Below are 111,812 nucleotides of genomic sequence, written 5' to 3'. Positions count from 1 at the left end.
CCCGGCAGGTGCGGCAGCGTGCCGGTCACGTTGATCAGCGCGGCCCGGTGCCAGCGGGCGCCCTCGACGGACACGTCGCTCATGTCCACCTGCGCCAGCCGCGCCCCCGACAGGTCGGCCCCGCGCAGGTCGGCCCCGGTGAGCTGGGCGCCGTCGAGCCGCGCGCCGATCAGCGTGGCGTCGCGCAGGATCGCCCTGGACAGGTTGGTGCCCGCCAGGGTCGCCTCGGACAGGTCGGCGCCGGTGAGATCGACCTCGCGCAGGTCTCTGGCCGACAGGTCCTCGCCCTTGAGGTTGGCCCCGCGCAGGTCGGCGTAGGCGGGCGTGCGCAGCCGGGCGGCGATCTTGACCGCGTTGGCCCTGGACACGTCGTCGGCCGGCGGGTCTGCCACCCACGTCTGCAGCCCTCGTACGTCGGCCAGGTCGCAGAGGAACTCCACGGTCAGCGCCGACAGCGGGCGGAGCGCGAGCAGGACGGGGTCGGTCAGCGTGGCGGCGATGTGCCGGGCGATCAGCCACTCCATCACCGACGCGTGGATGAAGCCGAACATGCCCTCCTCGGTGCGTACCAGCAGGCTGCCCGACCCCATGCGGAACGCGGCGTGCGCGGCCGAGAGCTGCCCGTCGGCCAGGCCGGTCAGCGTCTCGCCGATCTCGGTCAGCTCCTCCACGCCGAGCAGCGACTCGCCGGACTCCCACAGCCGCACCGCCAGCGCGGTCACCGCCTGCCACAGCTCGTCGACGGTGAGCGCGGCGGGGGAGCCGGGGACCCTGGCCCGCCGCTCCTCGAAGGCCAGCCAGGAGCCGAGGATCTCCTCGTACAGCAGGGCCGGGCTGATCGTGTGGCGGGCCTCGGCCACCGTGCGCAGGCGGTCGGCGTCGAGGTCGGCGATGAAGCTGAGCATGCGCGGGTTCTGCGCCAGCGCGAGCAGGTCCTCCAGCTCGCCCATCAGCGACATGCGCGCCGCCGCCTCGGCGCCGCCCTCGAACCGGTTGGCCAGGTAGGAGCGGATCTGGTCGGGTGTGAAGTCCTCGACGCTGAGCACCCGCCGCTGCGGCAGCACCCCCACCATCTCGCCGAGTGAGGTCAGGACCTGGCTGTGCGACTTGAAGTGCTGGGTGCGGCTGGCCACCACGATCTTGGCCTTGTCGTCGGCCGCCGCCAGCAGCGTGGCCAGGTGGTCGGCGGCCCGGTCGTAGGTCAGCCGGGTCACCAGCTCGTCGAACCCGTCGAACAGCAGCACGATCCGGCCCTGCCGCAGCAGGTAGCGGAACGCCTTGAGGTCGATGAACTCCTCGCCGTGGCCCGCCAGGTGCGCGGCCACCAGGGCGTCCACCGAGTGCGCCTTGTCGAGGGCGCGCAGCTCGATGAGGATCGGCGTCAGGTGCGGCAGCTCGGCGGGGATGCGCCGGGCCAGCTCGCGCAGCGCGAACGTCTTGCCGTGCCCGAAGTCGCCCAGCAGCAGCAGGAACCGGCCGTGGTCGGCGGCCAGCAGCCGCATCAGCTCGTCGGTCAGGCCCTGCCTGATCTGGTTGCCGGGACGGTCGAGCTCGCGGTAGCGCTGGGGGACGTACAGGCCGGGCGGGTAGCGGCGGTCGGTGGTCAGCCTGGCGGTCTGCTCGGCGACGTAGCCGGTAAGGTCGAGCAGGCCCTGGAACTCGGTGAAGCTGCGCAGCCGCACGCCCTTGCGCATGAGGTCGTCGCGCAGCGCGCGAGGCGCCGGCGGCCCCTGGTAGACCAGCTCGGCGGCCAGCCCGGCGGCGTGTGCCCGGCGGGCGAAGTCCGTCGTGACGTCCTCGGTCAGCTCGCCGGCGTGCGCGCCGATCATCGTCTGGCGGACGAAGCCGTCCTCGGGATGGGTGACCACCAGGTGCGCGGCGAATCTGCGGATCTTGGCGCGCTCGTGCCTGGCCTCACAGACCTCGGTGATCCGGTCGAGCAGCAGCTCGACGGGGCTCGGCTCGCGCTCCTCCGGCTCAGGCGCGGGCGGCGGGGCCTGCGGGCTCTCGCCGGTGAACGGAGCCTGCGCCGCCTTCCAGCGCGAGCGCACCCGCTCGGGCCCGCCCTCGCTTTCGTCCGGCAGCCACGTGCGCAGCCCGTCGGGGGTCAGCTCGACGACGTGGTGCCGCCCGGAGCGCGGCGCGGCGATCCGGCCCTCGGCCGCCGGTCCGGCACCGCCGTGGAAGAGCAGGTTGAGCCGGTGGGACAGCAGCCGTTCGAACGTCGGCGCGTCCCTCAGCTCCTCCGGCGGATGCCCGATCGCGCCCAGCCGCAGCCAGCCGCGCTCCTCGTACGGCCGCAGCCGCTCGGCGAACCACGCCGCCTGCCCCTCCCCGACCAGCGCGTACGCGTCCCGCTCCAGATGGCTCATCGCCATCGTCGAGTTGAGCCCCGCCACGACCACCTTCAGATCGGGCACCTCGAACAACGTCCACGGCTGCCCGCCGTCGAACACCCGGTCGTCCAGCCCCTGGTACACCTCGCCGAACAGCGTGGCGAAATGCCGCCACTTGGGCCAGTAGGGCGGCTGCGGGCTCACGTCGTCGGCCTCGCAGGTCATGAAGTAGGCGCTGGCGGCGGCCTTGGTGACGTCGCGCGGGCCCGGCACCAGGATCAGCCGGTGCGGCTCCAGCCCGATCAGCAACCGCAGGTCGGTCACGAACCGTGTCCCCTGCCCGAACTGCCCGAGACTGCCCGACTCGGTGAGGTCGCCGCTGACCACCATGAGGTCGGGACGCGGCATGCCCCGGTCGTACATGGCGGTCAGATCGGCCCAAATGCGCGCCTGCATGTCCTCGGGCGTGAACGGCTCGCCCGGATCGGGCAGCGCCCTGCCGAACCGGGGGCCGCCGATGTGCAGCACGCTGATCGACTCGCGGGCCCGGCCGTCGCCGCCCGCCGGCGGGAACGTGGGGGCCGTGACGGGCGACCGCCTCACCCTGGCGTTCTCCACCGGCGGCAGTGTGGGCACGGGCGCGGGGACGCTGGAGCCGTCGGGGAAGGCGGGCGCGGCGGCCGGCTTGGCCCGCCCGGCCATCGCCTCCCTGACCCGGCCCAGCAGCAGCGCCCTGGCCTGCCCGGAGTCGGTGACGCCCAGCAGGTCGACCCAGGTGATCGTGGACAGCAGACCTTCGAGCTGGACGTCCTCCAGCCTGATCGTCACGAGCTTGTTGGACGGGTTGCCGGGATCGGCCCGCATCGCGGCCTGCCACTCCATCCGCCCGTAGCGCGAGGTCAGGTAGTTGCGCGAGAGCACGGCCACGACGAGCTGCGCCTCGCTGACGCCGCGGTCCATGAAGTCGATGAAGTTGGTGCCCGGCACGAAGTCCCACGCCTGGATCATGGTCTTGTAGCCCGCCGCCTCCAGCTCCCAGGCGATCCAGGTCGCCCAGGCGGTGTCGGCGGGGGAGTAGCTGACGAAGATCTCCGTGGGCCTTCCGTCACGTGCCATCCGCCCAGTATCCCTTGCCGTGTAGGCCCCGTAATAGCCGTGTGCGATCATCGTCGGGTGTTGCGGCGTTTTGGCGTGCTCGACCTCATCAGGGTCGGGTTGCTGGTTCTGGGCCTGGTCTTCCTGGCGACCGGGCTGCTCCCGTGGGATGACGCGGTCACGAGCTTCGAGGAGATCGGCCCGCTGCTGATCTTCCTGATCGCGATCATCGTGGTGGCCGAGCTCACCAAGGAAGCGCAGGTCTTCGACGCGATCGCGGCGCGGATGGCGGTGTTCGGGCGCGGCAACTACACCGCTCTTTTCTTTCTTTGTACGGCCTTCGCGTCATTTGTCACGATATTTCTGAACTTGGACACGACCGCCGTCCTGCTCACCCCGGTCATGCTCGCCCTCGCCCCCAAGGCCCGCATCGCCGCCCTGCCCCTCGCGATGACCACGATCTGGCTGGCCAACACCGCCAGCCTGCTGCTGCCGGTCTCCAACCTGACCAACCTCCTCGGCATGAACAAGATCGACCTCGACGCCCAGGAGTTCGCCGCCCGCATGTGGGCCCCGCAACTCGTCTCGATCGCCATGACGATGATCTTCCTGTGGGCGTTCTACTGGCGGCGCGGCGAGCGGCGCGACCTGCGCTACACGCCGCCGGTGCTGGAGCCGATCGCCGACCGCGCGCTGTTCACGGCCGCGTCCGCCGGCTGCGTGCTCTTCATCGTCCTGCTGCTGCTGGAGGTGCACGTCGCCATCGCCGCCTCGGCGGCGGCGGTCATCGTCGCGGGCGCCTTCCTGCTGCGCGCCCGCGAGCGCCTGACGTGGAGCCTCGTCCCGTGGCAGCTCATCATCTTCGTGACCGGCCTGTTCCTGGTGGTGCCCACCCTCAGCCGGCACGGCCTGTCCGACCTGATGACCTGGATGATCGGCACGGACGGCGACCCCTACCGCACGGCCGCCGTCGGGGCCGGGCTGTCCAACGCGATCAACAACCTGCCCGCCTACCAGGCCGTCGAGACCGTGATCCCGGCCACCGACCAGAACCGCCTGCTGGCCCTGCTGGTCGGCACCAACGTGGGCCCGGTCATCACCCCGTGGGCGTCGCTGGCCACGCTGCTGTGGTTCGAGTCGTGCCGCCGTCACGACGTCAAGGTGCCGATGCGCAAGTTCCTGCTCACCGGCGCGGGGCTGGCCGTAGCGGGGCTGGTGGCGACGGTGTGGGCGCTGGTCGAGCTCGCCTGACCGGTCTGACCACCGGTCAGGCTCCGGGACAATAAGGCAGCATGACCAGAACCACCATCTACGGATTTTTCGGTCTTGCCCTAACGGTGGCGCTCACCGGCTGCGGCGCCGCGGAACCTGCCGCTCAGCCCGCCCCGGCGTCCAGCGCCCCGCCGAAGGCTGTCGAGGCGTCCACGCTCCCGGCGCGGGAGGTGACGCGGACGGTCAAGCTGGAGGTGCTCGGCAAGGGCCGGTCCATGCAGCCCATCGCGTACTACGCCGACGAGCAGGGCACCGAGAACAACGCCAAGCTCCCGTGGTCCAAGACCGTCAAGGTGGCGCTCACCGAGGCCGAGCAGAAGGTCGGACGGTCGCTGTCGATCGTGGCCGGCTCGTCCCAGGCCGCCGACGGCCGGCTGGCGGCCGGCAAATGCCGCATTACCGTGGACGGCGAGGTCGTCGTCAACGGTGAGGGCCTGTGCCAGTACAAGCTCAAGTAACCGGTCAGGCCGCGGCCAGCGCATAGGCGCCGGCGACCGCGTCCAGGGCCCAGCGCATCCGGCGCACGTACGTCTCGGGGTGGTCGCCGGCCTCCTGGGCCACATAGGCCGCGCACCAGGACGCGTCGCCGCCGCACGCGCACAACCGCTCGTCCACGGCGGCGCGAATCTGGTACGACGACAGCTCGTCGGACGGCTGCAGAGCGGTGGCGAAGAGCACCTGCGCCAGCTCGGTCGTGTTCGTCATGTCGGGCTCCTCTCCGCGTGGTGCCGTTCTCGGCACCCTCTAAATAGACGTCGAACGGCGGCGGAACTCATCGACAAAGGACACACATTATCTGCGGAGTTTTCCTCAGTGCGTTTTCCTCAGCGCAGCAGGGCGAGAAGCTCGGGGATGGCGCGGGGGTGCCCGGCCACGAAGCTGCGCACCTCGGCCGGGCCGCCGATGCGCTCCTCGAACGGGCCGCCGTCCAGCGCCCGGATCTCGATGCCCGCCTCCTGCGCCAGCAGCGCCCCGGCGGGCAGGTCGACCACCCCGGCCCGGTAGCCCACGAAGCCGTCGATGTCACCGCGCGCCAGCATCGCCCAGGCCAGCAGCGGCGCCCAGAGCTGCAGCACCCGGCGGGCCCTGAGCTCCAGGGCGGACTTCAGCGCCCGCACGCCGGGGTCGGCCCTGGTCACGTCGTAGCCCTGGGTCCAGGCCAGCAGCGGGCCGTGCGGGCTGGGCGCGTACGAAGGCGTCAGGCGTACCCCTGAAGAGCAAACGGCCCCGCGCCCCCGCACGGCCGACCACGTCTGACTTGAGACCGGATCGTGCACCACGCCCAGCACGGGCAGCCCGTCGCGGAGGAGCGCCACGCCCACCACGTACGTGGGCAGCCCGATCGCCACGTTGTTGGTCCCGTCGAGCGGGTCGACCAGCCACGTCCACTGCCCGCCGGCTTCCCCGACCAGCCCCGACTCCTCGGCGATCACCGAATGCGACGGGAACGCCGTCAGGATGCGCTCCAGCAGCAGCTTCTCGGAGGCCAGGTCGAGGTCGGTGACCACGTCGCCCGCGTCGCCCTTGGCCCGCACCCCCAGGGCGCCCCGCGTGCCCTCGAGGAGCAGCGCGCCCGCGGACTCGGCGGCTTCGACGGCGATCGTGCGAGCGTACTCCAGGTCCATCGGGTGCCCTTCAGGTCAGGTGCGCGGTGATGAGGCGGACGGCCAGCGCCGTCTCCCCGGCGTCCAGAGGCTGCCTGGACACGTGGTGGGGGCCGCCGTCGAGCGGCCCGAGCGACAGGTCCCGGCCACCGGCCCGGCCCTGTCCGAGCGCGATCGTGGCCGCCTCGCCGCCCTCGGGGACGACGCTGCTGTGGAAGCGGTCGGCGGCCAGCGTGTAGGTGTCGCCGGAGCCGAAGACCTCCACCAGGCCCGTGGTGTGCCGCACGGTGCGGCCGGTGGGCGAGATGCGGTCGCCGCCGGCCCCGCTGACCACCTCGAACACCCGGTGCGTGGCGTCCGCGCCCGCGTCGGTGACGACGGCGTGCACGTTGCGCACCTGGCCATAGAGCACGTGGCTGACGAGATCCCAGCTGTGGCAGTGGATCTGCGAAGTCGTGCTCTCGGCGTGCGCGAGCGAGTCGGACCACAGATGGAGGCATACCCCTTCGCCGCCGTCGCGCTCCAGCGGCAGGCAGACGAACCCGAGCGGATGGCGTACGGCGCTCAGATCGGGCCTGGCCAGCACCTCCAGGGCCCACGCCGTGGCCTCGCCGCCGCGTAACAGCTCACGTACGCCGCTGTAGCTCATGGCCCATAGGGATCCACGGCGCGCAGCGCCTTGCGGGCGATGTCGACGACGTCGTTGGCGTTGTAGGACTTGGGCAGGGGCACCCCGATGCCTTCGAACAGGTCCTGTACCTCCTCGATGGTGGGCTCGTCGCCGAGCGGCACCTTCTTGTACCTCTCCAGCGGCACCCGCCGCGCCTGCTCGAAGCTGAGCCGCAGCTCGGTGTCGCAGTTTTCGTAGTAGAAGGTGCCGGCCAGCGCGGTCATCGCCATGTTGGGGTCTTCGACCGTCATGATCAGGCGGGTGGTCGAGACGTCCCAGCGGAACGTGGTCATCGTGGACGACAGGCCCACCCCGATGTCGAGCAGGCCGTAGCGCTGGCGGTGCCAGAAGGCGGCCAGGATGGTCGCGTACGACTCCTTCCTGACCCGGTCGGTCGTCCACGTCTCGCCGGTGCCGTCGGGGGCGTCGGACAGCGAGCGGCGGTAGTGGGCGTAGGTCTCGCACACCTCCGGATTGGTCGGGTCGACGACCTCGACCCTGACCGTGAGGTGGCGTTTGTCCCTGCGGGCGGCCGCCACGCACAGGGGCAGCGTGACCGCGCGCAGGTAGGTGCCGGTGCCGCCCTTGAAGCTCCACCTGCTGGTGTCCTTGCGCGCCTCGGCGTGGGACTGGGCGATCTCCTGCCTGCTGCCGAGCACCCTGACGAGCTGCAGCGAGTCGAGCGCCCTGCGGGTGCTGTGAACCAGGGTCTCGATCTCCTCCATGCGCGCCAGGCGCACGGGCAGCTCGGCCAGCGCCCCCGAGGTGATCGTCCTTTCGACCGGGGCCTGGCGGGCGCGGTCGCGCAGCAGCGCGGTGGCCACCAGAGCCATGATCACCAGGGTGGAGGCGGTCACGAGCTGCCGCTGGATGTCGGTGCCCTTCGCACCGAAGATCTCAGGGGGCATGACGCCGAGCACGCCGACCACGATGGCCAGCCCGAGCGCGATGGCGCCGTCCGCGTTGCGCGCCGCCCATGGGGCGGTCCGCTTCCACGCCGCCATGAACCGTGCCATCGCTCGCCCCGCCGTCCGACGATCATTCAGTTCCCGAGGTCATGGTAACGACCGCGCCATGCGACGGCCAGCACACGCAAAGGAGCGATCTCGTAGCGGGGAATGCTCCGAATTATTGCCTGGAGTCTGGATTGTGGCGATCTGTAGGATCCGAAGACATGATCATGGATCCGCACGTTCTGGGCTACTACCAGCGGGGCGGCGAGCTGACCCGGCTGCGGCGGGGACGCAACCGCCTGGAGTTCTGGCGTACGCGCGACGTGCTGCGCCGCGTCCTGCCGCCGGCGCCCGCCCGGGTGCTCGACGTGGGCGGCGGCACGGGGGTGCACGCCGAGTGGCTGGCCGCCGAGGGCTACGAGGTCGAGCTGATCGAACCCGTGCCGCTGCACGTCGAGGAGGCGGCGGCGCTGCCCGGCGTACGGGCCAGGCTCGGCGACGCCCGCGACCTGCCGGTCCCCGACGGCGAGGCGGACGCGGCGCTGCTGCTCGGCCCGCTCTACCACCTGCCCGAACGCGCCGACCGGCTGCGCGCCCTGGTCGAGGCTCGCCGCGCCGTCCGACCCGGCGGGCTGGTCGCCGCGGCCTTCATCAGCCGGTACGCGGGCCTGCACGACAGCGTCTACCACGGCACCCTGCTGGACGACACGCAAAGGGCGGCCGACTATCACTCCGTCGAGACCGGGATGATGGTCTCGACCAGGACGGAGACCGGGTTCCGCGGCTACTTCCACGACCCGGAGGAGATCCTCGCCGAGTTCGCCGACGCCGGCCTGCCCGAGCCGCTCCGCTACGGCCTGGAGGGGGCGTTCTGGCTGTACGGGGACGTCGACGACTGGCTGGACGACGACGAGCGCCGCGAACTGCTGCTGGCCGCCGCCCGCCGCCTCGAAAGCGAGCCCTCGCTCCTCGGCGTCAGCGGGCACCTGCTGGCGGTGTCGCGGGCCTGAGGCCGACGGGGCCGACGGGGCCGACGGCCGCGACCGACGGATCACGGTGGCGGGCGGCCCGAGCGGCCGCCCGTCACCGGAAGGTCAGAACCACCCGCGGTGGCGGGCCATCTGCTCCAGGCCGCGCTGCAGGGCCGCGTCCGCCGACTGCGGCGGGTCGTCGTAGCGGACCGTGAAGCGGTTGTAGGAGTCGTGGCTGGAGCTCAGGAAGCCGCCCCGCTTGTCGGCCTCCAGGATGACGTCCATCTGCCGCGGCCCGGCGATGAACGTCAGCTCCAGCTCGTTGAAGTGGCGCCGCCACTGGCCGCCCGCGTAGTACTCGATCTCCTGGAAGAACGGCATGGTCGAGCCGTACAGCGTGCCGCGCTCCAGGTCGGCCTTCTTGAACTGGAAGCCCAGCCGGTCGAGCGCCCCGATCACATGGTCCTGGGCCGGCAGCGGGCTGACGAACAGCGGGTCGAGGTCGCCCTTGTCGAGCGCACCCGCCAGCGCCAGCTCCGTCTGGACGCCCAGCCGCATGCCGTGCAGCGGGTGCCCGCCGATGGCGCTGATCGGCGTCTCCCACGGGACCGCGATCTCGAACGGATGCTGGTGCTGCGCGCCCGCCGCGAGCTGGAACATCCCCGCGACCTGCTGGCGCAGGAAGCTGTAGGTCGTTTTGTACTCGTTGTCGCCCTGCTCGACCTCCACGACGGCGGTGAGGTCGATGTGGATGCCCTCGACCTTGTAGTCGGAGTTGCCGCCACGGAAGTGGACGACGCCGCGCAGCAGCTCACCCGGGCGCACGCCCGTGTTGGTCAGCACCGTGTCTACCTCGACGCCCGCGCCGAACGCGGCCATCAACTTGCGGAACACCATGGGGTTCTCCTATGCGGAAGGTGTGTGGCCGTTCACTTGGCCTGTTCCCGTGCCCGAGATGCGGGGGAGCAGCTGGGCCAGGATGAGGGTTGAGAGCGCGGAGTCCGACTGTCCCTGCTGGGTGCGTACGACCAGCGGCTGGGGGGCATTCTCCGCCAGTTTCGCGCCCACGTCGAGGCGCTTGCGGGCCAGCTCGTACTGCAGCACGGCCCGGTTGTCCCGGTACGACTCGGCCAGCCGCCGCAGCGCCTTGGCCTCGTTCTCGGCGGAGGTCAGGTCGGCCCGGCCGCGCGCCTCGATCTCCCACGTCACCCGCTGCGCCTCGGTCTCCTGCTCCTCCAGCATCCGCGCCACGTTCTTGCGCGCGTTGTTGTGGGCGGCCTTGACCTCGACGACGCGGGCGTCACGGGTCTTCTTGGAGCGCTCGATCTCCATCAGCAGGGTGTCGATGCGGCGCTTGCGGGTCAGCTCCCACTCGCGCTCGTACGCCGACAGCTCCTTGGCCACCTTCTCGCGCGTGGCCAGGTGCTGCTGGTACTGGTCGGGCAACTGGACGTCGGGGATGTTGGCGCCCGTGATGCGCACGCCGTACCGGCCGAGCTGGCGGTTGAGCGCGTCCTGCATGTCGCCGACGTCGGAGCCGCGCAGGTCGTACGCGCGCTCGGTGTTGACGCGGCGGCTGCGCTGCCTGATCGCGTCCTGCACCGCGCTGGACAGCACCAGGTCGAAGTTGCCCGCGCCGATCGTGCGGACGAACGCCACCGGGTCCACGATGCGGAACTTCAGGAAGAACTCGATCGACTTCAGCGGCACGTTCTCGGCCGTCGGGCAGGCCACGATCGGCGCCGAGTACGGGATCTCGGTGGAGGTGTCGACGACCGCGTCCACCCGGTCCCACGGCAGCCAGAGGTAGTGGCGGCCCGGCGGCAGCGTGCCGGTGATGGCGCCCCAGCGGCTGCGTACGCCGGTGGTGCCCTCCTCGATCTCGATGATGGCCTTGCGCCACATCGTGACCGCGGCCACGACCAGGAAGAACAGCGCCACCAGAGCCGCGATGACGGTCAGGTCGGTCAGCGCGGCCATGCCGGCGAAGTAGAGCCCCAGGAACACCAGCGCCATCCAGGCGAACCCGCGCCGGTCCTTGGGGATCACGACGGGCACGAGCTGCCCCTGCTCACCGCCGCGCAGGAGCTGGCGGATCTCGCCCCAGGAGGCGAGCGACTCCTTGATCTTGGAAAATTCCCTGCTCATCAGCCCTCACCCTGTCCGTGGTGCTTCCCGCCCGGCAGCAGCCGCTCGACGGTCGACTCCAGATCGGAGTCGGGCTCCGGCGTCGCCGGGGCCTCGGTCACGTCGGCGACGGCCTTCTTGAGCAGCGCGGCGATCTCGTCCTCGCGGTCGCGCACGCGAGTGGCGATCACGTCGAGCCTGCCGCGGATGGCGGCCATGTCGTCGGCGGAGAACAGCTCCGCGCCCTCGCCGCCCACGAGCTGCCGGGCCAGGGCCAGGAAGTCGATGTCGGTGTGCTCGCCGACCTGCACCACCTGCGGCAGCCTGGTGGCGACCGACTCCAGCTTGGCCAGCAGGTCCTGCTGGAAGCGGTAGTCGAGGATCTCGGGCGCCTCCGCGGCCGACAGCGCCCTGATGTCCAGCGCCTGCGCCTCCAGGAGCGCGGAGTTGGCGTTGGCCGTGGACTCGGCCTCGACCAGGCGCTGCCTGGCCTGCGCCGTGGCCTGGTGGCTGGCGCGTTCGAGCGCGGTGTCCATGCGGGCCTGGTAGCCGGCGATCTCGGCCTGGATGGCGCTCAGCGTCTCCTGGAGCCCGGCCAGCTCCTTGATGAGGTCGCCCTCGTTCTGCTCCTTGCGAAGCTGGAGCTCGTACTCGTAGGTGTAGGCCTCCTTGGCGACGCGCACCATCTCGGGCGCGGCCAGGTCCATGCGGTATTCCTGGCTGGACGGCTCGGCGTGGGTGATGTTCACGTCGGTGAGCCGTACGGCGGGCAGGAACTGCTGGTTGAGGCTCTCCAGCATGCCGAGCGTGCTCTCGCCCACCAGGTCGTAGATGTCCTCGGCCCGCTGGGCGTAGATCAGGGAGCGGGTGACCTCGCTGATGGCGTTCTGGAGCTTGGACTGGAAGCCGCTGACCGAGCCGAGCACGAAGATGAACTCCGCCGGGTTCTCGATCCTGAACTGCAGGAACAGGTCCACGCTGGCCTTGACGCCCTGCTGGGTGGGGGCCTCGCTGATCGGCGCGTTGAACGGGTATTCGCGCGTGGTGTTGACGATGTAGCTGACCCGCTTCCACGGGTTGAACAGCGTCACCCGGCCCGGGTCCGCGATGTGCACCAGCTTGCCGAACTGGGTGATCAGGGCCTTGCAGCCCTCGGGCACCATCACCACGCTGCGCCGCCACCACAGGAACGCCGCGGCCAGGACGAGCACCACCCAGTAGTGCGGCCCGAAGACCACCTCCGCACTCGGGATGACGTTGCCGAGCGCGCCGATGAGGCCGAGCAGCACGAGGATGCCCAGCGGCACGATCACCTTGGCGGTGCTGCCCTTGGGGATCACCACCGGGGAGATGACGTGCATGCCGTTCTCGGCGAAGCTGCGGTTGACGATCTCGCCGGCCTCGTTGAGCGACGCCGTCCTGGCCTCGATGAGGGTGCCGATGGAGGCGCCGCCGTCGCGGGCCGCGGCGAAGTCGTGGGGGTTCAGCGCGAAGCCGCGGGCCTGGCCGGCGAACTGGCCCGAGAACTGGCCGGCCTGGTCCATCGCCTGCCCCATGGCCTGTCCCATCGCCTGCCGTACATCACCCCCTTGGGCGACCGCTTGGGCTATGCCCTGACCTGCCTGGATGAGTGCCTCTCTGGGACGTGACATGAAACCTTCCTTTTCCGCTACAGGCGAATCCGACCGTATCGGGTGTGACTTACTGTTCGCTTGCAACGGGATGTCACATATCTATTGTTCTTTGTAGTAGGTGTGCTATTGATGTAGTAGACCTACTACTTGGAGGATCAATGGCGGTGGCAAGAGAGGCGTTGGACGACGTAAAAGACGCCAAAGCGGGGGTCGCGATCGAGGTGAACGGCCTGCGGATGGCCTACGGGCAGAAGCAGGTCCTGCGGGGTGTCGACTTCACGATCGAGCCCGGTGAGGTGATCGCCTTACTCGGGCCCAACGGGGCCGGCAAGACCACCACGATCGAGATCCTGGAGGGCTTCAGGAAGCCGTCGGACGGGCACGTGCGGGTGCTCGGCACCGAGCCGGCCCGCGGTGGCGAGCGCTGGCGGGCCCGCCTCGGGGTGGTGCTGCAGTCCTGGCGCGACCACGGGCGCTGGCGGGTGCATCAGTTGCTGCACCATCTGAGCCGCTACTACGAGCCGTACGCGCTCCCGGAGCGGCGGCCCTTCGACACCGCCGAGCTGATCGCGGCGGTCGGGCTCACCGAGCACGCCGGCCAGCGCATCAACCGGCTGTCGGGCGGCCAGCGGCGCCGCCTCGACGTCGCCATCGGCATCGTCGGCCGGCCGGAGCTGCTCTTCCTCGACGAGCCGACCGCCGGCTTCGACCCGCAGGCCAGGCGCGACTTCCACGACCTGGTGCACCGCCTGTCGGACCTCGACGACACCACCATCCTGCTCACCACGCACGACCTGGACGAGGCGGAGAAGCTGGCCGACCGCATCCTCATCCTGGCCGGCGGCCGGATCGTCGCCGACGGCAGCCCCGACAGGCTGGCCCGCGAGGTCTCACGCGACGCCCAGGTGCGCTGGAGCCGCGGTGGCGAGCACTTCGTGCACGCCACCGACGACGCCACCGGCTTCGTACGCGGCCTGTTCGAGCAGTACGGCGGGGACATCGGCGACCTGGAGGTACGGCGGGCCACGCTGGAGGACAGCTACATGACGATCGTGAAGAGGGAGGAAGCGTGAACCCCGTCCTGCACGCCGCCCGCCTCGGCCTGAGCCGCGGCTGGATCGAGTTCAAGCAGCAGCTCACCAGCGTCTCGGACCTGGCGTTCACGGTGATCAGCACCGCGGCCTTCATCCTCGTGCTCTACCTGCAGCGCGACGCGACCGTGCCGGGCACGAACGTGTCCCTGGCCGCCGCCACGCTGCCCGGCGTGCTCGCCCTCATGATCGCCGTCGGCTCGCTGCTCGGCGCGATCGGCGCCCTGTCCGTCGAGCGCGAGGACGGCACCCTGCTGCGCGCCAAGGCGCTGCCGCAGGGCATGGTCGGCTACCTGGTCGGCCGGGTGGTCTCGCTGTCGGTCTCCACGGTCGCCAGCATCTTCCTGATCGCCGTGGCCGGGGTCGTCCTCGTGCCCGCCGTACGGGAGATCCCGCCCGGCGGGTGGCTCGTCGTCGCCCTGGTCACGGTGCTGGGCATCCTGTTCTCGCTCCCGCTGGGCGCGATCATCGGCGCGCTGTCGCCCAACCCGCAGTCCGGGACCGGGATCGCCATGCTCACCATCGGGGCGGTGACCTCCATCTCCGGCATCTTCTATCCCATTTCGGCGCTGGCGGGCTGGATGCAGGGCCTGGCCCAGGCGTTCCCGGTGTACTGGCTGGGCCTCGCCATGCGCTCGGGCATGCTGCCCGACGCGGCCGCCGCCGCCGAGCTGGGCGGCTCCTGGCGGACGACGCTGACCTTCACCGTTCTGGTGGCGTGGACCGTGGTGGCGCTGCTGCTCGCACCGCCCGTCCTGCGCAGGATGGCCAGGCGCGAGTCCGGCTCGGCCATGGAGCAGCGCCGGGTACGCGCGATGCAGCGCATCACCTGATGCCGCCGTTCCCACCTGGTCATGCTGAGAAGATGGGTGTCGATGTCTGAGACCGTCTACAACCGCATCGCACTCCTGCGGGCCGAACGCGGCGTCACCCGCAGGCAGCTGGCCGACGCCCTGGGAGTGCACTACCAGACCATCGGCTATCTCGAACGCGGCGAATACAGCCCCAGCCTCTATCTGGCGCTGCGCATCGCCGACCATTTCGAGGTGCCCGTGGAGGTCATCTTCTCCACGACCCCGTTCCCGCGGATAGGAGAGCGTACGGCCTGACGGATTATGTCGGTGGGGCCGCCTACAGTGGCACCATGCGTCCGGTCACAGATTTGCAGCGGAAGGTGGCGCCCTTCGAGGTCGTCACCGAGATGACTCCCTCTGGCGACCAGCCCACGGCCATCGCCGAGCTGGAGCGCCGCGTCAAGGCCGGGGAGAAGGACAACGTCCTGCTGGGCGCCACCGGCACCGGCAAGACGGCCTCGATCGCCTGGCTGATCGAGCGGCTGCAGCGGCCCGCGCTGGTCATGCAGCCCAACAAGACGCTCGCCGCGCAGTTCGCCAACGAGCTGCGCGAGATGCTGCCCAACAACGCGGTCGAATACTTCGTCTCCTACTATGACTACTACCAGCCTGAGGCCTACGTGCCGCAGAGCGACACCTATATCGAGAAGGACTCCTCGATCAACGACGAGGTCGAGCGGCTGCGCCACTCGGCCACCAACTCGCTGCTCACCCGGCGTGACACGATCGTGGTCGCCTCCGTCTCCTGCATCTACGGCCTGGGCACGCCGCAGGAATACGTCGACCGCATGGCCCGCCTGCGCGTGGGCATGGACGTCGACCGCGACCAGCTCCTGCGCCGCCTGGTCGACATGCAGTACACACGCAACGACCTGGCCTTCACCCGGGGCACGTTCCGGGTGCGCGGCGACACGATCGAGATCATCCCGAAATACGAGGAGCTCGCCGTCCGCATCGAGATGTTCGGCGACGAGATCGAGAAGCTCTCGACCATGCATCCGCTGACCGGCGAGGTCATCACCGAGGACGAGGAGCTCTACATCTTCCCCGCCTCCCACTACGTCGCGGGCGAGCAGCGCATGGCCGCCGCCGTCACGGGCATCGAGGCGGAGCTGGCCGACCGGCTGGCCGAGCTGGAGCGGCAGGGCAAGCTGCTGGAGGCGCAGCGGCTGCGGATGCGCACGACGTACGACATCGAGATGATGCGCCAGATCGGCACCTGCTCCGGCATCGAAAACTACTCGCGCCACATGGACGGCCGCGAGCCCGGCAGCGCGCCCAACACGCTGCTCGACTACTTCCCCGAAGACTTCGTGCTCGTCCTCGACGAGTCCCACCAGACCGTGCCGCAGATCGGCGCCATGTACGAAGGCGACGCCTCCCGCAAGCGCACCCTGGTCGACCACGGCTTCCGGCTGCCGTCGGCGCTCGACAACCGGCCGCTGAAGTGGGAGGAGTTCCTGGAGCGCATCGGCCAGACCGTCTACCTGTCGGCCACGCCCGGCTCCTACGAGCTGGGCCGGGTCAAGGGCGACGTCGTCGAGCAGGTCATCCGCCCGACCGGGCTGGTCGACCCCGAGATCGTCGTCAAGCCCACCAAGGGGCAGATCGACGACCTGGTGCACGAGATCCGCGAGCGGGCCGAGCGCGACGAGCGCGTCCTGGTCACCACGCTCACCAAGAAGATGTCGGAAGACCTGACCGACTACCTGCTGGAGCTCGGCATCCGGGTGCGCTACCTGCACAGCGAGGTCGACACGCTGCGCCGCATCGAGCTGCTGCGCGAGCTGCGCACCGGCGAGTTCGACGTGCTCGTCGGCATCAACCTGCTGCGCGAGGGCCTCGACCTGCCCGAGGTGTCACTGGTGGCGATCCTCGACGCCGACAAGGAGGGCTTCCTGCGCTCCGAGACGTCGCTGATCCAGACCATCGGCCGCGCCGCCCGTAACGTCTCCGGCCAGGTCCACATGTACGCCGACAAGGTCACCCCCTCCATGGAGCGGGCGATCGACGAGACCAACCGGCGCCGGGCCAAGCAGACGGCCTACAACGAGGCCAACGGCATCGACCCGCAGCCGCTGCGCAAGAAGATCGCCGACATCCTCGACTCGCTGCAGCGCGAGGACGCCGACACCGACAAGCTGCTCGGCGGCAGCGGCCGGCAGCAGTCGCGGGGCAAGGCGCCCGTGCCCGGGTTCGCCGCCCGGCAGGCCGGCCAGCACGCCAAGACCATCGCGGGCGAGATGCCGCGGGCCCAGATGGAGACCCTGATCGAGTCGCTGACCGAGCAGATGCACCAGTCCGCGGCCGACCTGCAGTTCGAGGTGGCCGCCCGGCTGCGCGACGAGATCAAGGAGCTCAAGCGCGAGCTGCGCGACATGCGCGAGGCGGGGGTCGAATAGGGCTATACGCCGCCTGACCTGGGCGAATGCTTTTACCTGCGGGCGGGCAGCGTCCAGGGTATGAACAAAACGATCATCGGGACCCTGGTCGGAGCGACGCTGCTGGCGGGGGGTTGCGGCACCGTGGCGCGGGAGATGGAACGGCTGGCGGTGTGGTCGTCCCCGACCCCCGGCACCCCCTCCGCCACCTCCCCGCCCGGCAGCGCCACGGCGTCCCCCGGCCCGGCCGACCTCAAGGCCGCCGCCCAGGCCGCCCTGGCGGCGGTGCCCGGCTCCCGGCTCATCTCGATCGAGACCGAGGAGAACGGCACCCTCTGGGAGGTCCAGGTGGTGGGCCGGGACGGCACCGAGCACGAGATGGACGTGCAAGCGGGCAAGGTCGTCCGCGGCCCGGCCACCGAGGGGGAGGACGCGGCCGACAAGGCGAAACACCGCGAACGGGTCGCCGCGGCCAAGCTCGACTACGCGCAGGCGGCCGACAAGATCCTGGCCGCCGTGCCCGAGGGCCGCATCACCGAGCTCAACCTGGACGGCGAGGCCGGCCGGACGGTGTGGGAGTCCGACGTGGTGACCTCCAACGGCGTCAAGCGCGAGGTGGCCATCGACGCGGCCACCGGCACCGTCACCCGAAACAACGGCACCACCACCTGACCCGACCCCAGGGGCCTCAAGTGCGAGCAGCCTCAAGGGGGGCGGATCCAGGGCAGGTGGCCTCGGCGGAGGCGACCTCAAGCACGGGCGGTCTCAGAGCATGCAGCCTCACGCCGGCCGGACTCAGGGCAACTGGCCTCAAAGCGAGCGGCCCCAAGGGCGGGTGGCCTGAGGCCAGGTGGCCTCATGGGCGGGCGGCCTCACAACCGGACGGACTCGGGGCAGCCGACCTCAAAGGCGGGCGCCCTCATGGGCAGGCGGCCCTTCAAACGGGCGGCCCCTTCAGAATGGGCGGCCTCGCGGGAAGTGGCCGCAAGGACTTCAGGGGAGGCGGGGGAGGAGTGCGTGGACGAACGCCTCGGGGTTGTCCAGCATGATGTTGTGGCCCGACTCGGGGACGGCCAGCACCTCGACACCCGCCGCCCGCAGCCCGTCCGCCGCCTGGGGCTCGGTGTCCACCGGATGCAGATAGGCGCGGGGGATCGGCAGGCCCATCAGGAGTTCGCGCATCGGGGGCGTGGTGCCCTTGGCCAGGCCGGCCGCCGTACGGTGCAGGCCGCGCAGGTCCGCCAGGCGCATCGTGGACCACCAGTGCGGGCCCACCCGGTCGCGTACCTCCTTCCAGCCCTCCGCCACGAACTCCTCCTCGGTGTAGGAGGCGATGCCGCTGCCTCCCGGCAGGACGAGGGCCGGGGAATAGGGGTCGAGGTTGGCGTCCACCAGGATCAGGCCGGCGACCAGTTCGGGATGGCGGGCGGCCAGGTCGATCGCCACCGCGCCGCCCATGCTGTGCGCAATCACAGACGCCCCCGCGACCCCGGCCTTGCGCAGCGCCTCGGCCAGGGCGTCGGCGTGCGCCTCCAGGGTGTAGGTGAAGTCCTCGGGACAGTCGCTGATGCCGAACCCGAGCAGGTCGATCAGGAGCGAACGGCGGCGCGGCAGCAGAGGATGAGCGGCGACCGCGGCGTAGTAGGGGGCCGAGGTGGCACCGAGGCCGTGGACGTAGACGCGGGCCGGCGCCGCGCCGGGCAACTCCACCCAGCGCATGCGAGCACCGCCGGGGTGAACGATGGCATCGTGCATAACGGGCTCCTTCTATATCGGGATAAATATATATCGGCTCCGAGGTATGCTTGAACCATGCTGGAGTTGGCGATACTCGGGTTCCTCAGAGACCGGCCGTTACACGGTTACGACCTGCGACGGCGGGTGGCGGCACTGATGGGACACGTACGCCCGGTGGCCGACGGGACGCTCTACCCGGCGATCAAACGCATGGCCACCGCCGGCTGGGTGACCAGAAAAGACGAGCCCGGCCTGGCCGCCGCACCCCGGCGCGTCCTCTACCTGACCCCAGAGGGACGCGCCGATCTGGAACGACGGCTGCGGGAGCCGGACGAGCTGGACATCAGCGACGAGAACCGGTGGTTCACCCTGCTGGCGTTCCTCCGCCACCTGGAGACGCCCGAGGATCAGGCGGCGGTGTTGCGGCGGCGCCTCGCGTTCCTGGAGGAGCCGACCAGTTTCTTCTACGACGGGGACCGGCCGATGGGGGCCGAGGAGTTCGGCGACCCGTTCAGGCAGGGCCTGCTCACCATCGCCCACGCCACCAGCGAGGCCGAGCTCTCCTGGCTCCACGCGACCATCACCACCCTCGAAACCCCTGCCCCATAACCGAACAACGGCTCCCACCTCGGGCTCATGCCTTGAGGTCCCCGCCTCGGGCCGTTCTCCTGCCTGGCATGACCGCTCCGGCTTCAGGAACATGGTGTCGACGCGACCCCTCCGACCGTGGCTTCGGATTGGTGTGGCCACTTCGAGGCATGGGTCCTGGTCGCTGCGGCCGCTCCGATGCGTGGGTCCTGGTCGCTGCGGCCGCTCCGATGTTTGGGTCCAAGCCGGTGCGGCTGCTTCGACCCTGGGCGTTGGTCGGTGCGGCTGCTTCGACCCTGGGCGTTGGTCGGTGTGGCCGCCCTCGACCCCTGGGCTCTGGTCGGTGCGGCACTCCGATCTTCCAGTTCTGGCTTCGCGACCGCTTCGGCCTCCGGCTCCGTTCCCCGCAGCCACTTCCGCGCCGCGCCCCGGCCGCCGCGCCGTGCGCCGTGCGCCGTGCCCGTGCGCTGTGCCACGGTGGGGTGTTCGCGTCCGCAGCCACGCCCGCGCCCTGTCGTGGAACCGCTCCCCACCGTCACGCCTGCGCCCCATTGTGTGCACGTTGCCACGACCGTGCCCTCGCCTTGCCATGAGCGCGTTTCCCTGTGGGGCCGTGCTGTCCTGGTGGCGGGGGCTCTGGATGTGGGCGGCCGCCGTTCGCCGTCTATCCGGCTATGCGGCCGCTTCCGCCTGCCAACTCTCTGGCTATGCGGCCGCTTCTACCTGTCAACTCTCTGGCTATGCGGCCGCCTCTGCCTTCAGCTCTCCGTTATGCGGCCACGCCCGCCTCTTTCCGTAGCAGGGCGGACAGGGAGTCGGGGTCGGCGGTGGGGACGCCCTTGGCGGCGAACCAGGTGGCGACGTTGCGGGCGTCGCGGTCCAGGAACGAGGGGCCGGTCGGGTGGGCGATCACGTCCACGATCTGGGGCAGGTCGATGATGACCAGCCTGCCGTTGTGAACCAGCAGGTTGTACGGCGACAGGTCCCCGTGGGCGAGCCCTTCCGCGGCCAGCGTGATCATGGCCGCCACGAGCTGGTCCCACAGGTCGGTGAGGCCCTCGGACACCTGGGCCAGGCGCGGTGCCGCGTACCCGTCCGAGGTTCCGATGAACTCCTGCAGGATCTCCGTCCCGACGATCTGCACCGGGTACGGCACCGGCACCCCCAGCTCCCAAAGCCGGCACAACGCCCCGAACTCGGCCACCGCCCACTGCGCCGCGATCGCCTGCCTGCCGAACGCGGTGCGGTTGGCCATGGCCCGGTTCATGCGGTCGTCGCGGGTGGCGCGGCCCTCCAGGTAGCTGGAGTCGCGATGGAACAGCCGGTGCTCGGAGGAGCGGTAGCGCTTGGCGGCCAGCAGGCATGTACGGTCGGTGCCGGGTACGCCGCGCGAGATCAGATGGACGTCGGCCTCTTTGCCGGTCTTGAGCACGCCGTACTCGGTATCGACGGCCGCCAGTTCGGTGACCAGCCAGTCCGGGTACGGGCGCGGGCCCTTCTCCGTCGGCGTGCTCTGGTCCCAGGTGGACCAGCGGTCGCCTTCCGGCGGGCCGTCGTCGGTGTCAGGGGTGGTTTCGAGCCAGGCGATGTCGTCGGCGTCGAGGGCGTACTTGCCACGAGAACGGTGTTGCGAGTGTTTCGGCACGGTGGATGTACTCCAAGAGTGAGTCCCACCGGCGCGGTGATCAGGTCAGCGAATGCCCGGCGGGGAGGTGTGGGGACGCGGAAAACGGCACGCGAGCAATCGTCATCACAGTCTCACCCTCCTTCGGGTCGCTTCGATCAACTCGCCCGAGTATGCCGGGCACGGCCAGATATCCGCAACCCATAAAGCCGGGTTTCGGGCGGAAGTTGAGGGTGATGGGCTTGGGGGTGGACCCGGTCGGCGGGCCCGGGTGGTGTGCTCGGCTGGCTGGTCAGCGGGTTGAGGTCGCGTGCTTGGTTGGGCTGGGCCGGCAACTTTGGGCGGCGTGCTCGGTGGGGCTTGGTCGGCGGCTCTGGGTGGCGTGCTCGGTGGGGCTTGGTCGGCGGTTTTGGGTGGCGGGCTGGATCGGTGGGTCGATCAACGGCTCGGCGGGCCGATCAATGACCCGGTGGGTCGATCAATGGCTTGATCGTGCGGGCCGATATTGCGGTGCGCCGTTCCTGGGCGGCCTTGTAGCGTGCGCCCATGAGACGGTGTCCGGAATGCGGCTACTGGGAGCCTGCCGGAGCGCCCGGTTGTGGCAGGTGCGCCGGGCTGGTGGATGAGATCGTCGAGGTGGGCTGGCGGGACTTTCTCGGGCGGGAGTTCGGCGCCGCGGAGCCGTCCGATGAGCGGATCATCGCCGAGATGGTCGTGGATGAGCCGGACAAGCACCTCTGGCGCGTGGTCGACGCCGCCTACGACCGCCTGGTGTGTGCCGCGTGCGGCGGGAAGCTGAGCAGGGGGCCGGCCGGGTGTGCGCCGTGCGACCTGGCCAACGGCTTCCGGTACGTGGCCAGGGAGGCCGACCGGCCCGGTGTTCCGCCGGGGAACGAGCACGCGCTGCGGGTCAACGTTTCGGTGGCGCGCCGCCCATCCGGGATCTCGGCGTCGGAGGTGCTGCTGCGGCGGCTCAGCCTGCCCGCCCTCCTGGAAGGCGCGCTTCCCACCAGGGCTCAGGCGCAGGCGATCAAGGCCATGGCCAACAGAGGCGCCTCGGAGGCGGAGCTGGCCGCGGCCATCTACAACGAGTGGTCCCGGAGGTGAGCGATCGGGCGGCCGGTGCCGGCCATTTCGATCAGGCGGCCGGCGGTCATGTGGGGGAGAGGTCGATGTCCACGTCGAAGCCGGCATAGGTCTGCGGCCGCCCGCAGGTGGATGCCGGTGGGGACGTAGGTCTTGATGTCCGGTTCGGGCCGCTGGCGGGCTCCCAGAGTGACCGTCATCTCGCGCGCCACCGCCGGCTCCGCAGGCTGACGGAGTGCCTGTTCGAACAGGCGGACCGTGAGCATGGGGAAACCCGTCTGCGGCGGCCTCAGGACGAGCGACCCGTCGATCAGCTCGACGTGCCGGGGCGCGTCGGGAGGAAGGTGATCGAGCCTGTCGGTGGTCCAGCCGCCCGGTGGGCCGGGGCACAGAACCACTCGGGAAGGGTCGTGGTCATCGGGCCCGCCTCATAAGAACTCACGGGGCGAACACGTGATGTCACGCCGTCGTCAGGGGCGGTCTCTGCGTTCCTCCATGGTGCGCCGGTAGAGCTCGTCGATCTCGTCCAGGGGGTCGGGGGCACGGCGGCGGGCCTCGATTTCGAGGTCCGTGCGCGAGGAGAGGTCGGCGATGCCCGTCGCCGTGTGCTGCACCTGGTCGCCGAGCAGGTCGGCCCGGATGCGGGCGCACATCGCCGTCAGCTTGGCCTGGTGCTCCCGAAGCCGGTCGAGGGTCGCGTGGTCCACGTACGGCGACACGCGGCGCTGCTGGGCGTACATGCCGAGCTGCCCGTCGTGCACGTCCGCCTGCGCCGACAGGTCGGCCAGCAGCCGGGGCAGGTCGCCCAGCCCCCAGCCCTGGCTCTGCGCCTGCTCGACGGCCTGGCGGGTGAGGGAGACCTCGCGGCGCAGGTCGAGCCGGAGGCGTTCGACCTCGGCGGCGTCGCCCGTGCCCATGGCGTTGACGTGCGCGGACAGCCGGGTGGTGGCCTGCTTGGCCTTCACCGCCGCCTTCTTGCCCAGCTTGACCAGCAGGTAGATCCCCACGCCGCCCAGCAGCAGGAGGAACGCCAGGATCACCAGCACGATGACAAGGAACTCGCCGATCTTCGCCACCTCCTGTGGGGGTTGATGACTTGAAGGATAGTGCGCCGGAGCAGAACTGGCGCGCGGGCCCAAGCAAGCACTTGATCGATCGAGAGTCGCTGTGTTTCAGTGCACATGTTCGCAGGGTCGCCGCGGAAGGGGCAGAGCACGTGCTGGACGGCAAGATTGTGATCATCACAGGAGGCGCCCGCGGCATGGGCGCGGCCACCGCGCGGCGGTGCGTCGCGGCCGGAGCTCGGATCGTGCTCACCGACGTGCTGACGGAAGAGGGTACGGCCACCGCCAAGGAGCTCGACGGCCGGTTCATCGCGCACGACGTGACGAGCGAGGAGCAGTGGGCCGCGGTGGTCGCCGAGACCCTGGAGACGTACGGGCGGATCGACGGCCTGGTGAACAACGCCGGCATCGCCATCACGCTGCCCATAGAGCAGCAGTCCCTGAACGACTTCGAGCGCGTGCTCCAGGTCAACCTGGTCGGCGTCTTCCTGGGGCTCAAGGCGGTGGTGGCACCCATGCGCGCGGCGGGCGGCGGCGCCATCGTGAACCTGTCGTCGGTCGCGGGCCTGTTCGCCCTGCCCGGCACGGGCGGGTACGGCGCCTCCAAGTGGGGCGTGCGCGGGCTCACCAAGATCGCGGCGCTGGAGTTCGGGCGGGATCGTATCCGGGTCAACTCCGTACATCCCGGAATGATCGTCACGCCGATGACGGAGTCGTTCGGGGCCGTGTCGGGGGAGGGCACCTTCCCGCTGGCCCCGGCCGGGCGGTGGGGGGAGCCCGAGGAGGTCGCGGAGGCGATCGCCTTCCTGCTGTCCGACGCCGCCTCCTACGTGACGGGCGCCGAACTGGCCATCGACGGCGGCTGGACGGCCGGCGAGAGTGGCCTGCTGCCCCTCCTGAACAAGCAGGGCGGTGCGTAGATGCCGTACGCGGACGTCGGCGAAGGGGTCAGGCTGTTCTACACGGACGACGGAGCCGGCGAGCGGACGCCGTTGCTGCTCGTGCACGGCTGGGGTACCGACTCCCACCAGTGGTCCTGGCACATCGACGCGCTGTCCGCCAGGCGCCGCGTGCTCGCCGTGGACCTGCGCGGGCACGGCTACTCCTCCGTCCCGGAGTCGGGTAACACGCCGCGCGCGATGGCCGGGGACCTCGACGTCCTGCTCGGCCGTCTCGACATCGCCCAGGTGGTCGCGGTCGGTCACTCCATGGGCGCCCAGGTGGTCTCCATCCTGGCCGTCGAGCACCCTGAGCGGGTACGCGGCCTCGTCACCCTCGACCCCGGCTACGGCCTCACGCCCGGCCCCGCCCTCGACGTCCCCCGGATGGTCGCCGGCCTGCGCGGCGAGCACGCGCACGCCGTCGCCGAGCAGATCGACGAGTGGTGTACGAACGCCGCCACCCCCGCCGTCATCAGGCGCTGGCACAAACGCCGGCTGTACGGCATGCCGCCGCACGTCCTGGCCGAGGCGTTCGAGGCGCTGTTCACCGCCCCCGGCGCCATCGGGCTGCGCCCGGCCAGCGACGACTTCCTGGTACGCCGGCGATGCCCGGTGCTGTCGATCTGGGCCGATCCCGAGCGGGCGAGGTGGGAGGCCGGGCTGCTGAAGGACCCGGCGTCCAAGGTCGTGTGCTGGGAGGGGTCGAGCCACCGGCTGCACGAGGAGCGGCCGGCCGAGTTCGTGCACGTCCTGGAGGGCTGGCTGCGCAGACTGGAGCGTGGAAGACCCGGCGGCGGCGCGGGTGCGACCGCCGCCGGGCCTGCCACGGTGTGAGCGTGCCAAGGGCGGGGGCCACGGTGACGCTCACACGTTCGTTCGCTTCCTGGTGACCAACGGTAGGAGCGGACGGGGCCGCGGCGCGTCATCCCGCGGGCGGACCCGGCATCAGCCGGGCGGCTGACTCCGGGCGGCCTTCCTGCGGGCGCGGAAGCGGCGTATCCGCCTGATCAGCCACCACGCCAGCACCGCGAGCAGCAGCAGCGCGACGATCACCAGCACGGGCGAGAACACGGCGACCAGGCTCATGCCGAGCGCGCCGGCGTCCTCGGCCGTGCTCACGACCGGCGCGCCCACGCCCGCCGTGCCCGCGTTGATCACCGGGCGGGCGGCGGCCTTGAGCGCGTGCACGGCCAGCGCCACCACGATGCCCAGCAGCCAGCCGGTCCATGGGTGCTCGGTCATCCAGGTGGAGTTCTCGAACTCGGCGGCGGCGCTCGTGGCCGAGAAGACCACGCCGCCCGACGCGGGGCGTACGACGGTCTGGATGGCGTCGTTGACACTGTCGACGGCGGGCACCTTGTCGAGCACCATCTCGGCGGCCAGCAGCACCGCGATCACCGCGAGCACGCCCCAGTTGGACAGCCAGGCATAGCCGTCGGGGAGCTTCACGGCGTCGGTGAAGTTGGCGAGCACGCCCACGACCAGGAGCGGGATATAGGCGTTGAGTCCGGCGGCCGTGGACAGGCCCAGACCGGTCAGAGCGGCGAGCATCCCCCTAGTCTGCCCGCGCCGCCTCGTCCATGAGCGCCACCAGACCGGAACCGGTGAATTCGGACACCGCCCGCTCGTACTTCTCCATCCCCCACGACCAGAAGTCGAAGTCGATGCTCTCGTTGGCGCCGTCCTGGATGGAGGCCCAGAGCGTCCAGCCGTATTTGGACATCAGGCCCAGCAGGCGCGCACGGGCGATCTTGTGGCGGAGGCGCCGGCCGTAGTAGGCGGTGACGAGCTCCTCCAGGTGGCCGAGCGGCAGGTCGGACTCGCTCCAGATGTTGCCCAGCTCGAAACAGGCGTCGTTGTTGCCCGAGTATTCGTAGTCGATCAGCCAGATGCGCTCGCCGTCGTCGAGGATGTTGCCGGGCAGCAGGTCGTTGTTGCACGGCACGGTTCCCTCGTCGCGCACCGCCAGACATTTCTGGATCTGTGCGACGGTGGGCATGAAGTCCAGATAGCCTTCAGGCAGGCGAAAGCCGCGTTCCCGTACGATCGCCAGATACCGCTGCTGCACCTCGAACATGTCGAAATCGCGGACGAACCGGGGCCCGGCGTGCAGCCGGCGACACGCCCGGGCCACCCGGGGCAGATTCGCCGAATCCAGCAGGTCCGCCTCGGTGAACGTACGCCCCGGCAGGAAGCCCACCACCAGCACCCCGAGCCCCGGCCGGTAGTCGTGCACCGGCGCCCCGACCCCCGCGGCCGCCGCCGCGATCGAGTTGGCGTGCTCGGCGTCCCTGTCGATGGCCAGGAGGCTTCCGTCGCTGGCCCACACGCGCGCCACGTAACACCCGGACGGGACGGTGACCTTGTAGTTGTGGTTGGTGAGCCCGCCGGGCAACAGCTCCACGGTGCGCGGAACGCCGGACAGCAGGGGGATGCGATCGAGGACCTCGGGCGCGGCCATGCTCGATGCTAGGCGCCACCACCCCGAACGGTCTAGACCTTTTACGGCGCGCCGGTTAGCCTCGCGACCATGAGCGACTCGGCCCGGATCGTGATCATCGGTGGCGGGGTGGGCGGCGCGTCCGTCGCCTACCACCTCACCCAACTCGGCGAACGCGACGTCGTCCTGCTGGAACGCGACGAGCTCACCAGCGGCTCCACCTTCCACTCCGCCGGGCTCGTCGGCCAGTTGCGCGCCGACCCCACGCTGACCCGGATGAACCAGTACTCCGTCGAGCTCTACCGCACCCTCGACGCCGGATGGACGGAGTGCGGCGGCATCAAGCTGGCCTCCACCGCCGAGCGGATGGAGGAGATCCGCCGCCAGATCGGCTGGGCGCGCACGTTCGGGCTGCCGCTTCAGGAGATCTCGGTGGCCGAGGCGGTGGAGCTGTTCCCGCTCATGGACCCGGAGGGGGTCGTGGGGGCGGCGTACCTGCCGACGGACGGTCAGATCGACCCGTCGCAGCTCTGCTACGCCCTGGCCGCCCGCGCCCGCGAGGGCGGCGCGACCATCCGCACCGGTGTCCGGGTGCTGGGCATCGGCGTCGAGCGCGGCCGGGTCACCGGTGTGCACACCGACCAGGGCGACATCGCCTGCGAGATCGTGGTCAACTGCGGCGGCATGTTCGCGGCCGAGATCGGCCGCATGGCCGGCGCGCGGATCCCGATCGTGCCGATGTCGCACCAGTACGTCGTCAGCGACGCCTTCCACGACCACACCGGCCTGCCCACGCTGCGCGACCCCGATCTGCTCGTCTACTACCGCCAGGAGGTCCAGGGCCTGGTCATGGGCGGCTACGAGCGCACGTGCGCGCCCTGGACGGCCGGCCGGAACGCCTACGACGCGGTGCCGGGCGACTTCAACGGACGCCTCCTGCCGGAGGACTGGCCCAGATTTGAGGAAATTTCCGATAACTCCAGGATTCGCGTGCCCGCGATGTCCGACGTCGGCATCCGCAAGCTGATCAACGGCCCCGAGGCGTTCACCCCCGACAACGAGTTCTGCCTGGGCGAGACCGAGGTGGCCGGGTTCTTCGTCGCCGCCGGCTTCTGCGCGCACGGCATCGCGGGCGCGGGCGGCATCGGCAAGGTGATGGCCGAGTGGATCGTCGAGGGCGAGCCCAGCATGGACCTGTGGCACATGGACGTGCGCCGGTTCGGCCGCCAGTACCGCTCGCCGTCGTACACGCTCAAGCGCTCGGTCGAGAACTACGAGACCTACTACGACATCCGCTACCCCGGCCACGAGCGCTCCGCCGGGCGGCCGCTGCGGGTCTCGCCCGCCTACTCCTGGCACGCCGCCCACGGCGCCGTCTTCGGGGAGAAGTCGGGCTGGGAGCGCGTCAATTACTACGCCGTCAACCAGCGCGGCGAAGAGGAGCGGCCGCGCGGGTGGGCGGGCCGCGAGTGGTCGTCGGCGACGGGCACGGAGCACCGGGCCACCAGGACGGCGGCGGGGCTGTTCGACGAGAGCTCGTTCTCCAAGATCGAGGTCTCCGGGCCTGACGCGGCCGCGCTGCTGGAGTGGGTGTGCGACAACCGGGTCGCCCGTGACGTGGGCGCGGTGACGTACACACAGGCGCTCAACCGGCGCGGCGGCATCGAGTGCGACTTCACCGTCACCAGGCGCGGCGAGGAGGAGTTCCTCATCGTCACCGGCACCGCGTTCGGCTCGCACGACCTCGGCTGGCTGCGCAAGCAGGCCGCGCACACCGGCTCGAAGGCCCGGATCGCCGACGTGACCGGCCAGTACGCCTGCTTCGCCCTCTGGGGGCCGCGCGCCGCCGACATCATGAGCGGGCTCACGCCCGATCCGATGGACTTCCCGTTCATGTCGTCGCGGGAGATCACCGTGGGCGACGTGCCGGTGCTGGCGCTGCGGGTGACGTTCGTGGGCGAGCACGGCTGGGAGCTCTACTGCTCCAGCGAGTACGGCCTCGCGCTGTGGCGGACGCTGTGGGAGGCGGGCGAGGCGCACGGCCTGGTGGCCGGCGGCTACCGGGCGATCGACAGCCTGCGGCTGGAGAAGGGCTACCGGGTGTGGGGCGCGGACATCGGGCCGGAGACGACGCCGTACGAGGCTGGGCTCGGCTTCTGCGTCAAGCCGGACAAGGAGTTTCTCGGCCGGGACGCCCTCGACCCGGCCCCGGCCCGGCGGCTGCGCTGCGTCACGCTGAGCGACCCGGGAGCCGTCGCGCTCGGCAACGAGCCCGTCCGGGTGGACGGCCAGGTGGTCTCCCGCGTCACCTCGGGCGGCTACGGCTACACCGTCGGCGAGTCGATCGCCTACACCTACCTGGAGGTCCAGCCGGGCGCCGCGGTGGAGATCGAGGTCGAGGGCGCGTGGGTGCCGGGCACGGTGGTCAAGACCCCGCTGGTCCCGTGACCCCGCTGCGCACCGTGACCCCGCTGCGCACCGTGAGCCGCACCCGGTCGGGGCGGAACAGGTCGCGGGCGAACTCCACCGGCGTGCCGTCCACCGCGTACGCCGTGCGCTCGATCAGCATGAGCGGCGCGCCCGGCGCGATGCCCAGCTCGGCGGCGTCCTCGGCCCTGGCGATCACCGGGTCGAGGTGCTCGACCGCCGTGTGCGGCGCCAGGTCGTAGCGGGTGGCCAGCAGCGTGTAGAGCGAGCCGGTGAGGTCCTGGCCGAGCAGGCCGGGCAGGTCGGGGAAGTAGGAGCGCTCAAGCGCCACCGGCGACAGACCGGCCGAGCGCACCCGCGCCACCTCGTGCACCGGCGCGCCCGCTTCCACCTCCAGCGCCCGGGCCACCGCGCCCGTCGCGGGCACCGTCCTGGCGGCCAGGATGCGCGCCTCGGCCCGCAGGTGGGCGCGCCGCATCTGCTCGGTGAACCCGGCCAGCCCGGTCAGGTCGCACTCGATGCGCGGCTCGGCCACGAACGCGCCGCCCGCCCTGCCGGGCACCCTGAGCAGGACGCCGTCGCGTTCCAGCGTGGCCAGGGCCTGCCTGAGCGTCATCCTGCTCACGCCCAGCCGCCCGGCCAGCTCCCGCTCGCCGGGCAGCCGGTCGCCCGGCGCCAGGTCGCCCCGGGAGATCGACTCCAGCAGCCACCGCTCGATCTGCACGTGCGCGGGGACGCCCGTGCCACGCTCCAGGTGAGGCGGGGTCCCGACCATATGCGCAGGTTATCCCTTGATGGCGCCCTGGGTGATCCCGCTGACGAAGCTGCGCTGGAACAACAGGTACACCACGACGATCGGCGCGATGACGATCAGACAGGCCGCCGCCAGCAGGGGGATGTCCGTCGTGTACTGGCCGACGAAGAGCCCCAGGCCGCTCGGCGCGGTGCGGCGGTCCGGATCCTGCATCATGACCAGGACCAGCATGAACTGGTTCCACGACCACATGAAGTACAGCACCGACAGGGTGGTGACGGCGGGCCACGAGATCGGCAGCAGCACCCGCAGCAGCACGATGAGGTCCTTGGCGCCGTCGATGCGGGCCGCCTCGACCAGCTCGTCGGGGACGTTCGAGAAGTGGGTCTGCATCCAGTAGACGCCGAACGGCATGAACAGCGCCGCCTCGGCCAGGATGATGCCCGTGAAGGAGTTGGTCAGCCCGACCTCGCGCAGGTTGAAGTAGAGCGCCACCACGATGAGCTCCATCGGCAGCGTGAGCCCCATGACGAACCCGAACGACAGCGCCTTGTTGCCCCACACCTTGAGGATCGTCAGCCCGTAGCCCGCCAGCACGGCCAGCATCACCGACAGCGGCACCACGAAGACCGCGATCAGCACGCTGGAGCGCATGAGGGCGGTCATGTTGCCGCGCTCCCAGGCCAGCGCGAAGTTCTCCCACGACCACCGTTCCGGGATGCTGAACCCGTCGAGCTGCGCGCCCGGGGGATGCAGCGCGGCCAGGATGATGCCGACGAACGGCACCAGGATCATGACCGTCAGCAGGACGAGTACTCCGTACCGGACACCTACTCCGCCACGCATGTCAATCCTTTTCCCTGGTGAAGTAGCGGACGGCGCTGACCGCGGCGACCACGATCACGGTCAGCACGACGGCCAGCGCGCTGGCGCCGCCGATGTCGCCCTCGTTGAAGGCCAGCCGGTAGACCAGCAGGCCGGGGACGTTGGTCTGCCCCGCGGGGCCGCCGTTGGTGGTGACGAAGACGAGGTCGAAGCTGGCCAGCGCGGCGATGGTGGTGATGACGCCGGCGACGGTGATCTCCCTGCGCACGCCGGGCAGGGTGACGTGGCGGAACTGCCGGAACGTGCCGGCGCCGTCGAGCTTGGCCGCCTCGTAGAGGGACGGGTCGATCTTCTGCGCGCCGGCCAGGAAGAGCATCATGCACAGGCCGCTCATCGTCCAGGTGCCGATGAGGCCGAGCGCGATCAGGGCGAGCTGGTAGTCGCCCAGCCAGGCGCGGGTGATCCCGCCGAGCCCGATGAGTTCGAGGATCTGGTTGATGCCGCCGGCCTCGCTGTAGAACCAGCGCCAGGTGATGCCGACGGCGACGAGGGGGAGCACCTGGGGCAGGAAGAAGACGATGCGGAAGAACGTCATGCCCTTGCGCACCTTGCCCATCAGCAGGGCCGTCATGACGAGGCCGACGCCGATGGGGATGACCGAGAAGAAGATGATCAGCACGAGGCTGTGCAGGATGGCCTCGTACAGCGCCGAATCACGGAAGATCTTGACGTAGTTGCCGAAGCCCTCCCACGTGGCCGGCAGGATGCCGTCCCACTTCAGCAGGGACAGGCGGACCGTGTTGATCGCCGGCCAGATGGCGAAGCCGAGGTAGATCGCGAGCGCGGGCAGCACGTAGAGCCAGCCGCGCGCGCGTCGCGCGCGCAAGGGGGAGGGGCGGGCACGTCTGCGGGTCACCCGCTCCCCTCCGCGTGCCGGGGTGGCACGCGGAGGGGAGACGGGCGCGCTCAGCTCACGAGCCATGATGTCCGTCCCACGACTCCTGAAGGGACTTCAGGAAGGCGTCGGTGGTCATCTTGCCGCTGATCAGGCCCTGGATGCCGGGGGTGAGCTTGTCGATCATGCCGGGGGAGGCGTAGTCGGGGAAGGGGACGATCCCGTTACTCTGCGCCACCGGTGAGAACGCGGTCGCGATCTCACCGCGCAGACCCTCGGCGCCCAGCTCGGCCTTGGTGTCGACGGGCATGAAACCGCCGTCGAACTCGATCTTCGCCGCCTCCGGCGAGCTGAGGTAGTCGAGGAAGGCCGCGGCGACGTTCGGGTGCTTGGTCTTGGCCGAGATGGCGTACGCGACGCTCGCGCCCGAGGCGACCTTCGCCGGCTGGTCGGCCGAGGCGGTCGGCATGAGGAAGAAGCCGACGTCGTCCTTCAGCTCGGTCTCCAGGGCGGTGGCGCCCCAGTTGCCGGTCACCAGGAACGCGCTCTTGCCCTTGGAGAAGCCCGCCAGCGCGTCGGCGTCCGCCGTGGCGTTGGCCGAGGCGGGGAAGTAGCCCTTCTTGGCCCAGGAGACGATCGTGTCGGTGGCCTTCTTGGCGGCCTCGGTCTCGATCGTGGAGCCGGGCTTGCCGTACACCCAGGAGCGGTAGTCGGCGACGTCGCCGCTGACGTTGAGCAGCGCGTTCCACAGGTGGAAGCCGCCGACCGCCAGGCCGCCGAGGCTCAGCGGGGTGCCGCCGGAGTCCTTGACCTTCTGCAGCGCCGCCTCGAACTCGGGCAGCGTCTTCGGCGCCTCCTTGACCATCTTCTTGTTGTAGTAGACGCCGACGACGGACAGGCCGCCCGGCACCGCGTACAGGCCGCCGGTCCCGAACTGCTTGGCCGACTTGTCGGAGCTGAGGATCTCCAGGGTCGAGGGCGGGAACTTGCCGCTCCAGCCGTACGCCTTCGACCACGGGCCGAGATCCAGGATGAGCCCGGCCGGGACCAGGGAGTTCATCGCGCCGGGGTTGTACTGCGCGATGTCCGGCGCCGCGTCCGACGACATCGCCAGTTTGATGGACTTGACGTAGTCGCCGAACGGCGTCATCTGGGGCTTGATGGTGACGTTCGGGTGCTTCTTGGTGAAGCCCTCGATCAGCGTCTTGGTGGGCGGGTCGTTGCTGTAGGCCAGGGTGAGCGTCACCGGGTCGCTGGGAATGGTCGTCGTGACGTCGATCTTCTGAGACGCGGCCGGGGCGCTCGTGCCGCTGGTGCCCGCGCAGGCGGTCAGAGCGAGCGTCGCCGTGACGCCGAGCGCCACGAGCGCGTGACGCCGGGGTGGTGTCGTCATACGGATGACCTTTCTCCTTCTACAAGTGGTGCGTCGTCAACGGCCTTCATGACGACCGGTTCTCACCAGGCCGAACCTGGTGCGCTCGACCTCGTCCAGCGAGTGGAGCAGCGCTCCGTGGACGACGGCGTCCTCCTGGAGCGTCGAGATCTCCAGGAGCGGCTGATCCAGCAGTTCGTCTTCCAGATGGCGTCTGAGCGCCGCGAGCAGCGTCTCTCCGCATCTGGCCATGGGCCCCCCGATGACCACGAGGCGTGGGTCGAGAAGGGCCCGGATCACGGCGATGCCCTTGGCGAAGCGGCGGGCCACCACGTCGATGGCCTCCAGGGCGGCCGGCGTGCCCGCGACGACGGCGTCCAGCACGGTCTCGAAGGCGCGCTCTCCGGCGGCCTCGATCCGGGACAGGAACTCCGCGTCGCCGGCGCGACCCGCCGCCGCGGCGGCCTGGCGCACGATCTCCTCGCCGCCGACCCGGTCCTCGAAGGGGCCCAGGCCGTGCGGGTGGCGGGACTCGACCGGCGCCGTCCGCTCCGTGAACAGGTCGAGGAAGCCGACGTCGCCGGCGTCGTTGGAGGTGCCGCGGTAGAGCTCGCCGTTCAGCACGATTCCGGCGCCGACGCGCTCGCCCCAGTGCAGCATCACCAGCGAGTCCTCGCGCTGCTCGGCGTCCCGCCACCGTTCGCCCTGCGTCGCCAGCTTGACGTCGTTGTCCAGGTAGATGGGGCAGCCGAGCGTCTCCTTCAGCCGGCGCAGCAGGACGTCGCCGGTGAGGCCGGGCATGGTCGGGAGGAGCTTGATGATCCCGGCGGCCGGGTCCACTATTCCCGGCGTGCCGATCGAGGCGTACCAGAGGGTCGTGGGGCCCGCGGCGCGCAGCACGCTCGCCACTGTGGTGAGAAGCGTGCCGAGCACCTGCTCGGCGCCGGGGCGGGCGCCGAACTGCACCGCGTCGGCCGCGATGACCGTGCCGCACAGGTCCGCCACCGCCACCCGCAGGTCCTGCGGGCTGATCGAGACGCCCAGCACGTGGCCGGCCTCGGCACGGAACCGGACGAGCTGTGCGGGACGGCCCGCCCGGCTCGAATCGCGGTCCAGGGAGCCGAACTCGACCAGGCCCTCGTCGGTCAGCGCGTTGAGTGAGCGGGTGACCGCCTGCCTGGACAGGCCCACCGCCTTGGCCAGCGCCGACACGCTCATGCTGGACTCGGCCCGCAGCCGGCGCAGGATCGCGGCGGCGTTGACCTCACGCATGAACTGCGTGCCCGCGGCGACCAGCTGCTCCATGAACTCTCCCAACCCTGTGAGCGATGCGGCGTACGCTAGCATAATAATTATGTATCGTACGGAACTAATTCGTCGAGGGGTGTGACCTGCGATGTTGTCCGGTGAGGCGCAGTGGGCGGACGTTGTACGGGGCCTCGCCCAGCGCGTTCTGGGACCCGTGGCGGAGTCGGTCCGCCTCGGCGGCCTCGACGGCGAGGGCCGCGCGCACGCCTACGAGGCGAAGGGCGGCGTGCTCACCATCGCCGCGACGGACGGGGTGAGCGCGTCGGTTGCGCTGCACCACTACCTCCGCGAACACTGCGGCATGTCCGTGGGCTGGGACACCGTGCTGCCCCTGCCGTTGACGTCCCTTCCCGACGCCCCGCTCCACGAGGGCACGCCGCGGGTCCGCGAAGGCTACTACTTCAACTTCTGCACCTTCAGCTACACGACGCCCTACTGGGACTGGGCCGACTGGGAGAGCGAGATCGACTGGATGGCGCTGCACGGCATCACCATGCCGCTGGCCGTCACCGGTCACGAGGCCGCGCTGCACGCCGCGTACTCGCTGCTCGGCCTGGACGACGACCAGATCAGGAGCTTCCTGGGCGGGCCCGGCTACCTGCCGTTCCAGTTCATGGGCTGCATGGACGACTTCGCGGGCCCGCTGCCCGCGTCCTGGATCGACCGCCACCGCGAGCTCGGCGCGCGCGTCCTCGAACGCGAGCGCGCCTTCGGCATGACGCCCGTGCTGCCCGCCTTCACCGGGCACGTCCCCCGCGAGATCGCCGCGACGGCGCGCGCCGGCAGCCGTAACTGGCAGGGCTTCGAGACCTGGTCGCTCGACCCCGCGGACCCCCTGTACGAGCGGATCGGCGCCGAGATCGCCCGCGCCCAGATCAAGCTCTTCGGCACCGACCATTTGTACGCCGCCGACCCGTTCATCGAGATGATCCCCATCGACGCCGACCCGGCCTTCCCCGGCGCCGTGGCGGCGGCGACGCTGGCCGGACTGCGGCAGGCCGACCCGGACGCCGTCTGGCTCATGCAGGCGTGGCCGTTCTCCTACCAGCGCGACTTCTGGACCGAGGACCGCGTCACCGCCTTCCTCGACGCGATCCCGGACGACCGGATGCTCGTGGCGGACCTGTGGGCCGAGCACGACCCGCTGTGGCGGCAGTTCGACGAGTTCTCCGGCAAGCCGTGGCTCTGGTGCGCGCTGCTCAACTTCGGCGGCCGCACCGACCCGGTCGCCGACCTGCGCGGCGTGCCGGCCGGCATCGACGCGGCACTGGCCGCGCCGAGCCCGCCCACCGGGATCGGCCTGTCCATGGAGGCCATCCGCAACAACCCCGTCTTCTTCGAGCTGGTGACCGACCACATCTGGAACCGGGTCCCCGACCTGGACGCCTGGCTCGACGCCTTCGTGGCCCAGCGCTACGGCGGCCGCTTCACGGAGGAGCTGCGCGCCGCCTGGCGCGGGCTGCTCGCCACCGTCTACGGCGCCGGGGGCCTGCGGATCGCCCCCGACCAGTTCAAGGGCGTCCTCACCGCCGAGCCCTCGTACACGCGGACGCCCACGGGCCCCCTCTGGTACGACCCCGCCGTGCTGGCGCGGGCCTGGGAGCGGATGATCGAGGTGGCCGAGCGCGACCCCGGGCTGACGGCCGGGCCGCTCGGGCACGACCTCGCGGAGGTCGGCATCGCCTTCATGGCGCGCGTGGCCGACAGCCGCTACCTGGACGTCGTGGAGTCGGACGGTGACCCCGGGCAGGCCGATCGGTTCCTGAAGGTCTTCGAGGACCTCGACCGGATGCTGAGCTGCCGCCCCGAATACACCTTCCAGCACTGGGAGGCCAAGGCCGTGTCCTGGGCGGACGGGCCGGCCGACGCCGCCGTCCTGCGGGACAACGCCCGCCGCATCATCACGGTCTGGGGCACCTCGGAAAGCCCCCTGCTCGACGACTACGCGGGCCGGCACTGGGCGGGGCTCATGGGCGGCTACTACCGCGACCGCTGGGAGCTGTGGGCGCGCGGCTTCGGCCGCCCCGACGCCGAGGCCGAGCTGGGCGAACGCCTGCACGAGCGCGACGAGCTGTTCCTGCGCGCGGGCGCGCCCCCGCTGACCCCCGGCGACCTGGCCACCGAGTCCCGCAACCTGTTCACCGCCTACGCCTCCGAACTCGACAGAGGAGCACGATGACCCCGGTACCACCGACCGAGCGCCGCAACCCGCGCACCCGCGACATCGACACCCTGGAGTCCGCCGGCGTCCTGGGACTGCTGCTGGACGAGGACGCCAGGGCCGTCGAGGCCGCCCGCGCGGCGACCGGGCCGCTGGCCAGGGCGGTGGACGAGACGCACCTGCGGCTCGCGCGCGGCGGACGGGTGCACTACTTCGGCGCGGGCGCCTCCGGGCGGCTGGCGGTGCTGGACGCGACCGAGATCACGCCCACGTTCGGGGCGCCTGGCGGGCTGTTCACCGCGCACTTCGCGGGCGGGCCCGAGGCGCTCACCGACTCCTCCATCGACCGCGAGGACGCCGGCGCGCTCGGCGCCGCCGACGCGGCCGGGGTCGGCGCGGCCGACGTGGCGGTCGGGATCACGGCCTCCGGGTCCACCGCGTACGTCGTGGGCGCGCTGCGCGGGGCGCGGGCGGCCGGCGCGCTGACGGTGCTGGTCACCTGCAACCCCGGCGCGGCGGCGGGCGACCTGGCCGAGATCGTGGTGGTGGCCGACACCGGGCCCGAGGCGCTGACCGGATCCACCCGGCTCAAGGCGGGGACGGCGACCAAGGTCATCCTGAACGCGTTCTCGACCGCCCTCATGATCAAGGCGGGGCGCACGTACGGGAACCTCATGGTCGGGCTGGTGGCCACCAACGCCAAGCTGGCCGAGCGGGCTGTCAGCCTGCTCGCGGAGGCGAGCGGGCAGGACGCGGAGACCTGCCGCGCCGCCCTGGCCGACGCCTCGGGCGACATTCCCGGGGCGCTGGTCCGGCTGCTCACCGGCTGCTCGCCCGAGCGGGCGCGCGCCGCGCTGGGGGAGCATCCGGGCGTCCGCGCGGCCGTCGCCGCGCTCAACGGGCAGGCCGGATGAGCTCGTCGACATGCGCCGGCGTCGACGTCGGCGGCGGCGGGATCAGAGTACGGATCGACGGCGGCGAAGGGATCATCGCCGGGGAGGACACCTCCCCGGTGCCCCGCGACCGGGGCCGCGTGGACCTGCCCCGGCTGGCCGCGCGCGTGGCGGCCGTCATCGAGACCTCGGCGCCCGGCGTCGACCGGCTGGAGGGGATGGCGATCGGCGTGACCGGGCTGCCGGGCCTGGTCAAGGACCCGGAGACGCTCTGGCACGCGCTGGGCGACCGGTTCGGCCTCGGCGCGCTCGTCGTCGCGGGCGACATGGTGACCACGCACGCCGGCGCGCTCGGGTTCCGCGCGGGGGTCGTCGTGGCCGCCGGCACCGGCGTCATCACGCTCGGCACCGACCTCGACGGCGTGTGGAACCAGGCCGACGGATGGGGCCACCTGCTCGGCGACCACGGCAGCGGCGCCTGGATCGGCTCGCAGGGCCTCCAGGCGGCCCTGCGGGCCCACGACCGCCGCTCGGGCGGCTCGACCGCGCTGCTCGAACACATGACCGCGCGCTTCGGCCACCCCCTGGACCTGGTGGCGCTCGTCTACGAGTCGGGCTCCCCGGCCCACCACCTGGCCTCGTTCGCGCCATCGGTGGCCGAGGCGGCCCGCGAGGGTGACCCGGCCGCTCGCCGGATCTGGGCCGAGGCCGGGCGGCAGCTCGCCCAGACGGCCGTGGCCGCCGCCGCCGGGCTGGAGCCGGTCTTCTCCTGGGGCGGCCGCCTGTTCGACGCCGCCGACCTGCTCATGGAGCCGTTCCAGAGCACCGTACGGGCGGTGCTGCCGGACGCCAGGTTCATCCCGCCCCTGGGCACCTCGGCCGACGGCGCGCTCGGGCTGGCCAAGGCCGCCGCCTCGATCGAGGCCCGGCATCCGTACATGTACGTCTTCAGCCGGACAGACGCGCCAGCCGTTCGACCGCTTCGCCGAACTCGCTGACCAGGTCGTAGACGACGTCCCGGGCCGGCTTGACCTGGTCGAGCTGGCCCACGACCTGCCCCACGTAGTAGTTGACCAGCTCCAGCGCCCCCGGCTCGCCCCTCTCCGCCGCGGCCCCGATGCGGGCCATGGCGCCCTCGGCGACCAGGATCTGCAGCGGCATCCCGAGCGGCCCCGGGCTCTCCTGGCCGGAGTCCCACTCCTCCGTCCAGGCGGACTTGAGCTGGCGGGCCGGCTTGCCCGTACGCGACCTGGACCGGACCGTGTCGAGCGACGAGGCGGCCAGCAGCTTGCGCTTGACCGCCGGCGCCGTCTCGGCCTCCTCCGTCGTCAGCCAGACCGAGCCGCACCACACGCCCTCCGCGCCGAGCGCCATGGCCGCCGCCATCTGCCGTCCCGACGCGATCCCGCCCGCCGCCAGCACCGGCACCGGCGCGACCGCGTCCACCACCTGCGGCACCAGCACCATGGTCGAGATCTCGCCGGTGTGCCCGCCCGCCTCCGTGCCCTGCGCCACGATCAGGTCGGCGCCCGCCGCCACCTGCCTGCGGGCGTGCTCCACCGTGCCGACCAGCGCGGCCACCGGCACGCCCGCCTCCCTGGCCCTGGCCACCATCTCGGGCGGCGGCGGCCCCAGGGCGCTGGCGATCAGGCCGATCCGGTGCTTGAGCGCCACGTCGATCAGCCCCGTCGCCCCGGCCGCCGTCACCCGCCTGCCCAGCTCGTCGGCCACCGCCGTCAGCGGCTGCGCGGTGGCGCTCACGCCGTACTTGGACAGCAGGTGCGTGACGAAGTCGCGGTGCCGGTCGGGGATGGCGTCCATGAGGTGGGTGCGCACGTCGAGCGCGGAGGCGTCGATCCTGCCGGGGACGAGCACGTCGACGCCGTACGGGCGGCCGTTCACACGTTCGTCCAGCCAGGTCAGCTCGGTGTCCAGTTGGTCCGGTGAGTACGCGATCGCGCCCAGCACCCCGAACCCGCCCGCGTTCGTCACGGCGGCCACCACGTCACGGCAGTGGCTGAAGGCGAACAACGGGAACTCGATGCCCAAACGCTCACAGATGGCGGTCCGCATGCTCCGACGCTAACCGTCAGAACGTTGTTCGGTCCATCCCCTCGGCCGTGGCGCCGAACGCGATGGGGGCGTGCCAGCCCAGTTCCGGCGTGTACCCGCGTACCCGCCTGGCCGGCACCCCGGCGACCACGCTGTGGTCGGGGAACTCGCCGCGCACCACCGCGCCGCCCGCCACCACGCACTGGCGGCCCAGCGTCGTGCCCGGCAGGATGATCGCGCCCGCGCCCAGCCACGAGCCCGAGCCGATCGAGACCGGGCTGTTGCGCGGCCACTGCCTGCCGATCGGCACATCGGGGTCGTCGTAGACGTGGTTCTGGTCGGTGATGTACACGTACGGGCCGGTGAACACGTCGTCGCCGATGTCGATCGACTGGTGGGCCACGATGTGCGAGCCCCGGCCGATCGAGCAGCTTCCGCCGATGCGCAGGATCGAGCCGGGGCCGAGGTCGGGGCCCGGCATCATGCCGCAGGAGAGCGACACGCGCTCGCCGATCAGCGTGTGGTCACCGATCTCCATCCACCGCTCGCCGAAGATCGCGCCCGGCGGGAAGGCGATGCTCACGCCGTCGCCGAGCCGGCGGAACCGGTAACCGGAGGGAGTGGCCGGCGTGATCGCTCCCGCGTGGCGGATCGCCGTGTACGCACGGTGTATCAATGTGCCCAATGCCCGCCGTACAAGTGACATAGGGACCAAAGTTACCGCTAGGTCATCCCCGTTCGGGCATGTGAGGGGCGTTGTTTGATATCCTGAGAGCCCGTGGACACTTCGACCACACCTCGAGCCACGGGAGCCCCTTTGCGCAGCGCATCGCAAACCAAGCATCTGTTCGTCACCGGCGGTGTCGCCTCCAGTCTCGGCAAGGGGCTCACGGCGTCCAGCCTCGGCCGCCTGCTCAAGGCGCGCGGACTCAGGGTCACCATGCAGAAGCTCGACCCTTACCTCAATGTCGACCCCGGCACCATGAACCCGTTCCAGCACGGCGAGGTGTTCGTCACCGACGACGGTGCCGAGACCGACCTCGACGTCGGCCACTATGAGCGGTTCCTCGACACCGACCTGCACGGCTCGGCCAATGTGACCACCGGCCAGGTCTACTCCAACGTCATCGCCAAGGAGCGGCGGGGCGAATACCTGGGCGACACCGTCCAGGTGATCCCGCACATCACCAACGAGATCAAGGACCGGATCCGGGGCATGGCCGGTCCTGACGTCGATGTGGTCATCACCGAGGTCGGGGGCACGGTGGGCGACATCGAGTCGCTGCCGTTCCTGGAGGCCGTGCGGCAGATCAGGCACGAGGTCGGGCGCGACAACGTGTTCTTCCTGCACGTGTCGCTGCTGCCGTACATCGGGCCGTCCGGGGAGCTGAAGACCAAGCCGACCCAGCACAGCGTGGCGGCGCTGCGCAGCATCGGCATCCAGCCGGACGCGATCGTGCTGCGGTCCGACCGGCCGGTGCAGACGGCGATCAAGCGCAAGATCAGCCTCATGTGCGACGTCGACGAGGACGCCGTCGTCTCGGCCGTGGACGCGGCCTCGATCTACGACATCCCGAAGGTGCTCCACTCCGAGGGCCTCGACGCCTACGTGGTGCGCCGGCTCGGCCTGCCCTTCCGCGACGTTGACTGGAAGGAGTGGGAGCAGCTCCTGCGCCGGGTGCACCGGCCGGCCAAGGAGGTCACCATCGCGCTGGTCGGCAAGTACATCGACCTGCCGGACGCCTACCTGTCCGTCACCGAGGCCCTGCGCGCCGGCGGGTTCGCCAACGACGCCCGCGTCAACATCCGCTGGGTCAAGAGCGACGACTGCGAGACCCCCGAGGGCGCCGGGCGCGAGCTCGACGGCGTCGACGGCGTGCTGGTCCCCGGCGGGTTCGGCGTGCGCGGCATCGAGGGCAAGATCGGCGCCATCCGGCACGCCCGCGAGGGCAAGATCCCGCTGCTCGGCATCTGCCTCGGCATGCAGGGCATGGTCATCGAGGCGGCCCGCAACATGGCCGGCATCGAGGACGCCAACTCCGCCGAGTTCGACCCCGACACCAAGCACGCCGTCATCTCCACCATGGCCGACCAGGAGGACGTCGTCGCCGGCGAGCGCGACATGGGCGGCACCATGCGGCTGGGCAGCTACACCGCCAAGCTCGGCGAGGGCACCCTCGCCCGGCAGCTCTACGGTGGCAAGGCCAAGGCCGACGAGCGCCACCGGCACCGCTACGAGGTCAACAACTCCTACCGCGAGCAGCTGGAGAAGGTCGGCCTGGTCTTCTCGGGGCTGTCGCCCGACGGCCGCCTGGTCGAATACACCGAGCTGCCCGCCGACGTCCACCCCTTCTTCATCGGCACCCAGGCGCACCCCGAGTTCCGCTCCCGGCCCACCCGCGCCAACCCGATGTTCAAGGGCCTCATCAGCGCCGCCCTGACCTACGCCGACGACCGCGTGGCCGACAAGGTGAGCCAGTGAAGATCGAAGACGCGCCCGAGTCGTGGGAGGTCCTCGGCACCGAGGACCGGTTCGAGGGCAGGATCGTCCGCGTGGTCACCGACACGGTGAAGATGCCCCGCGACGCGGTCGCCGACCGCGACTACGTCATCCACCCCGGTTCCGTCGCCGTGCTCGCGCTCGACGACGAGGAGCGGGTGCTGATGATCAGGCAGTACCGCCACCCCACCCGCATGCTGATGTGGGAGCTGCCCGCCGGGATCCGCGACGTTGCGGGCGAACCGCTCGTCACCACCGCCGCCCGCGAGCTCGCCGAGGAGGCCGGCTACCGCGCCGAGACCTGGCACACCCTGACCGACCTGCGTTCCTCGCCCGGCATGAGCGACGAGCGCATCAGGGTGTTCCTCGCCCAGGGGCTGACCAAGATCCCCGACGAGGAGAACGGCTTCGTCCAGGAGCATGAGGAAATCGACATGCCGGTCGAATGGGTCCCTCTGGCCGACGCGGTCGAGAAGGCACTCATGGGAATGATCCACAATTCCCCGGCCGTGGCCGGTATCCTCGCCGCATATGCGGCATCGGTTGAGGGGTTCGCCCTGTTGCGCCCCGCCGACGCACCTGAGGCGTGACGGAAGGACCAATTCGTGGAGGCGGTGCTCTCCAGCTACCTCGCCCATCTCGCGGTGGAACGGGGCCTGGCTGCCAACACGCTCGCGTCCTACCGTCGTGACCTGCGCCGATACTGCGAACACCTGCAGTCGCTCGGCCGGCTGGAGCTCGCGGAGGTGGGGGAGGCCGATGTGCTGGCCTTCCTCGCCGCGCTGCGCGAGGGCGACGGTGAGCACCCCGCCCTCGTCGCCAGCTCCGCCGCGCGCGCCGTCTCGGCCGTGCGCGGGCTGCACCGTTTCGCCCTGCGCGAAGGGGTCACGGCCCACGACCCCGCCCACGAGGTACGCCCGCCGCGCCAGCTCCGCAGGCTCCCCAAGGCCATCGCCGTGGACGAGGTCGAACGCCTCATCGCCGCCTCCGGCCCCGACGGCGCGCCCCTGACGCTGCGCAACCGCGCTCTTCTCGAAGTCCTGTACGGCACCGGCGCCCGCATTTCCGAGGCCGTCGGGCTGGCCGTGGACGACCTCGAAGACGATCAGGTACGGCTGCGCGGCAAGGGGGCCCGTACCCGGGTGGTGCCGTTGGGGCGTTACGCCCGGTCCGCCCTGGACGCGTACCTGGTCCGGGCCCGTCCCGGTCTCCTCGCTCACGGCCGTGGCACCCCCGGGGTCTTCCTCAACGCCCGGGGAGGCCGCCTGACCAGGCAGGGAGCCTGGGAAGTGCTCCAGGCCGCCGCCGAACGAGCCGGACTTGACAGGATAAGTCCGCACGTACTCCGGCATTCCTTCGCAACGCACCTCTTGGACGGAGGAGCTGACGTTAGGGTGGTCCAGGAGCTGCTCGGTCACGCCTCGGTGACGACCACACAGGTCTACACCCTGGTCACCGTCGACAGGCTCCGCGAGGTCTACGCCGCCGCGCATCCGCGCGCCCGGCAGTGATCTATAGTCTTTTGGGGTGTGCGCCGCCCTCGGCGTGCCGCCTTGCCGCGTTAAGTGGTGACGCCATAGTGTCCGTCCGGACGGTCCGGTTCGGGATCGTCAGGGAGGTTCGAGCTGGTGACTGTGACGACCAAGGGTTCGACCCCGGGGACCCCCGACAACCCCTGGGGCGACACGAAGACCAACACGCCCTCTAACGGCGTCAATCTGGGCCCGACGCAGCGGCCACGACCCGTGTTCCCGGAACCGGTGCCGCCCACGGTGCACGGCCCGGCCCGCGTGGTCGCGATGGTCAACCAGAAGGGCGGTGTCGGCAAGACCACGACCACCATCAACCTGGGGGCCGCGCTCGTCGAGTGCGGGCTCAAGGTGCTGCTGGTCGACTTCGACCCGCAGGGGGCGCTCTCCGTCGGCCTGGGCATCAACCCGCTCCAGCTCGACCTGACCGTCTACAACCTGCTGATGGAGCGCAACGTCACCGCCGAAGACGTGCTGCTCGAAACCGGCGTCGAGGGCCTCGACCTGCTGCCCAGCAACATCGACCTGTCGGCCGCCGAAGTGCAGCTCGTCACCGAGGTCGCCCGCGAGCAGGTGCTCGGCCGCGTGATCAAGCCGCTGCTGCCGCACTACGACGTGTGCCTCATCGACTGCCAGCCGTCGCTGGGCCTGCTCACCATCAACGCGCTGACCTGCGCGCACGGCGTGATGGTGCCGCTGGAGTGCGAGTTCTTCGCCCTGCGCGGCGTCGCCCTGCTCATGGACACCATCTCCAAGGTGCAGGAGCGGCTCAACGAGGAGCTCGAGATCGAAGGGCTCCTCGCCACCATGTACGACGCCCGCACCCTGCACGGCCGCGAGGTGCTGGCCCGCGTGGTGGAGGCGTTCGGCGACAAGGTGTTCCACACGGTGATCAACCGCACGGTGCGCTTCCCCGACGCGACGGTCGCCGGTGAGCCGATCACCACGTTCGACCCGTCGTCCCTCGGCGCCAACGCCTACCGTGAGCTGGCCCGCGAGGTGCTCTCGCGCTGGCCGGCGCCTGCGACAATGGCCAGGTGACCGCCGAGCAGACCGAACCCCAGGGCTTCCAGGTCCACCTGGACGTCTTCGAGGGACCCTTCGACCTGCTCCTCGGCCTCATCGCCAAGCACAAGCTCGACATCACCGAGGTCTCACTCTCCAAGGTCACCGACGAGTTCATCGCCTACATCCGGTCCAAGGGGCCGGAGTGGGACCTCGACCTGACCAGCCACTTCCTGCTGGTGGCGGCGACCCTGCTCGATCTGAAGGCGGCCCGGCTGCTGCCCTCGGGCGAGGTGGAGGACGAGGAGGATCTGGCGCTGCTCGAGGCCAGAGACCTGCTGTTCGCGCGGTTGCTGCAGTACAAGGCGTACAAGGAAGTCGCCAAGGTCTTCGCGGGGCGGATGGCGGAGGAGGCGCTGCGCTTTCCGCGTACCGTGCGGATGGAGGAGCAGTTCGCCAACCTGCTGCCCGAGCTGATCCTGGGCATCGGGCCCGAACAACTCGCCCGCATCGCCGCCAAGGCCTTCACTCCCAAACTCCCGCCCACCGTCAATGTCGGGCACATCTACCAGCCGGTGGCGAGCGTCAAGGAGCAGGCGGCCCTCCTGGTCATGCACCTGCGCCGCCTCCGCCGTGCCACCTTCCGCGCCCTGGTGGCCGACTGCGAGGGGACTTTCGAGGTCATCGCCCGGTTTCTGGCGGTGCTGGAGCTGTTCCGGGAGTCGGCGGTGACGTTCGAGCAGGTGGAGCCGCTGGGGGATCTGCACGTGACCTGGACGGGGTCCGACGACGGGGACGTGGCGGTGGGGGACGACTACGAGGAATCCGCGGAGAAACCAGCCAATGACTGACGAAAACCCGTTGCCCAGCCCCCGCACGTCCCCCGACGCGACCCCACCGCTGCCCGCCTGGATGACCCTCCCCGGCTCCCTGGCCCAACCGGCGTCCCCGGAACTCGAGGACACCCCCTTTTCCCACCCCGAAGAACCCTCGGACGGCCCGGCTCCGTCGGACGGTCCGGCCCCGTTGGACGGCTCTCCTCAGGCGGGGGCTTCGGCCTCGGCAGAGGGTCTGGCTTCGGTGGCGGAGCCCGCTCGGGTCGCGGACGCCGTCTCGGTGGACGGGCCGGCCCTCGAAGACGCTCCGGCTCCGGTGCCCAACGAGGCGACGGCGGGCACCGACACGACGGCCTCTCACACGAGCGCCACATCCGACACGCCCGCTGACGCTGCGGGCCTGCCGGGTGCGCAGACCTCGGGTTTCTCGGGCGCCGGGTCGGTGGGGCGTGGTGAGGTCGGCGCAACGCGTGCGGCGGAGAAGCCGATGACGGCCTTCAGTGAGGCGGCCGGTAAGGGCGAGGGTTACGACCTCGCTGCGGCCCGCGTTGAGGACGAGCCTCAGAGTCCCGCTGAGGGCGGTGACGGTGCTCAGGGTCCCGCTGAGGGCGGTGCTGAGGAGGGTGGTGGGGAGGGGCCGACGCTTGGGGCGGCGTTGGAGGCTATCCTGCTTGTTGTCGATGAACCCGTCGCCGAAGTGGTTCTGGCGCAGGTTCTTGAGCGGCCCACCCACGAAGTCGCCACCGCATTGCGTACGCTGGCGGCGGAATATACCGCCTCCGGGCGGGGTTTTGACTTGCGAGAGGTTGCGGGCGGTTGGCGGTTTTATACCCGTGCCGACTGCGCGCAACTGGTCGAACGGTTCGTCCGTGACGGCCAGCAGTCGCGGCTGACCCAGGCCGCGCTCGAAACACTCGCGGTAGTGGCTTACCGGCAACCGGTGAGCCGGGCTCGCGTCGCCGCCGTGCGCGGCGTCAACAGCGACGGTGTCATGCGGACACTCGTCGCCAGGGGGCTGGTCGAAGAGGCCGGCACCGACCCGGAGAGCCAGGCAGTGCTCTACCGGACAAGCTCATACTTCCTTGAACGTCTGGGACTGCGGGATCTGAGCGAGCTCCCCGAGCTCGCGCCCTTCCTCCCTGACGACGTGGAAAATCTCGAGGAGACAACAAAGTGATCAACAGGCGCAGCACCCCGTCCGGTGATGGACGCGGTCGTGGACGTGCAGGCGGCTCCGGCCGTGGTGGGCGTCCCGCCTTCCGCTCCGACGACACCCGCGGCTCTTTCCGCCGCGACGACGACACCCGCGGCGGGGGTGACCGCCGGGACTCCCGCGGCGGACCCCGGCCCTCCGGCGACTCCCTTCGCGCCGATCGGGGCGGCTCCCGCGCCCGGTACGGCAACCGCGACGGCGACACCGGCAACCGATTCCAGCGCGATGACCGCGCCCCCGCCCGTGACCGCGGCGAATGGACCCGCGGTGGCGGCGACAGCGGGGAGGCCCGCCATGACCGCGGCGGCTCCGACCGTGGCGGCAACCGCTCCGACGAGCGTGGCGGCAACCGTTTCGACCGTGGATCGGACCAGCGTGGCTCCGACCGCGGGTTCGATCGTGGCTCCAGCCGTGGCTCCGAGCGCGGGTTCGATCGCGGTTCCAACCGTGGTTCCGACCGTGGTGGGGCCCGTGGGTTCGACCGTGGTTCCGACCGTGGTGGAGCGCGTGGGTTCGACCGGAGCTCTGACCGTGCTTCTGACCGGGGCTCCGACCGTGGGGGAGCCCGCTACGAAGGTGGTGGCGGCCGCCCCGAGCGTAGTGGTGACCGTTACCAGAGCAGTGGCCGTCACGAGGGCGGTGGCTTCCGCGCCGAGCGTGGTGGCGACCGTTACCAGGGCGGCCGTGACCGTTTCCAGGGCTCCGAGCGCACCGGGAACCGTCCCGAGCGCGGCGGAGACCGTGGTGGGAGCCGTTTCGAGCGGCCCCGCGACGACCGGGGCGGCTACCGTCCCGAGCGGCGTGACGACCGGGGCGCCGGCGGCTACGGCGCGGGGCGTCGTGACGAGCGCCAGAGTGACGACCGGGGCGTGGCGCGCGCCGGGCGGAGCGGGCGCAGGGAGGACTCCGGCTCCCGGGGCACGTCCCCGACCCGGGCCCGGTTCGGCAGGCGCGACGGAGACTCCCGTACCGACCGCACGGGCCGGAGCTCGCGGCGGGACGACGTACAGACCATTGGCGGCACCCCCAGGCGCGAGAGCGCCGGGAGCCCCCAGCGCGACCGGGTGAAGGCCGCCCGGCAGCCGCTCCGCGACCATGCCTTCTACCCGGAGGGCTACACCGACGAGCGCGACACCACCGAGGTGCCGGACGGTGTACGGCTGCAGAAGGTGCTCGCCCAGGCGGGCGTGGCCAGCCGCAGGGCCTGCGAGGAGATGATCGGCGACGGCCGCGTCACCGTCAACGGCCAGGTCGTACGGCGTTTCGGCGCCAAGGTGGACCCCGCGGCGCAGGTCATCCACGTGGACGGCAAGCGCATCCCGACCGCTCCCGACCTCGTCTACTACGCCCTGAACAAGCCCATCGGCGTCGTCTCCACCATGGACGACCCGCAGGGCCGCCCGTGCCTGGCCGACTTCGTCGAGGAGCTGGCGCCGAGGTTGTTCCACGTGGGCCGGCTCGACACCGAGACCGAGGGTCTGCTGCTGCTCACCAACGACGGTGAGCTGGCCAACAGGCTGACGCACCCGAGCTACGGCGTGCAGAAGAAATACTGGGCCAAGGTGCCGGGGCCGATCCCGCGTGACCTGGGCCGCAGGCTCAAGCAGGGCATCGAGCTCGAAGACGGCATCGCCAGAGCCGACAGCTTCGCCATCGTGCAGGAGCACGGCCAGCAGGCACTGGTCGAGGTCGTGCTGCACGAGGGCCGCAAGCACGTCGTCCGGCGCATGCTGGAGGAGTCCGGGCACCGGGTCATCGACCTGGCCAGGATCGAGTTCGGGCCGGTGAAGCTGGGCCGTACCAAGCCGGGGACCGTCAGGGCGCTGTCCTTGAAGGAAGTCGGCGAGCTTTACGCGGCCGTGAAGCTGTAATCTGGCCGGACGCAGGAGCCCGTGCGCATCTCCGCACGGGCTCTCCGGCTATCTGAGGGGGACGAACCACATGGTGCGGGCGATCCGTGGGGCGATCCAGGTGGACGCCAACGACCGTGGCTCGGTCATCGGGGGGACGACCGAGCTGGTCAGCGCGATCATGGAGCGCAACCGCCTGACGCCGGACGATGTGATCAGCGTGCTGTTCACGGCCACCCCCGACCTGACGGCCGAGTTCCCCGCGCTGGCGGCGCGTAAGCTGGGCTTCCACGATGTGCCGCTGATCTGCTGCACCGAGATCGACGTGCCGGGCGCGCTGCCCCGCGTCGTACGTCTCATGGCGCACGTGGAGACCGACCGCCCGAAAACCGACATCCAGCACGTCTATCTGCGGGGCGCCGTGGCGCTGCGCCAGGACATCGCCCAATAACTCCGGCGGACGTCACCCCGGCGAGCGCCGGGGTACGTGCGCCGTGAACATCAGCCCAAGCCCAGTCGCCCGAAAAGCCCGATAAATCAGGACATCGAGATGGATCTTCGTACCGTGCTCGTCGTCGGCACCGGTCTCATCGGCACCTCCGCGGCGCTGGCGCTGCGCAAGCGGGGCGTCCGCGTGCTCCTCGCCGACCGCGAGCAAGGAGCCGTGCGGCTGGCACGGGAGCTCGGCGCGGGCGAGGAGTGGAGCCTCGACGGGCAGGCCGTCGTCGAGCGGGTGGACCTCGCGATCATCGCGGTGCCCCCCGCCTACGTGGCCAGTGAGCTGCTGGAGCTGCAGCGGCTCGACGCGGCCCGGTTCTACACCGACGTGGCGAGCGTGAAGGCCGAGCCCATCCACCGGGCCGCGCAGCTCGGCTGCGACCTGACCACCTACGTCGCCTCCCACCCGCTGGCCGGGCGCGAGAAGTCCGGTCCCGGGGCCGCCAGGGACGACCTGTTCCTCGGGCGGCCGTGGGCGCTGTGCCCCACCGAGGAGGCCGACCCCGAGGCGAAGACGGCGGTCCTGCGGCTGATCGAGCTGTGCGGGGCCAACGCCGTCGAGGTCAGCGCGAGCGACCACGACCGCGCGGTCGCCGTCGTCTCCCACGCGCCCCACGTCGCCGCCTCCGCCGTGGCCGCCCGCCTGGCCGACGCCACCGACGTCGCGCTGGGCCTGGCCGGGCAGGGCGTCCGCGACGTCACCCGCATCGCGGGCAGCGACCCCGGCCTGTGGCTGGGCATCCTGTCCGGCAACGCCTCCCCGGTCGCCGAGGTGCTGGAGGCGGTGGCCAACGACCTGGCCGACGCCGCGAGCGCCCTGCGCGCCCTGGCCGAGGGCGACGGCACCGCCACCGGCGAGATCACCCAGCTCCTCAAGCGCGGCGTCGTCGGCCACGACCGCATTCCCGGCAAGCACGGCGGCCCCGCCTCCTCCTATGCCGTCGTCCAGGTCGTCATCGGCGACCGCCCCGGCCAGCTCGCCCGGCTGTTCCAGGTGTGCGACGAGGTCGGGGTCAACGTCGAGGACGTCCGCCTGGAGCACGCCCCCGGCCTGCCCCTGGGCATCGCCGAGCTGTCGGTGGAGCCCGGCGCGGCCACGTCGCTCACCGAGGCCCTGCGCGAGCGCGGCTGGCAGGTTCCTTAGGAGCCGATGTCACGTCCGTGCCTCCTCGATACGTCCTTGGGTCGAATCGAGGAGGTAGAGGAAGATGACCGACATCCTGGTACTGGGCGCGGGCTACACCGGCGTCACGGCGGCCATCAGGGTCGCACGTAAGACCCGCCGTACGGGTGGCAAGGTCACGCTGGTGAACGCCTCGGCGCGGTTCACCGAGCGGCTGCGCCTGCATCAGACGGCGGCGGGGGAGCGGCTGGCCGATCACCGGCTGGACGACGTGCTCGCCGGCTCCGGCGTCACGTTCGTCCAGGGCCGCGTGACAGGGCTCGACGTGGGCCGCCGGGCCGTCGAGCTCGATGACGGGCGGGTGCTCGGCTACGACAAGCTGATCTACGCCCTCGGCACCGTCACCGACGCCTCCGTCCCCGGGGTCGCCGAGCACGCCTTCGTGTACGACGACCACGCGGGCACGGTACGGCTGTCCGAGCGCCTCGACACGCTGACGGGCGGCACGGTGGTCGTGGCCGGCGGCGGGCTGACCGGCGTGGAGTCGGCCACCGAACTGGCCGAGGCCCGGCCGCACCTGCGCGTCGTCCTGGTGACCCGGGGACGGCCCGGCGCGATGATGGGCGACGGCGCCCGCGCCTACCTGGACGCGGCGCTGCGGCGGCTCGGCGTCGAGGTACGCGACGGCGCCCACATCACCAAGGTCCTCCCGGACGCCGTCGAACTGGGCGACGGCGAGCTGATCCAGGCCGACGCCACCCTCTGGACCACCGGCACCAAGGCCCTGCCCCTGGCCGCGGACTCCGGGCTGAGCGTGGACGCGCGCGGCCGGATCGTGGTGGACGCGGCGCTGCGCTCGGTGTCCCACCCCGACGTGTACGCGATAGGCGACGCCGCCGCCATCACCCAGCGGTACGGCGTGCTCCACGGCACCTGCCAGGGCGGCATCCCCACCGGCCTGCACGCGGCCGACTCGCTGGCCGCCACGCTGCGTGGCCGGACCCCGAAGCCGTTCCGGTTCGGGTACTTCCATCAGCCCGTCAGCCTGGGCCGCCAGGACGCCGTCATCCAGTTCACCCGGCCCGACGACAGCCCGCGCAGGTGGTATCTGACGGGGCGGGCGGCGGTCACGTACAAGGAGACGGTGAGCGGCAGCCCGATAACGACGTTCCGGCTGCTCAAGCGGGGCCTGGTGCCCGTCTGGGCGTTCGCGATGACCGCCGGTCTCTGACGCCTCACGTGGTGTGCCGCTCCAGCGTGCGCCGTGCCCGTTCCACCGAGACCGGGAGCTCGCGCCGTTCGGCCAGCGCCCGTGGCAGCCGCCGTACGGCCGTGCGCAGGCCCTTCCAGCCGGTCGGCCCGGCGCGCAGGGCGGCGAGCGCACGGCGCGCCACCACCCGCCACGGGCGGCGCAGCACCGCGGTCAGCACGGCGTTGCGCGTGGCCAGCGCCTGACTGCCGCGCGGATCCCGGTCGCGCGAAGGGTGGTGGTGGGCCACGACGTCGTCCACGTACGCCAGCCCCCACCCCTTCGCGGCCAGATCCACGGCCAGCCGCTCTTCCGCACCGAAGTCGTCGAACCCGCCCGCCTCCAGGAACGCCTCCCTGCGCACCACCGCCCCGCACGCCAGGAACCCCAGCACGCTGGGCCCCGGCAGGTCCGGCTCGACGCCGAGCGGTGAGCGGCGCATCGCCTCCGACACCGCGTCCAGCCGCTCCTCCGGGCCCACCAGCACGCGGGCGGCCACCACCGCCAGTCGCGGGCAGGCGTCCAGCACGTCGGCGGCCCGGTCCAGCGCGCCCGGCGCCCACCAGGAGTCGTCGGCGAAGGCCACGTAGGGCGTGGCGGCCAGCCGGACGCCGAGGTTGCGCGCGGGCGCGCCCAGGTCGGCGCCCGGCTCGACCAGGTGAACGTCGGGGAAGTGGCGGCGGACGAACCCGGCGGTCCCGTCGGTGGAGCCGTTGTCCACGAGGATCACCGGGCGTGGGTGCAGCGGAAGCGAGCGCGCCAGCGCCCGCAGCCGATCCTTGCCGGCCACGACCACGGTGACCCGCGCTTCCCCCGTCACATGGGATCACTAACCGGGAACGGGAGTGTTACTCCTGTTCAGGTGGCCGCGCCGCGGGCGATGTAGAGGTTCATGCCGGTGAAGTCGAGGGTGACGTTGAAGGGTTTGAAGAAGGGGTGGAAGAAGGCGACCGGCACGTCGAACCCGTTGCGGGTGATCGGGGCCTGAGGGTGCGTGTAGCAGTAGATGTCCCTGGCGGCGGCGTCGCCGATACGGATCTCCTTCGGGTAGCAGGGGTGGGTGACGGCCGGGTGGCTGCCGGCGAAGGTCTCGATCGGGCGGTCGTTGTCGCTGCGGATCCGCAACCGCTCGCCCGTCTCCCCGAAGATGACCGCGGCGGCCTCGTTGTGCCCGCCGAGGTTCACACCCACCACCCGTGAGCCGGAGTCGGCGACACCGGCGACGCCGCCCCTGCTGTGCACGTACTGCTCACGGGCCAGCCACATCGGCAGCGGCTCCGCGCCCGCCCGCGCGGCGGCGGCGCGGGCCGTTTCGGGGGTCCGGCGGCGCAGGATCAGCTGCCGTCCCGCGTAGTCGAACGTGGTCAGCAGGTGGTAGAAGACCCACGTGCCGATCATGCCGTCGCTGTCGGTGCCGACATCGTCGCCCGACTCCGTCTCCGACCAGCCCACGGGCAGGTTGCGCAGCTCGATGCCGCCCAGCTTGAAGGAGTCCAGCACCCCGTAGTGCGCCCATATGACGTCGTTCAGGTAATCGATCTTCTGACTGGCGACGGGGCTCAGCCCGGCCTCCCTGGCCACCGTCGCCGACAGCGACAGCGACGGGGCGCCGGTGTAGAAGGTGAAGCGCTTCGCCGGTCCGCCGTTGACCGAGGCCTCCACCAGCGGCACCGGGTCCATCTGGTCGAACGGCACCTTCGCGAGGTCGCCGTGGACCTGGTACGCCTCGCCGCGGACCGCCGCGAACCACTTGGCGTAGTTGTCCTCGCCGATCGCCTGCCAGTGCGGTACGGACTGAGAGAGTTTGTCCTGCCGGATGTAGCAGTCGGCCAGGAAGTAGTTGGCGTCCTTGTCGCCGGGAGCCAGCTGGACGGCCATCCTGAGGTATTTCTCGGCGTCGGCGAACCGGTTGCCCAGAAGCCCGACGTAGCCGCGCTGCCGGGCCGCGTGCAGGTTCGCGGGGTCCGTCTTCAGGATCTCCTCGTACGCCCGGCCGGCCTGCTCGAACCTCCCGGCCTTGAACAGCGCGTCGGCGTCACCGCTGCCGGCGTGCGCCGCCCTGCCCAGGAGCGGCGCGGTCGCGGCCGCACCGGCCACGACGGCGGCGCCCCGCAACAGCGAACGCCGGTCCCAATTTCCGTCACCAGCCACATCTTCTCCTTACTCGCCTGCCGATCGACCTCGTCCACTGTCGACCGGCCGCGTCCCCGCCTCGTTCGCGCCGTGTCATGGTCGTGTCACATTGACGGGCGGCCGGGAGTGGCGTACAAAGTGGGTAACAGTGTTACCCATAAGAAACGGCGTTACCAGATGACCTCCGCATACCGGCAGGCCCAGCGAGAAGGGCAGGGCGTCGTCAGGACGGCGATCCTCGACGCGGCCAAGCGGCTGCTCATAGCCGAGGGCGCGGCGGCCCTGACCGTGCGGCGAATCTCCGGCGAGGTGGGCTGCTCCACCAAAGTGATCTACACGCTCTTCGGCGGCAAAGACGGGCTCAGCGAGGCGCTCTGGGTGGAGGGGTTCGGCCGGTTCGAGCGGCGGCTGCTGGAGGTGCCGCCGGAGGGCGACGCGCTGGCGCGGTTGTACGCCGGGCTGACGGCCTACCGGGACTACGCGCTGAGCGAGCCTGACTACTACCGCCTCATGTTCCAGGGGGCGATGCCGGGCTTCGAGCCCGGCTCGGAGGCGATCGGCGCGGCCAAGCGAACCTTCGACCTGCTGGTACGCGGCGTGATGAGCTGCCTCGAAACCGGGGCGCTACGCGGCGCGGCGGCCGAGGAGGTCGCCGACGTGCTGTGGATGGCGATGCACGGCGCCGTAAGTCTGGAAATTTCAGGTTTTTTCGATCAGGACGTGGCCGCTCGGCGCTACCGGCTCCTCTGCACCTCGGTGCTCTCGCCGTTCCTGGCCGCTGACGGAAGGGACACCCCATGACCACTCCCTACAAAGACGGCTTCGCCCCGGTGGCGGAGGAGATCACCGCCTTCGACCTTCAGGTCACCGGCCGCATCCCGGCCGAGCTCAACGGCCGCTACCTGCGCAACGGTCCCAACCCGCTCAGCCTCGACGACCCCCACGCCGGCCACCTGTTCCTCGGCGAGGGCATGGTGCACGGGGTGCGGCTGCGCGAGGGCCGCGCGGAGTGGTACCGCAACCGGTGGGTCCGCAACGCCGAGGTCTCCCGCCGGCTCGGCGAGCAGCCCAGGCCGGGGCGCGTCCACGGGGGCATGGACTTCGCGGCCAACACCCACGTCATCGGGGTGGCCGGGCGCACGCTCGCCACCGTGGAGGCGGGGCCGCTGCCGTACGAGCTGACGTACGAGCTGGAGACCATCGGCGCGTGCGACCTCGACGGCGGGCTGCCCGGCGGGTTCGCCGCGCACACCCACGCCGACCCGGTCAGCGGCGAGCTGCACGCGCTGGCCTACTTCTTCGGCTGGGACCACCACCAGCACATCGTGATCGACGCCAAGGGCGCGGTCACGCAGGTCAGGGACATCCCGATCGCCGACGCGCCGATGGTGCACGACTTCGCGATCACCGAGCGGTTCGTGGTGATCTACGACCTGCCGGTGACGTTCAGCATGGCGCACGCGGAGAAGGGCGTGCAGCTTCCGTACGCGTGGAACGACGCCCACCCCGCCAGGATCGGGCTCCTGTCGCGGGCGACCGGCGATCTGCGGTGGGTGGAGGCGCCGTCGTGCTGGGTGTTCCACACGCTCAACGCCTACGACGACGGCGACGAGGTGGTCGTCGACCTGGTCAGCTACCCGAAGGGCTTCGTGGACGCGCGGCTCGACCTCGGCGGCCCGCCCACCCTCGACCGGTGGCGCATCGACCTGACCACCGGCCGGGTCCGGGAGCAGCGGCTCGACGATCGGACGCAGGAGTTCCCGCGCATGGACGAGCGCCGCAGCGGCCTGCCCTACCGCTACGGCTACACCGCCGCCACCCGCGAGCTGCACGACGTGGTCGGCCCGGCCGTCGCGGAGATGGAGGACCTGCCCGACGAGGTGTTCGACAACACGCTCATCAAGCACGACCTGGACAAGGGCACGCAGGAGTCGCGGCAGTTCGGGCGCGGCGCGTACGTGGGCGAGCCCGTCTTCGTCGGCGCGGGCGAGGCCGAGGACGACGGATATGTCATCTCGTACGTGAACAACCCCGCCAGAGGCGCCGCCGATCTGGTGATTCTGTCGGGCCAGGACTTCGCCGGCGAGCCGGTCGCCACCGTGCACCTGCCCGCCCGCGTGCCGCTCGGCTTCCACGGAAGCTGGATCGCCGACTGAGCGGGAGGCGGTAGCCTCTTCAGGTTGGGACAAACGTGAAGAGGGAGAGGCCGTGACCGGTCTGGTCGTCGCCATGGACGGTCCTTCGGGGTCGGGTAAGTCGAGTGTCTCGCGCGGAGTGGCCCGCGCGCTGGGCCTGCGTTACCTCGACACCGGGGCGATGTACCGCGCGATCACCTGGTGGATGCTCCAGCGGGGCGTCGACCTGGCCGACCCCGCCGCGATCGCGGCCCGCTCCGGCGAGCCGTCCATCGTCTCGGGCACCGACCCCGACGGCCCCGCCATCCACGTCGACGGCGTCGACGTCGCGGGGCCGATCAGGGCGGCCGAGGTCACCGGCGCGGTCTCCGCCGTCGCCGCCGTGCCCGAGGTGCGGGTGCGGCTGGTCGAGCTGCAGCGGGAGATCATCGGCGCCGGTGACATCGTGGTGGAGGGCCGCGACATCGGCACGGTCGTCTGGCCGGACGCCGCCGTCAAGGTCTACCTGACGGCCAGTCCGGAGGCCCGTGCCCGCAGGCGCAGCGCCGAGGTGGCCGGCTCCACGGTGGAGGCGCAGCAGGAGGCCATGGCCAGGCGTGACACCCTGGACTCAACACGGAAGACGGACCCACTCTCGATGGCGGATGGCGCCGTCGAGCTCGACACCACCGCGCTGAACCTCGAAGAGGTCATCGCGGAGGTGCTGAGACTGGTCGCGGAGCGGAGGAGCTCGGGGGGAGAGAGCAAGAGACGACCCAACGAGTCCCGAAGCGGCCGCGACCGTATACACGAGCGCACCTGAAGGTGCGGCACTCACAAAGGATGAAAGAACGTGTCTACGGGGGACTGGGTCGAGGCCGACCTCGACGAGCTTGAGATCACCGAACACGACGACAGCACTCCGCTGCCCGTCGTCGCCATCGTGGGGCGGCCCAATGTGGGCAAGTCCACGCTGGTCAACCGCTTCATCGGCCGCCGCGAGGCCGTCGTCGAGGACGTGCCCGGGGTCACCCGCGACCGCGTCACCTACGACGCCAACTGGCGCGGCCGCCGCTTCACCGTGGTCGACACCGGCGGCTGGGACCCCGACGCCACCGGCATGAACCTGCGCATCGCCGAGCAGGCCCAGGTCGCCGTCGAGCTGGCCGACGTCATCGTTTTCGTGGTGGACGCCACCGTGGGCGCGACCGACGCCGACGAGATCGTGGGCTCGGTGCTGCGGCAGTCGGGCAAGCCGGTCATCCTGGCCGCCAACAAGGTCGACAACCAGCAGCTCGAACTGGAGGCCGCCGCGCTGTGGTCGCTCGGGCTGGGCGAGCCCTATCCGGTGTCGGCCCTGCACGGCCGCTCCAGCGGTGACCTGCTCGACGTGATGCTCGACGCGCTGCCCGAGACGCCCGCCGTGACGTTCGGCGCCGAGCGGGGGCCCGCCCGCGTGGCCCTGCTCGGCAAGCCCAACGTCGGCAAGTCCTCGCTGCTCAACAAGCTGGCCGGGGAGGAGCGGGTGCTGGTCGACCCCATGGCGGGCACCACCCGCGACCCGGTCGACGAGCTGATCGAGCTCGGCGGGCGCACCTGGCGCTTCGTCGACACGGCCGGCATCCGGCGGCGCGACCGCGAGCTGCAGGGCGCCGACTTCTACGCCGCCATGCGCACCAGGGCCGCGCTGGAGCGCACCGAGGTGGCGATCGTGCTGATCGACGCCAGCGACACGCTCACCGAGCAGGACCTGCGCATCATCAGCCTGGTCATCGAGTCGGGCCGGGCCATGGTGGTGGCCTTCAACAAGTGGGACCTGGTCGACGAGGACCGGCGCTACTACCTGGAGAAGGAGATCGACCGCCAGCTCGTCCGCACGCCGTGGGCGCTGCGCGTCAACATCTCCGCCAAGACCGGGCGGCACCTCGACCGGCTGGTGCCGGCGCTGGAGAAGGCGCTCGACTCCTGGTCCACCCGGGTGCCGACGGCGCGGCTCAACGCCTTCCTGACCGAGCTGGTCCAGGCGACGCCGCCGCCGGTGCGGGGCGGCAAGCAGCCGAAGATCCTCTTCGCCACGCAGGCGTCGGTCGAGCCGCCCAAGTTCGTGCTGTTCACCTCCGGGTGGCTGGAGGACACCTACCGGCGCTTCATCGAGCGGCGCATCCGGGAGGAGTTCGGCTTCGCCGGGTCGCCCATCGACGTCACGATGAAGATCCGGGAGAAGCGCCAGAAGAAGGACAAGTAAGGCTTGAAGCGAAGGGGGCGGCAATCACTTTGCCGTCCCCTTCGCATGCTCGTAAGATCGACGCAACGCGTTGACGGAGACGAGTAGCCAGCGGCTCCGCACGGGTCCAGAGAGCCGCCGGTAGCTGTGAAGGCGGCCCCGTGCCCCACTGGTGAAGACACTCCCGAGTGCGGGGAGGAAATGCCCCGCCGGCCTGACCCCCGTCATCGGGTCGCCGAGGCCGTCTCCTCGTGAGGCGGCGAAAGTGCGGTGGCACCGGGAGCTCCCTTCTCCCCCGCACTCCCAAGGGGTCATGCAATTCCTCGTGAGGAGCTGTGATGATCTCTCGTGTCATGTCGGCGGAGCTCGCTGAGCACGCCGGGCAACGAGTGACGATCGCCGGATGGGTCCATCGCCGCCGGCAACTCAAATCCGTGTCCTTTCTCGTCGTCAGGGACCGCACCGGGCTGGCCCAGGTGGTGGCCGCGGGCGACCTGCCTCCTGAGGAGAGCGTCGTCCAGGTCACCGGCACCGTGACGGACAACCCGCAGGCGCCAGGCGGGTTCGAGCTGGTCGCGCCCGAGGTCGAGGTGCTGACCCAGCACTGGGCGGCGCCGCCGATCGACCTGTATCGCCCCGTGGTGGGCGCGGCGCTGCCGACCTTGCTCGACCACGCGCCCGTCACGCTGCGGCACCCGATGCTGCGGGCGCCACTGGAGATCTCGGCCGCCAGCGTGGCCGGGTTCCGCGAGACGCTCGACCGGCAGGGGTTCACCGAGATCCACACCCCGAAGATCGTCGCCTCGGCCACCGAGTCGGGCGCGAACGTGTTCGGCATCGACTACTTCGGGCGGCCCGCGTTCCTCGCGCAGTCGCCGCAGTTCTACAAGCAGGCGATGGTCGGGGTGTTCGAGCGGGTCTACGAGGTCGGGCCCGTCTTCCGCGCCGAGCCGCACGACACCGTACGGCACCTGGCGCAGTACACGAGCCTGGACGCCGAGCTGGGCTTCATCCAGGACCACCGGGACGTGATGGCCGTGCTGCGGGAGGTGCTGGCGGGCATGATCGAGTCGGTACGCCACCGCGCCGCCCCCGCCCTCGACCTGCTCGGCCTCGCGCTGCCGGAGGTGCCCGACGAGATCCCGGTCGTCCACTTCACCGACGCGCAGGAGCTGACCTCGTCCGACGAGCCCGACCTGGCCCCCGCGCAGGAGCGGTGGCTGTCGGAGTGGGCGGAGAAGGAGCACGGCTCCGAGTTCCTGTTCGTCACCGGCTACCCGCTGTCCAAGCGGCCCTTCTACACCCATCCCGACCCCGCGCGGGCCGGCTACTCCAACGGGTTCGACCTGTTGTTCCGGGGGATGGAGCTGGTCACGGGCGGGCAGCGGCTGCACCGATACCCCGACTACCTCGCCGCCCTGGGCAACAGGAACGAGGAACCGGGGCCGTACCGGGGCTATCTGCAGGCGTTCCGGCAGGGGATGCCGCCCCACGGAGGGTTCGCGCTGGGCCTCGAACGGTGGACCGCCCGGCTGACGGGCGCCGCCAACATCCGCCAGGTCACGGCCTTCCCCCGCGACCTCAACCGCCTCTCACCCTGAGCGGGCCTCATGCCCCGTCGCCGGCCCGGCGGCGGGGCATGAGCAGCGCCACGGCCACACCGAGCACGCAGATGAACGCCGTGACCAGGAACATCTCGGTGTATTCGGTGTGCAGGGCCGCCTGCACCTTCGCGGTGTAGTCGGCCAGCCGCCGCTGGTAGACCTCCGGGTCCACGCCGAACGGCAGCGGCGTGTCCAGGTCCGCGGTCAGCGACTGGAACCGGTAGAAGCCCCACGCCGACACGGCGGCGATGCCGATCAGCATGCCCATCATCCTGGCCACCACGACCGCCGCCGACGCCACGCCGTGCTGCGCGGCCGTGCTCACCCGCAGCACCGCCGACGAGACGGGGGCGATCACCAGGCCCAGCCCCAGCCCGGCGACGACCAGCGCGAGGTCCACCACGAGGCCCGCGCCGGTCAGGTCGAGCGGCCACCGGCTCATCAGCCAGTAGCCGGCCGCCGCCACCGCCAGCCCCGCGATCGCCACGACGCGTTCGCCCAGCCTGCGCGCCAGCAGCCCGCCGACCAGGGCGCCGGCGGTCAGCGCGGCCAGGAACCTGGCCAGGACCAGCGACGCCGCCAGCGCGTCCTTGCCGAGCAGGGTCTGCGCGGTGAAGGGCACGAACACCATGGTGACCAGGAGCGCGGCCCCGGTCAGGAAGCTGACGGCCAGCGTGGCGAGCAGCGGGCCCTTGCGGGTGCCGGTGAGGTCGAGGAGCCGGACGGGGGAGCGGATCTCCCACCACACGAAGCCGCCGGCCGCCACCACACCGGCCGCGATCACCGGCAGGCCCCACGGCGGCAGCACCGAGCTCTCGGGGTCGGGGTTGTACAGGCCCACGACCAGCAGCCCGAGCGCGAGCGCCAGCAGCACCCCGCCCACCACGTCAACCCGCCCGGCCGCGGCGCCCACGCCGAAGGTGGTGCTCGGCCGGGTACGGGCCGGGACCGTGAGGTGGACGGCGACGGCGGCCAGGGCGGCCAGCGGGAGGTTGATCCAGAAGATGGCGTGCCAGCCGCCCAGCTCCACCCCCGCCACGATGGTGCTGGGGATCAGCGCGACCACGCCGCCGTACAGTGGCCCGAGGGCGCTGCCCAGCTCCTGCGCGGCCCCGACCGCTCCGAGGGCCACCGGGCGTTCCCGTTCGTCCCACAGATCGCCGATGAGCGCCATCGTGATCGGCAGCAGCGCGCCGCCGGCGATTCCCTGCACCGTGCGCCCGGCCACCACCATGCCCTCACCGGAGGCCAGCGCCGTCAGCACCGAGCCGAGCGCGAAGGCCGCCAGGCACGCGTGGATCAGCGGCCGCCGCCCGTAACGGTCGGAGAGCTGGCCGAGCAGCGGCATCGCGGCGACGTAGCCCAGCAGGAAGCCGGTGACGATCGGCGTGGCCCGCTCCAGGTGGTTGAGCGGGATGCCCACGTCCTCGGCGATGTCGATGAGGACCGTCACCACCACGTACGCGTCGAGCGCGGCCAGGAGCACCACCGCGCCCCCCGCGCCGAGCGCGACCCGGCGGGCGCGGCTCATTTGGCGGCGGGCGGCGTGATCGTGATCGGCGCGTCGTAGTCGCTGAACGACACCGTCACCGTCCCGCCCTGCAACGGCAGGCTGGCCTTGGTGAGCCGGCTGGTCGCCTGCTCGATCCAGACCTTGCCGTTGACGCCCTGGGTGACGCCGGGGATGATCTGCCCGACGACCTGGGCGGGGAAGGTGGTGGCGACCCGGTAGGCGCCGCTCTCCAGGGCCTCGACCTTGGGATCGGTGGCGGAGGCGAGCAACTGCGCGATGCCCTTGGTCGGCTCCAGGATCACCGACGGGTCGTAGAACTGCGCGAGCTGCTGCCGCGTCATCTTCTGGAAGCCGCCCGTCGGCCCCTTGAAGTGCACGGTGTCGCCGACCAGGGCGAAGCTGACCTCCTGCAGAGTGCCCAGCACCTCGAGCGTGAGCGAGCCGTCGGCGTCACCCGCCGCCGTGAGCCGGCCGTCGGCCTTCTTGACCGGCACCTTCGGCTTGCCCTCTGTCGCGATCGAGAAGCCGGCCGACTTGACGCCCTTCATGGCCTCGGAGGCCTTCTTCATCAGGTCGGGACCCGCGGGCAACTCGGCCCCGCCGCCGCTCGACGAGCACGCCGACGCCAGCGCGAGGACGGCCACGATCAGTAGCTTTCTGAGCATGTTGCGGATCGTAGCGAGCGCCCGTAAGGTCCGTGCGCCATCGCTGATATCGGTTGGGTGTCAGCTGTTCCAGGGCCTCAGCGGAGCTTCTTCAACTGCTCCACGAGCGGCGCGTACGCCTCTTCGATCGCCTGGAGCTGATCGTCGGTGAGCCGGTCGACGAAGTGCTCGCGCACGCTCGTCACGTGGAACGGCGCCACCCGCTGGATCGTCTCCCAGCCCTCGTCGGTCAGCACGGCGAACGTGCCCCGCCGGTCGTCGCGGCAGTCCTCCCTGGTGACCAGCCCCTTGGCCTCCATGCGGGCGATCTGGTGCGACAGTCGGCTGCGCGACTGGATCGTCGCGTCCGCCAGGTCGCTCATCCGCATGCGCCGGTCCTGGCTCTCGGAGAGGTTGACGAGGATCTCGTAGTCGTTCAGCGAGAGCGAGTGCTCCTGCAGCTCGCGGTCGAGCCGGTGCATGAGGAGCTTGTGCAGCGCCAGGTGTGTACGCCAGGCACGCTGTTCGGCGGGTGAAAGCCAGCGAGGCGCGCTCATGATCTCCAATGTAGCGCACATACAGTGGTGCGCTATGGAGGAGAAATCGGGGGAAAGCCTGGGCACCGTGCTCGTGGCGGGCGCGGCCAACCTGACCATCGCGCTGGCCAAGCTCATCGCCGGTCTCATCGGCGGATCGGCGGCCATGCTCTCGGAGGCGGCCCACTCCGCCGCCGACACCGTCACCGAGCTTCTGCTGCTGGTCTCGGTACGCCGCTCCGACAAGCCCGCCGACCGGCGCCATCCGTTCGGGCACGGCAAGGCGGGCTTCTTCTGGGCCATGATGGCGGCGGTCGCGACCCTCGTCGGCGGGGCGGGCTTCTCGATCACGCACGGGCTGCACGAGATCGGCCACGGCGAGGAGCTGGCGAACCTCACCCCCTCCTACATCGTGCTGGCCGTCTCCTTCGTCATCGAGGGCATCTCGTTCGCCAAGGCCTTCTCCCAGTTGCGCGGCGAGGCCGGCCGGCACGGGGTGTCTCCGCTGCGCCTGGTGCGGCTCACCTCCGACACCGCCCTGAAGGCCGTCCTGTTCGAGGACGCGGCCGCCCTGGCCGGGCTGCTGATCGCGGGAGGCGGGCTGCTCGGCTCGCAGCTCACGGGCTCGGCGCTCTGGGACGGGGCCGCCTCGGTCGCGATCGGCCTGCTCCTGCTGGCCGTGGCGCTCACCCTGATCCAGTCGAACATGTCGCTGCTCATCGGCCAGGCGGCGCCCCAGCAGCTGGAGACCGGCATCCGCGCGGTGCTGGCGGGGCAGCCCGAGGTGGAGAACGTGGTCGAGCTCCTCACCATGATGATCGGGCCGGGCGCCATCCTGGTCGCCGCCAAGATCGACTTCAGGGACGAGGCGAGTGCGGCGGGGGTCGAACGGGCCTGCGAGGAGGTGGACCGGCGACTGCGGGACACCTTCCCGGGCGTCAGGCAGGTCTTCCTCGACCCCACCCCGACCCGCCGCCGCCTCTGACCGCCCCTTCCGCTTTTCCAGCCGCTGTGACCGGCCCCTCCCTTCCCAACGGAAGGGCCTCGCCGAAGTGTGGTGGTTCAGCCGGGGATGGGCACCCTCCGGGCCGGGGTGTCCGTGACGACCGCGACCCGGATGTCCGGCCCGGCGCTCCACTCCAGCAGGTGCCGCCCCGTCAGGTCGTCGCCGCCCGTGTGCAGCTTGTCGAGCGTCAGCTCGCCCCGCTTGATCAGGGACTCCTTGCGCGTCCAGTGCCTGATCAGCTCGTCGTTGCCGGTGACCAGCGCCCGCTCGCGTGGAGTGAGCACCCGGTCGGCCAGGTCGGCGTCGAGCGGCCCCGGCCGGACGCGCTCGGCGTCCACGCCGACCTTGCCGGGCCCCGCCGCCGCGCACACGTAGCCGCGCGTGTGGCTGAAGCTGACGCCCAGGTCGGGGGCCTCCTCGATGGACGGTCTGCCGTGGCCGAAGCCGTGCAGGTCACAGTATTGCCGCAGGGTCAGCTCGTGCGGCCGGGCGTCGAGCGCGGCGGCGGCGCAGAGCCGTACGAGGAGGTGGGCGGCGACGAAACACGCGCGGTCGGCGTCGAACCTGAACCGCGCCGCTCGCTCCCGCTCCACCTCGGTGAGCCAGTCGTCCGGGGCGCGCACCTCATCGGGGTGGCCGCCCATCGCTAAAGGGCCGATCGTCAGTCCTTCTTCTTCTCGTCGCCGTTGAGGTTGTACTGGTCCTCCGAGGCCGCGCCGAGCACGGTCACGTCATGGATCTTCCAGCGCCCCTTCTCCTTCACAAGACTGATCTTAAGGTGCGAGTCCTTGACGGAGCGGATCGCCTCGGAAGTGTTCACCTGCTGATCGACGACGACGATGGCGTGGGCGGTGGCCTCGTCCACGTCGGCCAGGTAGACCTCGCGCACGGTCGCGTTCGAGGTGGCCTTGAGTTTGACGATGACCTGCGCCATCGCGCCGCCGAAGGCCGCGTCGTACGTGGCCAGGAAGTCGCCGGTGGCCTGGGCCGCGAGCGTGGAGCGGGTGGTCTGGAGGTTCTGGTAGTCGTAGCTGAGCAGCGCCGTGCTGAAGGCGCTCGCCGCGCCGGAGACCTCCAGGCGCAGGGAGCGCTCCGAATCCAGCCTGGCGCGCGCGTCCTGGGCCTGAGCGGCGGAGACCCACTGCAGTACGGCGGTGGCGGCGATCGCGGCCACCACCATCGCGGCCACCGCCGCCAGCACTCTGCTCCGCGTGAAGCGCCCGGGAACGGTCACTTCCGGAGGGGCCGGGTCTTCCGTCTGGGCCTGGCCGGTGACGTCCTGACTGGTGGTCATGGTGACTCCTCACGGCGGCGAGCGGCCCGGCCCGCCACGATCCAGCCCACGATGCCACCACTCGCCACCACGGCGAGGAATATCGCGGCAATCAGCGGGACGGTGTTCAACGGGGTACCGGACGAGGCTCTGGTGGCGGCCACGCCCTTGGGGGTCGCGGCAGGCGGTTCGGTGGCCGGGCGGCTCTCCGTCCGGCGGCTGGGGGAGGGCGTAGAGACTTCGCGCCGGTCGGTGACCAGATCGGCGGCTTCCTGACGGTCGGGGGCGGGCCGGCGGTCGGGGCAGGCGCGGAGTTTCGGCACCGTGGGCGGGCCGAGCGGGCCCGCGTACTCCTCGGCCGGTTCGGGCGCGCCCGGCACGCTGAACACGAACGTCGCCTTGCCGTACACGGTGTCCCCGCGCCGGTCGCTGATGTCGTCGGCCAGGCTCAGGGCGGTCGGCATGATGCTCAGCAGGTGGTGCACGTTGCGCCCGGTCTCGGCCGAGAACACCGGCCGGTGCGGCAGCCCGGCCGCCGTCAGCAGGCACGAGAACCCGGGTCGCGATCGCCTGATCGCCGTGTCGAGCTGGGCGAACACCCCGGGCCCCTGATCGAGGAAGGCGTTCAGGTCCGTACGGGAGGCCCGCAGCGCGGCCGTCACCGTGCTCAGGTCCGTGATCCCGGAGGCCAGCTCCCCCCGCTTGCCGACCAGCGTGTGGGTGAGCCGGGTGAGCTGCACCGACAGGTCGTCGAGCACGTCGGCGTTGTCGGCGAGGGTGCCGGTCACGGCGTGGGCGTCGTCGATGATGTGCCTGATCGACGACGCCCGGCCGTCCAGGGCGACGGCCAGCTCGTGGGTGATGGTCTTGGCGTCCTTCGGCGGCACCGCGTTGAGCAGCCTGCCGACGCCCTCGAACAGCTTCTTGTAGTCGAGCGGCACCGTGGTCTTGGCCAGCGGAATCGTGTCGCCGGCCGCGAGCGACGGCCCGGTGACGCCCTTGGCGGGCGGCGACAGCTCCACGTACGGCTCCCCGATGGCGGACTTGCGGCGTACCTCGGCCGTCACGCCCTTCGGCAGCCGGATCTCCCTGTCGATGTCGAGCCCCAACACGATCTTGCCGGGCGCCAGCCGCACGTCGCCGATCTTGCCGATCCGCACCCCCAGGTACGCCACGTCGAACCCCCGGATGAGACCGGGCGAGGAGACGAACTCGGCCGACACCCGGTACGGCCGCTCGATCGCGTCCAGCCGGATGATCGTGCTGAACGCCCATACCGTCATGACGACGCCCAGCACGACGAAGAAGCCGAGGTTCAGATAGATGCGGTTCTTCATCGCGGCGGCTCCAGGAGCAGGCGGAAGTCCTCGATCCGGTTCGGCGGCGCGGGCCGGTCGCCGGTGCGCCGGGCGGGCAGCAGCACGCCCTTCAGCCAGAGATAGATCAGCACCTGCCCGTTCACCGTGATGGGCGGCGTGTCGATGAACGCCTGGAGCCTGGCCACCAGCGTCTTCAGGTCGTTCCTGCCGCGCTGCATCGCCGTCGAGATGGCCTCCAGCTCCCGCAGCAGCGTGCGCAGGCGGGCGGCGTGGCGCGGGTAGACGGTGAGGTTGGCCTCCTCGGCCAGCTTCGTCAGCGCCACGATGGCCTTCTTGACGTGCCTGCGCCCGTGCGCGATCCGCGCGGTGGCCGCCGCCAGCGTGCCCGGCAGCCGGTCCAGCTCCGCGCTGCCCTCGGCGAGGTCGTCGCCCAGCCGGGCCAGGGCGTCGATGCTGGTCCCGAGGTCGTGGCGGGCGGCGGTGTAGGCGTCGGTGACCTCGGCCGTCCGCCTGATCAGCTTGTTGACGTCGTCGCCCTTCCCGGCGAACGCGGTGGAGGCGGCGTCCAGGATGGCGTTCACGTCCTGCGCGCCGAGCGCCTCGATGAGCGGCCCGGCCTTCGCGGTGACCTGCTCGATGTCCGGCTCGACCGACGTCTCGGAGATCGTGGCGCCGGCGGCCAGGTACGGCCCCGTGGACAGGTCCTTGCCGCGCGGCGGGGTGAGCAGGACGTAGTTCTCGCCCAGCACGGACGTCTTGGCCACCGTGGCCGTGCTGCCCACCGGCAGCCGGCGCTCGGACCGGATCGACATCGTCACCCTGGCCCGGTAGCCCTGCAGCCGGATCCCGGTGACCGTGCCCACGCGCACGTCGGAGATCTGCACGCTGTGCCCGGCCACCAGGCTCTGCACGTCGTCGAAGACCGCGTGCAGGGTCAGGTCGCCGCTGGTCGAGCCCAGCGTCTGCAGTGAGCACGACGCGGTGACGGCCAGCGCCGCCAGCCCGGCCAGGAGCCGCGTTCTCATCGCCGGCCTCCCCGCCGCTCGAAGGGACAGTTGCTCAGCCCGGCCGGCAGGCACGGCACCGGGCCCAGGTTGAGCGCGTCGAACAGCGGTGTCAGCCACGCCCTGGTCATCGCGTTGAGCACGACGCGGATCTTCAGTACGTGCTGCTCGCGGTCCCAGGCGTCGATCACCACGTCGGCGAGGTCGGCCGCGCCCTTGACCGCCCGCGCCGCGGACGCGCTGTTGGCCCGGACCGTCAGCACCAGCTCGGCCAGCGTCGTGGCCGCCTGCGGCAGCCGCTGCCCGTACTGCTCGATGATCACGTCGCCGCGCCGGACGAACCCGGCCATGGAGCTCACGAACTCGCGCAGCCGCCGCCGCTCCTCCGCCAGCACCGCGCTCGCCTCGGAGAACGCGTCGATCGCGCCCGTCACCTGGCCCTCTCGCCTGTTGAGGCTGGTCGCCAGCTTGTTGAGGCCCTTGGCCAGGTCGACGAGCCGCTGGTCCTGCTTGGCCAGCACGCCGGTGAGCTCGGAGGTGTCGGCGATCGCGTTGTTGATCGTCTTGCCGCGCCCTCTGACGCCGTCGGCCAGATCGTCCGCCACGTCGCCCAGCTTCTCGTCGTCGAGCGCGTCGGTCAGCTTGGTGAACGCGTCGAGCGCGTCGTCGATCTCCACCGGCAGGTCGGTACGCTCCAGCGGGATGGTCGCCCCCGGCCGGATCCGCTGGTCACCGGGCTTCCACGGGGGATAGAGGACGACGTTGCGCTCGCCGAGCGTGTTCTGCGGGGCGACCACGGCCTTCACACCGGCCGGCAACGGCACTTCCCGGTCGATCCGCAGCTCGACGCGTACCTTGTCCCCCTGGATCTGGATGCGGTCCACGTAGCCGGCGTCGAGGCCCATCACCTTCACCCGCGCCTCCTCGTACAGGGCGGGCGCCTTGCTGAAGATCGCCACCAGCCGGTACGGCTCGGCCCCCGTCAAAGAGCACCCGGACGCCAGGAGCGTCCAGGTCAGCAGCACCGCCACCAGCCGTCTCATCCGTCGCTCTTCCTGTCCTTGGCGATCGCGCCGAGCACTTCGGGGTTGATGGGGCCGAGGCCCGTGGCTATGGCCTCCAACCACGGGCCCTGACCGCCCATCGTGGACAGGCCGGAGAAGGTCGGGCCCGCCCACGCCAGGAGCGAGTTGAGCCGCTCGTTGCTGCCGCTGAGCCGGGTCGTGATGGCCACGTTGTCGTCGAGCACCTGGACGAGCGTGCGCTCGTGCTCGTTGATCAGCCGCGTCGTGCTCCGTACCAGGTCGCTGCCGTCGCCGAGCAGCGTGCGCAGCTCGGCCCGGCGCGCCCGCAGCTCGTTCAGCAGGATCTCGATGGCGTCGATGAGCCGCCCGAGCTGCCGGTCCTTGCGCTCCAGGACGTCCATGATGCGGGCGCCGTTGTCGAGCAGCCGCTGGAGCTGCGGCTCGCTCTTGCTGATGGTGTCCGACAGGTCGCCGATGTTGTCCAGCAGCCGGGTGACGCGGCCGCGCCGGGAGGTGTCGATCTTGCCCAGCTCGGTGAGCAGGTCGTCCACGGCGTCGGTGTCCAGCCGCTCGACCAGCCGGGTCGCGTCCTTGATGGCGTCGTTGATCAGGGTCGGCACGCCGGTCCGCGCCACCGGGATGCGCCGCTGGGCCTCGGGCAACTGGTCCATGTACGGGGCCGACACCGGCCCGGTGAGCTTGACGTAGCGGCCGCCGAGCAGGTTCGACAGGGCGACGTCGGCCCGGGTGTTGCGGCCCAGCCGCACGCCGTCGTCCACCTTCCAGGTGACGACCACGTGCCCCTGGGCGTAGTCGGCGCGCACCTCGGTGACCTTGCCGACGCGCACCCCGGCGACCCGGACGTCGTTGCCGGTCCGCAGGCCGCCCGAGTCCGCGAACACCCCTGACATGTGGTAGCCGCCCTCCAGCAGCCCCAGGTTGCCCACCAGGAACGTGGCGACCAGGATCGCGCCGAGCGTGGCCAGCGACACCAGCCCGACGGCGTGCTTGTTGCGGTCGCGGAAGGACTTGAGCGCCATCACTGTCCCACCAGCAGCTTCCGCAGGTCCTTCTCGCTCTGGATCCTGGTGGTCCGCAGCGGCGGCGGCGCCTCCATCGGGTAGGGGCAGGGCGCGGCGCTCAGCGCCACGCACGGGACCGCGGTGATGAAGTAGCGGCCCCGGTTGACGGTCGTGTACGCCCGCGCGAGCAACGGCTGGAACGTGCTGACCGTCTTGTCGATCGAGGCCACGTTCCGCCTGATGCCGCCGGTCAGCCCCGACAGGTTGTCCACCACGGCGCCCAGCTCATCGGCGTTCTTGCCGAGCACCTCGTTGGTGGTGTGGAACGTCGCCGACAGCTCCACCAGCGCGTCGTCGATCAGCTTCCGGTTGCCGGCGAACGCCTCCGACAGCGTGACCAGGTTGTCCACCAGTTGCTCGATCTGCCGGTCCCGCCTGGCGACCACGCCGGTGACGGTGGCGTAGTCCTCCAGGAGCTGCTCGATGGTCTTCTTGCGCTCGTTGACCGTGGTGGTGATGGCGTTGACGTTGTCGAGCAGCCGCGGGATGTTCTCGTGGTTGCCCTTGAGCGACTTGGCGGCGGCCGTGAGGAGCTGGTTGATCTGCTCGGGGTCCAGGCTCCTGGTGAGCGGCCCGAGGTCGCTGACCAGCTCGCCGATGTCCACGACCGAGGAGGTGCGGTCGATGCGCGAGCCCGGTGGCAGCAGGCCGGGCGCGGTGCCGGGCAGCAGGTAGACGACGCGCTGGCCGACGGCGTTGCGCCAGCGGACGGCCGCCTCGGTGTCGGTGGGCACCCTGACCGTGTCCTGCACCTCCATGGTCACCTCCGCCCGCCCGCCGACGACCCTGATGGTCTCCACCTGGCCGACGGGCGCCCCGGCGATCTTCACCTGGTCGCCCTCGGTCAGCCCGGACACGTCGTCGAACATCGCGACCAGCCGGTAGCCGCCGCCGGTGCTCACCCGCGCGATCTGCACGCTGATCAGCACGATGAGCGCGACGGTCAGGCCGACGAACAGCGCGAAGCGCACGAAGGTCCAGCGGCGGCGGACACGTTCCATGCTCACTCAGCGCCTCCCATCGGTCGGGCCGCAGGCGCCGACGATCAGCTCGCAGACGTCGGTCGCCACGAACGCCTCCACCTGGAGCTGGCGGCTGCCGTTCGGTCCCGGCGCCTCGATGAGCTCGTTGAGCAGGTCGACCAGCCGGGTCAGCCCGCGTACGCCGCCACCCGCCAGGCCGAGCTGGGCGTAGATGAGCGCGGCCACCCGCTCGCCCGAGTGCACGCCCGCCCGCAGGTCGCCCCGGTGCCCGGCCAGGCCGTGCGACACCTGGCCGGAGATCGAGGTGAGCTCCTGCAGCAGGGCGCGCACCTTGTCGGCCCGCTTGAGCAGGTCCGGGGTGATGACGTTGACGTCGGAGGAGATGGCGATGAGGTCGTCGCCCTTGTCCGACAGGGCCGTGCCGAGCAGGGCGGCGTCGCGCAGGAACCGCCGTGCCCGCTCCCGCTGCCGGTGCGCCACGCCGACGAGGGTGCCGGCGTCGTCGATCAGCTCGCGCAGGTTCCCGCCCTCGCCCTCCAGCCCCTTGGCCAGGGTGTGCACGATGACCGTGACCTCGCGCGGATCGACGGCGTCCAGGCCCTTGTAGGCGTCGCCGAGCGTGTCGGACAGGTCGAGCGGGCCCTCGGTGGCGGTGATCACGGCGCCGGCGCCCAGGTAGGGGCCGGTGGTCTCGCCGGTGCCCGGCTTGAGGTTGACGAACTTGGGGCCGAACACCGACGTCGGCTCCACGGAGGCCACCGTGGACTCCGGCACCCGGACGCCCGGGTCGAGGTGCATGGTCACCACGGCCCTGCCCTTGGCGTCGAGGTCGATGCCCGTCACGTCGCCGACCGTGATGCCGCGGATCTTGACCGGGGAGTTGGTGTCGAGGCCCTGGCCGGACCGGGTGAACACGGCGTCGATCCGGGTGCCGCTGAGCTGTGTGGCGGTGCGGACGACGTACAGGGTGGCGGCCGCGAACACCGCGAGTACGGCGAGCGCGATGCCCACCCGGGCGGCGAGAGAGAGCTCAGATCGGGCCATCGGCTCACCCCGTCAGCGGTATGTTGCCGCCGCCGCCCCAGAACAGGTACGACAGCAGCAGGTTGAGCAGCACGATCGTGACGATCGACTGGCGGATGGCCCGGCCCGCCGCCACCCCCACCCCCACCGGCCCGCCCGTGGCGTGGAACCCGTGGAAGCAGTGGATGACGATGACCGCGAAGGCGAACACGGCCACCTTCGAGACGCTGAACACGATGTCGCTGACCGGCAGGTACAGGTAGAAGTAGTAGTCGTAGACCCCGGGCGCCAGCCCGAACAGCACGGTGCACATCAGCCGGGTGGCGAAGAAGCTGGCGAACAGGGCGATGAGATAGATCGGCACCAGCGCCAGCAGCGCCGCCACCACCCGCGTGCAGATCAGGTACGTGAAGGCGTTGATGCCCATCACCTCAAGGGCGTCGATCTCCTCCGAGATCCGCATCGCGCCCAGCTCCGCCGTGAACGACGAGCCGACCTGCGCCGCCAGCGCCGTGGCCGCGATGATCGGGGTGATCTCGCGGACGTTGGCGAAGCTGCCGACCAGGCCCATGAACGACTCCGCGCCGATCGCCTGCAGCCCCTGGTAGCCCTGCAGGCCCACGGTCGCGCCCACGACGAACGCCATCGTGAACACCACGAAGATCATGCCGCCGCCGATGACGGTCGCCCCGACCCCCACCACGACGTCGCTGACCTGCCGGATGACGACCTTGGCGTACTTCAGCCGCAGGATCACGTCGCGGACCGAGTAGAACAGCACCTTCCACACGAACAGCGGCCAGTCGGCCAGCGTCGCGAACCGCTCGGCGACGTCCCGCCCCCGCAGGGCGAGTCTGAGGCCGGCCGTCCGCGTCGCCATCAGAGCGACCTCGGGGGATAGGCCAGGAAGTAGACGGCCGAGATCACGTAGTTGAACGTGAACACCAGCATGAACGTCACCACGGTCGACTGGTTGACCGCCCGCCCCACGCCGACCGGGCTGGCCGCGCACGTCATGCCCTTGTAGCAGGCCACGCCCGCCGCGATGAAGCCGAAGATCCACGCCTTGAACAGGGTGACGTACAGGTCGGAGGCCACGACCAGGGACAGCGCCCCGTCGAAGTACGCGCCGGGGGTGACGCCCTGGACGACCACGTTGAAGAAGTAGCCGCCGCTCGCGCCCGCCAGGATGACCAGCGGGCACAGGCACACCGCGACCGTGCTGGCCGCCCACATGCGCGGCGTGACCAGGCGGTGGATCGGGTTGACCGACATGACCTCCATGGCGCTCAGCTCGTCGCGGATGTGGCGCGCGCCGATGTCGGAGGTCATCGCGCTGCCGCCGGCCCCGGCGATCAGCAGCGCGCTGGCCAGCGGCGCCACCTCGCGGATGAGGCCGACGAAGACCGCGCTGCCGGTGGCCGAGCCGGCGCCGAGCTGCCAGGCCAGCTCGCCGACCTGTAAGGCCACGGTGGCGCCGAGCGGCAGGGAGACCAGGAGCACGGGGACGCTGGTGACACGGGCCAGGAACCAGCACTGGTCGACGAACTCCCACCACCAGTGCCGGATGTCCCAGGTCCGGCGCAGGCCCTCCAGCACGATGACGAACAGGTCTCCGACCTGGCCGAGAGCCGAGCCGGCCCGGCGTCCGACGTGCCCGGACCAGGCCATCGCCACCTCCGCCGCCTACGGATTGGCAACCCTACTGACGGGTTGTCCAGTAGTCGACGCTTCAGTGGGAATTTGAGGAAAAGGTATGAGGCCCAGGTCGCACCTTGTCAGTCCGGTACGAAAAGTGACCGCCCCGTTACAGAAGGGCGCCCATCCAGGATTCGATCTCGTCGGGGTGGCGGGGGAGCGCGGCGGACATCAGGGTGGCGCCGTCGGCGGTGATCACGAGGTCGTCCTCGATGCGGATGCCGATGCCGCGCAGCTCCGGGGGCAGGGTGAGGTCGTCGGGCTGGAGGTACAGGCCGGGCTCCACGGTCAGCACGTTGCCCTCCTCCAGCACGCCGTCCAGGTAGACCTCGGCCCGCGACTTCGCGCAGTCGTGCACGTCCAGGCCGAGCATGTGGCCGCTGCTGCAGAGCGTGTAGCGCCGGTAGAGACCCGTCTCCATGAGCGTGTCGGCCGACTCCTTCAGCAGGCCCCAGTCGCGCAGGCCGTCGCAGATGACGCGCATGGCCGCCTGGTGGAAGTCGCGGAAGCGGGCGCCGGGGCGGAGCGTGGCGATGGCCGCCGTCTGGGCCTCGTACACCAGCTCGTACGCCTGCCGCTGCACCGCGCTGAACCGCCCCGACAGCGGGAACGTGCGGGTCACGTCGGCGGTGTAGAGCGTGTCGGACTCGACCCCCGCGTCGAGCAGCAGCAGGTCGCCCTGGTTCAGCCGGCCGTCGTTGCGGATCCAGTGCAGCACGCAGGCGTGGGCCCCGGAGGCCACGATGCTGTCGTAGCCCGTCGCGTTGCCCTCCAGCCGCGAGCGCAGCCCGAACACGCCCTCCAGATACCGCTCGCCGCGCGGGTGGCCGAGCGCTCGCGGGAGCGCGCGCACGACGTCCTCGAAGCCGAGCGCGGTCGCGTCCACGGCCGACTGCAGCTCGCCTTTCTCCCACTCGTCCTTGACCAGCCGCATCTCCGACAGGAACGACTCCAGCTCGGCGTCGCCCTCACCGCGTGGCATCTGCGCGTCCACCGACGCGTCCACCCCGCGCAGCACCCGGGCCGGGCCCTTCGCCACCAGCTCGCGGATGTGGGCGCACTCGATCTGGTACAGCTCCGCCGCCTCGGCCAGGTCGGGGCGGGGACCGGCCCAGAACTCGCCGTAGCGGCGGTCGCGGTAGAACTCCTGGCCCTCGGCGCGCGGGGCGCGCGGCCTGACGTACAGCACGGCCTCGCCGGACGGCTCGATCACCAGCACGTCGTCCGACTCGCTCGCCCCCGTCAGGTACGAGTACGCGCTGTGCGGCCGGAACCGGTAGTCGCTGTCGTTGCTGCGCACCTTCAGCGTGCCCGCCGGGATCACCAGCCGCTCGCCGGGGAAGCGCTGCGCCAGCGCGGCCCGCCGCTTGGCCGCCCACGGCGCGATCGGCCGCGCGCTCACCTCAGCCCCATGGGTCTCTGCCCAGCCGGTCCGCATGAACGCGGCCAGCTCGTCGGTGACGGGCAGGTCATGGCTTCCGGTGTTGAGCGGCTCGGTCATTTGGCAGTCCCTGAGTGATTTTTCGGTTTTTGTACGGGATTTAGTACGGCAAGCAGCCTACGGGACCGCTTGACGCGGTCCCCACAAGGTTGTTTGCCTGGATGCAAGCTTGGAACACTGAGGGCAGAGGTGGTGCACATGCTCATCGGGACGATCCTTCGGGGCAAGGGCAGTGGCGTGACAACGGTGGCGCCAGAGGCGACCGTGCGAGACCTGCTCGCCGAACTCGCCGAGCACAACATCGGCGCCGTCGTCGTCTCATCGGACGGCGTCACCATCGAGGGGATCGTCTCCGAACGGGACGTCGTACGCCGCCTGCACGACCGCGGTGCCGCGATCCTGGACGAGCCGGTGTCGTCGATCATGACGACCGAGGTCCGCACGGTGGGGCCGGGCGAGAACGTCGACTCGCTGCGCCGCACGATGACCACGCAGCGCTTCCGGCACATGCCGGTGGTCGAGGGCGGCCGGCTCATCGGCATCGTGAGCATCGGCGACGTGGTCAAGAGCGCGATCGAGGAGCTGGAGACGGAGAAGGCGTCGCTGGTCGACTACCTCCACCGTTGACGCCGGCGTTGACAGGGGTGGGACCCTTGGTCCGTGATGTACGGGCCGCCTCCCCCCGACCATTCGCCGGTGCCTGAATACCCGCGGGCGACCAGCAGTCCGCCGATCGTCGTGCTGATCGCGGGGCTGGCCGCGCTCGTGGGCTTCCTGCTGGGGGTCTCCGTGGGGTTCGGCGCGGGCGAGACGTCGGATGAGCCCGCGCCCAGGGTCACGGTGACGGTCGACGACAGCCCGCCGCCCTCGGAGCCCACCGACCCGGCCGGAACCGCGCCGCCCGCGTCCACACCACCACCCGGCCAGTCGGACCCGGCCGCGACGCCACCGGGACAGACTCCGCCTGGACAGACCCCTCCGGGACAGACGCCCCCTGGGCAGACCCCGCCCGGGCAGACACCTCCGGGAAGCACTGGGAACACCGGGAACACTGGGAACGCTGGGAATACCGGGACCACCCCGCCCGCGCAGAGCACGCCGGGTGGTGGCACCGGCGGCGTCCCGACGTTCAACACGGCCTCCCTGCGCACGCTCGTCGTCGGCGCCGACATCCAGCCCGGCACGTACCGCACGACCGGGCCGACCAAGGGCTTCAGCATGTGCTACTGGGCCAGGATGCGCAGCGCCGACGGCGACATCATCGCGACCGGCATGCCGACAGGCCCCGCCACCGTCACCATCCAGGCCACGGACAAGGTCTTCCACACGGGCGGCTGCGCGGAGTGGACCAAGGCCTGATGCTTTTATGCGTCAATTCCTGGACAACGGCGCATAAACGCGCAATTCTGTCGGGCGAACAGAAGGGAGGGCACGCCCGAAGCGTGCTGGCGTGACGCCCTGCGGCTATGGGCCACGCCACTCCGGCGCCCCTGGCAGGGCGCGGGCGGAGAGTGTGGAACAGCGCGCATCGCCACCGATCCGAACCGTTCTTTCGTTCGTGAGGAGTGACCTTGCGTCTTCCCGTTTTCGTCTCCGTGCTGCTCGCAGCCGCCTTCCTGGCCCCCGCCCCGGCGCGGGCCGAAGTCAAGGCGGCCGCCCTTCCCGCGCCGGTCGCCTGTAACGGCTGCTGGAAGCCCGCGCTCAACACCAGTTGGGACTGGCAGCTCATCTCGCTGCCGAAGAAGCCGTACGTGAACGTGCAGATGTTCGACATCGACGGCTTCGCCGCCGCCGACGGAGTCATCGTCAAGTCCCTCAAGGCCGACAAGCCGGGCCGCCGCGTCGTCTGTTACATCAGCGCGGGCTCGTACGAGGACTGGCGCCCCGACGCCGGCCGGTTCCCCGCCTCGGCCCTCGGCAAGCAGCTCGACGACTGGGAGGGCGAGCGCTGGCTCGACATCCGCCAGCACACCGGCAGGCTCGGCGACATCATGAAGGCCCGGCTCGACATGTGCAAGGCCGCCGGGTTCGACGCCGTGGAGCCCGACAACGTCGACGGCTACACCAACGACACCGGGTTCCCGCTCACGGCCGCCGACCAGCTCGCCTACAACGCCTGGTTCGCCAACGAGGCGCACAAGCGGGGCATGTCGGTCGGCCTGAAGAACGACGTCGAGCAGATCCCGCAGCTCCTGCCGTACTACGACTTCGCGGTCAACGAGGAGTGCTGGGAGCACTCCGAGTGCACCACCGCCCAGAACGGCAAGTACGGCTACGACCAGTTCGTCAAAGCGGGCAAGGCCGTGTTCCAGGTCGAGTACAACCTGGCCACCTCGACGTTCTGCGGCAAGTCCAACGCCCAGAACTTCAACTCGCTGAAGAAGACGTACGACCTGGACTCGTACCGGGTGGCCTGCCGCTAGAACCGGCGTTTGCACTGGTAGGGCGGGCGTAGGAGGATGCGCTCAGCCCACCAAGGAGGAAGTCATGTCGGTGTTGCGGAGCTTCGTGGACAGTGTGCGCAGCGGGGCGATCGAGGTGATCGACCTCACCGCGCCCCTCACCTCGGAGACGCCGATCCTCCAGTTGCCCGAGCCGTTCGCCAACGCGATCCCCTTCAGCCTTGAGGAGATCAGCCGCTACGACGACCGCGGCCCTGCCTGGTACTGGAACGACATCCACACCTCGGAGCACACCGGCACCCACTTCGACGCCCCGATCCACTGGGTCACCGGCCGCGACGGCCAGGACGTCTCTCAGGTGCCCGCGCGCAGCCTCATCGCGCCCGCGGCCGTGCTCGACTTCGCGGCCGAGGCGTCGAAGGATCCCGACTTCCTCCTGCGGATCGACCACGTCAAAGAGTGGGAGCGGGTCAACGGCCCGCTCCCCGACGGCGGCTGGCTGCTCTACCGGACCGGCTGGGACGCCCGCTCCGCCGACCAGGCCGCCTTCATCAACGCCGACGAGAGCGGGCCGCACACGCCCGGCATCTCGGTGGAGTGCGCCGAATGGCTGGCCACCGAGACCCCGATCCTCGGGCTCGGCGTCGAGACCGTCGGCACCGACGCGGGCGCGGCCCACTCCTTCGACCCGGCCTTCCCGTGCCACTCCTTCCTGCTCGGCGCGGGCAAATACGGCCTGACCCAGCTCCGCCACATCGACCGCCTGCCCGTGACCGGCGCCGTCGTGGTCGCGCCGCCGCTGCCCATCGTGGGCGGCTCCGGCAGCCCCGTGCGCGTGCTGGCCCTGGTCGAACGTTGATCGTCGCCGAGGCCGTCGGCCGGGCGCTGGCCGCCTGCGGCGTCTCGACCGTCTTCGGGGTGGTCGGCAGCGGCAACTTCCACGTCACGAACGCGCTCGTGGCGCAGGGCGTACGCTTCGTCGCCGCGCGCCACGAGGGCGGGGCCGCCACCATGGCCGACGCCTACGCCCGGATGAGCGGCCGCGTCGGCGTGGTGTCGGTGCACCAGGGGCCGGGGCTGACGAACGCGATGACGGGGGTGGCGGAGGCGGCCAAGAGCCGTACCCCGCTGATCGTGCTCGCCGGCGAGGCCACGGAGATCCACTCCAACTTCCACATCGACCAGTCCGCCCTGGCCACGGCGGTGGGGGCGGTGGCGCTGCGGGTCACGGGACCGGAGACCGCGGCGGCGCGGGCGGCGGAGGCGTACCGGGTCGCCGTCACGGAACGCCGCACGGTCCTCCTGAACCTGCCCCTCGACGTCCAACTGACCCCCTGCGACCCACCCCCCTCCGCCACCTCGCGGCCCGCCACACCAGCGTCCGGCCTCCAGCCGTCCCCGGCCTCGCCGTCCGGCGCTTCGTCGTCCGGCGTTCCGTGGGCCGACGCCGAGCCGTCGGCGGCGGAAGTGGTGGAGTTGGCGCGGTTGCTCGGGGCGGCCGAGCGGCCGGTGTTCATCGCCGGGCGGGGTGCCCGGCACGCGCGGCGAGAGCTGGAGGAGCTGGCCGACCGCACCGGGGCGCTCCTGGCGACCTCGGCGGTGGCCAAGGGGCTCTTCCGCGGCAGCCCATGGGACCTCGACGTCTCCGGCGGGTTCGCCACGCCGCTGGCCGTGGAGCTGATCCGCGACGCCGACCTGATCGTCGCCTGGGGCTGCGCCCTGAACATGTGGACCACCCGGCACGGCACACTCATCTCGCCCGGCACGAAGGTGGCGAAGGTGGACCTCGACCCGGCGGCGCTCAAGACGCACGTGCCCGCCGACGTGGGCGTGACAGGCGACACGGCCGTCGTGGCACGCTCACTCGCCGACCGCCTGAAGAGCGCGGAGAACCCGGAGAGTCCCGGCTCCCGTTCTCCGGAGCTCGCGCGCCGGATCCGGGATGAGGGCCGCTGGCGGGCGGTCCCGTACGAGGATGAGGGCGACGGCGAGAGGATCGACCCCAGGACGCTCACCATCGGCCTCGACGACCTGCTGCCGAAGGACCGCATCGTCTCCATCGATTCCGGAAATTTCATGGGATATCCCTCGATGTTCCTGGATGTCCCGGACGAGGGCGGGTTCTGCTTCACCCAGGCGTTCCAGTCGATCGGTCTCGGCCTGGCCACCGCCATCGGCGCCGCCGTGGCCCGCCCCGACCGGCTCCCGGTGGCGGCCCTCGGCGACGGCGGCGCCCTCATGGGCCTGGCCGAGATGGAGACCGTCGTCCGCCTGGCCCTGCCCATGGTGATCGTGGTGTACGACGACGAGGCATATGGCGCCGAGGTCCACCACTTCGGCCCGCACGGCCACCCGCTCGGCACCGTCACCTTCCCACCGGCCGACTTCGCCGCCATCGCCAGAGGCCACGGCTTCACCGCCGTCACGGTCACCCGGCGGGCCGACCTGACGGGCGTGGCCGAGTGGCTCGAAGGGCCGCGGGACCGCCCGCTGCTGGTGCACGCCAAGGTGACGAGGGAGCGCAGCTCCTGGTGGCTGGAGGAGGCGTTCAAGGGCCACTGACGGGGTGGCGTAAGGGGCGCCTCTCAAAGGCCCCAGGCGGTCAGAGTTTGCGTACGGTGCGGGCCTCCTCGGCGGCGGCGAGCACGTCGGGCAGAGGCAGGCCCGCCCCCGCCGCCACCGCCCCCGCGATCGCCCCCTCCACGAACGGCACGTCGGCCACCACCACCCGCCCGTCCTCCGCCAGCAGCCGGGCGGTCAGCACCGAGCTGCCCAGGTCGGGGATGAGCACTACGCCGTCCCCCTGATCGACGCTGCGCATGGCCCGCTCGATGACGTCCACGCTCGTGCCCAGCGTGCCGTCCTCCATCCCTCCGGCCGCCGCCATGGGCGCCTCGGTGCCCGCGATGCCCCGCGTCAGCGCCACCGCCTCGGCCGCCAGCCCCGCGCTGTGTGAGACCAGCACCAGCCCCACCATCACGCCGCCACGGAAGCCAGCGCGGCCATGATCAGCGCCGCCGACGCCGCCCCCGGATCCTCGTGCCCGACACTGCGCTCACCCAGGTAACTGGCACGCCCCTTGCGAGCCTGCAGCGGGATCGTGGCCGTCGCGCCCTCGGCCGCCGCGCGGGCCGCCTGGTCGAGCGCCTCGCGCACCGTGGCCCCGTCCTTCACGGCCAGGGCCAGCGCGCGGGAGGCCGGGGCCAGCGCGTCCACCATGGTCTTGTCGCCCAGCGCGGCCTTGCCCAGCCGCTCCACCGCCACCACGCCGCCCTCGAACGCCACGGAGAACCCCGCCAGGGTCACCGGCGACTCCAGCACCTTGCCCATCTGCCGGAACACCGACCCGTACAGCGGCCCGGAGGCGCCCCCGACCCGGCGGATCAGCGTCACGCCCGCCACGGTCAGCACCTGGGCGGGCGTCTCCGGCGGGGTGCCGGCCAGCGCCTTGCACACCTCGCTCAGCCCCCGGTCGAGGTTGGTGCCGTGGTCGGCGTCGCCGATCGCGGCGTCGAGTTCGGTCAGCCGGTCGCGGTCTTGGCGCACCAGCCTGGCCGCCTCCTCGAACCAGGCCACGAACACGTCGGTGTCCATCAGCGCCCCCACCGCAGCGCGGGCGTCTCGACCGGCGCGTCCCACAGGCGGGTCAGCGTCTCGTTGAGCCGGCACACCGATACGGAGAAGCCCTGCATGTCCAGACTTGTCACATAGTTGCCCACGAGCGAGCGCGCCACCCGCGCCCCCTTGCCCTTGGCGTAGGCGGTCACCTCGGCGAACACCACGTACAGCTCCATGAGCGGCGTCCCGCCCATGCCGTTCACCATGACCAGCAGGTCGCCGCCGAGCGGCAGGTCGCCGTGGATCGCCTCCATCGCCAGCCCGGCCAGCTCGCGGGCCGGCGCCAGCGGCACCCGGGCCCGCCCGGGCTCGCCGTGGATGCCGATGCCCAGCTCCACCTCGGTCTCCGGCAGGTCGAAGGTCGGCTTGCCGGCGGCGGGGGTCGTACAGGAGGTCAGGGCGATGCCGAAGGACCTGCTGCGCTCGTTCACCTCGCTCGCCACGGCGGCGACGGCGGCCAGCGGCGCGCGCTCCTCGGCCAGCGCGCCCGCGATCTTCTCCACGAACAGCGTCCCGCCCGTGCCTCGGCGCCCCGCCGTGTAGAGGGAGTCCTGTACGGCCACGTCGTCGTTCACCAGCACGCTGACCACCTCGACGCCCTCGGCCAGCTCACCCGCCATCTCGAAGTTCAGGACGTCGCCGGTGTAGTTCTTGACGATGTGCAGCACCCCGGCGCCGCCGTCCACCGCCTGCGTGGCCTCGATGATCTGGTCGGGCACCGGAGAGGTGAAGATCTCGCCGGGGCAGGCGGCGTCGAGCATGCCGTACCCGACGAAGCCGGCGTGCAGCGGCTCGTGCCCGGAGCCGCCGCCCGAGACGAGGCCGACCTTGTCCGGCGCCGGACCTGCGGCCCGGTAGACCACCCGCTCGCTGATCCGCAGCGAGGGGTGGGCCGCGGCCATGCCGTTCAGCGCGTCCTCAACGACGGAGTCTGCCGTGTTGATGAGCTTCTTCATGGTCAAAACATCTGCCCGTTTTCACGACCGCGCAAGCGTCGTAGCGTGGGCGGGGTGGATGTCGTCTACAACCCCTACGACCGCGCGGTGAACGACGACCCGTACCCGGTCTACGCGCGTATGCGTACGGAAGCGCCTCTCTATCACAACGCGGACCTCGGCTTCTGGGCCCTGTCCCGCCACGCCGACGTCTCGGCCGCGCTCACCGACAGCGCCCTGCTCTCCAGCGACCACGGCCCCCTGCTCGACCCGGGCGCCTCGGGTCCCCACGCGCGTACGTTCCTGTCGTTCGTGGCGATGGACCCGCCCGAGCACACTCGCATGCGCGCCGCCATCTCCCGCGCCTTCACGCCGCGCCGGGTCGCCGCGCTCGAACCCATGATCAGGCAGATCGCGCGCGACCACATCGAGCCGGCCGTCGAACGGGGCACGTTCGACTTCGCCCGCGACATCGCCGCCAAGGTGCCGCTCGACGTGATCTCCGAGCTGATGGGCGTGCCGCCGGCCGAGCGGGCGGGCGTGCGCCGCCGTTCCGACGCCCTGCTCAGGTACGACCCGGCCGGCCAGATGTCCGACGAGGGCGTCAAGGGCATCCTCTCGCTCGGCGACTACTACCGCTCGATCGTCGTCGAGCGCCGGGCCGCGCCGCGCGACGACCTCGTCTCCGCGCTCGTCGCCGACGGCGAGCTGACCGAGGACGACCTGGTGGCGTTCCTGTTCCTGCTCATCGGCGCGGGCGCCGAGACGACCACCCACCTGCTCTGCGGCGCCTGGTACTGGGCGTGGCGCAACCCCGTCCAGCGCGCCGCCGCCTTCGGCGGGGCGATCGGGGCCTGGGTGGAGGAGTCGCTGCGCTACGACACGCCCGCGGCCGGCGTCGCCCGCCGCCTCACCCGCGACACCGAGTGGTACGGCACCACCGTCCCCAAGGACGCCAGGGTGTGGATCCTGATCGCCTCCGCCAACCGCGACGAGACCGTCTTCCCCGACCCCGACGTCTACGACCTCGGCCGCGACACCGGCAAGGCCATCAGCTTCGGCGCCGGCCGCCACTACTGCCTCGGCGGCCCGCTCGCCCGCCTGGAGGGCCGGGTGGTGCTGGAGGAGCTCACCGCGTGCGTCGCACCCGACTACGACATCGACAGGTCGCTCATCCGCAGGACCGTGCACGGCAACGTGCGAGGCATGGTGAGTCTCCCGACTACCGTCAAACCGGCCTGAGTAGGCTACCTTCTGGTCATGGCTGAGATCGTGTACCCGCCGGTGATCGCCGCCGCGCGGACCCTCTTTCGCGTGCTGGACCTGCGCTTCCACATGGAGGGCACCGAGCACGTGCCGCGCACTGGGGGAGCGGTGCTGGTGAGCAACCACATCAGCTACCTCGACTTCATCTTCGCCGGGTTCGCCGCGCTGCCGTCGAAGCGGCTGGTGCGCTTCATGGCCAAGCAGGACGTGTTCGAACACCGCGTCTCCGGGCCGCTGATGCGCGGCATGCACCACATCCCGGTCGACCGGGGGGCGGGGGCGGGCTCGTACGCCACGGCGCTGCGGATGCTCAAGGCCGGTGAGGTGGTGGGCGTCTTCGCGGAGGCGACCATCAGCCGGTCGTTCACCGTCAAGGACATCAAGAACGGCGCCATCCGGATGGCCCAGGCCACCAACACGCCGATCATCCCGGTGTCGCTGTGGGGCAGCCACCGCCTGTGGACCAAGGGCCGGCCGCGCAAGCTGCTCCAGCGCCACGTGCCGCTCACCATCCTGGTGGGCGAGCCGATGCACCCGAAGCGGGGCGAGAACGTCAACGACCACACGGCGGACCTGCACGCGCGCCTGTCGGAGCTGACCGACCGCGCCCAGCGGACCTATCCGGAGATCCCGCCGGGGGTTTGGTGGCAGCCCGCCCATCTCGGCGGCACGGCGCCCACGCCCGAGGAGGCGGCCGCCATGGACGCGGCCGAGGCCGAGGCGCGGGCCAAGAAGGACTGACCCCGCTCGCCGCACCCCACCCCTGGGGTGCGGCTTCGAAGGTGGCGAGGCGGGTCAGATGGCCGTCTGGTAGGTGCTGGCGCGCATGCCCGCCAATAAACCGGCCGTCTGCTCCGGCGTGTAGCGGCGGACCGGGTCGTGGTGCAGCAGCCCCTCGACGAGGGGCCGCATCACGCCGGCCCGGCGGGGCGGCGGGTAGGGGCCGCTCCTGGCCATGCCGAGCACCGTGGCGGCGTCCTGGCCCGGATAGGGCGGCTGGCCCTCGATGGCGCTGTAGAGGGTGGCGCCGAAGGACCACATGTCGGCCTCCTTGCTGGCCGGCCCTCCGTGCAGCCGCTCGGGCGCCATGAAGGCGGGCGTGCCGCGCAGCCGCCGCGAGGTCGTCATCCGGATGTCACCCTCGGCGGTCGCTATGCCGAAGTCGGTGAGCACCACCCGGTCGCCGGTCAGCATGACGTTGGCGGGTTTGACGTCGCGGTGCAGCACACCGGCCTGGTGGGCGGTGCGCAGCGCCGCGAGCAGGTGCTGGCCGATGGCCGCCACCGACTGCGCGGGCAGTGTGCCCACCTGGGAGAGCAATTGATGCAGTGAGAGCCCGTCAAGGTATTCCATGACGATCCAGAGCTTTCCGCCCTCTTCGATCAAGTCATGGACCGTGACGATATTGGGATGCGTCAGCCCAGCAGCCATCCTGGCCTCACGCAGCACCCGGCGGCGCACCATCTCGACCTCACCGGTCAAGGTCAGCTCCTTTAGCGCCACCGTACGGTGGAGGAGCTGATCGAACGCACGCCAGACGACGCCCATACCCCCACGACCGGCCTCCTCGTTCAGGAGGTACCGTCCGCCGATCTCCCGCATACCATCCCCTCAAGCTCGGGGATAATCATGTCACCTCAGCACCAGCCGTAGGGTGCCTAACGTGATCTGGATATGTCGGAAAGTGTAGGTTGGCTGGTCAGAGGCCCAGAAATTCGATCTGACAAGGCGCGCCACACGAGTCCGACTGCTGCCAAACATACTCCAGTGGCGCCGATCAGGACGGCCGCGAGCCCGGCGAACTCGGCCACCACGCCCCCGAGAGCGGCCCCCAGCGGCATCCCGCCCATGCCGACGAGCCGGTATGCCGAATTGACCCGGCCGAGCATCTCCGGCGGGATCAGCCGCTGCCGGGTCGAGATCACCAGGACGTTGCCCGCCGCCCCCACCAGCCCCCACAGCACGGCCGTCGGATAGAGCGTCCACGGCGAGGGCACGAGCACCGGCACCAGGAGCAGCACGCTGGTGGTGAGCCAGGCTCCCACGAGCGTCCTGGCCTCACCGAAGAGGCTCGCGGCCCGGCCCGACAGCAGCGAGCCGAACACCGCCCCGGCCGCGAAGGCCGTGGTCATCAGGCCGTACTCGCCCGGTTCCAGCCCGATCATCGACCCGTCGCCCACGGCCCACAGCACGAAGACGGCGAAGTAGGCGGCGTTGGCCAGGTTGAGCAGCCCCGCCGTGACGGCCAGGCTCCGCAGGACCCGGTGCGACCACAGGTAGCGCAGCGCCTCGCCGATCTCGTGGCGCAGCGGCCGGCGACCGGCGGGGGAGGCAGGCAGCCGGTACGCGCCCCGCATGCCCAGCAGGAGCAGCCCCGCGGCGGCGTACAGGAGGGCGGGGGCGCCGAAGAGCGCGGCGGGCAGGGCCACGACGAGGAGCCCGGCGGCGGGCGCGCCGACGAAGTCGTTGCCGATCATCTGGGCGGTGGACACGCGCCCATTCGCCTGGGTGAGCCGCTCCGGGGGGACGGTCATCGGAAGTACGGACTGCGCCGACAGGTCGGCGAACACCTCGCTCACCCCGGCCAGCAGCACGGCCGCCAGCAGCAGCCACAGGTCCAGCAGCCCGTACGCGGCCAGGACGGTGGCGGCGGCCAGGATCCCGGCCCGTGCCAGGTTGGCCACCACCATGACCCGCCGCCGGTCGAGCCGGTCGGCCAGCGCGCCCGCGTGCAGCGCGAGCGCCAGCCACGGGAGCGTGGCCGCCGCGCCGACGAGCGACACCAGCGTGGGGGAGCGGGTCATCGACACGGCCAGCAGCGGCGCGCCGATCTTCAGCACCCCGTCGGCCAGGTTGGACAGCCCCGTGGACGACCACAGGAACCCGAACGAGCGCCCGAGCATGGCTCACTCCGATAGTGTGTAAGGAAAAGTGTGCATAGGTTTCTTTGCAAAGATAGGCGTGCACAGTATGGCAGGCAAGAGTTTCTCCGCTCGTACGCTGGACGAGAACGCCCTGAAGTCCTTCGCTCACCCGCTGCGACTGCGGATCTACGAGTTGCTCGACGAGCACGGCCCCTCCACGGCCACCCGGCTCGCCGCCCTGCTCGGGCAGAACACCGGCGCGACGAGCTACCACCTGAGAGAGCTGGCCCGGCACGGCATGATCGAGGTCGCGCCCGAGATGGGGCGGGGGAAGGAGAAATACTGGCGCATCACCCCCGGCGGCTTCTCCTACGGCGAGCGGCCCGGCGATCCGGAGACGGCGAGCGCGATGGAGCTCCTGCTCGACGACCTGGTCCGCCAGCGCGGCGCCGAACTGGCCAGGTGGCGGCAGGAGATGGACACGGCGCCCGAGGAGTGGGCCCAGGCCGGCGCGTTCGGGCGGCGGTCGCTGCGGCTCACGGCGGAGGAGACGGAGCGGATGAAGGACCAGGTGTTCGAGGTGCTGGAGCGCTATCGGGCGCTGTCGGACGGCAGGGACCCGGCCGCGGCGGAGGGCGCGGCCACCGGCCACGTGGTCGTCCACTTCGACGTCCTGCCGGTGGGCACGGTAGCCGCCCCGGAGTGACCGCCGGTCAGGGGTGCCGGCCGCGATCGCAGCCTAGGGATTTCCCTAGGTCCCGCCCCGAAGCGGGCCCTTCACCCGACGCCATAGTCTCCTTCGGCACCGGCCCTTTTCCGAGCAGTCCTCATACTGGCGAAGGAGTCGATCATGGCACGCGACACCGGCACGACGGCGGCGGCCGGATCATGACCCTCCGACCGGCGCCGGCCTCCTGGAACGATCCAATCCATGGGCCCGGCCGTCCGGTCCGGAAGATGATCCGGCGGCTCCCGGCGTGCCGTGGGCGAACTCATGGGCGGTCGGCGGGGGCTCGCCCGCCGGGCGCGTGCCGAGGTGCCGGGCGCGGCGCCGCCGTCGGAGCGGGCAATGTTCGGCGGCGCCGTTGCCCTTTGGTGAAGAGTTCCGGGTCCGACCGGACATAGGACCCGGATGGCAGCGCCCTCGTTCCGGGCTGGAGGGACGAGGGCCGCTGCTCAGAGCCGCTAGGCTCCGGTCAGCAGAGTGAGCGCGCGTTCGGCCAGGCCGTCGGGGGCCGTCTTCGGGGAGCCGGCGTCGAACGGCGGCCGCGGGTCGTACTCGATCGCCAGTTGCACCAACTGCGCCGTCTCCACGTCGCGCGCCCGCGCGAGCAGGGTCAGCGCCATGTCGATGCCCGCCGACACCCCCGCCGCCGTCACGATCTTGCCCTCGGTCACCACGCGCTCGGCGGCCGGTGAGGCGCCGAAGCCCGTCAGGGCGTCCAGGAACGCCCAGTGGGTGGTCGCCTTCAGACCCGTCAGCAGCCCGGCCGCGCCGAGGATGAGCGAGCCGGTGCACACCGAGGTCGTCCAGCGGGTGTGCTCGTGCGCCCGCCGGATCCACTCCAGCAGCGGCTCGTCGGACAGCGCCTCCAGGGTGCCGGGACCGCCGGGGACCACGATCACGTCCGGTGCGGGCAGGCCCGCGTACGAGGCCGTCGCGAGCAGGGTGAGCGTGCCCTGGTCGTCGACGACCGGCCCGGCCTCGGCGGCCACGAACGTGACCGTGCAGCCCGGCGCGACGGACAGCACCGTGTACGGCCCGACCGCGTCCAGCGCGGTGAACCGGGGGTAGAGCAGGATGGCGACGTGCACGGGTCATCTCTCCTTCGTCTGGAACCGGCGGCGATGATCGCCCGGTGAGATCCGCCAGTGCCGCCTGAAGACGCGGTAGAGCGTCTCCGGCGTGCCGAGCCCCGACTCCCTGGCCACGCTGTCCAGCGGGAGGCCGGTGACCTCCAGGAGCCGTCTGGCGGTTTCGGCGCGGCTGCGTTCGACGTACCGGCCGGGTGAAAGACCGGTCTGCTCGGTGAAGACGCGTGAGAAGTGGCGCTCGCTCATGCCGACGCGCCCGGCGAGCGCGGGGACGCTGAGGTCGGCGCCCGGGTTCGCGTCGATATAGCCCTGCAACTCCCTGAGCGGCTCGCTGCGCGGCGTCAATGCGCGCATGGGAGTGCTGAACTGGCTCTGCCCGCCCGGCCGGTGCAGATACACCACGAGGCCGCGGGCGACGTCGCGGGCGAGCGCGTGGCCGTGGTCCCTGGCCACCAGCGCCAAAGCGAGGTCGACGCCGCTCAGGACGCCCGCGGAGGTCCAGACGTTGCCGTCCTCGATGTAGAGGGGGTCGGCGTCCACCTCGACGCGCGCGTAGCGGCTCTTGAGGTCGGCGGCGGACAGCCAGTGCGTGGTGGCCCGCCGATGGTCCAGCAGCCCGGCCTCGGCCAGCAGGAACGCGCCGTTGCACACGGAGGCGACCCGCCGGGCCCGCGCGGCCAGCCCGGCGATCGCGCCGATGAGCTCCTTGTCGGCCAGGTGCTCGGGCACCGAGAATCCGCCGGCCACGAGCAGCGTGTCGATCGGGCCCTCGACCTCGGTGAGCGCCGTGGCCGTCACCGCGACGCCGTTGTGCGCGGCCACGGCGCCGGCCCGCGGGGCGGCCACCTCGACCCGGTAGCCGCCGCCGGGCGCGATCAGGGCCGCGGTGCCGAACACGTCGGCGGGACCGGCCATGTCGAGCAGCTGAAAGCCGGGGAAGACGACGATCAGGACTCGTCGTTGCATGCTTTCATGCTGGTCGCGGGCCCGCCGTGGCGTCAATGACACGAATATTGCACATTACGCCACGGCGGTTCCGAGCGAGAGTCAGCCCATGTGCGGGTAGCGGTGGTCGGTCGGCGGGACGAACGTCTCCTTGATCGTACGGGCGTTCACCCAGCGGATCAGGTTGAAGATCGAGCCCGCCTTGTCGTTGGTGCCCGAGGCGCGGGCGCCGCCGAACGGCTGCTGGCCCACGACCGCGCCCGTCGGCTTGTCGTTGACGTAGAAGTTGCCCGCCGCGAAGCGCAGCCGGTCGGAGGCCGAGGCGATGGCGTAGCGGTCCTGGGCGATGATCGAGCCGGTCAGCGCGTAGGGGGCGATGCCCTCCATCTGGTCGAGCACCGTGTCGAAGTCGCGGTCGTCGTAGACGTGCACGCCGAGGATCGGCCCGAAGTACTCCTTGACGAAGATGTCGTCGGCCGGGTCGGCGCACTCCAGGATCGTCGGCTTGACGAAGTAGCCGACCGAGTCGTCGTACGAGCCGGTGAGCACGTCGATGTTGGCGGCCGCGCGCGCCCGGTCGATCGCCGCCTTGTGCTTGGCGAACGCCCGGTCGTCGATGACCGCGCCCATGAACGTCGACAGGTCGGCCGCCACGTCGCCCACGGTCAGCGACTCGGCCACGGAGACGAAGTCGTCGCGCATCCGGTTCCAGACCGAGCGCGGCACGTACGCGCGGGAGGCGGCCGAGCACTTCTGCCCCTGGTACTCGAACGCGCCCCTGATCAGCGCCGTCGACAGCACGCCCGGGTCGGCGGACGGGTGGGCGAGCACGAAGTCCTTGCCGCCGGTCTCGCCGACCAGGCGCGGGTAGCCGTGGTAGGAGGCGATGTTGGTGCCCACGGTGGCCCAGAGGTGCTGGAACGTCGCGGTCGAGCCGGTGAAGTGGATGCCGGCCAGCGCCGGGTGCCCGAGCGCGACCTCGGAGACGGCCTGCCCGTTGCCGGTGACCAGGTTGATCACGCCCGGGGGCAGCCCGGCCGCCTCCAGCAGGCGCATCGTGAAGTGCGCGGCGAACTGCTGGGTCGGCGACGGCTTCCAGACAACGACATTGCCCATCAAAGCCGCAGAAGTCGGCAAATTTCCGGCGATGGCGGTGAAGTTGAACGGCGTGATCGCGAGCACGAAACCTTCGAGCGGCCGGTACTCCATCCGGTTCCACACGCCCGGCGACGACACCGGCTGGTCCGCGTAGAGCTGCCGGGCGTAGGCCACGTTGAAGCGCAGGAAGTCGATCAGCTCACAGGCCGCGTCGATCTCCGCCTGCTGCGCCGACTTCGACTGCCCCAGCACGGTGGCCGCGTTCAGCGTGGCCCGCCACGGGCCCGCCAGCAGGTCGGCCGCCTTGAGGAAGATCGCGGCCCGCTCGTCGAACGACAGCTCCCGCCAGGCGGGAGCAGCCCGGAGGGCGCTGTCGACGGCGTCCCGCACGTCCTGAGCCGTAGCGTCGTTGGTACGGCCCAGGACGGAGGCATGGTTGTGCGGCTGCACCACGTTGATGGGGGCGCCACCGCCGAGGCGCTGCGCGCCGTCGATGGTCATGGTCAGGTCGAGCGACGACCCGGCCAGCTCCTTGATGCGGTCTTCCAGCGCGGACCGCTCGGCACTGCCCGGCGCGTAGCCGAGAACGGTCTCGTTCGCGGGCACGGGCACGTTGCTGATGGCATCCATTTACTTACCCCCAAGGGCACGAAGGAAGAAGGCGACGTTGGCGGGGCGCTCCGCGAGGCGGCGCATGAAATAGCCGTACCAGTCGTCGCCGTAGGGGACGTAGACGCGGACCGTGTGGCCGGCCCCGGCGAGGGCCTCCTGCAGGTCGGTCCTGATTCCGTAGAGCATCTGGAACTCGTGGTCGCCGATCGTCCGCCCGAACCGGTCGGCGAGCAGCTCCGTGATCGCGATCATGCGGTCGTCGTGCGTCGCCACCATGGGGTAACCGTTCCCCGCCATGAGGATCCGCAGGCATCGCACGTACGCCTTGTCGACGTCGGTCCTTCCCTGGTGGGCGACGGAGGCGGGCTCGCGGTAGGCGCCTTTGACCAGCCGTACGCGCGATCCCTCGGAGGACAGGTCGTGACAGTCCCGCTCACTGCGGAACAGGTACGCCTGGATGGCGACGCCCGTGGCCGGGTGGTCCTCGCGCAGCTTGCGCAGGATCGACAGCGTGGAGTCGACCGTGGTGTGGTCCTCCATGTCGAGCGTGACGGTCGCGCCGCTCGCCGCGGCGGCGGCGCAGATCTCGCGGGCGTGCTCCAGCGCCATGGCGTCGTCGAGCCGCTGCCCGACGGCCGACAGCTTCACCGACACCTCGCCGCGGTCGCCGAGCCGCAGCGGCTTCAGCGCCTCCAGCAGCGTGATGTACGCCCGCGCGGTGGCCTCGGCGGCACGCGCGTCGAGTGTCTCCTCGCCGAGGTGGTCCACGGTCACGGCGAGCCCGGTGTCGCGCAGCCGTTCGATGGCGTTACGGGCCTCCTGGGCCTGTTCGCCCGCGACGAACCGCCGCACTACCTTCTTGGTGAGCGGGAAGCCTGAAACGGAGCGGCGCACGACCCCGCTCCTCGAAGCGGCGAGCAGCAGTTGACCCAGCATGGTTTCAGTCTAGAAAGCCCAGCTCAGAGGGGGCCATCGACGCGCGTAACGCCGGGTGTGGCAGGCTGTCGTACAAATGCACAACACGGCAGACCTACAAGAGATCGTCGACGAGATCGCCGCCCGCCTGGGGGCGTCCGCGACGCTGGAGGACCGCTCGTTCCGGCTGCTGGCCTACGGAGCGCAGCACGGCGACATCGACACGGTCCGCCAGGAGTCGATCCTGCGCCGGCGCGCCACCGGAGAGGTGCGCGACTACTTCGAACGCTACGGCATCGCCAGGGCGAACGGCCCGGTCAGGATCCCCGCCGACGCCGAGCTCAAGGTCCTCGCCAGAGTCTGCTGGCCGCTGCGCCACACCGACGTCACCTACGGCTATCTGTGGCTGCTCGACTCGGGCGAGCTGACCGACGAGATCCTGCGGGCCGCCGCGCCGCTCGTCGCCAGGGCCGCCGCCGCGCTCGCCCAGGAGGCCAGGAGCAGGCAGGATCTCGGGCGCGGCCTGCGCGCCCTGCTCTCCGCCGACCCGGAGGAGCGCGCGGACGCCTCCATCGAGGTGCCGGGCCCGGTCGCGGCCGTCGCCGTGCGCGAGTCGGAGGAGCGGGTGGCCGCCCTCTGGACACTCCCGCGCGGCGTCCTGGCCCGCACGGGCTCGCCGGTCGCCCTGCTCGCCCCCGCCCACCTCGCGGGGGAGGTGGCGCAGACGCTCCAGAGCGCGTACGGCACCGCCGCCGGCCTCGGCGCCCCCAGGACCGACCCGGCCGACGCCTGGCTGAGCTGGCGCGAGGCCCGCCAGGCCCTGCGCGTCGCCGAGCACTTCCCCCGCTACGCCCCGATCGCCCGCTGGGAGGACCTCGGCGTGCACCGCCTGCTGGCCCGGCTGAGCCAGGCCGACCTGCGCGAGCTGGCCGGCGAGACCGCCTCGCTCGACACCGAGCTGGCCCAGACCGTGGAGGTCTACCTCGACCGCGGCGGCCACGTCCAGAAGACCGCCGCCGAGCTGGGCATCCACCGCCAGACGCTCTACTACCGGCTGGGCAAGGCCGAACGCCTCACCCACCGGGACCTGTCGGACGGCGACGACCGCCTGGCCGTGCACCTGGGCCTCAAGGCGGCCCGGCTCAGGACGCTCGACAGACCCTGACCCCTGCTTTTGCAAAATTCTCACTCGGGTAACAGCCCGTCCGAGGCGTACGAGTCGTGCGAGTCGTGCGAGTCGTGCGAGTCGTGTGGGGCGCCGAGCAGCGTGCGCGTCAGGGCCTCCTGGCCGCGCAGCATCTCCTCCAGCGCGGCCGTCAGGTGCTCTCCGCTCACGTCCTCCGACCCGTCGTCCAGCGACTCCAGCACCGCCCGGCGCAGCAGTTCCTTGAAGAACGAGGCGGTCATGCCGTCCGTCCTGTCCACCAGCCGCTCCAGGTCGGCCTCCGGCAGCCGCGCGGCCCCGTACAGGCGCAGCAGCGCGTGCCGGCAGCGCGCGTCCGGCCTGGGCACCTCCACGGCCAGGTCCACCCGGCCCGGCCGGTTCGCCAGGGCGTGTTCGAGCGTGTCGGCCCGGTTCGTGGTCAGCACGAACGTGACGTCGGCGTCGGCGCCGATGCCGTCCATCGCGTCGAACAGCGTGAACAGCAGCGGGCTGCCCTCGTCCGAGAGACTGCGGTCCATCGCGACCAGGTCCACGTCCTCCACGACCACGATGGCCGGCTGCAGGCGTCTGGCCAGGGCGGCCGCCTCCGAGACGAAGCCCATCGCCGTACCGGCCATGACCACGATCGTCACGCCCGGCAGGCGGCCCATCAGGTAGCGCACCGTGTGGGTCTTGCCCGTTCCGGGCGGGCCGTGCAGCAGCAGGCCGCGCTTGAGATGCTGGCCGCGGGCCAGCAGCGCCTCGGCGTGCCGGCCGATGCCGACCACGTGCCGGTCGATCGTCTCCAGCACCCCGTCGGGCAGGATCACCTCGCCGGGGCCGAGCGCCGGGCGCGGCAGGAACGTCACCAGGCTGTTGCCCCGGTGCTCCGAGACGCCGAACGTGAGAATCTGGCCGCGCAGCGCGTCGTTCGCGCGCATCAGCCGCTCGATCTCCTCCCGGGCGGCCGTCGCGCTCTCCCGTGACGCGGCGATCACCTCGACCCTGGAGCCCTCCCTGCCGAACATCTCGGCGGGCCCGCGCAGGACGATCACGGCGGGCGCCCCGTCCGGCGCCGTCGTCGTGGCCAGGCCGAACGTCACGACCTCGATCGTCTCGTCCGGGCCGACGGCCGTGGTGGCGTAGTCGACGGCGCCGACGTCGTAGCGGTCATAGCCGTGGGCGGCCACGGTCAGCAGGTCGATCGTGTCGTTGTGCTCGCGGCCCTGACCCGACACGCCGAACCAGTCCGCCCCGCCCCTGGCGGCGAGATAGGCGTCCACGCCGCGCTGCAGGCTCGCGTGCTCCCAGTCCCTGAACGTCTGCGTGACGCACACCAGGTCCCGCAGCGAGCAGGACAGGTGCCCGGTCACCCTGGCCACGAGGTCGGGGACCGGGCGGGACTCGTCGATCAGGGTGACGGCCTCGTTGAGAAGCTTCTGGAGAGAGCGCGCCAGCGATCGTGCCTCATCGATCTCCATGCGGGCCACACTGGCACACTTCGCTGGCCCTGCACATGGCGCCTTGAACATGACGCCTTGAACATGGCGCCGGCAGGCGGCTGATGCCGCCTGCCGGAGTATCTGGTCTTCTAGGCGCAGGCCGCCTCGTAGACCCGGACGAGTTCCTGGCTGACCCGCTCCCAGGAGTAGCGCGAGCGCGCCCGGTCGGCCCCGGCGTAGCCGAGGGCGGTCCGCAGGGTCGGGTCCCACAGCAGTTCGCGGGCCAGCCGAGCGGTGCGCGCCGGGCGGTCCGGCGGCACCAGCAGGCCGGTGACGCCGTCGATCACGGAGTCGAGGTGCGCGCCCACGGCCGAGGCGATCACCGGTACGCCGCAGGCCATGGCCTCCAGGGCGACGATCCCCGTACCGGCTTCGCGCGGCACCGACACCACGGCGTCCGCGCTGCGCATGAGCTTCGGCACCGCGGCCCGCTTGACCTGGCCGAGCAGCGTCACCCGCTCCGAGACGCCGAGCTGCTCCGCCAGCGCGCGCAGCCGGCGCGCGTCTCTGTCCTGCTCGAGGTCCTCGGGCTCGGGCCCGCCGGCGATGACCACCTCGACGTCGTTGAGCCCCTGCAGCGCCCGCACGATGGTGTGCGCGCCCCGGTCGATCGAGAGCGGCCCCACGTGCAGCAGGCGCTTGCGGGTGCCGCGCGTCGCGATCGCGCCGCGGCGCTGGAAGCGCTCGGTGTCGACGCCGTAGGGCACGATGGCGATGTTGGTACGCGGTACGCCCAGTCGGATCAGCGCCGACTCCTCGTCGCCCGAGCCGGCGATCACGGCGTTGGCCCGGCGGCCGAGCGCCCGCTCCAGGTCCAGGCGCGCGGCGTCGACCGTGTGGAACGTCTGCGTGACGGGCACGTCGAGGCCCTTGGCCCCGGCCACGGCGACCAGTCCGCCGGTCCACGAGTGCGCGTGGATCACGTCGGGCCGCTCCTGGTTCCATCGCCGCATGAGATGGTGGCCGACATCATTGAGGTACGGCACCACTTCGTCGGGCGACAACTGCCTGGCGGGCCCCACTTCGATGTTCTCCAGCGTGACTCCCGGGGCCACCCGCGTCTTGGGCTTGCCCTCGGCGTTGTCACGACGGGAGTAGATGGTGACGTGGTGCTCGCGGCCCAGTTCGCGTGCCACCGACATGATGCGGTGGCGCTGGTTGCCGTTGGCGGAAGCGACGATCGCGATATTCATGGCACACCTCAGCGTGGGAAAGCCTCAAAGGTGTGCCTGCGTCTTAGGCACGTCGTTCTGTGTACTGACCATACCCAGGTTTTCCTCGATCGCAAACCCCCGCAGATCAGACACCTCGGATCGCGAACACCACGATCTCGTCCCAGACCTGGCCGCCCGAGAACGCGTGCCGATCGGCCTCCACCGCCTTGACCACGGTGGACGGCGCCTGACCCGCGCATCTGCCGAGCACGTCGGCCAGCCGCTCGTCGCCGTACGGCTCACCCAGGTCGTTCCTGGAGGAGACCAGGCCCTCCGAGTAGAACACCAGCGTCTCGCCCGCGGCGACCGTCAGCGTCTGCACCTCGGTCTCGGCCTCGGGGGAGATGCCCAGCGGCACGCCGCCGCCCGCGGCGAAGCGCACGGCGCCGTCGGCCTGCAGCAGCGCGGCCGGATGGTGCCCGGCCGACGACAAGTGGATCTTGCGGCCCTTCACGAACCCGGCCACGGCCATCACGAACATGCCGGTGCCCTGCGTGACCAGGGCCTCGTTGACCTTGCGCATCACCAGATCGGGATCGTTCTCCCAGACGCTGAGCACGCGCAGGCCGCCGCGTACGAGGGCGCTGACCGAGGCCGCCTCCTCGCCCTTGCCGGCCGCGCCGCCCAGCGCGAAGCCCCAGCCGCCCGAAACGGGGAACACGTCGTAGAACTCGGCACCCACCGACGCGCCGGGGTGGTAGATGGCGGCCGGCTCGTAGCCGGGGATGTCGGGCAGGTTGCGCGGGGCGACGCTGGCCGACAGCGCGTCCGCCGCGCGGGAGCGGCTCTGGAAGCTGGTCTGGGCGCGTACGGCCAGGCCGAGCTGCGCGCCCACCTCCTGCATGACGGCGAGGTCCGCCAGGGTGAACGGCGGCCTGTCGTGCGCGCGTACCAGCGTCAGAACGCCGTCGGAGCGGCCGATCGGCACGCTCATCATCGAGCCCGCGCCCATCGCGGTCAGCAGCGGCCCGTCGGCGCAGAAGCCGAGCAGGCTCTCGTCGTCCACCATCTCCTGTACGACGCCGGAGCCGCGCTCCAGCACCTGCAGCACGACCTGGCTGGACGCCGGGGCCGTGGACTCGACCTGACGGACGAGATCGCCCAGCGGATGGTTCTTGGGCGCCACGACCACCGAGCGGTGCGGCGCGCCGTCGCGCACCATGTCGGCGATCACCCAGTCGGCCCATTCGGCCGCCAGCAGCCGGGTGGTCCGCGGCAGTGCGACCGGACGCCGCAGGGCCTCCTCGTCGAGCAGCAGCGAACCCATCTTGGCCAGCAGATCCTGCCGCTTGGCCGAGGCCAGCAGCAGCGCGCCGTCGGACTGCTCGGGCCGCCGCGCGCCCGGCTCGGGCAACTGCACCTCGGTCGGCAGCGCCACCGCCGCCACCATCTGCTGCGGCTCGCCCGGCATCGTCAGCCGGGTCAGCGCGATCTGCACGGTGTGCGTACGCCCCTGGTGCGCCAGCCGCGTCTCGAACGACGAAGGCTGCCCGGTCTGCAGCACCGACGTCAGATGCGAACGGAACGCGGCCCGCCGCGACACGTCCACGAGCAGCGGGAACGACCGGCCGACGAGGTAGCCGTCGGGACTGCCGAGCACCCGGGAGGTCTCGGGGTTGATCCGCCTGACCACGCCGCCGCCGTCGATGACGATGACGGGCACCGGAAAGGCCCGGAACACCTGGCGCAGCAGCTTCAGCTCCCGCTGCGTGCCGTCTTTCTTGCCCCCCGCTCGTTTGGGGGCCTTGCGCAGCTCTTCGCGGGCCTCGGCCAGCAGCTCGGCGGCGGTGTCGAGTTCGGCCAGCGCCGCGTCCAGGGTGGGCGCGAGGTCGGCTGGGTAGGCGGTCCTCGCCTCACGCAGTGAGGAGACGCGCCCGGCCAGCGCGTCAAGCGCGTGTTCGAGGTCCGGCATGGTCATGGTCTGACGCTACGCCACGCGGGATAATGCTAGCCATAAGGGGTAGAGGCTTGTTGCTATGGAATCGACCGCGATGATCACCCCCGGACTCGCTCGTGACCTCGCCGCTCTGGGGCGGCTGGGGGAGGACACTTCGACGGAGAGCGTGCTGCGCGGCCTGACCACTGCGCTCGCGGCGGGCGTGCCCGGTTGTTCGGGAGCCTCCGCCGAACACTGGCGCGACCACCGGGTGACGGTCTCCGGCTCGCACAGCGAGCTCATCATGCTCGTCGAGGGCGAACGCGAGCTGGGGGAGGGCCCGTCCATCGAGGCCAGGCGCAGCGGCGGCCGCGCCACCGTGATCGACGTGCTCAAGGAGACCCGCTGGCCCCGCTATGACGCGCTGGCCACCCGCTGGGGCGTGCGCTCGGTCCTGATCGTGCCCATCGAGGTCGCGCCCGCCCTGCTGGTCGTCGGGCTCTATTCGGTACGTCCCGGGGCGTTCGCCCCGCAGGGCGCCAGCTCCCTGGCCGGCATGCTGACCGAGCAGGTCGGCGTGGCCATGGCCAACATGTGGGAGTTCGAGGAAGTGCGCACCGACGCCGCCCAGCTCCAAGAGGCCCTCGCCGGTCGATCGGTGATCGACCAGGCCAAGGGCATCATCATGCAGACCAGCGGCTGCAGCGCCGAGGCCGCCTTCGAGGAGCTGCGCAGGATCTCCCAGCACCATCAGGTCAAGGTGGCCGACCTGGCCAGGCTGCTGGTCGACGAGCACCAGCGCAAGTCGTCACGGCGCTGACCTTGTTTTACGGCCTCACCCAATGGCGGCCAGCGCGTCGTCCAGCGTGTCGTAGAGCGGCAGGCGCTGCGCGAGCCCTGTGATCCACATCACCTTGGATTTCGAGTATTCCACCCCGATCAGGGCGAACTTGGCCCCTGCGGCCAGGCTCGTCTGCCAATGGTGGACGATCAGCCCGAGCGCGCGCGAATCCATGAACGTCACCCCGGCCAGGTCGAGGATCAGGTCCGAGCCCGCCATCGACAGGTAGTCGGCGAACTGTTCGCGTGTCGTGGCGTCGAGCACGCCGTCGACTCTGATCACTGTGATCGCGTCAACGGTCGACGACGTCAGGCTCAGGGCCGCCACGGGCCCGTCGCCGTTCTCCGGCATTGTCACGGAGCAACCCTACTGTCACCACACGATCGAGGAATACTTCCCGCGACATGGGGGAGACTGGATCCGAAGTCCAGCAGAGGGCTTCGGTCTCGAGAGTAGAGCGAGGCGTGCCTCTGCATGGGCTTTTTTGCTTGGGGAGGAACGCCTGCGATCCATATGAGGAGCAGCCATGGCTGTGCAGGAATACATCCTCGAGGAGATGACCGCGGAAGAACTTCTGGCCGACATGGTCAGGGAAGAGACGCCCGACAGTCACAGGGAACGCCTGCGCGAGCGCATCGTCGAGATGCACAGGCCGCTGGCCATGGAGATCGCCAGGCGATATCGCTACCGCGGTGAACCTTTGGAGGATCTCCTCCAGGCCGCGTATGTTGGCCTGATGAAGGCCGTCAACGGCTTCGACCCGACCCTCGGTCACGCGTTCAGGGGCTACGCGGTCGTGACCATGACCGGCGAGGTCAAACGGCACTTCCGCGACCGCACCTGGGCCATCCGGGTGCCGCGTCTCTACCAGGAGCGCCGCTCCGAGCTCAACCGGCTCGTCGCCGATCTCAGCCAGGACCTCGGCCGGTCGCCGACCGTGGCGGAGCTGGCCGCCAAGATGAACATCACCGAAGAGGACGTCCTGCTCACGCTCGACGCCTCCGCCGCGTACAGCACCCTGTCGCTCGACGCGCCCCTCGGCACGGACGACGACGCCGCCTCGCTCGGCGACGTCATCCCCGAGGACGACGACACGCTGAGCAACATGGTCGACCGGGAAGCCGTCAAACCGCTCATCGACGCGCTCCCCTCCAGGGAAAAGCACATCCTGCTGCTACGGTTCTTCGGCAACATGACACAGGCCGAGATCGCAGCCGAATTCGGAATCTCACAGATGCATGTTTCGCGAATCCTCCGCAAGGTTCTCGATCAGCTCCGTACTGAGCTGGTCGGCTGAAAAGGGCGGTCGCCGGGTGAACGAGGACGTCGAGCCTCAGTCGGGCTACACGAGCCCGCCACCCGGCGCGCCCGTGAAGCGGCTTCGTTTCCGGCTGCCGGACCTGCCTGAGGTCCGGCAGTTCGCCGAGGACGAGGCGCGCGGCGCCGGCATGCCCGAAGAGGCGATCGGCGACTTCGTCATCGCCGTCAACGAGGTGGCGACCAACGCCGTCACGCATGGGGACGAGCAGGCTTACCTGCGTACCTGGGTGGTGAACGGCGATCTGATCGTCGAGGTGCACGACGAGGGGGCGTGGAAACCGGGCCCGATGCCGGGCGCCGTGGGCGGGATGGGCCTCTGGGTGGCCCGCCTGCTCTCCTCGGACCTGACGCTGCGGGTCGGCAGCGGCGGCAGCACCGTGATCATGCGCTTCCCCGGCAAGGGGTGACAGCCTTTGCACGACGACAGGCCCTCTTTGCACGACAGCAGGCCCCGCTTTCACGGCGGGGCCTGCGGCATTCCTCTCGCTCATCTGCTTCATTGCTTCAACGGCGGGCTCTGGATCTGCCGCGCCAGTTGCTGTAGCCCGACCGGATGCTGGCCGTGCCGACACCTGCCTGATGCAGGGCCAATAGAGCCAGTCCCAGCAGGACGAACGTCATACCGGAGATTCCGCCGGGGATGCTCGCGCCTACGAGGTCGAGCAGGAACCCCAGCCCGAAGATGATCGCTGCGACGACTGCGAGCATGTCATGTCACCTCGTTCCCTGACTCTGATACTGGGTGGGGGACTTGCTGGACAGGGCGAGCAGGCGCTCCAGCACGCTCCTGTAGTCGCGCAACGCCAGGCGCAGTTGCTCGGTGTCGCTGTTCTCGGCGCCCTTCCAGCTGTCGCGCAGGGTGTTCGTCCGGGTGGTCAGGGTGTTGGTGAGCGACTCCACGACCTCGCCCACCAGCCCGTCGGCGCGCTCCACGGCCTGGCCGGGATCGTCCACGAACGAGGCCTGCAGGTCGCGCCAGCGAGCCTGTACCTCGGTGGGGTCCTGGTCGAACAGGACGATGTCGTCGGGCGCGGCATGGGCGGCCGGGACGGCCTCCTCGGGCTCGGCGAGCATGTCGCCGCCGGTCTTGGCGTACGGGTCCCGGTGGGCCGGGTCGGGGCTGTCCCCGGAGACGGGCGTTACGTACTCGTCGTCCACCCGGGGGCTGTGCGCCGTCGCCACGACCACGTCGTCGTCGGCGCGCACGTACCCCTTGTCGTAGTCCTTCTCCTCGTCGTCCCGCGTGCCATCGGCAAGATCGCTTCGCGCGATCTCATCGTCGGTGTCCTGGCCACGATCCTTGCCGGGAAACTCCTCGGCCCTGACCGTTTCCGACTCCTCCAGACGGGCCTTGTCGTCGTCACCCTCAGCCACGTCGTTGCGTTGTTGCGACGGCACCTTCAGCTCGTCGCTGCTGCTCATATCGTTCACCGTCCTCGGGTGGTTTCTTGTAGCAGCTCCTCGAACAGCGCGCGGTAGTGGACCATGGCCTGGCGGAGGTCCTCGGTGGAGGCCTCCTTCCTGGCCGCCCGCCCACTGATCTCGTGAGCCGTCCTGTAGTGATCGAGCGTCGCCGCGTGCCCCACCGAAAGGTCGGACAGCCGCTGCTCGTAGTCCTCCGTCGGATAGCCCCGCTCCGCCATGACCGACGTGACCAGCTGATCGGCCTCGGTCACCGCGAACCCCGGTGCGTCCACGAAGCGTTCCTGCACCTCGGTCCACCGATTGGCGTAGGTGTCTCGCGACTCCTCCGTCAGCGGCCGGATGTCGAGTTCTGAATGCCGCTGCTCACGGTTGAGCAGCTCCTGCTCCGCCTCACGGCGGTTGTCGTGCTCGGCGACTATGCGTTCGTACTCCGGGCCGAAGCGTTCGCGGAGATGCGAGCGGCGCTTCTGCTGCTGCAGCACGACATACACTGCGGCGAGCGCCACCACCGCGACCACGACGACGGCCACCCATATCCAGGTGGTCATGATGTTCGCCTCCGGTCTCTGTGTTGAGACCAGCGACTGCCCTCGAACAGGTATGTCGAAACTCGCGTCTTAGTGTGCTTCTAGCCCTTTCCTGGCCGCGGCCAGCACAGATGCGACGTGTGAGCCCGCTGGGGCGGCCGGGATCTCGCTGAACCCGTGGGCGGCGTCGTACCGCACGTCGAGCCCGCCATCGACAAGCCGCTGCGCCCACCGCAGGGCGGTGTTCAACCGCTCGGCCGCCGGCGGCTTCCCCTGCGCGGCCGCCGACAGGTTCCGCAGATTGGTGGCCGGCCCGGACTGGGTGTGCACGCGAGCCAGCTTCCAGGGGAGCGCGGCGCTGTGATCCAGCATCGCCTTCGCCAGCCCGGCGGCCCGCTTCGCCTGCAGCACCCCGGACTCACTGACCCCGAAGTGAACGGCCAGCTCCTGCACACTCCTGCCCTCGCCTACGAGCCTGATCAACTCGTTGCGATCGATGGTCGGCTTACGCCCCACGTGGCCGCCTCCGCTCCCGCTTTACCGTGTACGCGTGCACCTCCGATGTGCGCTAAGGTTATGACGTCCCGCCCCGCAGGGGGCGGCCGACACGACCGGGACGTAGCGCAGCTTGGTAGCGCACTTGACTGGGGGTCAAGGGGTCGCAGGTTCAAATCCTGTCGTCCCGACGGTCGAAAAAGGCCAGCCAGACTGGGTGAAAGCCCAGGTCGGCTGGCCTTTTTTGTGATCTTGCCAAGTGGCTACACGGCCCTCAGTCTGGGACCACTTTGGGACCAGCCCGTCGACAGGTGCTCGCTCAGGGCTTGTCCGGCCGCCGTGACGGACGCCCCGTCCGGATGCAGATAGCGCTGGGTGGTGCTGAGGGATCCATGCCCCGCGATCTTCCGGAGGACGTGGATCGGGACACCGGCGTCGGCCATCCATGTCAGCCCGGTGTGACGAAGATCATGACGCCGCAGGTGCTCGTAACCGAGCGAGGCCACGACCTCGTCCCAGTGCGTCGCATCCCGCAGCACGGCGGTGCTGATCCGGCCGCCCCGGGGGCCGGTGAACAGCCGGGCGTCAGGGTCGCGGTCGACGGCGTTGATCCGTTCGAGGACGAGCTCGCGTCCCTCGACGATGATCGGAACCTTCCGGGCCCGTTGATGGCCGCGTGCTGAGCCCTCCCGAAGCCAGCGGCAATCATCGGACGTCAGACCCGACGACCCGGCTTGAACCAGCAACACGTCTCAGCGGATACGGCCGAAATCGTACGGCCGAAATCGTCGCGGGTTGAAGATCAGCGATTCGGCCTGATGGTTCTGGTCATGTAGGCGCAGGTGGGACAGGCGTTGTGCATGGTCGGTGAGAAGGTCAATGACCAACCGCATGATGGAAGAGGATCGGCGAGCTGACCACACAGGCCGATCCCGTCCAGGGACGGCACGGCATGCTGTATGGCTCGACGGCCGATCCAGGTGAAGCCTGCCGCATAGGTGGGGGTAGCTCGACGAGCGGTGGCCACTACCTCCACCGGTTGGAGATCGTTCCAGCAGAAGGTCCAGCGTCGTACTTCAGCGGGACAGTTCAAGACATGGTCGTCCAACTCCACCAAGGCCACGCTCCCCACGCGCAGCACAGCGACGATCAATCCCTTTCGCCCCATCAACTCGTCTTTGTAGGCACGTGTCGGAGCATGACTGTGCAAAGTGCCTGTGATCTCTACGCGGCTGCCGATCCTGGAGTACGTACAGCTCGGCGTGCATAGGCGACCGGCTTGGATGTGTGGACACGATGAATCGCCCGGAAATGGCACGTCACATCGTTGGTGCTGGAGGGTCGGCGTCTCTGCGAGGGGTGTTGGGCGGTCGGTCTGTTGCGGCGGTTCAGTACAGGGTGGCTCTGGTGGTGCGGAGCGAGGTTGAGTTGCGGAATCAGGAATCGGCCTCCTGCCTCCTGCTCCTCCTCTCCTGGCCGTTCACGTCCAGGGAGATGGTGTGCGGGTGATCAAGCCCTCGGATTGGTACGGGTGAGATCCATGTGACAAGAGACGGCCACTCCGTAATCCTTCGATTCGCTCATATCAACGCGTTCACGTTTGCGCAGGTGGTGGTGTGATCGGCAAGGAGGAACGCGCGGATCGTGGCGGCGATGGCGCGATAATCGGGGTCGAACCAGATCATGTGGCTGTCGGCGTGGCTTTCCACCAGCTTTGCTCGCGGGAGTGCCGCGACCAGGGATTGGGCGTGCGCGAAGGGCACCGAGCGATCGTTGCGGCTGGCGATGAGCAGAGCGGGCTGGCCGACATCAACGGTGCAGTCGGCCACCGGGAGCATGTCGGCGACGAAGCCGTGGCCTGAGCGCATCGAGGCGTACAGGTCGCTCAGCAGGGCGCGGTCGGCGGGGTGCAGCCGGGCCAGGACCTGGCCGGCGGGCAGCAGGGACAGCTCGCGCGTGAGCAGCCTCAAGCCCGGCCCCGGCGCGAGGCGGATCATCGTGCGGACGAGCGCCCAGGTGACCGCCTCGATCCTGGGGTGGAAGATCAGCCGTCCGCCGAGGCGGGTCAGCCGGTCGGGCCAGGGCAGGAAACCGACCGCGCTCTGCAGAATCACGCGCTGCACCAGGTCCGGGTGGCGGGCTGCCATGGTCAGCGCGGTCCGTCCGCCGGCGGAGATGCCGACCACCGCCGCGACCTGGCCGATGCCCATGTCCCGGCACAGGCGCGCCATGGCATCGGCGAAGCCCGCCACCGTAAAATCCGCGGTCAACGGGGTACGCCCGTAGCCGGGACGCGAAGGCACGAGCACCCTGAAGCCCGCCTCGGTGAAGACGTCCTCGCCCAAGGCCAGCTGCGCCCGCATGTGACCGCCGTGAAACACCAGCACCGTGCCGCGGCCATCACCGGGGCCATCACTGCGGCCGTCACTGTGGTCGGGGCCGTGCATCCGGTACTCCACCGTTCCCCGCTTCACACGGGCCAGGACCAGGTCCTGCTCTCCTGCAAAGGCGCACCAACGTGCAGGTTTGACCGGCTTCGTCGCGGGAGCCTGTGCGGTCCCGTCTGCACGGTGCTGTCGCGGGGAACCGGTCATGTGCGCCTCCGGGGTCGATCGTCGTCTCAGACCTCTTGCCGACCAGGCTTCCCGGCGCACCAGTCTCACCGTAACAGCAGCGGCTTCACCCGTCGAGCAACCAAGATCAGCGAGTCCACGTCACACGTGTTCATGCAACCGGCGGCGACGTCGCCGGACGGGTTGGTTGTACCGGGCGCAGGCACCGGTCGCCTGCGTGGCCGAGGAGCGCTCCAGCTCGGCGCGGCTGTGGCCGGTGGGCCCGCGACCGCTGGAAGGCGAAGGTGGGGCGGGCGTCGTGCGGGGCGCCGCGTGCCGAGTTCGCGGCCGAAGTCGGGGGATCGGGGTCGGACCTCTGACGTCGTGCAGGCGGCCGATCCCGCCACCGATGGTGTTGATCAACCGCGGTGACCGGCCACGGCCCAGGACCACGGTGCGGCTGGTGCGGCCCTTTGCCAAGCGCACCTGTCAGTCAGTCCCTTCTTGACCTGGCGCAGCCGCTCGGGGTCGGCCCGGCGCTGGCCGGTGCCGAACAGCAGGTAGACGAATCGCCCGATCATGCAGAGACCGAGCAAGATGCGTGCGGGCGGCGCCGCAGCCGGACCTGCGCCTGCACACGTGGCCCCTGCACACGTGTCCGCTGTGCCTGATCTTGACGGGTGTTGATAGGTTCTCTACTGGTGAGCCGGGAAGTCTGGTCGGCAGTCTTATCGCCGACCGTGAAAAGGGGCTCGCCGTGCGCGCTCGTGACCTGCTCGCCGCCTTCCCGACCGTGACCGCCGACACTGCGGTGGTCGAGGCTGCCCGGTTGCTGGCCGGCCAGGACCTGCCCGGCCTGATCGTCGTCGACGAGCGCGGGCTGCCGGTCAGCATCTTGCCCGGCACCCAGGTGCTGCGCCTGGCCGTGCCCGGTTACTGCCTGGACGATCCGGCGCTGGCCCGGGTGGTGGATGAGGCGCACGCGGACGCGTTCCTGTCCTCGCTGGCCGATCGGACGGTGCGCCAGGCGCTGCCGCCCGACGGGTCATCCGGGCGCTCATCCGGGCGGCGTGAGCTGCCGGTCACCGATCCGGACGCGACCGTGCTGGAGCTGGCCGCGTTGATGGCGCGCACGCACAGCCCGCTGGTCGCGGTGGTGGAGCAGGGGCGGCTGCTGGGCGCGGTCACCCTGCAGGCGCTGCTGGACCGGGTGCTGGCGGCATGACGGTGCTGGCCTGGCTGTCGGTCGCGGTGTTCCTGGGAGCGTACGCGCTGATCGCCTCGGAGAAGATCCACCGGGTGGCGGCCGCGCTCGGCGGGGCCGGGATCATGCTGGCCATCCACGCCACCGACGCCGGCGGGGCGTTCTTCTCCGAGACCAGCGGCGTCGACTGGAACGTCATCTTCCTGCTGCTGGGCATGATGGTGATCGTCGGCGTGCTGAAACAGACCGGCGTGTTCGAATACCTGGCGATCTGGGCGGCCAAACGCGCCCGTGGCCGGCCGTACCGGCTGATGGTGCTGCTGGTGGTGATCACCGCGTCGGCCTCGGCGCTGCTGGACAACGTCACCACGGTGCTGCTGATCGCGCCGGTCACTTTCCTGGTGTGTGAGCGGCTGGCATTGCCGGTGGTGCCGTTCCTGATCGCCGAGGCGATGGCGTCCAACATCGGCGGCGCCGCCACCCTGGTCGGCGACCCGCCCAACATCATCATCGCCAGCCGGGGCGACCTGTCCTTCAACGACTTCCTCGTGCACATGGCGCCGATGGTCATCGTGTTGATGGTGGTGTTCATCGGGCTATGCAAGCTCATGTTCGGCAAGGCGTTCACCTACGACCCCGAACGCGCGGCGGAGATCATGCACCTCAACGAACGTGAGGCGATCGCCGACCGTAGGTTGCTGTGGCAGAGCTTGGCGGTGCTGGCGCTGGTGATGGCGGCGTTCGTGGCTCATCCGGTGCTGCATTATGAGCCGTCGGTGGTGGCCGTCCTCGGGGCGGGGGTGTTGGTGGCGGCCACCAAGGTGACCACCGAGCAGGCCATCGCCGAGGTCGAGTGGCCCACCCTGGTGTTCTTCATGGGTTTGTTCGTCATGGTCGGCGCGCTGGTGCAGACCGGCGTGATCGGCCGTATCTCTCAGTTGGCGGTGGAGGCCACCTCGGGGCAGCTCGCGCTGACCACGATGGGGCTGCTGTGGGCCTCGGCCGGGATGTCGGCGATCGTGGACAACATCCCCTATGTGGCCACGATGAGTCCCATCGTCGCCGACCTGGTGCAGGCAGGCGGCGGCAATGGCGCCGGGCAGGTGCTGTGGTGGGCGCTGGCCTTCGGCGCCGATCTGGGCGGCAACGCCACTGCCGTCGGTGCCGCCGCCAACGTCGTCGTGATCGGCATCGCCGCCCGCAACGGGCACCCGATCAGCTTCTGGCAGTTCACCAGGTACGGCCTGATCGTCACCGTCGTCACTGTGGCGCTGGTGACGCCGTACCTGTGGCTGCGCTACCTGGCCTGATCTGACTTGACCCACCGGAGCGAAAGGCAGCCGATGCGTGCGGATGAGCTGGCCGTGCATACGGAGTGTGAGGAGACGGTGCTGGTGGTGCGCCTGGAGGGCGAGCTGGTCTGGCCTGCGGCGCGCGGGCTGAGCACGCGGGTGCAGGCGTCCTTGCCGGCCGGGCCGGCGGCGACGGTGATCGATATGTCGGGGGTGAGGTTTCTGGACTCCTCCGGAGTGGCGGCCCTGCTGGCGCTCTACCAGAGCCTGGCCGAGGCGCAGGCGGTGGTGGCGTTCGCGCGGCCCACTCCGCTCATCGAGCGCCTGCTGACCATCGCCGGCCTGCATGATCACCTGCCGCTCTACGACACGCTTGAGGCCGCGCGCCGCGCTGCCGGCGGCCTGCTCGTGGGTCAGTCGGCCAGCGGTCGCGGCCTGGCCGACCTGGCGGAGCAGGTCCGTGATCGTGGCGAGTGAGGGCATCGGCCCGTCTGCGACGCGGGCGGCCAGACGGTCGAGGTCGCCTAGCATGGTCATCAGCTCGTCCATGGCGGATGTTCCTCCCTGGTGGACGGAGAGCCCGGCTTCGGCGCGGGAGCTGACGGTAGGCCGGCGGGGCGACGGGCGAGGCTTGAAGCGGGCCACAGCGGCGCATCAGGGTGCCATACGTCGCCTGCACAGGAGGTTTCCGCAGTCAGCAGGATGCACTTGCCCAGCGGAAGATTGTTTTCGACAATATCCAGCTGGGCTTGTACCGGGGAGAACGAGGGCCCACTCCGGGAGGCCGGTGCCGCTTGGCCCTGTCGGCGCCGTGTACTGCCGGATCGCTACCGCCGGATCGGCAGGCCGGTGGCGGGGTCGAACGGCTCCCACCGTTGCACGACGGTCTGCCGCACCCCCTGGTCGAGCTGGGCCGTCATACAGTGTTGGCCCCTCGTAGTAGCGCTAGCGGAGCCGGTCGAGGCACAGGTTGGTGATGATATTGGTCAGCCATGCTTCCGGCGCCTTGATCCGCTGCCGGTGGGCGGCTGCCAGTGCAAGAACGCGTCCTGCACGGTGTCTTCGGCGTCGGCGGCGGAGTTCAGCAGCTGGTAGGCCAGTGAGGCCAGCCGGTTCCGGCTGGCCTCGAACCGATTGGTGTCCAAGCGATCAGTGGCGGTGCTGTCCACGCGGACCACGTGAGGCGGTTACGCGAGCGCCTTCTCGGCGGACGCATCCGGCGCGGTGGCCAGGCGGCGCTTGCGTTTGGGCAGGCCAAAGGTCGGGTGCGAGATGCCCCACAGCGAGATCTGGAGGATGCCCGACTTGATCCGCGCGGCCTTCCGGCCGCCCACGTACTTTGGCTTTGCTTGCGCTTCGTCGTCGACCATCTGCAGGATCCCGTCCCGCCGTCCGAGGCTGATGTGGTTGCCCGGGTAGTCCAGCTTGCTCGTCACAATCTTGCGGCCGGTCAGACGTGCCACGATCGCGTCCGTGGCCTGCCGGCCGGTGGAGCCGGCCGACGCGCAGGACATCGGCAGCGGCCGGCCGTTGTCGCCGATGGCGTAGGCGCTATCGCCGGCGGCGTAGATGTTCGGGTGCGAGACCGACCGCATGGTGTCATCGACGACGATCTGACCGTTCTCGGTGACCTCCAGCCCGCTGGCGGCGGCGATCGGGTTGACCGCGAACCCGGCCGTCCACACGGTTGCATCGGACGCCAGGGCGGTGCCGTCGGCGCACAGCACCCGCGTCGCTTGGACGGCTTCGACGCTGGTGTGCTCCAGCACGGTGATGCCCAGCCGGTCGCAGGCCTGGCGCAGGTGGCTGCGGGCTCCGGCGGACAGCCGGGCGCCCAGCTCGCCTCGGGCGATGAGCGCCACCGACAGGCCGGGCCGGGATTCGGCGAACTCGGTGGCGGTCTCAATGCCGGTCAACCCGTCGCCGACGACCAGCACCCTCCCGCCTTCGCCCCGCCTGTCCAGGCTGTCCAGGCTGTTCAGGCGCTCGCGCAGGCGCAGCGCCGCGGGCCGGGCGGTGACGTGGAAGGCGTACTCGGCCACGCCGGGGACGCCGCAGTCGGCGACGTGGCTGCCGAGCGCGTAGACAAGCGTGTCGTAGCCGAGCTCGCCGTCGCCGCCGCCGTCGGCGTCAGCGACGGCGACGGCGACGACCTGGCGCTCAGGGTCGACGGCGGTGACACGGGCCAGGCGCAGCCGTATCCCCGTGCCCGCGAAGACGTCGGCGAGCTTTTGAGCCTCGATCTCCTGGCCGGCCGCGAGCTGGTGCAGCCGCAGCCGCTCGACGAAGTCCGGCTCAGCGTTGACCACGGTGATCTCGGTGTCCGCCGGGGACAGCCGACGGGCCAGGTTCCCGGCCACGTAGGCCCCGGCATAGCCGGCGCCAAGGACGACGATGCGGTGCTTCATGTGTTGCTCCTGTCGGTTCGCTTGCTCCCGGTGAGTTGACTCGCCCCTGGGTCACCGATTTTCTTGATCGAGGTTGCCGTGAGCCTGCGCCGACAGGTCCTGCCATTCGGCCCAGGTCTTGAGCCGGTCGGCGTAGACCTGCTGGAGCATCGGGTAGAAGCCCTGCCCGAAGAGCACCCGCAGGGGCGGGTTGTCGGAGTCGACGAGCTTGAGGAGCGCCTGGGCCGCGGCGGCCGGGTCGCCGGCGGGCTGCTTTCCCGCGAACGCGGCGATGCGCTGGCGAAGGCCGTCGTAGATCGGGTCGGGCTCGGACAGGTGGCCGTTGTTGAGGGGATCGGGGTTCTTGCCGGACCTGGTGGCGAAGCCGCCGGGCTCGATCACGGTCACCTTGACGCCGAAGTCGGCGACCTCTTGGGCGAGGGATTCGTTCAGGGCTTCCAGAGCCCACTTGGAGGCGCTGTAGGCGCCGCTGAGCGGCATCGCCATGAGCCCGGCCGCCGAGGACAGCTGGATGATGTGCCCCGCGCCCTGCTCGCGCAGGTAGGGCAGCGCGGCCTGGATCACCCACACCGCGCCGAACAGGTTGGTCTCCAGCTGGTCGCGCAGGTCCTGCTCGGTCAGCTCCTCGACCGCGCCGACCTGGGCCCAGCCGGCGTTGTTCACGACGACGTCGAGCCGGCCGAAGTGCTCCCTGGCCCGCTTGACGCTGTCGAAGACGGCGGCCTTGTCGGTCACGTCCAGCTCCAGCGCAAGCACCGCCTCGCCGTAGGCGGCGACCAGCTCATCAAGGCTCGCGGCGGTCCGGGCGGCCGCGGCCACCTGGTCGCCGCGCGACAGGGCGGCCTCGACGAAGTTGCGGCCGAGGCCGCGGGACGAACCGGTGACGAACCAGACCTTGCTCATGATGTCCTTCCGTTCTTTCTGCGGTGGCGGTCGCGCGGCGGTCACCACGCAACCGGCCAAAGGCGATCGACTCGGGGAGTTTTGTGCCGCGCGAATCGTTCGCGCGGCGTCCTGACGACCATGAGGCGCCGGCGACCCGGTCCCTGTGACAGCGCGGTCATGTGACGTGTGTCACCGATCACGGATGTCACACAGCGGTCGGCGCCGGCGCCTTGTGCATGGAGCAGGATTTGCGGGTGAACTGGGAGGAGCCAGGTATGAACGAGCGCAGGGATGCAACGACGGGCACAGCCGAGCCGATGGCTGGCGACAGCCGGATGGCCTGCGTTTCCGAGGCGACCGAGGCATTCCTCGCCCACCGCAACCTGCTGTTCACCGTCGCCTACGAGATGCTCGGCTCGGCCGCCGACGCCGAGGACGTCCTGCAGGAGACCTGGCTGCGGTGGATGAAGGTCGACCTGGGGCAGGTGCTCGACCAGCGCGCCTACCTGGTGCGGATCGCCACCCGGCGCTCGCTCGACCGGCTGCGCACCATGAAGCGCCGCAAGGAGGCGTACGTCGGCCCCTGGCTGCCCGAGCCGCTGCTCACCGCGCCGGACGTGGCCGAAGACGTCGAGCTCGCCGAAAGTGTGTCGATGGCGCTCATGCTCGTCCTGGAGACGTTGTCGCCGACCGAGCGCGCCGTCTTCGTGCTGCGCGAGGTCTTCGACGTCGGCTACGACGAGATCGCGGCCGCCGTCGGCAAGAACGCCGCGGCCGTCCGCCAGATCGCGCACCGCGCCCGGCGGCACGTCGATGCCCGCCGCCCGCGCGAGGTGGTCTCCGCGAGCCAGACCCGGGCGGTACTGGAGTCGTTTCAGCGCGCGGTCGAAACCAGGGACCTGCAGGGCCTGCTCGACGTGCTCGCCCCCGAGGTCGTCCTGATCAGCGACGGTGGCGGCGTCAAGCAGGCCGCGCCGCAGCCGATCATCGGCGCCGGCAAGGTGGCCCGCATGATCGTCAGCGGCCTCGGCAAGGCCCAGATCGCGCTCGCCGGCGAACCCACCGTGGTCAACGGCAACCCGGCACTCCTCCTGCGCGTGGACGGCGACATCGACGGCGTCATAGCAGCCCGGGTCGAGGACACCCGCATCACCGGCCTCTACTACGTCCGCAACCCGCAGAAGCTGACCCGCATCGCATCCGAGACCCCGCTCACCCTGCGATGAACACCGGTGACGAGCCGGCCCACAGCCTCGGAGCGATATGGACCTGACGGTGGCCCAACAGGCGACTCTCGTCCCACGCGAAACCGACGATGTGGATCACGCTCCGAGGCCGCCACAAGCAGAACAAATTCCCCACTGGGAGGTCATTCATGACGAAGAGCGTTACCGGCGAACTCGCCGGTCTGGAACTACCGGTCGAGCGGGGCTGCCCGTTCGCCCCGCCCGCAGCCTACGAGCAACTGCGCGAACAGGCGCCGATCAGCAAGGTCCGCCTGACCAGCGGCGGCGAGGCGTGGTGGGTGTCCGGGCATGAGGAGGCCCGTGCCGTCCTCGCCGACGGCCGCTTCTCCTCCGACAAGCGCAAGGACGGCTTCCCACTCTTCACCCTCGACGCGGCGACCCTGCAGCAGCTCCGCAGCCAGCCGCCGTTGATGCTCGGCATGGACGGCGCGGAACACGCCGCGGCCCGACGCCCGGTGATCGGCGAGTTCACCGTGAAGCGCCTCGCCGCGCTGCGCCCGCGCATCCAGGCCATCGTCGACCACTTCATCGACGACCTGCTCGCCACCGACCAGCGACCGGTCGACCTGGTGCAGGCGCTGTCCCTGCCGGTGCCCTCCCTGGTGATCTGCGAACTGCTCGGCGTCCCCTACACCGACCACGACTTCTTCCAAAGCCGCACCACCATGATGGTGCGCCGGACCTCGCGTGAAGAGCGCCAGCACGCCTTCGCCGAACTGCGCTCCTACATCGACGACCTGATCACCCGCAAGGAGTCCGAACCCAGCGACGACCTGTTCGGCCGGCAAATCGCCCGGCAACGCCAGCAGGGCACCCTCGACCACGCGAGCCTGGTGAGCCTGGCCTTCCTGCTGCTGACCGCAGGCCACGAGACCACCGCGAACATGATCTCGCTCGGCGTGGTCGGGCTGCTCACCCACCAGGAGCAACTGGCCCTGATCAAGGCCGACCCGGGCAGGACGCCCATGGCCGTGGAGGAACTGCTGCGCTACTTCACCATCGCCGACGGGGTCACCTCCCGACTGGCCACCGAAGACGTGGAGATCGGCGGGGTGAACATCAAGGCCGGCGAGGGCGTCATCGTCTCGACCCTGTCGGCCAACTGGGACCCGGCGGCGTTCAAGGACCCGGCCGACCTCGATGTCGAGCGCGGGGCCCGCCACCACCTCGCCTTCGGCTTCGGCCCGCACCAATGCCTCGGCCAGAACCTGGCCCGGATGGAACTGCAGATCGTCTTTGACACGCTGTTCCGCCGCATCCCCACCCTGCGGCTCGCCGCACCGGTCGATGACCTGCCGTTCAAGTCCGACGCCGTCATCTACGGCGCCCACGAACTCCCGGTCACCTGGTGAGCAGGACATGATGCGGATCAAAGCCGACACCCGACCTCTGCGTCGGCTCCGGCCAGTGCGTCCTGACCGAGCCGGCCGTCTTCGACCAAGACGACGACGGCCTCGTGGCCCTGCTGACAGATCACCCCGATGACCAGAGCGCGGCCCAGGCGCGCCACGCCGTCACCCTGTGCCCATCCCGAGCCCTCTCCATCCTGCAGGAGTAAGCCCTACCCCGGGTGGACTGCGCATCCGTCCGTGCCCGTAGCGGGCGGGTAGGTCAGACCTTGCCTCCAGCGCATCCGCGCTGGAGGCAAGGTGCCGAATCCGGTTGATACTCCAGCCGTAGATGGTGATCTCGATGGGGAGGGGCTCCGAGGAGACAGGTGGTCAGCGTCGATCATCTGGACGAGATCGACCACGCCACCGGGGGTGTCCGCTCCTCCGCCTACCCGACTACTCGAGTCCACCGAGACGGAGGGCGTCCCTTATCTCGCGG

General features: G+C 70.7%; 110 protein-coding genes and 1 tRNA gene (2 of these 111 cut by a window edge). 51 read left to right on the top strand and 60 right to left on the bottom strand.

Going from position 1 to position 111,812, the window contains the following annotated elements:
• A protein-coding gene (locus C4V41_RS20480) for a WD40 domain-containing protein (protein ID WP_103957510.1) crosses the window boundary here: on the bottom strand, positions 1–3,452 show its 5' portion. Its footprint begins 2,122 nt before the window's first position; the window shows 3,452 of its 5,574 coding nt (coding positions 1–3,452); its start codon is at positions 3,450–3,452; the stop codon falls past the left edge of the window.
• Positions 3,453–3,509: 57 nt separating this feature from the next.
• Between C4V41_RS20480 and C4V41_RS20475 the strand changes: the two genes are divergently transcribed.
• Together C4V41_RS20475 and C4V41_RS20470 are read left to right on the top strand one after the other, a co-directional pair.
• A complete protein-coding gene (locus C4V41_RS20475; RefSeq protein WP_235030267.1) occupies positions 3,510–4,682 on the top strand; it encodes an ArsB/NhaD family transporter in 1,173 nt (390 codons plus the stop codon).
• A gap of 41 nt (positions 4,683–4,723) precedes the next feature.
• Positions 4,724–5,161 (top strand): MmpS family transport accessory protein, encoded by a 438-nt coding sequence (locus C4V41_RS20470; RefSeq protein WP_146103719.1) that lies wholly within the window; start codon positions 4,724–4,726, stop codon positions 5,159–5,161.
• Positions 5,162–5,165: 4 nt separating this feature from the next.
• Here C4V41_RS20470 and C4V41_RS20465 read toward each other — a convergent pair whose 3' ends face one another.
• The 4 genes from C4V41_RS20465 to C4V41_RS20450 form a co-directional block, all read right to left on the bottom strand.
• A complete protein-coding gene (locus tag C4V41_RS20465) occupies positions 5,166–5,408 on the bottom strand; it encodes a hypothetical protein (RefSeq protein WP_103957508.1) in 243 nt (80 codons plus the stop codon).
• A gap of 119 nt (positions 5,409–5,527) precedes the next feature.
• Positions 5,528–6,328, bottom strand: a complete 801-nt coding sequence (locus C4V41_RS20460) for an inositol monophosphatase family protein (protein WP_103957507.1) — start codon at positions 6,326–6,328, stop codon at positions 5,528–5,530.
• A gap of 10 nt (positions 6,329–6,338) precedes the next feature.
• Positions 6,339–6,956 carry a hypothetical protein gene (locus C4V41_RS20455; RefSeq protein WP_103957506.1) on the bottom strand — a complete coding sequence of 206 codons (618 nt, stop codon included), beginning with the start codon at positions 6,954–6,956 and terminating at the stop codon, positions 6,339–6,341.
• Complete coding sequence (locus C4V41_RS20450; RefSeq protein ID WP_235030266.1) at positions 6,953–7,993, bottom strand: hypothetical protein; 1,041 nt, start codon at positions 7,991–7,993, stop codon at positions 6,953–6,955. Before C4V41_RS20450 ends, C4V41_RS20455 begins: the two co-directional genes overlap by 4 nt.
• Positions 7,994–8,151: 158 nt before the next feature.
• Between C4V41_RS20450 and C4V41_RS20445 the strand changes: the two genes are divergently transcribed.
• Positions 8,152–8,940 (top strand): class I SAM-dependent methyltransferase, encoded by a 789-nt coding sequence (locus tag C4V41_RS20445; RefSeq protein WP_103957505.1) that lies wholly within the window; start codon positions 8,152–8,154, stop codon positions 8,938–8,940.
• Positions 8,941–9,024: 84 nt separating this feature from the next.
• Here C4V41_RS20445 and C4V41_RS20440 read toward each other — a convergent pair whose 3' ends face one another.
• From C4V41_RS20440 to C4V41_RS20430, 3 genes are read right to left on the bottom strand one after another with little or no spacing between them, the layout of a single operon-like run.
• The gene (locus tag C4V41_RS20440; protein ID WP_103957504.1) at positions 9,025–9,798 is read right to left on the bottom strand and encodes a sporulation protein; all 774 of its coding nucleotides are present in this window, start codon (positions 9,796–9,798) and stop codon (positions 9,025–9,027) included.
• 9 nt (positions 9,799–9,807) lie between these two features.
• Positions 9,808–11,049 (bottom strand): SPFH domain-containing protein, encoded by a 1,242-nt coding sequence (locus tag C4V41_RS20435; protein ID WP_103957503.1) that lies wholly within the window; start codon positions 11,047–11,049, stop codon positions 9,808–9,810.
• Positions 11,049–12,680 carry an SPFH domain-containing protein gene (locus tag C4V41_RS20430; protein ID WP_103957502.1) on the bottom strand — a complete coding sequence of 544 codons (1,632 nt, stop codon included), beginning with the start codon at positions 12,678–12,680 and terminating at the stop codon, positions 11,049–11,051. The genes C4V41_RS20435 and C4V41_RS20430 overlap by 1 nt, the downstream gene beginning before the upstream one ends.
• Positions 12,681–12,820: 140 nt before the next feature.
• On the opposite strand from C4V41_RS20430, the gene C4V41_RS20425 reads away from it, so the two are divergent.
• Genes C4V41_RS20425 through C4V41_RS20405 form a run of 5 tightly spaced genes read left to right on the top strand, consistent with a single transcriptional unit; the run spans position 12,821 to position 17,660 of the window.
• Positions 12,821–13,735 (top strand): ABC transporter ATP-binding protein, encoded by a 915-nt coding sequence (locus C4V41_RS20425; protein ID WP_103957501.1) that lies wholly within the window; start codon positions 12,821–12,823, stop codon positions 13,733–13,735.
• On the top strand, positions 13,732–14,586 hold the full coding sequence (locus C4V41_RS20420; RefSeq protein ID WP_103957500.1) for an ABC transporter permease: 855 nt from the start codon (positions 13,732–13,734) through the stop codon (positions 14,584–14,586). Before C4V41_RS20425 ends, C4V41_RS20420 begins: the two co-directional genes overlap by 4 nt.
• A gap of 42 nt (positions 14,587–14,628) precedes the next feature.
• Entirely contained in the window at positions 14,629–14,862 is a 234-nt protein-coding gene (locus C4V41_RS20415) for a helix-turn-helix transcriptional regulator (protein ID WP_103957499.1), read from the top strand.
• A 35-nt stretch (positions 14,863–14,897) separates the two neighbouring features.
• Entirely contained in the window at positions 14,898–17,009 is a 2,112-nt protein-coding gene (gene uvrB, locus C4V41_RS20410) for an excinuclease ABC subunit UvrB (RefSeq protein ID WP_103957498.1), read from the top strand.
• Positions 17,010–17,069: 60 nt separating this feature from the next.
• A complete protein-coding gene (locus C4V41_RS20405; protein WP_103957497.1) occupies positions 17,070–17,660 on the top strand; it encodes a PepSY domain-containing protein in 591 nt (196 codons plus the stop codon).
• A 321-nt stretch (positions 17,661–17,981) separates the two neighbouring features.
• Here the strand turns inward: C4V41_RS20405 and C4V41_RS20400 are convergent, their stop codons facing one another.
• Positions 17,982–18,743, bottom strand: coding sequence for an alpha/beta fold hydrolase (locus tag C4V41_RS20400; protein ID WP_103957496.1), 762 nt, complete (start codon positions 18,741–18,743; stop codon positions 17,982–17,984).
• Positions 18,744–18,800: 57 nt separating this feature from the next.
• Here C4V41_RS20400 and C4V41_RS20395 point away from each other — a divergent pair, with 57 nt between their 5' ends.
• Positions 18,801–19,334 (top strand): PadR family transcriptional regulator, encoded by a 534-nt coding sequence (locus tag C4V41_RS20395; protein ID WP_103957495.1) that lies wholly within the window; start codon positions 18,801–18,803, stop codon positions 19,332–19,334.
• Between the two features lie 748 nt (positions 19,335–20,082).
• On the opposite strand, the gene C4V41_RS20390 is transcribed toward C4V41_RS20395, so the two are convergent.
• On the bottom strand, positions 20,083–20,958 hold the full coding sequence (locus tag C4V41_RS20390; protein ID WP_103957494.1) for a serine protein kinase RIO: 876 nt from the start codon (positions 20,956–20,958) through the stop codon (positions 20,083–20,085).
• Between the two features lie 597 nt (positions 20,959–21,555).
• Here C4V41_RS20390 and C4V41_RS20385 point away from each other — a divergent pair.
• On the top strand, positions 21,556–22,044 hold the full coding sequence (locus tag C4V41_RS20385) for a hypothetical protein (protein ID WP_103957917.1): 489 nt from the start codon (positions 21,556–21,558) through the stop codon (positions 22,042–22,044).
• On the opposite strand, the gene C4V41_RS20380 is transcribed toward C4V41_RS20385, so the two are convergent.
• The gene (locus C4V41_RS20380; protein ID WP_103957493.1) at positions 22,020–22,421 is read right to left on the bottom strand and encodes a PDDEXK family nuclease; all 402 of its coding nucleotides are present in this window, start codon (positions 22,419–22,421) and stop codon (positions 22,020–22,022) included. The genes C4V41_RS20385 and C4V41_RS20380 overlap by 25 nt on opposite strands.
• Before the next feature lie 72 nt (positions 22,422–22,493).
• Entirely contained in the window at positions 22,494–23,099 is a 606-nt protein-coding gene (locus C4V41_RS20375) for a hypothetical protein (RefSeq protein WP_103957492.1), read from the bottom strand.
• A 140-nt stretch (positions 23,100–23,239) separates the two neighbouring features.
• Between C4V41_RS20375 and C4V41_RS20370 the strand changes: the two genes are divergently transcribed.
• Positions 23,240–24,007, top strand: coding sequence for a glucose 1-dehydrogenase (locus C4V41_RS20370; RefSeq protein WP_268808626.1), 768 nt, complete (start codon positions 23,240–23,242; stop codon positions 24,005–24,007).
• Positions 24,008–24,862 (top strand): alpha/beta fold hydrolase, encoded by an 855-nt coding sequence (locus C4V41_RS20365; protein ID WP_103957491.1) that lies wholly within the window; start codon positions 24,008–24,010, stop codon positions 24,860–24,862.
• A 111-nt stretch (positions 24,863–24,973) separates the two neighbouring features.
• On the opposite strand, the gene C4V41_RS20360 is transcribed toward C4V41_RS20365, so the two are convergent.
• The gene (locus C4V41_RS20360; protein ID WP_103957490.1) at positions 24,974–25,579 is read right to left on the bottom strand and encodes a DUF4126 domain-containing protein; all 606 of its coding nucleotides are present in this window, start codon (positions 25,577–25,579) and stop codon (positions 24,974–24,976) included.
• 4 nt (positions 25,580–25,583) lie between these two features.
• Positions 25,584–26,489, bottom strand: coding sequence for a phosphotransferase (locus tag C4V41_RS20355; protein ID WP_103957489.1), 906 nt, complete (start codon positions 26,487–26,489; stop codon positions 25,584–25,586).
• A 69-nt stretch (positions 26,490–26,558) separates the two neighbouring features.
• Between C4V41_RS20355 and C4V41_RS20350 the strand changes: the two genes are divergently transcribed.
• A complete protein-coding gene (locus C4V41_RS20350; RefSeq protein ID WP_103957488.1) occupies positions 26,559–28,916 on the top strand; it encodes a GcvT family protein in 2,358 nt (785 codons plus the stop codon).
• Here C4V41_RS20350 and C4V41_RS20345 read toward each other — a convergent pair.
• The 5 genes from C4V41_RS20345 to C4V41_RS20325 are packed head-to-tail and all read right to left on the bottom strand — an operon-like array spanning position 28,894 to position 34,046.
• A complete protein-coding gene (locus C4V41_RS20345; protein ID WP_103957487.1) occupies positions 28,894–29,670 on the bottom strand; it encodes a GntR family transcriptional regulator in 777 nt (258 codons plus the stop codon). The genes C4V41_RS20350 and C4V41_RS20345 overlap by 23 nt on opposite strands.
• A 9-nt stretch (positions 29,671–29,679) precedes the next feature.
• Positions 29,680–30,495, bottom strand: coding sequence for a carbohydrate ABC transporter permease (locus C4V41_RS20340; RefSeq protein WP_103957486.1), 816 nt, complete (start codon positions 30,493–30,495; stop codon positions 29,680–29,682).
• A 1-nt stretch (position 30,496) separates the two neighbouring features.
• Positions 30,497–31,456: a carbohydrate ABC transporter permease gene (locus C4V41_RS20335; RefSeq protein ID WP_103957485.1), complete on the bottom strand. Its 960-nt coding sequence runs from the start codon at positions 31,454–31,456 to the stop codon at positions 30,497–30,499.
• The gene (locus C4V41_RS20330) at positions 31,446–32,762 is read right to left on the bottom strand and encodes an ABC transporter substrate-binding protein (RefSeq protein WP_103957484.1); all 1,317 of its coding nucleotides are present in this window, start codon (positions 32,760–32,762) and stop codon (positions 31,446–31,448) included. The genes C4V41_RS20335 and C4V41_RS20330 overlap by 11 nt, the downstream gene beginning before the upstream one ends.
• 36 nt (positions 32,763–32,798) lie before the next feature.
• Positions 32,799–34,046, bottom strand: coding sequence for an ROK family transcriptional regulator (locus tag C4V41_RS20325; protein ID WP_103957483.1), 1,248 nt, complete (start codon positions 34,044–34,046; stop codon positions 32,799–32,801).
• Between the two features lie 91 nt (positions 34,047–34,137).
• On the opposite strand from C4V41_RS20325, the gene C4V41_RS20320 reads away from it, so the two are divergent.
• The 3 genes from C4V41_RS20320 to C4V41_RS20310 are packed head-to-tail and all read left to right on the top strand — an operon-like array spanning position 34,138 to position 38,101.
• Entirely contained in the window at positions 34,138–36,228 is a 2,091-nt protein-coding gene (locus tag C4V41_RS20320; protein ID WP_103957482.1) for an alpha-N-acetylglucosaminidase, read from the top strand.
• Positions 36,225–37,124 (top strand): N-acetylmuramic acid 6-phosphate etherase, encoded by a 900-nt coding sequence (locus C4V41_RS20315; RefSeq protein ID WP_103957481.1) that lies wholly within the window; start codon positions 36,225–36,227, stop codon positions 37,122–37,124. Before C4V41_RS20320 ends, C4V41_RS20315 begins: the two co-directional genes overlap by 4 nt.
• Positions 37,121–38,101, top strand: coding sequence for an N-acetylglucosamine kinase (locus C4V41_RS20310; protein WP_103957480.1), 981 nt, complete (start codon positions 37,121–37,123; stop codon positions 38,099–38,101). The genes C4V41_RS20315 and C4V41_RS20310 overlap by 4 nt, the downstream gene beginning before the upstream one ends.
• Here the strand turns inward: C4V41_RS20310 and C4V41_RS20305 are convergent.
• Entirely contained in the window at positions 38,052–39,176 is a 1,125-nt protein-coding gene (locus C4V41_RS20305) for an NAD(P)H-dependent flavin oxidoreductase (RefSeq protein ID WP_103957479.1), read from the bottom strand. The genes C4V41_RS20310 and C4V41_RS20305 overlap by 50 nt on opposite strands.
• 16 nt (positions 39,177–39,192) lie before the next feature.
• Positions 39,193–39,861: an acyltransferase gene (locus C4V41_RS20300; RefSeq protein WP_103957478.1), complete on the bottom strand. Its 669-nt coding sequence runs from the start codon at positions 39,859–39,861 to the stop codon at positions 39,193–39,195.
• A gap of 111 nt (positions 39,862–39,972) precedes the next feature.
• Here C4V41_RS20300 and C4V41_RS20295 point away from each other — a divergent pair, with 111 nt between their 5' ends.
• The 10 genes from C4V41_RS20295 (at position 39,973) to C4V41_RS20250 (ending at position 50,940) form a co-directional block, all read left to right on the top strand.
• Complete coding sequence (locus C4V41_RS20295; protein WP_103957477.1) at positions 39,973–41,637, top strand: CTP synthase; 1,665 nt, start codon at positions 39,973–39,975, stop codon at positions 41,635–41,637.
• The gene (locus C4V41_RS20290) at positions 41,634–42,245 is read left to right on the top strand and encodes an NUDIX domain-containing protein (RefSeq protein ID WP_103957476.1); all 612 of its coding nucleotides are present in this window, start codon (positions 41,634–41,636) and stop codon (positions 42,243–42,245) included. Before C4V41_RS20295 ends, C4V41_RS20290 begins: the two co-directional genes overlap by 4 nt.
• A gap of 15 nt (positions 42,246–42,260) precedes the next feature.
• Positions 42,261–43,166, top strand: a complete 906-nt coding sequence (locus C4V41_RS20285) for a site-specific tyrosine recombinase XerD (RefSeq protein ID WP_103957475.1) — start codon at positions 42,261–42,263, stop codon at positions 43,164–43,166.
• A gap of 117 nt (positions 43,167–43,283) precedes the next feature.
• Positions 43,284–44,225: a ParA family protein gene (locus C4V41_RS20280; RefSeq protein ID WP_103957474.1), complete on the top strand. Its 942-nt coding sequence runs from the start codon at positions 43,284–43,286 to the stop codon at positions 44,223–44,225.
• Positions 44,222–45,040 (top strand): segregation and condensation protein A, encoded by an 819-nt coding sequence (locus tag C4V41_RS20275; protein ID WP_103957473.1) that lies wholly within the window; start codon positions 44,222–44,224, stop codon positions 45,038–45,040. Before C4V41_RS20280 ends, C4V41_RS20275 begins: the two co-directional genes overlap by 4 nt.
• 472 nt (positions 45,041–45,512) lie before the next feature.
• On the top strand, positions 45,513–46,202 hold the full coding sequence (gene scpB / locus C4V41_RS20270; protein WP_103957914.1) for an SMC-Scp complex subunit ScpB: 690 nt from the start codon (positions 45,513–45,515) through the stop codon (positions 46,200–46,202).
• Positions 46,199–48,109 (top strand): pseudouridine synthase, encoded by a 1,911-nt coding sequence (locus C4V41_RS20265; protein WP_235030263.1) that lies wholly within the window; start codon positions 46,199–46,201, stop codon positions 48,107–48,109. The genes scpB and C4V41_RS20265 overlap by 4 nt, the downstream gene beginning before the upstream one ends.
• 70 nt (positions 48,110–48,179) lie before the next feature.
• Positions 48,180–48,539: a chorismate mutase gene (gene aroH / locus C4V41_RS20260; protein WP_103957472.1), complete on the top strand. Its 360-nt coding sequence runs from the start codon at positions 48,180–48,182 to the stop codon at positions 48,537–48,539.
• 99 nt (positions 48,540–48,638) lie between these two features.
• A complete protein-coding gene (locus C4V41_RS20255; protein ID WP_103957471.1) occupies positions 48,639–49,730 on the top strand; it encodes a prephenate dehydrogenase in 1,092 nt (363 codons plus the stop codon).
• A gap of 64 nt (positions 49,731–49,794) precedes the next feature.
• On the top strand, positions 49,795–50,940 hold the full coding sequence (locus tag C4V41_RS20250; RefSeq protein ID WP_103957470.1) for an NAD(P)/FAD-dependent oxidoreductase: 1,146 nt from the start codon (positions 49,795–49,797) through the stop codon (positions 50,938–50,940).
• Positions 50,941–50,944: 4 nt separating this feature from the next.
• Here C4V41_RS20250 and C4V41_RS20245 read toward each other — a convergent pair whose 3' ends face one another.
• Both C4V41_RS20245 and C4V41_RS20240 read right to left on the bottom strand, forming a co-directional pair.
• Positions 50,945–51,778 carry a glycosyltransferase family 2 protein gene (locus tag C4V41_RS20245; protein WP_103957469.1) on the bottom strand — a complete coding sequence of 278 codons (834 nt, stop codon included), beginning with the start codon at positions 51,776–51,778 and terminating at the stop codon, positions 50,945–50,947.
• Between the two features lie 38 nt (positions 51,779–51,816).
• On the bottom strand, positions 51,817–53,109 hold the full coding sequence (locus tag C4V41_RS20240) for an aspartyl protease family protein (RefSeq protein ID WP_103957468.1): 1,293 nt from the start codon (positions 53,107–53,109) through the stop codon (positions 51,817–51,819).
• Positions 53,110–53,268: 159 nt separating this feature from the next.
• On the opposite strand from C4V41_RS20240, the gene C4V41_RS20235 reads away from it, so the two are divergent.
• The 5 genes from C4V41_RS20235 (at position 53,269) to aspS (ending at position 59,030) form a co-directional block, all read left to right on the top strand.
• Complete coding sequence (locus tag C4V41_RS20235) at positions 53,269–53,892, top strand: TetR/AcrR family transcriptional regulator (RefSeq protein WP_103957467.1); 624 nt, start codon at positions 53,269–53,271, stop codon at positions 53,890–53,892.
• Entirely contained in the window at positions 53,889–55,247 is a 1,359-nt protein-coding gene (locus C4V41_RS20230; protein ID WP_103957466.1) for a carotenoid oxygenase family protein, read from the top strand. The genes C4V41_RS20235 and C4V41_RS20230 overlap by 4 nt, the downstream gene beginning before the upstream one ends.
• 52 nt (positions 55,248–55,299) lie before the next feature.
• Positions 55,300–56,028: a (d)CMP kinase gene (cmk, locus tag C4V41_RS20225; RefSeq protein ID WP_235030262.1), complete on the top strand. Its 729-nt coding sequence runs from the start codon at positions 55,300–55,302 to the stop codon at positions 56,026–56,028.
• A gap of 30 nt (positions 56,029–56,058) precedes the next feature.
• Positions 56,059–57,450: a ribosome biogenesis GTPase Der gene (gene der / locus C4V41_RS20220; protein WP_103957465.1), complete on the top strand. Its 1,392-nt coding sequence runs from the start codon at positions 56,059–56,061 to the stop codon at positions 57,448–57,450.
• A gap of 317 nt (positions 57,451–57,767) precedes the next feature.
• Positions 57,768–59,030 (top strand): aspartate--tRNA(Asn) ligase, encoded by a 1,263-nt coding sequence (gene aspS / locus C4V41_RS20215; protein ID WP_103957464.1) that lies wholly within the window; start codon positions 57,768–57,770, stop codon positions 59,028–59,030.
• 7 nt (positions 59,031–59,037) lie between these two features.
• On the opposite strand, the gene C4V41_RS20210 is transcribed toward aspS, so the two are convergent.
• The 3 genes from C4V41_RS20210 to C4V41_RS20200 all read right to left on the bottom strand — a co-directional run bounded on the left by C4V41_RS20210 (position 59,038) and on the right by C4V41_RS20200 (position 61,747).
• A complete protein-coding gene (locus tag C4V41_RS20210; RefSeq protein WP_103957463.1) occupies positions 59,038–60,564 on the bottom strand; it encodes an MFS transporter in 1,527 nt (508 codons plus the stop codon).
• Entirely contained in the window at positions 60,561–61,211 is a 651-nt protein-coding gene (locus C4V41_RS20205; RefSeq protein ID WP_103957462.1) for an LppX_LprAFG lipoprotein, read from the bottom strand. Before C4V41_RS20205 ends, C4V41_RS20210 begins: the two co-directional genes overlap by 4 nt.
• A 77-nt stretch (positions 61,212–61,288) precedes the next feature.
• Entirely contained in the window at positions 61,289–61,747 is a 459-nt protein-coding gene (locus C4V41_RS20200) for a MarR family winged helix-turn-helix transcriptional regulator (RefSeq protein ID WP_200824111.1), read from the bottom strand.
• Between the two features lie 34 nt (positions 61,748–61,781).
• Between C4V41_RS20200 and C4V41_RS20195 the strand changes: the two genes are divergently transcribed.
• Positions 61,782–62,711, top strand: a complete 930-nt coding sequence (locus tag C4V41_RS20195) for a cation diffusion facilitator family transporter (RefSeq protein ID WP_103957460.1) — start codon at positions 61,782–61,784, stop codon at positions 62,709–62,711.
• Positions 62,712–62,788: 77 nt separating this feature from the next.
• On the opposite strand, the gene C4V41_RS20190 is transcribed toward C4V41_RS20195, so the two are convergent.
• The 11 genes from C4V41_RS20190 to C4V41_RS20140 form a co-directional block, all read right to left on the bottom strand.
• Positions 62,789–63,376, bottom strand: coding sequence for a 4'-phosphopantetheinyl transferase family protein (locus C4V41_RS20190; protein WP_103957459.1), 588 nt, complete (start codon positions 63,374–63,376; stop codon positions 62,789–62,791).
• Between the two features lie 17 nt (positions 63,377–63,393).
• Positions 63,394–64,026, bottom strand: coding sequence for a hypothetical protein (locus tag C4V41_RS20185; protein WP_103957458.1), 633 nt, complete (start codon positions 64,024–64,026; stop codon positions 63,394–63,396).
• A complete protein-coding gene (locus C4V41_RS20180) occupies positions 64,023–65,342 on the bottom strand; it encodes an MCE family protein (RefSeq protein ID WP_103957457.1) in 1,320 nt (439 codons plus the stop codon). The genes C4V41_RS20185 and C4V41_RS20180 overlap by 4 nt, the downstream gene beginning before the upstream one ends.
• Complete coding sequence (locus tag C4V41_RS20175) at positions 65,339–66,349, bottom strand: MCE family protein (protein ID WP_103957456.1); 1,011 nt, start codon at positions 66,347–66,349, stop codon at positions 65,339–65,341. Before C4V41_RS20175 ends, C4V41_RS20180 begins: the two co-directional genes overlap by 4 nt.
• Positions 66,346–67,371 (bottom strand): MCE family protein, encoded by a 1,026-nt coding sequence (locus tag C4V41_RS20170; protein WP_103957455.1) that lies wholly within the window; start codon positions 67,369–67,371, stop codon positions 66,346–66,348. The genes C4V41_RS20175 and C4V41_RS20170 overlap by 4 nt, the downstream gene beginning before the upstream one ends.
• A complete protein-coding gene (locus C4V41_RS20165; RefSeq protein WP_103957454.1) occupies positions 67,368–68,393 on the bottom strand; it encodes an MlaD family protein in 1,026 nt (341 codons plus the stop codon). The genes C4V41_RS20170 and C4V41_RS20165 overlap by 4 nt, the downstream gene beginning before the upstream one ends.
• Positions 68,393–69,436, bottom strand: a complete 1,044-nt coding sequence (locus C4V41_RS20160; protein WP_103957912.1) for an MCE family protein — start codon at positions 69,434–69,436, stop codon at positions 68,393–68,395. The genes C4V41_RS20165 and C4V41_RS20160 overlap by 1 nt, the downstream gene beginning before the upstream one ends.
• A 6-nt stretch (positions 69,437–69,442) precedes the next feature.
• Entirely contained in the window at positions 69,443–70,462 is a 1,020-nt protein-coding gene (locus tag C4V41_RS20155) for an MlaD family protein (RefSeq protein WP_103957453.1), read from the bottom strand.
• A gap of 4 nt (positions 70,463–70,466) precedes the next feature.
• Complete coding sequence (locus C4V41_RS20150) at positions 70,467–71,321, bottom strand: ABC transporter permease (RefSeq protein WP_103957452.1); 855 nt, start codon at positions 71,319–71,321, stop codon at positions 70,467–70,469.
• Positions 71,321–72,112, bottom strand: coding sequence for an MlaE family ABC transporter permease (locus tag C4V41_RS20145; RefSeq protein WP_103957451.1), 792 nt, complete (start codon positions 72,110–72,112; stop codon positions 71,321–71,323). The genes C4V41_RS20150 and C4V41_RS20145 overlap by 1 nt, the downstream gene beginning before the upstream one ends.
• Before the next feature lie 136 nt (positions 72,113–72,248).
• On the bottom strand, positions 72,249–73,640 hold the full coding sequence (locus C4V41_RS20140; RefSeq protein ID WP_103957450.1) for an aminopeptidase P family protein: 1,392 nt from the start codon (positions 73,638–73,640) through the stop codon (positions 72,249–72,251).
• A gap of 138 nt (positions 73,641–73,778) precedes the next feature.
• Between C4V41_RS20140 and C4V41_RS20135 the strand changes: the two genes are divergently transcribed.
• The 5 genes from C4V41_RS20135 (at position 73,779) to C4V41_RS20115 (ending at position 78,544) form a co-directional block, all read left to right on the top strand.
• Positions 73,779–74,207: a CBS domain-containing protein gene (locus C4V41_RS20135; RefSeq protein ID WP_103957911.1), complete on the top strand. Its 429-nt coding sequence runs from the start codon at positions 73,779–73,781 to the stop codon at positions 74,205–74,207.
• A gap of 69 nt (positions 74,208–74,276) precedes the next feature.
• Complete coding sequence (locus C4V41_RS63045; protein WP_200824110.1) at positions 74,277–74,939, top strand: hypothetical protein; 663 nt, start codon at positions 74,277–74,279, stop codon at positions 74,937–74,939.
• A gap of 212 nt (positions 74,940–75,151) precedes the next feature.
• On the top strand, positions 75,152–76,003 hold the full coding sequence (locus C4V41_RS20125) for an endo alpha-1,4 polygalactosaminidase (protein WP_200824109.1): 852 nt from the start codon (positions 75,152–75,154) through the stop codon (positions 76,001–76,003).
• 64 nt (positions 76,004–76,067) lie between these two features.
• A complete protein-coding gene (locus tag C4V41_RS20120; RefSeq protein ID WP_103957448.1) occupies positions 76,068–76,841 on the top strand; it encodes a cyclase family protein in 774 nt (257 codons plus the stop codon).
• The gene (locus C4V41_RS20115) at positions 76,838–78,544 is read left to right on the top strand and encodes a thiamine pyrophosphate-binding protein (protein ID WP_103957447.1); all 1,707 of its coding nucleotides are present in this window, start codon (positions 76,838–76,840) and stop codon (positions 78,542–78,544) included. The genes C4V41_RS20120 and C4V41_RS20115 overlap by 4 nt, the downstream gene beginning before the upstream one ends.
• A 40-nt stretch (positions 78,545–78,584) precedes the next feature.
• Here the strand turns inward: C4V41_RS20115 and C4V41_RS20110 are convergent, their stop codons facing one another.
• From C4V41_RS20110 to dhaK, 3 genes are read right to left on the bottom strand one after another with little or no spacing between them, the layout of a single operon-like run.
• Positions 78,585–78,959: a PTS-dependent dihydroxyacetone kinase phosphotransferase subunit DhaM gene (locus C4V41_RS20110; protein WP_103957446.1), complete on the bottom strand. Its 375-nt coding sequence runs from the start codon at positions 78,957–78,959 to the stop codon at positions 78,585–78,587.
• Complete coding sequence (dhaL, locus tag C4V41_RS20105; RefSeq protein ID WP_103957910.1) at positions 78,959–79,576, bottom strand: dihydroxyacetone kinase subunit DhaL; 618 nt, start codon at positions 79,574–79,576, stop codon at positions 78,959–78,961. The genes C4V41_RS20110 and dhaL overlap by 1 nt, the downstream gene beginning before the upstream one ends.
• Entirely contained in the window at positions 79,576–80,556 is a 981-nt protein-coding gene (gene dhaK, locus C4V41_RS20100) for a dihydroxyacetone kinase subunit DhaK (RefSeq protein WP_103957445.1), read from the bottom strand. The genes dhaL and dhaK overlap by 1 nt, the downstream gene beginning before the upstream one ends.
• Before the next feature lie 54 nt (positions 80,557–80,610).
• Here dhaK and C4V41_RS20095 point away from each other — a divergent pair, with 54 nt between their 5' ends.
• Both C4V41_RS20095 and C4V41_RS20090 read left to right on the top strand, forming a co-directional pair.
• Positions 80,611–81,777 carry a cytochrome P450 gene (locus tag C4V41_RS20095; protein WP_235030261.1) on the top strand — a complete coding sequence of 389 codons (1,167 nt, stop codon included), beginning with the start codon at positions 80,611–80,613 and terminating at the stop codon, positions 81,775–81,777.
• An 18-nt stretch (positions 81,778–81,795) separates the two neighbouring features.
• Positions 81,796–82,542 (top strand): lysophospholipid acyltransferase family protein, encoded by a 747-nt coding sequence (locus tag C4V41_RS20090; protein WP_103957444.1) that lies wholly within the window; start codon positions 81,796–81,798, stop codon positions 82,540–82,542.
• 54 nt (positions 82,543–82,596) lie between these two features.
• On the opposite strand, the gene C4V41_RS20085 is transcribed toward C4V41_RS20090, so the two are convergent.
• A complete protein-coding gene (locus tag C4V41_RS20085) occupies positions 82,597–83,403 on the bottom strand; it encodes a serine/threonine-protein kinase (protein ID WP_103957443.1) in 807 nt (268 codons plus the stop codon).
• Between the two features lie 56 nt (positions 83,404–83,459).
• Positions 83,460–84,704, bottom strand: coding sequence for an MFS transporter (locus C4V41_RS20080; protein WP_103957442.1), 1,245 nt, complete (start codon positions 84,702–84,704; stop codon positions 83,460–83,462).
• Between the two features lie 67 nt (positions 84,705–84,771).
• Between C4V41_RS20080 and C4V41_RS20075 the strand changes: the two genes are divergently transcribed.
• Complete coding sequence (locus C4V41_RS20075; RefSeq protein WP_103957441.1) at positions 84,772–85,371, top strand: ArsR/SmtB family transcription factor; 600 nt, start codon at positions 84,772–84,774, stop codon at positions 85,369–85,371.
• 479 nt (positions 85,372–85,850) lie between these two features.
• Here the strand turns inward: C4V41_RS20075 and C4V41_RS20070 are convergent, their stop codons facing one another.
• The 4 genes from C4V41_RS20070 to C4V41_RS20055 form a co-directional block, all read right to left on the bottom strand.
• Positions 85,851–86,480 (bottom strand): DJ-1/PfpI family protein, encoded by a 630-nt coding sequence (locus C4V41_RS20070; protein ID WP_103957440.1) that lies wholly within the window; start codon positions 86,478–86,480, stop codon positions 85,851–85,853.
• A 3-nt stretch (positions 86,481–86,483) separates the two neighbouring features.
• Positions 86,484–87,446 carry a GlxA family transcriptional regulator gene (locus C4V41_RS20065; protein ID WP_103957439.1) on the bottom strand — a complete coding sequence of 321 codons (963 nt, stop codon included), beginning with the start codon at positions 87,444–87,446 and terminating at the stop codon, positions 86,484–86,486.
• Between the two features lie 81 nt (positions 87,447–87,527).
• On the bottom strand, positions 87,528–89,153 hold the full coding sequence (pruA, locus tag C4V41_RS20060) for an L-glutamate gamma-semialdehyde dehydrogenase (protein ID WP_103957438.1): 1,626 nt from the start codon (positions 89,151–89,153) through the stop codon (positions 87,528–87,530).
• Entirely contained in the window at positions 89,154–90,071 is a 918-nt protein-coding gene (locus tag C4V41_RS20055; protein ID WP_103957437.1) for a proline dehydrogenase family protein, read from the bottom strand.
• Positions 90,072–90,147: 76 nt separating this feature from the next.
• Here C4V41_RS20055 and C4V41_RS20050 point away from each other — a divergent pair, with 76 nt between their 5' ends.
• A complete protein-coding gene (locus C4V41_RS20050) occupies positions 90,148–91,215 on the top strand; it encodes a PucR family transcriptional regulator (protein ID WP_103957436.1) in 1,068 nt (355 codons plus the stop codon).
• A gap of 20 nt (positions 91,216–91,235) precedes the next feature.
• On the opposite strand, the gene C4V41_RS20045 is transcribed toward C4V41_RS20050, so the two are convergent.
• The 3 genes from C4V41_RS20045 to C4V41_RS20035 all read right to left on the bottom strand — a co-directional run bounded on the left by C4V41_RS20045 (position 91,236) and on the right by C4V41_RS20035 (position 95,828).
• Positions 91,236–92,675, bottom strand: a complete 1,440-nt coding sequence (locus tag C4V41_RS20045) for an AAA family ATPase (RefSeq protein ID WP_103957435.1) — start codon at positions 92,673–92,675, stop codon at positions 91,236–91,238.
• Positions 92,676–92,785: 110 nt separating this feature from the next.
• Positions 92,786–93,889: a glycosyltransferase gene (locus tag C4V41_RS20040; RefSeq protein WP_103957434.1), complete on the bottom strand. Its 1,104-nt coding sequence runs from the start codon at positions 93,887–93,889 to the stop codon at positions 92,786–92,788.
• Positions 93,890–93,995: 106 nt separating this feature from the next.
• Positions 93,996–95,828, bottom strand: a complete 1,833-nt coding sequence (locus C4V41_RS20035; RefSeq protein WP_235030260.1) for a SpoIIE family protein phosphatase — start codon at positions 95,826–95,828, stop codon at positions 93,996–93,998.
• Positions 95,829–95,886: 58 nt separating this feature from the next.
• On the opposite strand from C4V41_RS20035, the gene C4V41_RS20030 reads away from it, so the two are divergent.
• Positions 95,887–96,606, top strand: a complete 720-nt coding sequence (locus C4V41_RS20030) for an ANTAR domain-containing response regulator (protein ID WP_103957432.1) — start codon at positions 95,887–95,889, stop codon at positions 96,604–96,606.
• A gap of 15 nt (positions 96,607–96,621) precedes the next feature.
• Here the strand turns inward: C4V41_RS20030 and C4V41_RS20025 are convergent, their stop codons facing one another.
• Complete coding sequence (locus C4V41_RS20025) at positions 96,622–96,978, bottom strand: STAS domain-containing protein (RefSeq protein ID WP_103957431.1); 357 nt, start codon at positions 96,976–96,978, stop codon at positions 96,622–96,624.
• A 175-nt stretch (positions 96,979–97,153) separates the two neighbouring features.
• Here C4V41_RS20025 and C4V41_RS20020 point away from each other — a divergent pair, with 175 nt between their 5' ends.
• Together C4V41_RS20020 and C4V41_RS20015 are read left to right on the top strand one after the other, a co-directional pair.
• Positions 97,154–97,924 carry a SigB/SigF/SigG family RNA polymerase sigma factor gene (locus C4V41_RS20020; protein ID WP_103957430.1) on the top strand — a complete coding sequence of 257 codons (771 nt, stop codon included), beginning with the start codon at positions 97,154–97,156 and terminating at the stop codon, positions 97,922–97,924.
• A 16-nt stretch (positions 97,925–97,940) separates the two neighbouring features.
• Positions 97,941–98,354, top strand: a complete 414-nt coding sequence (locus tag C4V41_RS20015; RefSeq protein ID WP_103957429.1) for an ATP-binding protein — start codon at positions 97,941–97,943, stop codon at positions 98,352–98,354.
• Positions 98,355–98,451: 97 nt separating this feature from the next.
• On the opposite strand, the gene C4V41_RS20010 is transcribed toward C4V41_RS20015, so the two are convergent.
• From C4V41_RS20010 to C4V41_RS19995, 4 genes are all read right to left on the bottom strand, one after another.
• Complete coding sequence (locus C4V41_RS20010; RefSeq protein ID WP_103957428.1) at positions 98,452–98,655, bottom strand: hypothetical protein; 204 nt, start codon at positions 98,653–98,655, stop codon at positions 98,452–98,454.
• A gap of 6 nt (positions 98,656–98,661) precedes the next feature.
• Complete coding sequence (locus C4V41_RS20005) at positions 98,662–99,369, bottom strand: hypothetical protein (RefSeq protein ID WP_103957427.1); 708 nt, start codon at positions 99,367–99,369, stop codon at positions 98,662–98,664.
• Positions 99,370–99,374: 5 nt separating this feature from the next.
• The gene (locus C4V41_RS20000) at positions 99,375–99,920 is read right to left on the bottom strand and encodes a hypothetical protein (RefSeq protein WP_103957426.1); all 546 of its coding nucleotides are present in this window, start codon (positions 99,918–99,920) and stop codon (positions 99,375–99,377) included.
• A gap of 69 nt (positions 99,921–99,989) precedes the next feature.
• Positions 99,990–100,415 (bottom strand): helix-turn-helix domain-containing protein, encoded by a 426-nt coding sequence (locus C4V41_RS19995; RefSeq protein WP_103957425.1) that lies wholly within the window; start codon positions 100,413–100,415, stop codon positions 99,990–99,992.
• A 96-nt stretch (positions 100,416–100,511) separates the two neighbouring features.
• Between C4V41_RS19995 and C4V41_RS19990 the strand changes: the two genes are divergently transcribed.
• Positions 100,512–100,585, top strand: a tRNA-Pro gene (locus C4V41_RS19990).
• Positions 100,586–100,657: 72 nt separating this feature from the next.
• Here the strand turns inward: C4V41_RS19990 and C4V41_RS19985 are convergent.
• Together C4V41_RS19985 and C4V41_RS19980 are read right to left on the bottom strand one after the other, a co-directional pair.
• Complete coding sequence (locus tag C4V41_RS19985; RefSeq protein WP_103957424.1) at positions 100,658–101,143, bottom strand: tyrosine-type recombinase/integrase; 486 nt, start codon at positions 101,141–101,143, stop codon at positions 100,658–100,660.
• An 831-nt stretch (positions 101,144–101,974) separates the two neighbouring features.
• Complete coding sequence (locus tag C4V41_RS19980; protein WP_200824107.1) at positions 101,975–102,988, bottom strand: alpha/beta fold hydrolase; 1,014 nt, start codon at positions 102,986–102,988, stop codon at positions 101,975–101,977.
• A gap of 715 nt (positions 102,989–103,703) precedes the next feature.
• Here C4V41_RS19980 and C4V41_RS19975 point away from each other — a divergent pair.
• From C4V41_RS19975 to C4V41_RS19965, 3 genes are read left to right on the top strand one after another with little or no spacing between them, the layout of a single operon-like run.
• On the top strand, positions 103,704–104,171 hold the full coding sequence (locus tag C4V41_RS19975) for a CBS domain-containing protein (RefSeq protein ID WP_103957423.1): 468 nt from the start codon (positions 103,704–103,706) through the stop codon (positions 104,169–104,171).
• Entirely contained in the window at positions 104,168–105,460 is a 1,293-nt protein-coding gene (locus tag C4V41_RS19970; protein WP_103957422.1) for an ArsB/NhaD family transporter, read from the top strand. The genes C4V41_RS19975 and C4V41_RS19970 overlap by 4 nt, the downstream gene beginning before the upstream one ends.
• 33 nt (positions 105,461–105,493) lie before the next feature.
• On the top strand, positions 105,494–105,919 hold the full coding sequence (locus C4V41_RS19965; RefSeq protein ID WP_103957421.1) for an STAS domain-containing protein: 426 nt from the start codon (positions 105,494–105,496) through the stop codon (positions 105,917–105,919).
• Between the two features lie 509 nt (positions 105,920–106,428).
• Here C4V41_RS19965 and C4V41_RS19960 read toward each other — a convergent pair.
• The 3 genes from C4V41_RS19960 to C4V41_RS19950 are packed head-to-tail and all read right to left on the bottom strand — an operon-like array spanning position 106,429 to position 108,753.
• Positions 106,429–106,611, bottom strand: a complete 183-nt coding sequence (locus tag C4V41_RS19960) for a sigma factor (protein ID WP_235030259.1) — start codon at positions 106,609–106,611, stop codon at positions 106,429–106,431.
• Between the two features lie 18 nt (positions 106,612–106,629).
• Complete coding sequence (locus C4V41_RS19955; RefSeq protein ID WP_103957420.1) at positions 106,630–107,850, bottom strand: NAD(P)/FAD-dependent oxidoreductase; 1,221 nt, start codon at positions 107,848–107,850, stop codon at positions 106,630–106,632.
• 51 nt (positions 107,851–107,901) lie between these two features.
• Positions 107,902–108,753 (bottom strand): SDR family NAD(P)-dependent oxidoreductase, encoded by an 852-nt coding sequence (locus C4V41_RS19950; protein ID WP_103957419.1) that lies wholly within the window; start codon positions 108,751–108,753, stop codon positions 107,902–107,904.
• 317 nt (positions 108,754–109,070) lie between these two features.
• On the opposite strand from C4V41_RS19950, the gene C4V41_RS19945 reads away from it, so the two are divergent.
• The 3 genes from C4V41_RS19945 (at position 109,071) to C4V41_RS19935 (ending at position 111,540) form a co-directional block, all read left to right on the top strand.
• On the top strand, positions 109,071–109,961 hold the full coding sequence (locus C4V41_RS19945; RefSeq protein ID WP_103957907.1) for an RNA polymerase sigma-70 factor: 891 nt from the start codon (positions 109,071–109,073) through the stop codon (positions 109,959–109,961).
• Between the two features lie 149 nt (positions 109,962–110,110).
• Positions 110,111–111,334, top strand: a complete 1,224-nt coding sequence (locus C4V41_RS19940; RefSeq protein WP_103957418.1) for a cytochrome P450 — start codon at positions 110,111–110,113, stop codon at positions 111,332–111,334.
• 62 nt (positions 111,335–111,396) lie between these two features.
• A complete protein-coding gene (locus C4V41_RS19935; protein WP_200824143.1) occupies positions 111,397–111,540 on the top strand; it encodes a ferredoxin in 144 nt (47 codons plus the stop codon).
• Between the two features lie 221 nt (positions 111,541–111,761).
• Here C4V41_RS19935 and C4V41_RS19930 read toward each other — a convergent pair whose 3' ends face one another.
• Positions 111,762–111,812: the end of a type II toxin-antitoxin system PemK/MazF family toxin gene (locus C4V41_RS19930; RefSeq protein ID WP_235030258.1), read on the bottom strand. The gene runs 363 nt beyond the window's last position; 51 of the gene's 414 nt are visible here — the last part of the coding sequence; the start codon falls outside the window, past its right edge; the stop codon is at positions 111,762–111,764.

Source organism: Nonomuraea solani, from assembly GCF_900108335.1.
Classification (GTDB): domain Bacteria; phylum Actinomycetota; class Actinomycetes; order Streptosporangiales; family Streptosporangiaceae; genus Nonomuraea; species Nonomuraea solani.
Note: the sequence above shows the minus strand (reverse complement) of the source record. Positions and strands in the feature narration are given on the sequence as shown.

Bases quoted from the DNA above. Each gene is read 5' to 3' on its own strand.
- C4V41_RS20460 (WP_103957507.1), bottom strand. From the start codon at position 6,328: ATGGACCTGGAGTACGCTCGCACGATCGCCGTCGAAGCCGCCGAGTCC.
- C4V41_RS20395 (WP_103957495.1), top strand. From the start codon at position 18,801: ATGCTGGAGTTGGCGATACTCGGGTTCCTCAGAGACCGGCCGTTACAC.
- aspS (WP_103957464.1), top strand. From the start codon at position 57,768: ATGATCTCTCGTGTCATGTCGGCGGAGCTCGCTGAGCACGCCGGGCAA.
- C4V41_RS20150 (WP_103957452.1), bottom strand. From the start codon at position 71,321: ATGGCGACGCGGACGGCCGGCCTCAGACTCGCCCTGCGGGGGCGGGAC.
- C4V41_RS19940 (WP_103957418.1), top strand. From the start codon at position 110,111: ATGACGAAGAGCGTTACCGGCGAACTCGCCGGTCTGGAACTACCGGTC.
- C4V41_RS20090 (WP_103957444.1), top strand. From the start codon at position 81,796: ATGGCTGAGATCGTGTACCCGCCGGTGATCGCCGCCGCGCGGACCCTC.
- C4V41_RS20055 (WP_103957437.1), bottom strand. From the start codon at position 90,071: ATGCTGGGTCAACTGCTGCTCGCCGCTTCGAGGAGCGGGGTCGTGCGC.
- C4V41_RS20365 (WP_103957491.1), top strand. From the start codon at position 24,008: ATGCCGTACGCGGACGTCGGCGAAGGGGTCAGGCTGTTCTACACGGAC.
- C4V41_RS20345 (WP_103957487.1), bottom strand. From the start codon at position 29,670: ATGGTCGGGACCCCGCCTCACCTGGAGCGTGGCACGGGCGTCCCCGCG.
- C4V41_RS20020 (WP_103957430.1), top strand. From the start codon at position 97,154: ATGGCTGTGCAGGAATACATCCTCGAGGAGATGACCGCGGAAGAACTT.
- C4V41_RS20405 (WP_103957497.1), top strand. From the start codon at position 17,070: ATGAACAAAACGATCATCGGGACCCTGGTCGGAGCGACGCTGCTGGCG.
- C4V41_RS20465 (WP_103957508.1), bottom strand. From the start codon at position 5,408: ATGACGAACACGACCGAGCTGGCGCAGGTGCTCTTCGCCACCGCTCTG.
- C4V41_RS20155 (WP_103957453.1), bottom strand. From the start codon at position 70,462: ATGGCCCGATCTGAGCTCTCTCTCGCCGCCCGGGTGGGCATCGCGCTC.
- C4V41_RS20035 (WP_235030260.1), bottom strand. From the start codon at position 95,828: ATGACCATGCCGGACCTCGAACACGCGCTTGACGCGCTGGCCGGGCGC.
- C4V41_RS20300 (WP_103957478.1), bottom strand. From the start codon at position 39,861: ATGTCACTTGTACGGCGGGCATTGGGCACATTGATACACCGTGCGTAC.
- C4V41_RS20425 (WP_103957501.1), top strand. From the start codon at position 12,821: ATGGCGGTGGCAAGAGAGGCGTTGGACGACGTAAAAGACGCCAAAGCG.
- C4V41_RS20110 (WP_103957446.1), bottom strand. From the start codon at position 78,959: ATGGTGGGGCTGGTGCTGGTCTCACACAGCGCGGGGCTGGCGGCCGAG.
- C4V41_RS20415 (WP_103957499.1), top strand. From the start codon at position 14,629: ATGTCTGAGACCGTCTACAACCGCATCGCACTCCTGCGGGCCGAACGC.
- dhaL (WP_103957910.1), bottom strand. From the start codon at position 79,576: ATGGACACCGACGTGTTCGTGGCCTGGTTCGAGGAGGCGGCCAGGCTG.
- C4V41_RS20210 (WP_103957463.1), bottom strand. From the start codon at position 60,564: ATGAGCCGCGCCCGCCGGGTCGCGCTCGGCGCGGGGGGCGCGGTGGTG.
- scpB (WP_103957914.1), top strand. From the start codon at position 45,513: ATGACGGCCTTCAGTGAGGCGGCCGGTAAGGGCGAGGGTTACGACCTC.
- C4V41_RS20120 (WP_103957448.1), top strand. From the start codon at position 76,068: ATGTCGGTGTTGCGGAGCTTCGTGGACAGTGTGCGCAGCGGGGCGATC.
- uvrB (WP_103957498.1), top strand. From the start codon at position 14,898: ATGCGTCCGGTCACAGATTTGCAGCGGAAGGTGGCGCCCTTCGAGGTC.
- C4V41_RS20470 (WP_146103719.1), top strand. From the start codon at position 4,724: ATGACCAGAACCACCATCTACGGATTTTTCGGTCTTGCCCTAACGGTG.
- C4V41_RS20145 (WP_103957451.1), bottom strand. From the start codon at position 72,112: ATGGCCTGGTCCGGGCACGTCGGACGCCGGGCCGGCTCGGCTCTCGGC.
- C4V41_RS20080 (WP_103957442.1), bottom strand. From the start codon at position 84,704: ATGCTCGGGCGCTCGTTCGGGTTCCTGTGGTCGTCCACGGGGCTGTCC.
- C4V41_RS20025 (WP_103957431.1), bottom strand. From the start codon at position 96,978: ATGCCGGAGAACGGCGACGGGCCCGTGGCGGCCCTGAGCCTGACGTCG.
- C4V41_RS20195 (WP_103957460.1), top strand. From the start codon at position 61,782: ATGGAGGAGAAATCGGGGGAAAGCCTGGGCACCGTGCTCGTGGCGGGC.
- C4V41_RS20160 (WP_103957912.1), bottom strand. From the start codon at position 69,436: ATGGAACGTGTCCGCCGCCGCTGGACCTTCGTGCGCTTCGCGCTGTTC.
- C4V41_RS20135 (WP_103957911.1), top strand. From the start codon at position 73,779: ATGCTCATCGGGACGATCCTTCGGGGCAAGGGCAGTGGCGTGACAACG.
- C4V41_RS20310 (WP_103957480.1), top strand. From the start codon at position 37,121: ATGAGCTCGTCGACATGCGCCGGCGTCGACGTCGGCGGCGGCGGGATC.
- C4V41_RS20325 (WP_103957483.1), bottom strand. From the start codon at position 34,046: ATGGAGCAGCTGGTCGCCGCGGGCACGCAGTTCATGCGTGAGGTCAAC.
- aroH (WP_103957472.1), top strand. From the start codon at position 48,180: ATGGTGCGGGCGATCCGTGGGGCGATCCAGGTGGACGCCAACGACCGT.
- C4V41_RS20330 (WP_103957484.1), bottom strand. From the start codon at position 32,762: ATGACGACACCACCCCGGCGTCACGCGCTCGTGGCGCTCGGCGTCACG.
- C4V41_RS20430 (WP_103957502.1), bottom strand. From the start codon at position 12,680: ATGTCACGTCCCAGAGAGGCACTCATCCAGGCAGGTCAGGGCATAGCC.
- C4V41_RS19945 (WP_103957907.1), top strand. From the start codon at position 109,071: ATGGCCTGCGTTTCCGAGGCGACCGAGGCATTCCTCGCCCACCGCAAC.
- C4V41_RS20085 (WP_103957443.1), bottom strand. From the start codon at position 83,403: ATGCGGGAGATCGGCGGACGGTACCTCCTGAACGAGGAGGCCGGTCGT.
- C4V41_RS20005 (WP_103957427.1), bottom strand. From the start codon at position 99,369: ATGAGCAGCAGCGACGAGCTGAAGGTGCCGTCGCAACAACGCAACGAC.
- pruA (WP_103957438.1), bottom strand. From the start codon at position 89,153: ATGGATGCCATCAGCAACGTGCCCGTGCCCGCGAACGAGACCGTTCTC.
- C4V41_RS20450 (WP_235030266.1), bottom strand. From the start codon at position 7,993: ATGGCACGGTTCATGGCGGCGTGGAAGCGGACCGCCCCATGGGCGGCG.
- C4V41_RS20140 (WP_103957450.1), bottom strand. From the start codon at position 73,640: ATGACCGAGCCGCTCAACACCGGAAGCCATGACCTGCCCGTCACCGAC.
- C4V41_RS20355 (WP_103957489.1), bottom strand. From the start codon at position 26,489: ATGGCCGCGCCCGAGGTCCTCGATCGCATCCCCCTGCTGTCCGGCGTT.
- C4V41_RS20340 (WP_103957486.1), bottom strand. From the start codon at position 30,495: ATGCGTGGCGGAGTAGGTGTCCGGTACGGAGTACTCGTCCTGCTGACG.
- C4V41_RS20435 (WP_103957503.1), bottom strand. From the start codon at position 11,049: ATGAGCAGGGAATTTTCCAAGATCAAGGAGTCGCTCGCCTCCTGGGGC.
- C4V41_RS20010 (WP_103957428.1), bottom strand. From the start codon at position 98,655: ATGCTCGCAGTCGTCGCAGCGATCATCTTCGGGCTGGGGTTCCTGCTC.
- C4V41_RS20205 (WP_103957462.1), bottom strand. From the start codon at position 61,211: ATGCTCAGAAAGCTACTGATCGTGGCCGTCCTCGCGCTGGCGTCGGCG.
- C4V41_RS20315 (WP_103957481.1), top strand. From the start codon at position 36,225: ATGACCCCGGTACCACCGACCGAGCGCCGCAACCCGCGCACCCGCGAC.
- C4V41_RS20200 (WP_200824111.1), bottom strand. From the start codon at position 61,747: ATGAGCGCGCCTCGCTGGCTTTCACCCGCCGAACAGCGTGCCTGGCGT.
- C4V41_RS19950 (WP_103957419.1), bottom strand. From the start codon at position 108,753: ATGAGCAAGGTCTGGTTCGTCACCGGTTCGTCCCGCGGCCTCGGCCGC.
- C4V41_RS20040 (WP_103957434.1), bottom strand. From the start codon at position 93,889: ATGAATATCGCGATCGTCGCTTCCGCCAACGGCAACCAGCGCCACCGC.
- C4V41_RS20030 (WP_103957432.1), top strand. From the start codon at position 95,887: ATGGAATCGACCGCGATGATCACCCCCGGACTCGCTCGTGACCTCGCC.
- C4V41_RS20255 (WP_103957471.1), top strand. From the start codon at position 48,639: ATGGATCTTCGTACCGTGCTCGTCGTCGGCACCGGTCTCATCGGCACC.
- C4V41_RS20320 (WP_103957482.1), top strand. From the start codon at position 34,138: ATGTTGTCCGGTGAGGCGCAGTGGGCGGACGTTGTACGGGGCCTCGCC.
- C4V41_RS20170 (WP_103957455.1), bottom strand. From the start codon at position 67,371: ATGAGACGGCTGGTGGCGGTGCTGCTGACCTGGACGCTCCTGGCGTCC.
- C4V41_RS20165 (WP_103957454.1), bottom strand. From the start codon at position 68,393: ATGGCGCTCAAGTCCTTCCGCGACCGCAACAAGCACGCCGTCGGGCTG.
- C4V41_RS20455 (WP_103957506.1), bottom strand. From the start codon at position 6,956: ATGAGCTACAGCGGCGTACGTGAGCTGTTACGCGGCGGCGAGGCCACG.
- C4V41_RS20335 (WP_103957485.1), bottom strand. From the start codon at position 31,456: ATGGCTCGTGAGCTGAGCGCGCCCGTCTCCCCTCCGCGTGCCACCCCG.
- C4V41_RS20000 (WP_103957426.1), bottom strand. From the start codon at position 99,920: ATGACCACCTGGATATGGGTGGCCGTCGTCGTGGTCGCGGTGGTGGCG.
- C4V41_RS20190 (WP_103957459.1), bottom strand. From the start codon at position 63,376: ATGGGCGGCCACCCCGATGAGGTGCGCGCCCCGGACGACTGGCTCACC.
- C4V41_RS20250 (WP_103957470.1), top strand. From the start codon at position 49,795: ATGACCGACATCCTGGTACTGGGCGCGGGCTACACCGGCGTCACGGCG.
- C4V41_RS20350 (WP_103957488.1), top strand. From the start codon at position 26,559: ATGAGCGACTCGGCCCGGATCGTGATCATCGGTGGCGGGGTGGGCGGC.
- C4V41_RS19955 (WP_103957420.1), bottom strand. From the start codon at position 107,850: ATGAAGCACCGCATCGTCGTCCTTGGCGCCGGCTATGCCGGGGCCTAC.
- C4V41_RS20045 (WP_103957435.1), bottom strand. From the start codon at position 92,675: ATGGAGATCGATGAGGCACGATCGCTGGCGCGCTCTCTCCAGAAGCTT.
- C4V41_RS20065 (WP_103957439.1), bottom strand. From the start codon at position 87,446: ATGCAACGACGAGTCCTGATCGTCGTCTTCCCCGGCTTTCAGCTGCTC.
- C4V41_RS20305 (WP_103957479.1), bottom strand. From the start codon at position 39,176: ATGCGGACCGCCATCTGTGAGCGTTTGGGCATCGAGTTCCCGTTGTTC.
- dhaK (WP_103957445.1), bottom strand. From the start codon at position 80,556: ATGAAGAAGCTCATCAACACGGCAGACTCCGTCGTTGAGGACGCGCTG.
- C4V41_RS20075 (WP_103957441.1), top strand. From the start codon at position 84,772: ATGGCAGGCAAGAGTTTCTCCGCTCGTACGCTGGACGAGAACGCCCTG.
- C4V41_RS20235 (WP_103957467.1), top strand. From the start codon at position 53,269: ATGACCTCCGCATACCGGCAGGCCCAGCGAGAAGGGCAGGGCGTCGTC.
- C4V41_RS19970 (WP_103957422.1), top strand. From the start codon at position 104,168: ATGACGGTGCTGGCCTGGCTGTCGGTCGCGGTGTTCCTGGGAGCGTAC.
- C4V41_RS20175 (WP_103957456.1), bottom strand. From the start codon at position 66,349: ATGAGAACGCGGCTCCTGGCCGGGCTGGCGGCGCTGGCCGTCACCGCG.
- C4V41_RS20180 (WP_103957457.1), bottom strand. From the start codon at position 65,342: ATGAAGAACCGCATCTATCTGAACCTCGGCTTCTTCGTCGTGCTGGGC.
- C4V41_RS20445 (WP_103957505.1), top strand. From the start codon at position 8,152: ATGATCATGGATCCGCACGTTCTGGGCTACTACCAGCGGGGCGGCGAG.
- C4V41_RS19980 (WP_200824107.1), bottom strand. From the start codon at position 102,988: ATGACCGGTTCCCCGCGACAGCACCGTGCAGACGGGACCGCACAGGCT.
- C4V41_RS20400 (WP_103957496.1), bottom strand. From the start codon at position 18,743: ATGCACGATGCCATCGTTCACCCCGGCGGTGCTCGCATGCGCTGGGTG.
- C4V41_RS20230 (WP_103957466.1), top strand. From the start codon at position 53,889: ATGACCACTCCCTACAAAGACGGCTTCGCCCCGGTGGCGGAGGAGATC.
- C4V41_RS19965 (WP_103957421.1), top strand. From the start codon at position 105,494: ATGCGTGCGGATGAGCTGGCCGTGCATACGGAGTGTGAGGAGACGGTG.
- C4V41_RS20185 (WP_103957458.1), bottom strand. From the start codon at position 64,026: ATGACCACCAGTCAGGACGTCACCGGCCAGGCCCAGACGGAAGACCCG.
- C4V41_RS20050 (WP_103957436.1), top strand. From the start codon at position 90,148: ATGCACAACACGGCAGACCTACAAGAGATCGTCGACGAGATCGCCGCC.
- C4V41_RS20360 (WP_103957490.1), bottom strand. From the start codon at position 25,579: ATGCTCGCCGCTCTGACCGGTCTGGGCCTGTCCACGGCCGCCGGACTC.
- C4V41_RS20440 (WP_103957504.1), bottom strand. From the start codon at position 9,798: ATGGTGTTCCGCAAGTTGATGGCCGCGTTCGGCGCGGGCGTCGAGGTA.